Annotated in this window: 95 protein-coding genes and 2 tRNA genes (1 of these 97 only partly in view); 35 read left to right on the top strand and 62 right to left on the bottom strand. The window is 40.6% G+C overall.

The features are described from left to right. The first annotated feature begins 76 nt into the window (after window positions 1–76). Window positions 77–979: a LysR family transcriptional regulator gene (locus ACS5PU_RS09935; protein ID WP_439459129.1), complete on the top strand. Its 903-nt coding sequence runs from the start codon at window positions 77–79 to the stop codon at window positions 977–979. 96 nt (window positions 980–1,075) lie between these two features. After that, window positions 1,076–3,571 carry a PAS domain S-box protein gene (locus ACS5PU_RS09930; RefSeq protein ID WP_439459128.1) on the top strand — a complete coding sequence of 832 codons (2,496 nt, stop codon included), beginning with the start codon at window positions 1,076–1,078 and terminating at the stop codon, window positions 3,569–3,571. A gap of 224 nt (window positions 3,572–3,795) precedes the next feature. Here ACS5PU_RS09930 and ACS5PU_RS09925 read toward each other — a convergent pair whose 3' ends face one another. Together ACS5PU_RS09925 and hutH are read right to left on the bottom strand one after the other, a co-directional pair. Continuing rightward, on the bottom strand, window positions 3,796–5,802 hold the full coding sequence (locus ACS5PU_RS09925; protein WP_439459127.1) for a urocanate hydratase: 2,007 nt from the start codon (window positions 5,800–5,802) through the stop codon (window positions 3,796–3,798). Between the two features lie 12 nt (window positions 5,803–5,814). After that, on the bottom strand, window positions 5,815–7,350 hold the full coding sequence (hutH, locus tag ACS5PU_RS09920) for a histidine ammonia-lyase (protein ID WP_439459126.1): 1,536 nt from the start codon (window positions 7,348–7,350) through the stop codon (window positions 5,815–5,817). A gap of 77 nt (window positions 7,351–7,427) precedes the next feature. On the opposite strand from hutH, the gene ACS5PU_RS09915 reads away from it, so the two are divergent. Next, window positions 7,428–8,321: a LysR family transcriptional regulator gene (locus ACS5PU_RS09915; protein ID WP_439459125.1), complete on the top strand. Its 894-nt coding sequence runs from the start codon at window positions 7,428–7,430 to the stop codon at window positions 8,319–8,321. Window positions 8,322–8,542: 221 nt separating this feature from the next. Here ACS5PU_RS09915 and ACS5PU_RS09910 read toward each other — a convergent pair whose 3' ends face one another. The 20 genes from ACS5PU_RS09910 to ACS5PU_RS09815 form a co-directional block, all read right to left on the bottom strand. Beyond that, entirely contained in the window at window positions 8,543–8,902 is a 360-nt protein-coding gene (locus ACS5PU_RS09910) for a hypothetical protein (protein ID WP_439459124.1), read from the bottom strand. A 2-nt stretch (window positions 8,903–8,904) separates the two neighbouring features. Further along, the gene (locus ACS5PU_RS09905) at window positions 8,905–9,591 is read right to left on the bottom strand and encodes a hypothetical protein (RefSeq protein WP_439459123.1); all 687 of its coding nucleotides are present in this window, start codon (window positions 9,589–9,591) and stop codon (window positions 8,905–8,907) included. Window positions 9,592–9,710: 119 nt separating this feature from the next. Further along, window positions 9,711–10,310 (bottom strand): hypothetical protein, encoded by a 600-nt coding sequence (locus ACS5PU_RS09900; RefSeq protein ID WP_439459122.1) that lies wholly within the window; start codon window positions 10,308–10,310, stop codon window positions 9,711–9,713. 4 nt (window positions 10,311–10,314) lie between these two features. Beyond that, on the bottom strand, window positions 10,315–13,113 hold the full coding sequence (locus ACS5PU_RS09895) for an OmpA family protein (protein ID WP_439459121.1): 2,799 nt from the start codon (window positions 13,111–13,113) through the stop codon (window positions 10,315–10,317). Window positions 13,114–13,116: 3 nt separating this feature from the next. Further along, window positions 13,117–13,596 (bottom strand): DUF4280 domain-containing protein, encoded by a 480-nt coding sequence (locus ACS5PU_RS09890; RefSeq protein WP_439459120.1) that lies wholly within the window; start codon window positions 13,594–13,596, stop codon window positions 13,117–13,119. A 4-nt stretch (window positions 13,597–13,600) separates the two neighbouring features. Further along, window positions 13,601–14,551 (bottom strand): hypothetical protein, encoded by a 951-nt coding sequence (locus ACS5PU_RS09885; protein ID WP_439459119.1) that lies wholly within the window; start codon window positions 14,549–14,551, stop codon window positions 13,601–13,603. A 47-nt stretch (window positions 14,552–14,598) separates the two neighbouring features. Next, the gene (locus ACS5PU_RS09880) at window positions 14,599–15,582 is read right to left on the bottom strand and encodes a hypothetical protein (RefSeq protein ID WP_439459118.1); all 984 of its coding nucleotides are present in this window, start codon (window positions 15,580–15,582) and stop codon (window positions 14,599–14,601) included. Further along, entirely contained in the window at window positions 15,537–16,511 is a 975-nt protein-coding gene (locus ACS5PU_RS09875; protein WP_439459117.1) for a hypothetical protein, read from the bottom strand. Before ACS5PU_RS09875 ends, ACS5PU_RS09880 begins: the two co-directional genes overlap by 46 nt. A 2-nt stretch (window positions 16,512–16,513) precedes the next feature. After that, window positions 16,514–16,690: a hypothetical protein gene (locus ACS5PU_RS09870; RefSeq protein ID WP_439459116.1), complete on the bottom strand. Its 177-nt coding sequence runs from the start codon at window positions 16,688–16,690 to the stop codon at window positions 16,514–16,516. A gap of 2 nt (window positions 16,691–16,692) precedes the next feature. Beyond that, window positions 16,693–18,555 (bottom strand): type VI secretion system Vgr family protein, encoded by a 1,863-nt coding sequence (locus ACS5PU_RS09865; RefSeq protein ID WP_439459115.1) that lies wholly within the window; start codon window positions 18,553–18,555, stop codon window positions 16,693–16,695. 333 nt (window positions 18,556–18,888) lie between these two features. Further along, window positions 18,889–19,284, bottom strand: coding sequence for a type VI secretion system tube protein TssD (gene tssD, locus ACS5PU_RS09860; protein WP_439459114.1), 396 nt, complete (start codon window positions 19,282–19,284; stop codon window positions 18,889–18,891). 115 nt (window positions 19,285–19,399) lie between these two features. Then, window positions 19,400–19,795, bottom strand: a complete 396-nt coding sequence (gene tssD / locus ACS5PU_RS09855) for a type VI secretion system tube protein TssD (RefSeq protein ID WP_025141859.1) — start codon at window positions 19,793–19,795, stop codon at window positions 19,400–19,402. 344 nt (window positions 19,796–20,139) lie between these two features. Beyond that, a complete protein-coding gene (locus tag ACS5PU_RS09850) occupies window positions 20,140–20,712 on the bottom strand; it encodes an NAD(P)H-dependent oxidoreductase (protein WP_439459113.1) in 573 nt (190 codons plus the stop codon). A 124-nt stretch (window positions 20,713–20,836) separates the two neighbouring features. After that, the gene (locus ACS5PU_RS09845; protein ID WP_439459112.1) at window positions 20,837–22,225 is read right to left on the bottom strand and encodes a DUF5458 family protein; all 1,389 of its coding nucleotides are present in this window, start codon (window positions 22,223–22,225) and stop codon (window positions 20,837–20,839) included. Window positions 22,226–22,242: 17 nt separating this feature from the next. Next, window positions 22,243–22,689 carry a hypothetical protein gene (locus ACS5PU_RS09840; RefSeq protein WP_439459111.1) on the bottom strand — a complete coding sequence of 149 codons (447 nt, stop codon included), beginning with the start codon at window positions 22,687–22,689 and terminating at the stop codon, window positions 22,243–22,245. Between the two features lie 56 nt (window positions 22,690–22,745). Then, window positions 22,746–25,262, bottom strand: coding sequence for an ATP-dependent Clp protease ATP-binding subunit (locus ACS5PU_RS09835; RefSeq protein ID WP_439459110.1), 2,517 nt, complete (start codon window positions 25,260–25,262; stop codon window positions 22,746–22,748). A 5-nt stretch (window positions 25,263–25,267) separates the two neighbouring features. After that, window positions 25,268–27,643 carry a type VI secretion system protein TssR domain-containing protein gene (gene tssR / locus ACS5PU_RS09830; RefSeq protein WP_439459109.1) on the bottom strand — a complete coding sequence of 792 codons (2,376 nt, stop codon included), beginning with the start codon at window positions 27,641–27,643 and terminating at the stop codon, window positions 25,268–25,270. Between the two features lie 42 nt (window positions 27,644–27,685). Next, complete coding sequence (locus ACS5PU_RS09825) at window positions 27,686–28,666, bottom strand: PKD domain-containing protein (protein ID WP_439459108.1); 981 nt, start codon at window positions 28,664–28,666, stop codon at window positions 27,686–27,688. A gap of 26 nt (window positions 28,667–28,692) precedes the next feature. Then, complete coding sequence (locus ACS5PU_RS09820; protein ID WP_439459107.1) at window positions 28,693–29,178, bottom strand: type VI secretion system transmembrane protein TssO; 486 nt, start codon at window positions 29,176–29,178, stop codon at window positions 28,693–28,695. Window positions 29,179–29,188: 10 nt separating this feature from the next. Further along, window positions 29,189–29,710 carry a hypothetical protein gene (locus ACS5PU_RS09815; RefSeq protein WP_439459106.1) on the bottom strand — a complete coding sequence of 174 codons (522 nt, stop codon included), beginning with the start codon at window positions 29,708–29,710 and terminating at the stop codon, window positions 29,189–29,191. Window positions 29,711–29,879: 169 nt separating this feature from the next. Here ACS5PU_RS09815 and ACS5PU_RS09810 point away from each other — a divergent pair, with 169 nt between their 5' ends. Together ACS5PU_RS09810 and ACS5PU_RS09805 are read left to right on the top strand one after the other, a co-directional pair. Next, window positions 29,880–30,314 carry a GPW/gp25 family protein gene (locus ACS5PU_RS09810; protein ID WP_439459105.1) on the top strand — a complete coding sequence of 145 codons (435 nt, stop codon included), beginning with the start codon at window positions 29,880–29,882 and terminating at the stop codon, window positions 30,312–30,314. A 26-nt stretch (window positions 30,315–30,340) separates the two neighbouring features. Continuing rightward, entirely contained in the window at window positions 30,341–32,206 is a 1,866-nt protein-coding gene (locus ACS5PU_RS09805) for a type VI secretion system baseplate subunit TssF (RefSeq protein WP_439459104.1), read from the top strand. A 28-nt stretch (window positions 32,207–32,234) separates the two neighbouring features. On the opposite strand, the gene ACS5PU_RS09800 is transcribed toward ACS5PU_RS09805, so the two are convergent. Then, window positions 32,235–33,173, bottom strand: a complete 939-nt coding sequence (locus ACS5PU_RS09800; RefSeq protein ID WP_439459103.1) for a type VI secretion system baseplate subunit TssG — start codon at window positions 33,171–33,173, stop codon at window positions 32,235–32,237. A 116-nt stretch (window positions 33,174–33,289) separates the two neighbouring features. Here ACS5PU_RS09800 and ACS5PU_RS09795 point away from each other — a divergent pair, with 116 nt between their 5' ends. Next, window positions 33,290–34,183 (top strand): TssN family type VI secretion system protein, encoded by an 894-nt coding sequence (locus ACS5PU_RS09795; RefSeq protein ID WP_439459102.1) that lies wholly within the window; start codon window positions 33,290–33,292, stop codon window positions 34,181–34,183. Between the two features lie 19 nt (window positions 34,184–34,202). Further along, window positions 34,203–35,342 (top strand): hypothetical protein, encoded by a 1,140-nt coding sequence (locus ACS5PU_RS09790; RefSeq protein WP_439459101.1) that lies wholly within the window; start codon window positions 34,203–34,205, stop codon window positions 35,340–35,342. Between the two features lie 140 nt (window positions 35,343–35,482). Here the strand turns inward: ACS5PU_RS09790 and ACS5PU_RS09785 are convergent, their stop codons facing one another. The 6 genes from ACS5PU_RS09785 to ACS5PU_RS09760 all read right to left on the bottom strand — a co-directional run bounded on the left by ACS5PU_RS09785 (window position 35,483) and on the right by ACS5PU_RS09760 (window position 40,526). Beyond that, window positions 35,483–37,156 carry an alkaline phosphatase family protein gene (locus ACS5PU_RS09785; protein WP_439459100.1) on the bottom strand — a complete coding sequence of 558 codons (1,674 nt, stop codon included), beginning with the start codon at window positions 37,154–37,156 and terminating at the stop codon, window positions 35,483–35,485. A 207-nt stretch (window positions 37,157–37,363) separates the two neighbouring features. Next, window positions 37,364–37,783, bottom strand: coding sequence for a hypothetical protein (locus tag ACS5PU_RS09780; RefSeq protein WP_439459099.1), 420 nt, complete (start codon window positions 37,781–37,783; stop codon window positions 37,364–37,366). A 134-nt stretch (window positions 37,784–37,917) separates the two neighbouring features. Next, window positions 37,918–37,991, bottom strand: a tRNA-Asp gene (locus tag ACS5PU_RS09775). 196 nt (window positions 37,992–38,187) lie between these two features. Beyond that, a tRNA-Asp gene (locus tag ACS5PU_RS09770) sits at window positions 38,188–38,261 on the bottom strand. Window positions 38,262–38,364: 103 nt separating this feature from the next. Then, a complete protein-coding gene (gene prfA / locus ACS5PU_RS09765) occupies window positions 38,365–39,438 on the bottom strand; it encodes a peptide chain release factor 1 (RefSeq protein WP_439459098.1) in 1,074 nt (357 codons plus the stop codon). 338 nt (window positions 39,439–39,776) lie between these two features. Then, the gene (locus ACS5PU_RS09760) at window positions 39,777–40,526 is read right to left on the bottom strand and encodes a UDP-2,3-diacylglucosamine diphosphatase (RefSeq protein WP_439459097.1); all 750 of its coding nucleotides are present in this window, start codon (window positions 40,524–40,526) and stop codon (window positions 39,777–39,779) included. Between the two features lie 227 nt (window positions 40,527–40,753). Between ACS5PU_RS09760 and ACS5PU_RS09755 the strand changes: the two genes are divergently transcribed. The 3 genes from ACS5PU_RS09755 to ACS5PU_RS09745 all read left to right on the top strand — a co-directional run bounded on the left by ACS5PU_RS09755 (window position 40,754) and on the right by ACS5PU_RS09745 (window position 44,544). Continuing rightward, window positions 40,754–42,880 (top strand): prolyl oligopeptidase family serine peptidase, encoded by a 2,127-nt coding sequence (locus ACS5PU_RS09755; RefSeq protein ID WP_439459096.1) that lies wholly within the window; start codon window positions 40,754–40,756, stop codon window positions 42,878–42,880. Window positions 42,881–43,167: 287 nt separating this feature from the next. Continuing rightward, window positions 43,168–44,178 carry an NAD(P)/FAD-dependent oxidoreductase gene (locus tag ACS5PU_RS09750; protein WP_439459095.1) on the top strand — a complete coding sequence of 337 codons (1,011 nt, stop codon included), beginning with the start codon at window positions 43,168–43,170 and terminating at the stop codon, window positions 44,176–44,178. 39 nt (window positions 44,179–44,217) lie between these two features. After that, the gene (locus ACS5PU_RS09745) at window positions 44,218–44,544 is read left to right on the top strand and encodes a 2Fe-2S iron-sulfur cluster-binding protein (protein ID WP_025141835.1); all 327 of its coding nucleotides are present in this window, start codon (window positions 44,218–44,220) and stop codon (window positions 44,542–44,544) included. A 686-nt stretch (window positions 44,545–45,230) separates the two neighbouring features. Here the strand turns inward: ACS5PU_RS09745 and ACS5PU_RS09740 are convergent. From ACS5PU_RS09740 to ACS5PU_RS09725, 4 genes are all read right to left on the bottom strand, one after another. Further along, window positions 45,231–47,834, bottom strand: a complete 2,604-nt coding sequence (locus ACS5PU_RS09740) for a glycoside hydrolase family 2 protein (protein ID WP_439459094.1) — start codon at window positions 47,832–47,834, stop codon at window positions 45,231–45,233. A gap of 209 nt (window positions 47,835–48,043) precedes the next feature. Next, entirely contained in the window at window positions 48,044–49,372 is a 1,329-nt protein-coding gene (locus ACS5PU_RS09735) for an alpha-L-fucosidase (RefSeq protein ID WP_439459093.1), read from the bottom strand. A gap of 33 nt (window positions 49,373–49,405) precedes the next feature. Continuing rightward, entirely contained in the window at window positions 49,406–51,097 is a 1,692-nt protein-coding gene (locus tag ACS5PU_RS09730; protein ID WP_439459092.1) for a S41 family peptidase, read from the bottom strand. A gap of 185 nt (window positions 51,098–51,282) precedes the next feature. Continuing rightward, window positions 51,283–51,498, bottom strand: coding sequence for a hypothetical protein (locus ACS5PU_RS09725; RefSeq protein ID WP_439459091.1), 216 nt, complete (start codon window positions 51,496–51,498; stop codon window positions 51,283–51,285). Between the two features lie 236 nt (window positions 51,499–51,734). Between ACS5PU_RS09725 and ACS5PU_RS09720 the strand changes: the two genes are divergently transcribed. Beyond that, window positions 51,735–52,337 carry a porin family protein gene (locus ACS5PU_RS09720; RefSeq protein WP_439459090.1) on the top strand — a complete coding sequence of 201 codons (603 nt, stop codon included), beginning with the start codon at window positions 51,735–51,737 and terminating at the stop codon, window positions 52,335–52,337. Window positions 52,338–52,430: 93 nt separating this feature from the next. Here ACS5PU_RS09720 and ACS5PU_RS09715 read toward each other — a convergent pair whose 3' ends face one another. The 3 genes from ACS5PU_RS09715 to ACS5PU_RS09705 are packed head-to-tail and all read right to left on the bottom strand — an operon-like array spanning window position 52,431 to window position 57,894. Continuing rightward, window positions 52,431–53,225 (bottom strand): DUF4397 domain-containing protein, encoded by a 795-nt coding sequence (locus ACS5PU_RS09715; RefSeq protein WP_439459089.1) that lies wholly within the window; start codon window positions 53,223–53,225, stop codon window positions 52,431–52,433. Between the two features lie 23 nt (window positions 53,226–53,248). Then, window positions 53,249–54,802: a SusD/RagB family nutrient-binding outer membrane lipoprotein gene (locus ACS5PU_RS09710; RefSeq protein WP_439459088.1), complete on the bottom strand. Its 1,554-nt coding sequence runs from the start codon at window positions 54,800–54,802 to the stop codon at window positions 53,249–53,251. An 11-nt stretch (window positions 54,803–54,813) separates the two neighbouring features. Continuing rightward, a complete protein-coding gene (locus ACS5PU_RS09705; protein WP_439459087.1) occupies window positions 54,814–57,894 on the bottom strand; it encodes a SusC/RagA family TonB-linked outer membrane protein in 3,081 nt (1,026 codons plus the stop codon). A 247-nt stretch (window positions 57,895–58,141) separates the two neighbouring features. Between ACS5PU_RS09705 and ACS5PU_RS09700 the strand changes: the two genes are divergently transcribed. Continuing rightward, entirely contained in the window at window positions 58,142–58,888 is a 747-nt protein-coding gene (locus ACS5PU_RS09700; protein WP_439459086.1) for a DeoR/GlpR family DNA-binding transcription regulator, read from the top strand. Between the two features lie 123 nt (window positions 58,889–59,011). On the opposite strand, the gene ACS5PU_RS09695 is transcribed toward ACS5PU_RS09700, so the two are convergent. The 3 genes from ACS5PU_RS09695 to ACS5PU_RS09685 form a co-directional block, all read right to left on the bottom strand. Then, window positions 59,012–60,304, bottom strand: a complete 1,293-nt coding sequence (locus ACS5PU_RS09695; protein ID WP_439459085.1) for a RagB/SusD family nutrient uptake outer membrane protein — start codon at window positions 60,302–60,304, stop codon at window positions 59,012–59,014. A gap of 17 nt (window positions 60,305–60,321) precedes the next feature. Then, a complete protein-coding gene (locus ACS5PU_RS09690) occupies window positions 60,322–63,369 on the bottom strand; it encodes a SusC/RagA family TonB-linked outer membrane protein (RefSeq protein ID WP_439459084.1) in 3,048 nt (1,015 codons plus the stop codon). 199 nt (window positions 63,370–63,568) lie between these two features. Beyond that, a complete protein-coding gene (locus ACS5PU_RS09685) occupies window positions 63,569–64,765 on the bottom strand; it encodes an anhydro-N-acetylmuramic acid kinase (protein WP_439459083.1) in 1,197 nt (398 codons plus the stop codon). Window positions 64,766–64,920: 155 nt separating this feature from the next. Here ACS5PU_RS09685 and nagB point away from each other — a divergent pair, with 155 nt between their 5' ends. From nagB to ACS5PU_RS09665, 4 genes are all read left to right on the top strand, one after another. Further along, window positions 64,921–66,846 (top strand): glucosamine-6-phosphate deaminase, encoded by a 1,926-nt coding sequence (nagB, locus tag ACS5PU_RS09680; protein WP_439459082.1) that lies wholly within the window; start codon window positions 64,921–64,923, stop codon window positions 66,844–66,846. 202 nt (window positions 66,847–67,048) lie between these two features. After that, the gene (locus ACS5PU_RS09675) at window positions 67,049–67,564 is read left to right on the top strand and encodes a transposase (protein ID WP_439459081.1); all 516 of its coding nucleotides are present in this window, start codon (window positions 67,049–67,051) and stop codon (window positions 67,562–67,564) included. A 136-nt stretch (window positions 67,565–67,700) separates the two neighbouring features. Beyond that, window positions 67,701–68,861, top strand: coding sequence for an acyltransferase family protein (locus ACS5PU_RS09670; RefSeq protein ID WP_439459080.1), 1,161 nt, complete (start codon window positions 67,701–67,703; stop codon window positions 68,859–68,861). Window positions 68,862–68,903: 42 nt separating this feature from the next. After that, window positions 68,904–69,926, top strand: coding sequence for a LacI family DNA-binding transcriptional regulator (locus ACS5PU_RS09665; protein ID WP_439459079.1), 1,023 nt, complete (start codon window positions 68,904–68,906; stop codon window positions 69,924–69,926). A gap of 4 nt (window positions 69,927–69,930) precedes the next feature. Here the strand turns inward: ACS5PU_RS09665 and ACS5PU_RS09660 are convergent, their stop codons facing one another. After that, entirely contained in the window at window positions 69,931–71,475 is a 1,545-nt protein-coding gene (locus tag ACS5PU_RS09660) for a glycoside hydrolase family 10 protein (protein WP_439459078.1), read from the bottom strand. Window positions 71,476–71,681: 206 nt separating this feature from the next. Here ACS5PU_RS09660 and ACS5PU_RS09655 point away from each other — a divergent pair, with 206 nt between their 5' ends. Beyond that, a complete protein-coding gene (locus tag ACS5PU_RS09655; RefSeq protein ID WP_439459077.1) occupies window positions 71,682–72,584 on the top strand; it encodes a hypothetical protein in 903 nt (300 codons plus the stop codon). A 33-nt stretch (window positions 72,585–72,617) separates the two neighbouring features. Here ACS5PU_RS09655 and ACS5PU_RS09650 read toward each other — a convergent pair whose 3' ends face one another. The 4 genes from ACS5PU_RS09650 to ACS5PU_RS09635 all read right to left on the bottom strand — a co-directional run bounded on the left by ACS5PU_RS09650 (window position 72,618) and on the right by ACS5PU_RS09635 (window position 78,516). After that, entirely contained in the window at window positions 72,618–76,343 is a 3,726-nt protein-coding gene (locus ACS5PU_RS09650; protein ID WP_439459076.1) for an ATP-binding protein, read from the bottom strand. A 152-nt stretch (window positions 76,344–76,495) separates the two neighbouring features. Further along, on the bottom strand, window positions 76,496–77,377 hold the full coding sequence (fabD, locus tag ACS5PU_RS09645) for an ACP S-malonyltransferase (protein WP_439459075.1): 882 nt from the start codon (window positions 77,375–77,377) through the stop codon (window positions 76,496–76,498). 80 nt (window positions 77,378–77,457) lie between these two features. Next, the gene (folE, locus tag ACS5PU_RS09640) at window positions 77,458–78,093 is read right to left on the bottom strand and encodes a GTP cyclohydrolase I FolE (RefSeq protein WP_439459074.1); all 636 of its coding nucleotides are present in this window, start codon (window positions 78,091–78,093) and stop codon (window positions 77,458–77,460) included. A 12-nt stretch (window positions 78,094–78,105) separates the two neighbouring features. Then, the gene (locus tag ACS5PU_RS09635) at window positions 78,106–78,516 is read right to left on the bottom strand and encodes a 6-pyruvoyl trahydropterin synthase family protein (RefSeq protein WP_439459073.1); all 411 of its coding nucleotides are present in this window, start codon (window positions 78,514–78,516) and stop codon (window positions 78,106–78,108) included. Window positions 78,517–78,617: 101 nt separating this feature from the next. On the opposite strand from ACS5PU_RS09635, the gene mqnB reads away from it, so the two are divergent. Together mqnB and ACS5PU_RS09625 are read left to right on the top strand one after the other, a co-directional pair. After that, the gene (gene mqnB / locus ACS5PU_RS09630) at window positions 78,618–79,241 is read left to right on the top strand and encodes a futalosine hydrolase (RefSeq protein WP_439459072.1); all 624 of its coding nucleotides are present in this window, start codon (window positions 78,618–78,620) and stop codon (window positions 79,239–79,241) included. Window positions 79,242–79,281: 40 nt separating this feature from the next. Next, window positions 79,282–80,127, top strand: coding sequence for a menaquinone biosynthesis family protein (locus ACS5PU_RS09625; protein WP_439459071.1), 846 nt, complete (start codon window positions 79,282–79,284; stop codon window positions 80,125–80,127). 117 nt (window positions 80,128–80,244) lie between these two features. Here the strand turns inward: ACS5PU_RS09625 and ACS5PU_RS09620 are convergent, their stop codons facing one another. The 3 genes from ACS5PU_RS09620 to ACS5PU_RS09610 all read right to left on the bottom strand — a co-directional run bounded on the left by ACS5PU_RS09620 (window position 80,245) and on the right by ACS5PU_RS09610 (window position 83,478). Continuing rightward, window positions 80,245–80,940: a response regulator transcription factor gene (locus tag ACS5PU_RS09620; protein ID WP_439459306.1), complete on the bottom strand. Its 696-nt coding sequence runs from the start codon at window positions 80,938–80,940 to the stop codon at window positions 80,245–80,247. A 176-nt stretch (window positions 80,941–81,116) separates the two neighbouring features. Then, entirely contained in the window at window positions 81,117–82,937 is a 1,821-nt protein-coding gene (locus tag ACS5PU_RS09615; RefSeq protein ID WP_439459070.1) for a sensor histidine kinase, read from the bottom strand. Window positions 82,938–83,112: 175 nt separating this feature from the next. After that, window positions 83,113–83,478 carry a DUF3127 domain-containing protein gene (locus tag ACS5PU_RS09610; protein ID WP_439459069.1) on the bottom strand — a complete coding sequence of 122 codons (366 nt, stop codon included), beginning with the start codon at window positions 83,476–83,478 and terminating at the stop codon, window positions 83,113–83,115. A 71-nt stretch (window positions 83,479–83,549) separates the two neighbouring features. Here ACS5PU_RS09610 and ACS5PU_RS09605 point away from each other — a divergent pair, with 71 nt between their 5' ends. The 12 genes from ACS5PU_RS09605 to ACS5PU_RS09550 all read left to right on the top strand — a co-directional run bounded on the left by ACS5PU_RS09605 (window position 83,550) and on the right by ACS5PU_RS09550 (window position 99,627). Then, on the top strand, window positions 83,550–84,728 hold the full coding sequence (locus tag ACS5PU_RS09605) for a THUMP domain-containing class I SAM-dependent RNA methyltransferase (protein ID WP_439459305.1): 1,179 nt from the start codon (window positions 83,550–83,552) through the stop codon (window positions 84,726–84,728). Between the two features lie 67 nt (window positions 84,729–84,795). Next, a complete protein-coding gene (locus ACS5PU_RS09600) occupies window positions 84,796–85,290 on the top strand; it encodes a hypothetical protein (RefSeq protein ID WP_439459068.1) in 495 nt (164 codons plus the stop codon). Window positions 85,291–85,580: 290 nt separating this feature from the next. Further along, the gene (locus tag ACS5PU_RS09595) at window positions 85,581–85,862 is read left to right on the top strand and encodes a helix-turn-helix domain-containing protein (RefSeq protein ID WP_029274217.1); all 282 of its coding nucleotides are present in this window, start codon (window positions 85,581–85,583) and stop codon (window positions 85,860–85,862) included. Window positions 85,863–85,935: 73 nt separating this feature from the next. Further along, the gene (locus tag ACS5PU_RS09590; RefSeq protein ID WP_439459067.1) at window positions 85,936–86,580 is read left to right on the top strand and encodes an HD domain-containing protein; all 645 of its coding nucleotides are present in this window, start codon (window positions 85,936–85,938) and stop codon (window positions 86,578–86,580) included. Window positions 86,581–86,659: 79 nt separating this feature from the next. Then, complete coding sequence (locus ACS5PU_RS09585; RefSeq protein WP_439459066.1) at window positions 86,660–87,187, top strand: hypothetical protein; 528 nt, start codon at window positions 86,660–86,662, stop codon at window positions 87,185–87,187. An 89-nt stretch (window positions 87,188–87,276) separates the two neighbouring features. Next, the gene (locus ACS5PU_RS09580) at window positions 87,277–88,533 is read left to right on the top strand and encodes a putative DNA modification/repair radical SAM protein (protein ID WP_439459065.1); all 1,257 of its coding nucleotides are present in this window, start codon (window positions 87,277–87,279) and stop codon (window positions 88,531–88,533) included. A gap of 119 nt (window positions 88,534–88,652) precedes the next feature. Further along, window positions 88,653–89,417 (top strand): TIGR03915 family putative DNA repair protein, encoded by a 765-nt coding sequence (locus tag ACS5PU_RS09575; protein WP_439459064.1) that lies wholly within the window; start codon window positions 88,653–88,655, stop codon window positions 89,415–89,417. Between the two features lie 217 nt (window positions 89,418–89,634). Next, window positions 89,635–89,925: a co-chaperone GroES gene (locus ACS5PU_RS09570; RefSeq protein ID WP_010599229.1), complete on the top strand. Its 291-nt coding sequence runs from the start codon at window positions 89,635–89,637 to the stop codon at window positions 89,923–89,925. Between the two features lie 132 nt (window positions 89,926–90,057). Further along, the gene (gene groL, locus ACS5PU_RS09565) at window positions 90,058–91,695 is read left to right on the top strand and encodes a chaperonin GroEL (RefSeq protein ID WP_439459063.1); all 1,638 of its coding nucleotides are present in this window, start codon (window positions 90,058–90,060) and stop codon (window positions 91,693–91,695) included. 293 nt (window positions 91,696–91,988) lie between these two features. Then, window positions 91,989–97,925: a PKD domain-containing protein gene (locus ACS5PU_RS09560; RefSeq protein WP_439459062.1), complete on the top strand. Its 5,937-nt coding sequence runs from the start codon at window positions 91,989–91,991 to the stop codon at window positions 97,923–97,925. After that, window positions 97,922–98,944, top strand: a complete 1,023-nt coding sequence (locus ACS5PU_RS09555) for a PorP/SprF family type IX secretion system membrane protein (RefSeq protein ID WP_439459061.1) — start codon at window positions 97,922–97,924, stop codon at window positions 98,942–98,944. The genes ACS5PU_RS09560 and ACS5PU_RS09555 overlap by 4 nt, the downstream gene beginning before the upstream one ends. A 23-nt stretch (window positions 98,945–98,967) precedes the next feature. Beyond that, window positions 98,968–99,627 carry an MgtC/SapB family protein gene (locus ACS5PU_RS09550; protein WP_439459060.1) on the top strand — a complete coding sequence of 220 codons (660 nt, stop codon included), beginning with the start codon at window positions 98,968–98,970 and terminating at the stop codon, window positions 99,625–99,627. Here the strand turns inward: ACS5PU_RS09550 and ACS5PU_RS09545 are convergent. After that, window positions 99,608–100,102, bottom strand: coding sequence for an RDD family protein (locus ACS5PU_RS09545; protein ID WP_439459059.1), 495 nt, complete (start codon window positions 100,100–100,102; stop codon window positions 99,608–99,610). The two genes, ACS5PU_RS09550 and ACS5PU_RS09545, sit on opposite strands and share 20 nt — an antisense overlap. A gap of 113 nt (window positions 100,103–100,215) precedes the next feature. On the opposite strand from ACS5PU_RS09545, the gene ACS5PU_RS09540 reads away from it, so the two are divergent. Further along, entirely contained in the window at window positions 100,216–101,643 is a 1,428-nt protein-coding gene (locus tag ACS5PU_RS09540; RefSeq protein ID WP_439459058.1) for an L-serine ammonia-lyase, read from the top strand. Window positions 101,644–101,868: 225 nt separating this feature from the next. Here the strand turns inward: ACS5PU_RS09540 and ACS5PU_RS09535 are convergent, their stop codons facing one another. From ACS5PU_RS09535 to ACS5PU_RS09485, 11 genes are all read right to left on the bottom strand, one after another. Beyond that, a complete protein-coding gene (locus ACS5PU_RS09535) occupies window positions 101,869–102,780 on the bottom strand; it encodes an AEC family transporter (protein WP_439459057.1) in 912 nt (303 codons plus the stop codon). An 82-nt stretch (window positions 102,781–102,862) separates the two neighbouring features. Next, window positions 102,863–103,336, bottom strand: a complete 474-nt coding sequence (locus tag ACS5PU_RS09530) for a Dps family protein (RefSeq protein WP_439459056.1) — start codon at window positions 103,334–103,336, stop codon at window positions 102,863–102,865. Between the two features lie 226 nt (window positions 103,337–103,562). Further along, window positions 103,563–104,786, bottom strand: coding sequence for a DEAD/DEAH box helicase (locus tag ACS5PU_RS09525; protein ID WP_439459055.1), 1,224 nt, complete (start codon window positions 104,784–104,786; stop codon window positions 103,563–103,565). 165 nt (window positions 104,787–104,951) lie between these two features. Continuing rightward, complete coding sequence (locus ACS5PU_RS09520) at window positions 104,952–105,398, bottom strand: Hsp20/alpha crystallin family protein (protein WP_439459054.1); 447 nt, start codon at window positions 105,396–105,398, stop codon at window positions 104,952–104,954. Between the two features lie 12 nt (window positions 105,399–105,410). Beyond that, the gene (locus tag ACS5PU_RS09515; protein ID WP_439459053.1) at window positions 105,411–105,791 is read right to left on the bottom strand and encodes a hypothetical protein; all 381 of its coding nucleotides are present in this window, start codon (window positions 105,789–105,791) and stop codon (window positions 105,411–105,413) included. A 4-nt stretch (window positions 105,792–105,795) separates the two neighbouring features. After that, the gene (locus ACS5PU_RS09510) at window positions 105,796–106,032 is read right to left on the bottom strand and encodes a hypothetical protein (protein WP_439459052.1); all 237 of its coding nucleotides are present in this window, start codon (window positions 106,030–106,032) and stop codon (window positions 105,796–105,798) included. 5 nt (window positions 106,033–106,037) lie between these two features. After that, complete coding sequence (locus ACS5PU_RS09505) at window positions 106,038–106,304, bottom strand: hypothetical protein (protein ID WP_439459051.1); 267 nt, start codon at window positions 106,302–106,304, stop codon at window positions 106,038–106,040. A gap of 393 nt (window positions 106,305–106,697) precedes the next feature. After that, window positions 106,698–107,057, bottom strand: coding sequence for a hypothetical protein (locus ACS5PU_RS09500; RefSeq protein WP_439459050.1), 360 nt, complete (start codon window positions 107,055–107,057; stop codon window positions 106,698–106,700). A gap of 11 nt (window positions 107,058–107,068) precedes the next feature. Further along, on the bottom strand, window positions 107,069–107,620 hold the full coding sequence (locus tag ACS5PU_RS09495; protein ID WP_439459049.1) for an RNA polymerase sigma factor: 552 nt from the start codon (window positions 107,618–107,620) through the stop codon (window positions 107,069–107,071). 488 nt (window positions 107,621–108,108) lie between these two features. Further along, complete coding sequence (locus tag ACS5PU_RS09490) at window positions 108,109–109,044, bottom strand: TolB family protein (protein ID WP_439459048.1); 936 nt, start codon at window positions 109,042–109,044, stop codon at window positions 108,109–108,111. A gap of 195 nt (window positions 109,045–109,239) precedes the next feature. Continuing rightward, window positions 109,240–110,001: a DUF4197 domain-containing protein gene (locus ACS5PU_RS09485; RefSeq protein ID WP_439459047.1), complete on the bottom strand. Its 762-nt coding sequence runs from the start codon at window positions 109,999–110,001 to the stop codon at window positions 109,240–109,242. 285 nt (window positions 110,002–110,286) lie between these two features. Between ACS5PU_RS09485 and ACS5PU_RS09480 the strand changes: the two genes are divergently transcribed. The 3 genes from ACS5PU_RS09480 (at window position 110,287) to ACS5PU_RS09470 (ending at window position 112,855) form a co-directional block, all read left to right on the top strand. Then, window positions 110,287–110,865 carry an RNA polymerase sigma factor gene (locus ACS5PU_RS09480; RefSeq protein WP_439459046.1) on the top strand — a complete coding sequence of 193 codons (579 nt, stop codon included), beginning with the start codon at window positions 110,287–110,289 and terminating at the stop codon, window positions 110,863–110,865. Then, on the top strand, window positions 110,858–112,153 hold the full coding sequence (locus ACS5PU_RS09475) for a carboxypeptidase-like regulatory domain-containing protein (RefSeq protein WP_439459045.1): 1,296 nt from the start codon (window positions 110,858–110,860) through the stop codon (window positions 112,151–112,153). The genes ACS5PU_RS09480 and ACS5PU_RS09475 overlap by 8 nt, the downstream gene beginning before the upstream one ends. A gap of 87 nt (window positions 112,154–112,240) precedes the next feature. Beyond that, window positions 112,241–112,855, top strand: a complete 615-nt coding sequence (locus ACS5PU_RS09470) for an FMN-binding negative transcriptional regulator (RefSeq protein ID WP_439459044.1) — start codon at window positions 112,241–112,243, stop codon at window positions 112,853–112,855. A 357-nt stretch (window positions 112,856–113,212) separates the two neighbouring features. Here the strand turns inward: ACS5PU_RS09470 and ACS5PU_RS09465 are convergent, their stop codons facing one another. The 3 genes from ACS5PU_RS09465 to ACS5PU_RS09455 form a co-directional block, all read right to left on the bottom strand. Then, window positions 113,213–114,223, bottom strand: coding sequence for an inorganic phosphate transporter (locus tag ACS5PU_RS09465; protein ID WP_439459043.1), 1,011 nt, complete (start codon window positions 114,221–114,223; stop codon window positions 113,213–113,215). A 12-nt stretch (window positions 114,224–114,235) separates the two neighbouring features. Then, window positions 114,236–114,877 (bottom strand): DUF47 domain-containing protein, encoded by a 642-nt coding sequence (locus ACS5PU_RS09460; RefSeq protein ID WP_439459042.1) that lies wholly within the window; start codon window positions 114,875–114,877, stop codon window positions 114,236–114,238. Window positions 114,878–115,250: 373 nt separating this feature from the next. Then, on the bottom strand, window positions 115,251–115,343 hold the final stretch of the coding sequence (locus ACS5PU_RS09455) for a sensor histidine kinase (RefSeq protein ID WP_439459041.1). The gene runs 933 nt beyond the window's last position; 93 of the gene's 1,026 nt are visible here — the last part of the coding sequence; its start codon lies beyond the right edge, outside the window — the gene reads right to left on this strand; it ends in the stop codon at window positions 115,251–115,253.

Here is a 115,343-nt window from a genome sequence, read left to right as displayed (position 1 = left end):
CAAAATTACCAGCTTAAAATCTATTATTAAAACAAGTTAATTCATAGCTTTGTATCAGAATTATAATACTTTGTTTATGGTTAATTTAGAATGGTACCGGAGTTTTAAGGCGATATACAAAACAGGAACTTTAACCGGTGCGGCCGAAAGCCTTTTTATTTCGCAGCCAGGGGTAAGTTTGCACCTCAGCTCGCTCGAAAGCTATGTAGGCTATAAGTTATTTGAACGCACGGGCAGAAAAATGATTCCAACCGAAAAAGGGAAAGTGCTGTATAATTTTGTTGTGGAACCATTAACCAAGCTCGAAGATGCAGAAAAGCACTTTCAGAAAAGCACCGAGAAACATACACCAACCATTAGCGTAGGCATGTGTTTCGAAACTTTTCAGATTACGCTGGAGCAATACATTTCGACACTTCCTTTTAATGTGATTATCCGTTTTGGAGACTATCCAGAGATGTTGGATCAATTGGATAAAGGCATTTTAGATTTAATTATAACCCCTCAGAAAGGCAGTTCACCCAATATAGAGCATGAAGCCTTTTCATCTGAAACCATTGTTTTGGTAGGAGGAATAGAAATTGATGGGCAAACCTTTGCTTCTTTGTCCAAAAAGAATGATCTGAAGGCCATGGAAGCTTGGCTAAAACAGCAGAAATGGTATGGTACCGCAGGCGATATGGAGCATCTTTTACGTTTTTGGCAGCTAAATTTTGGTAAGCATGCCGATTTTAGGCCAAATTACATCGTTCCGAACCTAAATTCAATTGTGCGCTGCCTATCGGGCGGCAATGGTCTGGCCATAATACCCGATTTTTTATGCAAAAAGGAGGTGGAGGAAGATAAAATCAAGGTAATCTGGGAGGGCAGATCGCCCTTAAAAAACACACTTTACTTTGGTTGTAGGAAAAACACGCAATACCCATCAGAAATCCACCTAATTAAAAAACTTTTCAAGGAGGTTATGGTTAGTATATAGTTTGAGTCAAAATAATAGCCTTGTTTAGCTTCAAACTAAATTATTTTGAATTTTAGATAAAATATTTATTTTAGATCGTATCCTTAAATTTTCATAATGAGCCAATCCAGTCATCTTTTAAGCAATGATCAATTAATAGAGGTTTTTAACCTAACGCACACAGCCACCGCTGTTCATGTTGGAGAAACGGCTATTATTCAGGCGGCGAATGATGCCATGCTCAAGATTTGGGGGAAAGACAGAAGCGTAATCGGAAAATCGTTAGAAGAGGCTTTACCCGAACTCAAGGGGCAGCCTTTTATCGATATGTTCAGAAAAGTGTGGCTAGAAGGACTGGTTATTTCGGGAAAAGATACTGCTGCCGACCTCGAAATTGACGGAAAGCTGCAAACTTTCTACTTCGATTTTGAATACCGCGCCATTAAAAATGATGAAGGGAAAACGATCTGTATCTTACATACGGCAATTGATGTTAGCGAAAGGGTGCTCAGAAAAGAAGCGATTGAAAGAGCGCAGGAAAAGGAAGAAGCACTGCAGCGGGAACAGGCGCTAAATGAAGAGCTTGCGGCTACGGTAGAAGAACTGGCCGCCACCAACGAAGAACTTGTGGCTACAAATGAAGAGTTGCAGGAAACGCAGGAAACCCTACACGTTTTAAACAATGAATTAGAATTAAGGGTTATAGAGCGCTTTAACCAGCTTTCGGAAAGCGAAAAACGCTTTAAAACAATGGCCGAAGGAACCGATATTTTTATAGGTGTTGGCGATGAAAGCGGAAATGCTGTTTATTTTAACAAATCGTGGACAGATCTAACCGGTAAATCGACCGAAGATCTGCTTAACTATGGCTGGGCCGATCTCATCCACCCTGAAGACCGAGATAAATACCTCAGCATTTACCTAAAAGCTTTTGAAAGTAAAAAAGCGTTTAAGGGTGAGTTAAGGATTTTCGACAAAAATGGCGGTTACCGATGGTTATTGGCCAGTGCAACACCACGGTTCCATACCAATGGATCTTTTGCGGGCTATATCAGTTCGTGCGTAGACATTACCGAAAGAAAGTTAATAGAACTGGAAAGGCTTAACTTAAGCAAGCTTATTGAGGCCAGCTCTGAATTTATCGGCTTGGCAGAGTTAGACCTATCAATCCAATATTTAAACCCGGCTGCGCTAACAAAACTCGGCTGGACCAGCACAACTAACAGAACTATTTTAGATTGTGTTTTCCCTGAAGACCGGCCGATTGCGGAACGCCTTTTACTGGGAATTTTGAAGAACAGGAATTTTAGGGAAGAAATCCGTTTTTGGAACGAAAAAACAGGAAAACCTTTCTGGATCGAGTGGAACGGGTTTACCATCAAAAACCAGGATACTAACGAAGTTATTGCCATAGCTACGGTAAGTCCTGACATCACTGAACGAAAAATTTATCAGGAAGAACTTCAGGGCATTAACATGGAGATGGCCGCAGCAAATGAGGAGCTGGCCACCACAAACGAGGAACTGGCTCAAACGCATGAAGACCTGGTTCAATATACCAACAAACTGGCCGATAGTGAGGAAAAACTGCGACAGGCTATAGAAACGGGTAAAATGGGTACTTGGAGCATTAATCCGAATACCCTTGAAATAACCATGTCCAATTTTGTGAAAGAATTACTGGGCTTGCCTTTGGATAAACCTGCAGAAATGGAGGCTATTATGCAGTCCATTAATCCTGATTATCATGATATGGTGAACAATGCGCTGAAAAGTGCCTTAGCCGACCACTCGTCTAGCGATACAGAATATCCTGTAAATAATCTCATTACCGGAGAAGAAAAATGGGTTAAGGCCACAGGAAGGGTTTTTGTAGATCAGCACGGAAATGCCACCGAATATTCGGGGCTTTTTATTGATATTACTGAAAGAAAACTAGATGAGCTGAGAAAAAATGATTTCATCGGCATGGTAAGTCATGAACTAAAGACGCCATTAACCGCCATCAACGGATTTGTTCAAGTTTTACAGCGTAAGGCCAAAAAAGATGAGGACAGCTATACAATAGTTGCCCTGGATAAAACCCACAGTCAGATTAGGAAAATGACCACGATGATTAATGGCTTTTTAAATGTTTCGAGACTGGAATCGGGCAAGTTGCTTATCCAAAAAACAGATTTCAATTTAGATACCTTATTGAAAGAAACCATTGAAGAAACCTATATTTCTCAATCTTCGCATCAGATTATATTAAATCCAACCTGCGGGGTAACCATTAATGCCGATCGGGATAAAATCGGGAATGTGATTTCCAACCTCATCAGCAATAGCTTAAAGTACTCGGATAATGGCACCAACATCGAAGTTAGCTGTACATTACACGAAACAATGGTTGAAGTTCAGATCAGAGATGAAGGCATAGGCATTAAGCCCGAAGATATTGATAAACTTTTTGAGCGTTACTACCGTGTGCAGGGCAACCACACCATTTCGGGTTTTGGGATCGGCCTTTACCTAAGTGCCGAAATTATTGAAAGGCACAATGGCAAAATATGGGTGGAAAGCGAAGAAGGTAAAGGCTCTGTTTTCCATTTTACACTGCCGCTGAAATAAATTTCTTTTTTGCCGCAGACATTCGATAGCTATCGGATGGGGGCCTAAGATTGCTAATGGAAGATAATCTTAAAGCGTATTGCATTTACATTCCCGCATACCCAAGAATGACGCCCATTTTAAAATTTGTCATTCTGAGTAAACGAAGAATCTTTTTCTCTTAAACAGAATTTCTAGCGAAAAATCATAGTTGTCATTCTGAACGTGGTGAAGAATCTTTTAACCTAACCTATCCCCAACCCATCCAGCACGGCATCATCAACCAAATTAGGAAGCGTAATTTTTAAGGTTTTAGTCCGCTCCATTTCACGTTCAATGGCAAAACGGGCTTCTTTGTTTCGGGCCCAGCTCCTCCTGGCAATGCCGTTGTTTACATCGAAAAAAAGCATGTTCTGTAATTTTTCTTCGGCCTGCTCCGTTCCATCCAGCACCATCCCAAAACCACCGTTTATCACTTCGCCCCAGCCTACACCACCACCATTGTGGATCGACACCCAGGTTGCGCCCCTAAAACTATCGCCAATTACATTATGTATCGCCATATCGGCTGTAAATCGGCTTCCATCATAAATATTGCTGGTTTCTCTAAATGGCGAATCGGTTCCACTCACATCGTGATGATCGCGCCCTAAAATTACGGGAGCAGATAAGCGGCCTGCTTTTATGGCCTGATTAAAACGCAGTGCGATTTTAGCGCGTCCTTCAGCATCTGCGTATAAAATGCGAGCTTTTGAGCCTACCACAAGCCTATTCGCTTTAGCCGCGGCAATCCAGTTGATATTATCCTGTAACTGTTGCTGTATTTCTGAAGGGGCTTCAACCTTAATTTCTTCCATCACTTCTTTGGCAATTTGATCGGTCAAATCCAGATCTTGCTCATTTCCCGAAGCACAAACCCATCTAAATGGCCCAAAACCGTAATCAAAACACATTGGACCTAAAATATCTTCTACATACGATGGATATTTAAAGGTTTCGCCATCAGCGTTCATTACATCTGCCCCAGCCCTACTGCATTCTAATAAAAATGCATTTCCATAATCAAAAAAGTAAGTGCCTTTTGCTGTATGCCTGTTAATGCTGTCCGCTTGCCTTTTTAGCGAATCCTGAACATAAGTTTTAAATTTATCGGCCAAACTGGCCATCATTTCATTTGCCTCTTCAAAGTTCAAACCCGTAGGGTAATAACCTCCTGAATATGGGTTGTGCAGCGAAGTTTGGTCAGAGCCAATGGCAACCACTACATTTTCTTTATCAAAACGTTCCCAAACATCTACTACATTGCCGATATAAGCCAGCGATACGGTTTCTTTTTTATTTTGTGCCAAGGCTACCCTTTGCACCAGTGCATCCAAATTATCGATCAATTCATCCACCCAACCTTGCTCATGTCTTTTTATGGCCGCCTTTGGATTTACCTCTGCACAAACCGTAATACAGCCCACAATGTTGCCGGCCTTGGTTTGCGCACCGCTCATTCCGCCCAAACCTGCCGTGAGAAAAATTTTTCCGGCAGTATCTTTTCCAAAAAAACCTTTTTTACGGAAAGCATTCATTAAGGTAATAGCGGTACCATGAACAATGCCCTGCGGCCCAATGTACATGTACGAGCCAGCGGTCATCTGCCCATATTGGGTTACCCCTAGCGCATTAAACTTTTCGAGATCAGAAGGCCCCGAATAATTGGGCACCATCATGCCATTGCTTACCACAACACGTGGTGCGGCAGTAGCCGAAGGGAACAATCCTTGTGGATGACCGCTGTAAATATTGAGTGTTTGCTTATCGGTCATTACAGCCAAGTACTGCATGGTGAGCAGGTATTGGGCCCAGTTTTGAAAAACACTGCCGTTCCCGCCGTAGGTAATCAGCTCTTCGGGGTGCTGTGCTATTGCCGGATCGAGGTTATTATGGATCATGAGCATAATGGCCGCAGCATGTATACTTTGACAAGGATATTCATTTATAGGCCTCGCATAAATAGCATAACTGGGCATAAAACGGTACATATAAATGTGTCCGTAATTTTCAAGCTCGTTCAAAAATTCCTGAGCAAGTGCTACATGCCATGCTTTAGGAAAGTAGCGCAGGGCATTTTTTATACTCAGTTTTTTTTCTGCAGTGTTTAAAACCGCCTTTCTTACCGGAGCATGGCTCAATTGTGTATTTCTTGTTTTTGCAGCCGGCAAGCCTGAAGGAATACCCGCTAATATCTCTGCCTTAAAATTCATGTCCATCAGTTTCTAGTGTATTAGTTTTTCAGCTGCAAGCGCAGCTTCAACAATTTTTCCCTGCTGTACCATCTGGATTGCATTTTCCATTCTGTCGTACATAATCTGATCCTCTTCAAAATGGTCAATTTCGGTACGTACAAAATGGTGTACCGATGCCAAAATCTTACCAGGTTTTAATGGATGATGGTAATCAATAGCCTGTGCAGCACAGAACAGTTCAATACCTAGAATTTTTTCTACGTTTTCTATCACCTGCAAAGCCTTACGGCCGCTTATCGAGCCCATACTTACATGATCTTCCTGGCCAAGCGAGGTTGGAATACTATCGGCACTGGCCGGAAAGCAAAGTCCTTTATTTTCACTCGCCAATGCTGCAGACGTATATTGTACAATCATAAAGCCCGAATTTAATCCGGTTTCTTTCATCAGCAGTTTTGGTACACCAGGTGTGTTTCCTTCCAACGAAAGGTAAATCCGCCTATCGCTGATATTTCCAATTTCTGAAGCCGCCAAACAGGCATAATCGAGTGGCAAGGCCAGTGGCTGTCCGTGGAAATTGCCACCACTGATCGTTAAATCATCACTAAATATTACCGGATTATCCGTTACCGAATTGAGTTCGATTTCTAAAGCTTCCTTTAAATGCAACCAGGCCGTACGGGAAGCACCATGCACCTGCGGAACGCACCTTAACGAATATGGGTCCTGTACTTTGGCACAATCGGCGTGCGATTTCATGATTTCAGATCCCTGCAAAAGTTTACGCACCTGCTCTGCAACTGCAATATTTGCCGGATATGGCCTTAGCTGATGTAGTTGTGCATGAAAAGGTTTTTCAGATCCTTTTAGGCCTTCGATCATCATGGCGGCAATAATATCGGCCGATGCCAATACATTCTCCAGTCGTTGCACAACTTTAACTGCATGCGCGGCAATAAACTGGGTACCGTTTATTAGGGCTAATCCTTCTTTTGGACCTAACTGCAAGGGAAGGACCTGATGTGCCGCTAAAAGCTGTTGAGTAGCAATAATTTCGCCTTTATAATGCACCTTACCCAAACCGATTAGGGGTAAAAACAGGTGCGATAAAGGGGCAAGATCGCCCGAAGCACCAACTGAGCCCTGTTTTGGGACCACTGGCGTAGCGCCGATCTCTAAAAACCAGATCATCCTATCGAGCGTTTCTAGCCTAATGCCCGAATAACCCTGCGCCAAAGCCTGCAGCTTTAACACCAGCATCAATCTAGAAATTTCGGCATCTATCGGCTCACCAACACCAACAGCATGGCTTTTCAGGATATTTTCCTGTAGTTTGCGCGTATCAACTGCCGAAATCATCTCTGTACACAAGGGACCAAAGCCGGTATTGATGCCGTAAACAGCTTTACCCGAAACGGCAATACGCGCTACTACCGCACTACTTTCCAGTATTTTATATCGTGTATCATCACTTAAAACTCCCTTAACTTGCCCATTGCTGATGGCTAAAGCCAAGTTGGCGGTTAAATGGTCTGTTCCGTAATTAAAAATCTGTTGCTCGCTCATGTTGGAAAAGGTTTTAAACAAAAATAAGCCCTATATTTGATACCTATAAATACCAATTACATCATTATGTAATAACCATGGGTTATCAAATAGAGCTTAGGCATTTAAAATATTTTCAGGTTTTGGCCGAGGAGCTGAAGTTTAGAAAAGCTGCAGACCGTCTTTTTATCTCCCAGCCTGGTCTTAGCAGGCAGATTAAACAGATGGAAGAAATTTTTAACGCACCTCTGTTCGATCGTACCAAGAAAAAAGTACAGCTTACTGAAGCTGGGCTATACCTTAAAGATGAGGTTGATTTTTTGTTTAGCCACATCGAGAACATTAAAAAACAGATAACCAATATTAATGAGGGCAAGCAAGGCGAACTCCGGATTGGTTTTTTAGGTTCGGCTGCACAGAAAATTGTACCAGAGGTTATTTTTAAACTGAACAAGGATTTCCCGGAGATCAGAACCAATCTGGATGAAATGCCCAATAAATTACAGATTGAATTAATGGAAAAAGATATGCTGGACATGGGCTTTGTAAGGATACAGCAGTTTAAACCTGGCATTTCCAAATACATGATCCACCAGGACACTTTTTCGTTGGTTTTGCCAAAAAGCCACCCGATGAAAAAAGCAAGCTTTGAAGAGGTAAAAAAACTGGGTGATGAGCCTTTTATCTTTTTCTCGAGCGATGACAGTCCATTTTACTACGACCTGATGATGAGCATTTGCGAGGATCATGGTTTTAAGCCCAAAACCTACCACAAATCGGTTAATGCCCTCACCATTTATAAACTGGTTGAAGAAGGATTGGGTATTGCGATTGTACCAACCGCCCTGCAATATGGTTACCAGGAAAACGTAAAGTTTGTAGAGCTTACGCACATTCCACAGCGGACAGAACTTTACATGATCTGGAAAGAATCTAACCGGAATCCGGCTTTAAAGAATGTAATTAAACTGCTCTTAAAGGATAAGGTTTAGCTGAAAATCTTGAATTGGATTTATCTACGTAGAGTTATTTAATTGCCGAACTCTTGTTGTTTTTATTATCAAAATGATGTGACCCGAATACATTTAAAGTATCATCTTTATCAATTACCTTGAATTTAGCAGATCCTTTTATTTATAATTCGTTTTCCAAATACCCATTACCTGTTTTTTCCATTATTCACGATCAAAAATTTTCAGTTGATTTTAATCTTTTATTTAATTCTTAGATAAGGTACGCTATTACCTTCGGCTGTTAAGATTAAGGTATCACCCTTAAAATGATAGCTCAAATCGAATTCTTCATTGCCTGTAGCTTTCCCTTTATAAAAAATTTTATCTTTAGTAATTCTATAGGTCATTTTTGAGGTCACCTGCTCTTTTCCATTAACTGAGGTTTGTAAGAAATTACCATCTGTGCTAAATTCTAAATACATTTTACCCAAATTGGCTTTTATTTTATAATCTATCAAATCACCTACCCACTTGCCAATCAATTTTTTTTCATGAATTGCAGTTTGAGAGGTACAACTTAAAAAAGCAAAAGCCAATAATATATTTAATGTTGTTTTCACACTTAGATCACTTCAAATTCTTCACTTCCTTCTGGGATGTAGAATGAAATATCTAACATTAATTCTTCCTGCGTTTCACTATTCTCCAAATATAACGCAGATTCTCCATTCACTTTCTTTAAAAAAGCTACTTTGTTATCTGCACATAGAAACATTAAAGAATCTTTTGGAATCGGTGAAATGTGAAATCCAGATTTAAAATCGGCAATAAGCTCGGCGAATCTCGCACTCGATTCTCCCTTTGATAGATACATAGAAACAGCCATATTTTCTTCTCTTTTTGATATCAATTTATTATAATCATCAAATCGGCCATCCCTAATGATTCTTGCCACTTGCTGATAAGCTAATTCAAGTTTTTCTCTGCAATGATTAATATGCTTAAGATCTTTTCCCTTTTGCCATGCTTCTAATTGATAAGGAACTTCAGCTTTAAAAGAATTTACGTATTTTAACAGGGGTATTTTATTCTCTCCTACTAATTCTGACTTGTAATCCCCAAACTGTTGATTAAAAACAAAGTCATTGGAGCAATTGAAAAGTTTTATATCGAATTTCACTTCTGATTTAGGATGTAACTCTAGATCTCCTGGATTTGGTAAAATGGTAAGAGATATTGACTGAGTACCGCTTTTTAATATCGCAAAATTGATAGGGATATTACTGGCAACCTGACCTTCAACGTTCATGTGTATAACCGGGTAATCATTTACTCTAATTTCAAACAAGCATGCCGATGCACTAAAATCGATCATGTAATATGGCTGTTTCATATATTGTTAGTTGACATTATATTAATTAAAATACGCTAGGGAGTAAATGTTTTAATTATAAGAGGAGCAACCTTTTTTTGTCCATCTGAAGTTGTTGCCAGATTGTCTATCGCATAAAAAATAGAAGAAGTATTTGGCTTATTATTCGTGTATTCATAATACTGAACAAGCACAAACGTTTTATCTTTGAAGATCCAACAGTAAGCTGCATTTCCAAGTACTTTTCCTTCACTGTTTTTTTGAGGAACTTTCGAAAGCACCTTCGGATCCTTATATTTCGCCTTTAAATAAATTAAAAGTTCATTACTGATAGATGTGTCTTCTATCTCTATTTTAATACCTATTGTAAGACGTTTTATGGTATTATTAATTAGCACCCCAACAGTGGACCTTTTTAGAGATGTTTCTTTGCTATTTACAAAAGAAATAGTTCCAAATTTATATTGTTTAATGTCTTTAGTATATGCTAAAGGAAGCGTACTAACAATTTCTCGAGCCTCTGTTTGAAACTTGGTATTATTTAGAATTTCTTTGTAATTTTTTGCAAAATTGATTTTTTCAAGATCGATTTTTTCTTGCGATCGACATGATAGGCACATTATAAAATACAGAAATATTACAACTATCTTTTTCATATGATTAATTTTTAATTAATGGAATATTGGCACTGATTCCAAAAAGTTCCTCCAAACTTTTGATTACATCAAATTTAGGGATCACTTCATTATATTTCCCTTCTGCAATGATTCCTTCATCTTCGCTACTGCCTTTCAGTTCTCCAGGTTTTTTATTTCCGTCTTTTGGGCTTTTCTTCTTTGCTGACATTCCTACTTTTCCCTTAATAACGTATTCAGCATTCAATCCATCAAATCCCAATTGCGGCCGATAATTCAGACCCATCTTATCATATTTCACCCCATGACCAAATGTGACAGAAGCATACCCTTTTCCGCTCATTTCAAAATATCCTTCAACTTTAACAATTACTAAATTAGCTTCCGCCTTAGCCCAAATACCTGCCTTTAACTCAACTTTAAGTGTATTTGTTACTTCTAATTTACTATCTTCGTCACTTTTATCGCTTGCCGTATTGAAAGAAAAACCAATATTAGTTTTGATTATACTCGAAATAACAAGATCAATATAAACATCAGCGGTTACTTTAGCACCAAAATCATCATTACCAAATTCTATGCCTGTATTTATTTTATCTTTGATAAATCCATAAAGTCTTACAGCTCCAGGAGCTGCGGTTCCTCCGCTAACTGCTCCAGCAACCAATCCTACTGCAGTACAAAGAAGATCTATAGTCATCTCTAAACCAATTAATGGTTCAGCATTGAAGGAAATATCTACTTTGGTTCCTATTTTATCTGTTTCTGTTATTTTTTCCAAATTCCATTCGCCTTTGAGATTTAAATTAGGGGGCTTAACAGCGAAAGTCATGGGTATTCCTTTAAAGCCTATATTTCTGACCTGCCCTTTCGTTTTATTTGTTATTCCATCTGACATCGCACCTACGGACGCAAAAAGATCAAAAAGCTTTTTAAATTTAGTTTCGTATTCTGCTTTCAGTTCTTTACTTCTTTGATAACTATTATTGTTACTTTTATCCCATTCACCTTTAAGGCTAAATCCAAAAGACGCATCCTTTTGTTTCCATCTTCTTTCAGCACCGACTTTACCTGCCTTACTCTGCAATTCTTTATGTTTTGCAGCAGGTTGATTTTGCCATTTAACACTTAAGTCATTGGTGAGGTTGATAAAAAATGTTAGCGTCCATTTAATATCAGGATAAACCTTAACTAAAAGAGTAGGATTATTTTCTACCGAAAAATATCTGCAGGAATGGATATGTACATAATAATCATTAGCAGAGCTATATGATCGTGTCTCTATTATATTGTACAAAGGCCATATATACTGCAAGGGCATAATATTAAACTTGCCTATGGATGATATTGCCGGTATTATAATTTTATTCTCTTCTTCTGCCTTTAAATCAATATTTATTACTGTAACAGTTTTATCATGTTTTTTTCTTTCAAAACAAGCCTTGGTATCAAATTTTAAAGGTTCAATAGTAATGTTTTTGGGTGTACTACCCAATATTGTTTGATAGTTAATGGTTTCTGCATTATGTCCGTAATATTCGAATGCAATATCTACCCGCCTATTACTCGTATATTCATATTCATTTTTGTATTTGATATTATCCCGACCCATTTTATCATCAGTGGGGTTAACTTCGCCATGTCCTACTGCTTTAATTCGGTTAGGATCTAACTTTCCTTTAATAAAAAACTCTCTAACTGTTTTTGCCCTATTTTCTGACAAGACATTATTATGGTTTTGTTTCCCGATTACGCAGGCAAAACCATCAAGCTGGATGGTACTATACCTGTGTTCGAGTAAAAACTGCAAAATGTTGTTAAGTTGTTTAAGGCTTTCGGGTAAAAGTTCAGTACTATCGAATTTAAAAACGATAGATATTAGCGTTTTTTCCCGCTTATCCCTGATATTCCTAACACCCTTCCCATTATCAAACACAAGAACAGGTTTAGCGCCAGCTTCGGTAACATTAATCTGTTCAAACTTACACAGTTCAAATCTTTTTGCATTTTTATCCGGCTCATAGATGGTAACAGGTGTTCTATTCTGTGGCTTCTCTACTACCTGAGAAACGACCTTATCTTTGATTCTTAAAAACCTCGCATGTGCAGTATCTCCCTTTTCATCCTGAACATACACACCCGTTGTTGGATGGACGACGCGGACATAAAATTCTTCCACATCCGATCTGTCTTTCATCGATTGATACCAGGCAAATGTATTCGGGATTTTCAGGTTAATTTCGCCATTAATTACATTAACGAAATAGATTTTCCGGGTAACCTCGTCTTCTTTTGGCAGTAATCCATATGCCGACCGCAATTTCCGGAACACCCTAACCTCAACATTGTTATAACCATTTAAGCCTTCGGTATTAAATTTAAGCCAAATCAGTTCTCCATAAGAAAACTGATAGGTTTTGCGTACGTCTTCTCCGCCCTCAGCGCGGCTCCACTTACTATCTACAATTCTGGCTGGCGCTTCTCCTCTGATTTTGATACCTGATTTCCCATCAAAATTTCCACTCCATGATGCTTCGATATAAAATAAATAGGGCCCGGATAATCTTCTTGGTATTTTCAAAGCATACCTAGCGTTACCAGGCAATGTTCTTTGAAAGTCTATAAATCCTTTGTTGTTAAAAACAGCCCATTTTATCTCTTTCTTCTTATCCTGCTCGGTAGTTCCTGGCAACCATTCGCCTACTTTAAACCATACAAACTGACTTGGTTCAACAACCAATAACTGGTTGGCTACAGAGCCTTTTTTTGAATTATATACCTTACCCTCTCCTGCCCAGACAATTTTTTTAATTCCCTTCGCCATATTTTATGATTTAACACTTACCTCCATGCCTTCAAAATCATTTGCGGATTGATCTAAAGATTCTGACAATGGATTCAACTGTGACTGTACATTTTTATTTGCGTTATCGAAGTTCTGTTTTGAGGCTTCTGCTTTTTGGCCGTGCTGAATGATTTCAATGCAATCTGTACCGCCAACAGGACAAGTTGCCTTGCTGTCTTCAAGCAAAATCTTACCTCCGTTAGAAAGTATGGTTTCTTCATAAAACCCCGACCACTTGGTTACAATTGCATTACATGGCCTGTTGTTCATCTTTGAGCATGAACCAAACATGTTTTTTTCAAAAGTTGCATTAATATCAACCGTAGTTGCTATAGGCTTTTTGCTTCCATCTTTATCGTTTGCATATTCTTTAGCATGAGTAAGTACCTTTAGTTTATCAGGTGCTGATCCAAACTTGCACATGCATTGCGCACCTTGAACAACAATGTGTTTTTCTGCCATATCTTTATTTATTAAATAACCGCTCCCAAAATCCTTTTCTTGATGAACCATCAAGAAGCACCATATCCGAAACAGGCAAACGATCAACATTGGTATCTAAAATAAAATCGTGATCAAAATCTTGATCCCCATCCGGAATTATTGAAATTTTGACATTTACACTTGTTTTAACTGCATCTTTATACATTATGGACGAAAAAAGCGAAACAATACGTTTACTCTTTGGATGTAAAAGATAATGTCCTTCGTAACTGCCCGCAACATTGTAAGTAAAATACTCATCCTCAACAGGTAGAATGGTACCTTCATGTAACAATTCGATTCCGCCGAAATCGTTGGTATCTGTACTTAATTTTTCAATGGTTTGATATCCCTCAATTCTAAAATCTCGAACGATCGGAAATTTATATATGTTTTCAACTGAATGTTGCTTTCCGTATTCCTTATAAATTGGGCGGAAAAAAGTATGAAGAAACCAGTCATGATTCAAAAATGCGATCTGTATTCTATCAAGACTAGAAAGCTGCTGTTCCATTTTCAGCAGGTAATCTTCTACGAGGTCGCCTTCAAAATTATCCAAGATTTTATTTTTTACGGAGGGCCATCGGCTCAATATTTCCCTATGGTTGTAAATAGATTCAAAACCTCCATTATGGTCTACAGAAATTACCAAAGGATAGAATACTTTTCCTGCAGCATAAGCCAAACGATCAGCTATAAAATCCGGTAAAGTTTCATTAATAAAAACATCACCTATCCGCTCAATCTGGAACAGTGCCTGACCTTCAACAACAGGTTTTAATCGGGTTAAACGCAATTGATATTTAACCTCATTATTTTCCTGTTCTCCTTCAAAATTAATCACTACACCATAGTTAACAGACTGTTCAGTTGGCCATTCCAAACGAAGCGCATTTAGGCCCGGATAGTAAATTTTTTTATTTGCAATGTCCACCTTAATGTATAATTAATTCCAACATTCTGTTTCTTTTCAATAACAGGCTATTTCACTTGCTTAACCAATTTTAATACTTCTGCCTGTGTCATGCGTATTGACTTCACTTTACCGAGGTTTTTTTTAGTGATGGTTATGGAAATCTCTGTTTCTAAATTCTTACCCGTTTCTTCAACATTATCATTCCACTTTAGCTGGATAGATTTTGTAGGGCTATAGATTGCTTTTCGCGATGTGATCTGACGATCTTCATTGTTGCGATAAGTTGTCATCTCAATCGCAGCTGGATTTAAATAGCTAATCTTTTTACTGAAATGTACTTCATCAGCCGAAGCTGCTTTAATCGACTCGATTTTGCCCGAACTGTTATATTGATATTTAAAATCCCAGGTATCTTTCACTTCGGATTGACTTCTTAGTGTCGTAATCTTTGAATGCTGAATATTTTTTCCCCACCTACCCTGATTTGAGGAAAGTAATAGTGGATAAACATCTATAATGGCATAATCCTCAAGATAATCATCCAGAAAATCGAACAAACTTAGAATGGAATGTTTAACCTTTACCTGTTGCTTCAGTGAAGCATAAAAATTAGGATAAAGTACATAATGATCGGTTTGATTAATCAGCAAGCTATGATCTGAATCCTGAAATATGATCTGTAATCCTTCATTAACATCTGAATTACTTAATACTGATTTTACATGAAGGTTAAGCCCCTTATTTGTTTCGGTTAGGCTATATGCGGTAGCTTCAGACATAACTCCATCAGCCACTTTATACACAAATAAACTGTCGCCCAAAGTGCTATGTATATACAAAATTTTACTGGTATCGCGTTCCTTCTCTTGCGTGGATTTAGATGCTACGTACCGGGTTAACAAAATACCGTTGTAAATATTTGAAGCCTTTTTTTCCTGTTGTGCTACCGTGCAGCCCATAAAAAGAAAGTTCAGAATCAATATATTGATTATTTTAATCATGCTTACTTTGTTGTTGATGCCGTTAAACGGGTTGGTGTTATTTTCCAAAAAATACTTTTTCCTGCTGTGATGGTGGCCGAAATGCCATTTGTGGTTTTTACACCTGTTTCATAATAAAAGTTTCCACTGGTCCAGTACTGCTGATCTCCAAAATCCGCAGATGGAACTGCATATTTAATTCTATCAGGCACATCAACTTGTTCAAACAAGGGTTTTCCATCTGCTCCTTTCAATTGTTTGCCATCTGGCCCCTTTACGGGTTTTTTAACTTTCTTCGTAAGGTGCTCATGTGTACCTTTATCTGTCTTATCATCGTGATTGCCCTTATCTTTATATCTGGCAGATGTACCGTTTGCAGCCACAAACTCATCATATATATTTTTTGGAATCTCCACGAATTTATATTCGTCAAATTTGTTCTGCCCTAACTTATTGTATGGATTTGTTTCAGAATTTCCCCAGGCAAGAAAGTCAGTTCCATCCCAGAATTCGGCTCCGTCTGTAATGTCTTTCACTCCAAAGCAAACATCAAGCACAGCATATCTCGCCAGTTTGGATTTTTCATCATTTTTATCGGGAAGTTCTTTTTTACCAGGCACTGAAGAGTATCCGGAAGCTAAAAGTCCACGCCAGGTTTTCTTTGTTGAAACAGACCGGTTGTGGCTCGTAAATGCCACGCACCTTAGCTCTTTAATGTCTGCATTACCAGATTCGTGACTAATGATATAAGCAATGTATCTGAAATCCGCATGAATCAACGCCTTACCATCATATTTCACTAACTGCGATTCATCATTTACAGTTTCCCAGTTTTTTGCTGCAACTGCCTGATCGTATTTCTCTTTTGTAGTGATAAAAATTTTTGCACTGCCTGCTATTCCACCAAGATATTCGCCTTCCCTTGTATAATAAACATACTGTACATCATCTTTAGGTTCTTTTGAAGGGGCATAACTGCCAAACTGAACATTTGCCATAACTAACTCGATTTACCACCTTGACCAACCACTTTTTTATTGCTAACAAGAAAAAGATTCTTAAGTCTTGCTTCAACATTAATATGATCGGCTATTTTTTGAATATTATTTCCAACAATGAGCTTATAATCCGTTCTTACATAGATGCTCATATTGGTACATTGTTTTTTAATGGCCATAATTAAAACAATTTTGATTTCTCGGCACTGTTTACTTCAACGGTTTTACCACTTTGCAAAGTCATATTTTCTTTCTGACTAAATAAGGTAATCTCACTGGCCAGTTCATTTGAGGTTGTAGCCTGTCTCATGAAGTCTTTAGCTACAGATTCTGTACGGTTATCAGAGTTTTCCTGAATATCACCTGTAGCACTTAGCGAATAATTGTTTCCCGCAATCATCGAAATGTCCTTATTAACAGAAGTACTTTGATTATCTCCTACGCTTATACTTTGATCTTTACCAACCTGCACATCCATATTCTCCTGCACATTAATTTGCATGTTTTTGCAGTTTAAGCTCATATTTTCTAGTGCAGTAATGGTAATATTATTGCCTTTAGTATCAATATGGATGATATTATTATGTATATCGGTAATTTTTATACCCTGGCTGTTTGCATCATCATCAAATTCTACCAAATGGCCACTTCTGGTAATGATACTCTTGAGGTGGTTTTTTATTAGCGGACTACTGTCTACGCTGGCACTGTGGTACACGCTTCCCATCACCACAGGCCGTGCAATGTTTCCTTCTTCAAAGGCAATCATTACCTGATCATCGATTTCAGGGATAGCAAAATAGCCGCGGTTGTTTCCTCTATCTCCAATGCCGGCACTTGGTGTAACCACGCGTAACCATTCGGTAACATCATTGGTTAAACATTCCCATTTAAATTTTACTTTGATACGGCCCTGCCCCTGCGGGTCGTTATTATCGATCACATCTGCCAACTGCATATCAGGCTGTGGCTTTTGGAAATTTTTTACCAAAATACGTTCGGTAGTGGCTATTTTTCCTTCAAAGGTATTGTGGTATTTACCATTCTCATCGATATAATGCTTGATGCTGGTAATTAAAAATTTGCCTAAACTTTCTGAAGTAAAAGCCAGCTCCTTGCGTAGGCTCATGGTAATTTCGGCAATACTGCCTATCCCTAATCCGGCATTATCGCCCCGGGCCGTTACCTTTAAAAGCTCACTGGTATTTGCTTTTTCTTCATTTTCGACCAGGTTTTTAATATCGTCGCCGTTATCTACACGGATTAGCGAAGGTTGATTAAAGGTTTTGCTAAAAGTAAGGTTCGATGCGTTAACTGCATGCGATAAATCAGGCGTGCCCTCTACCTTACCTGTGCTCTCGCTCAACAGCATTTCATCCTGCTTCGGATTATAGGAAAAGCGCTTGTTCTTTATTGGGGCAATTTCCATGGCATATTGCATTTCCTGCACATCTCTGCCATAAAATAGGGAAATATCTTTTTGTGTATCGGGTTTACCGAAATTTAGCTGCTTTCCATCGTAAAAAAACCACTCGTGGTATTCGGCCGAAAGCCTGTTTAAAAAAGCAAAATCGCTTTCCCTGTACTGTATAATGTAATCGATTGGCGTTGTTCTTGACGCATTGGCCACTACCTTTAAATCATTTGCAGGTGTATCTTTGGTGGCCAGTTTTACAATTTCATTGAGGTCTTTATCTAAATAGGAACCCAAATCAGGTCCACGGTCTATTAAAATAGTTGGGCTATAACCACTTACAATTAACACACCGTGATAACCGTGGCTTTGAGAGAGTTCAACTTTCGAAACCAGTCCTACAAAATTCTGCATACCTGCTGCCGAATGGCCAAAAGAAGCAGTTAAAGTTTTACCTACAAAATCGCGGCTATCGTCCAGGCTGATCAATCCTGGTGCGCCCATTTGATCGTGGTTAAACCGCAGTTCGAAATAATGGTGTTCGTTAAATGCTTGCTGTAGGCTAAAAGATGCAAAATGCGTAATTTCTTTTCCCTCTATATCGATTTCTGCAATGAGTTTCTTTTCCATAGTAATTTAATCTTGGTCACAACAATTCATCTTTAGCCAAAAACAGGAATACTTATGTGGTATTGGAAATGGATTTATTTCTCTAACCTACTTTTGCCGATGTAAATGGAGTGTTGGATGCCGAACCAAATATTTTTATCTGAACAGTAATTGTTTTTTACAGCAATAGTTTTGAGATGGTTAGACATAGTGAGCATTAATTTATGATATAGCTAGGTTGAAACATTAATAACTGCTAAGCGGATTAATTTAGTTATTACATAAATTGATGATGCCAACAATGATTTAAGGTGCCCTGCAACCAGAGCACCTTAAATTGGTTATAGTCCCTAATTATGCCTTAGGCCAATCGTTTTCGTGTTCGGCATTGCCCAGCTTAAGCTTACGTGCCGATACCACAAAACTTAAAGTCATTGGGGTATTATCGTTTACCGCAATACCTTCATTGTACTGGATAATATAACCGTCTTCGAAAGAGAGTTCTTTCATTTTTGCATCTTCTTCGCCTTTTTTGAAAACGATGGTTCCTGAAAGTGGTTTATATTGGTTGTTAACCATTGATTCGATTACCGACGTATCTTCGGTTGATTCGATTTCGATATTGATGGTACCGCCGTAAACACCTGATGATGGACGGCCTTTTGCATCTACATCTCTATTTAATGAAAAGCTGCACTGAAGTACATCAAATTCTTTTGATCCTAAATTTAAACGGGTTTTGAATGCCATTGTAGTAAGTTTTAATGTTTTTAAAAATGAAATAAGTTTGCAGAGCGCTAAGCGTAGAGCGAAGTGTTTGGCATTTTAAACCTTACACCTTCAATCTTCCTAGCCTCAATCTTTCTTAAGCTTTTGGCCAATCGTTAAGGTGCTCGGCGTTGCCCAATTTAAGCTTGCGCGCAGAAATCTGGAATTTCAGCGTCATCGGATGGTCGCCTACAATGTTGATCCCTTCAGAATATTTAACAATGTAGCCATCTTCGAAGTTAACTTCTTTCATTTTGGCATCTTCTTCTGTTTTTTTGATCAGAAGTGTTCCCGTAATAGGTTTGTACTGGTTGTTTACCATCGCCTCGATTATTGAGGTGTCTTCGGTAGATTCGATCTCAATGTCGATGGTACCGCCGTAAACTCCGGAAGAGGGTCTTCCCTTAGCATCTACATCACGGTTTAACGCATAGGCACAATGAAGCACATCGTACTCCTTGCCTGAAAAATTTAATCTAGCTTTGAAAGCCATAGTTTTAAAATTTAAAGGTTAAAAAATTTGATTTTATGTAGCCTCCGCTACACAAACCACAAACCAAATATCAGGCCAATTACGTTCTATATCACTCATACAGAATGACTAAACAGATTTTAAAATTATGGGAAATTAACCAAAACACACCTAAGGCCTTAGTAAACGGATAATTTATTGTGGATAAGATGTGGAAAAGTTATCAGATATTCTGAGTGATACACATACAAAGCAAGATAAATATAACATACAAGAGTGTAGTTATTTTCCCCAAAGTGTAGTGTTTTAGGACAATAAAGTACTGTAACTTAGCCTAGAAAGCCCGCAAATAACATGGTGTTGTACTAAATCAATTGAGATCCGAATTTTTCCATTTTGGCCAACCATTTCTGACTATAATGATTCTCCAGCGAGTGCAACTCGCCCATGGTATTGGTTAAAACAGGACTCATTCTGCATTTTTCGAAAACCACTTTTTTAATGGATAGGTAGGTAGTTTTTTTATTTGCTTTCCATTCCTTAAAAGTTGCTTCATCCAAAATAGATACAATACGCGCCGAGCGGCCGCTAAAGTTGTTGTTTACATTTTGCTGCTGGGTATTAAAAATCTGATCGGGCATAAAAAGCCGGTCGAAAAAGCCTTTAATCTTAGCGGGGATATGATCTACATACACCGGGCAAAAAAGCACAAGGTGGTTGCATTGGCGGATAGCGGTTAGGGCTTTTTGTAAATCGGGCTCCAATTCGGCTATTTGCCTGTTGTTAAAAAGCTTGTTCGAGTTGAATATAAGATCGATAATGGCCAGCTCGCGCACAGTTGCGCCCGCACTTTCTGCACCTTGTTTATAAGCGTTAATCAGGAAATTTGTAGATGCGTTTTTTTCAATATCCCCATTCAGGATAAGTACTTGCTTCATTTTTTTTGATTAATCTGATCTGGCCGATGCATTACAAAATTATAAAGAATTTGTTAAGTGTAATGCATATGCCATAAAAAAACCCAACGCTGGGGTTGGGTTTTTATTTTCAGCGATCAAAAAACTACTGCTGGTTGTATTCGGTATTCCACGTGGTATTTTCGTCTTCGCCTTTATGGCCATCGAGTTTTACAACAAAACTTTTTGCCGGAAAATACGGCGTGATGTGGATATCCAGGTGGATTCTGTCTTTTTGAAGTTCATCTCTTTCAAAACGCATAATCTTAAACCTTTCTATTAAGCGATCGGCTCCCTGTATCCCATCCAAAAATTTAACAATCTGCCCGCGCAGATCCTGTTCTGTTTTAGAGGTCCAGTTTTCGAATGCCCTTCTGTTTAAGAAATCGAACAGCACTTTGGTAATGTAATCGAATACACGCACTACCGAATAGGTTTGCAAGCCGATATTATCGCCGTTAAATAATGTTTTGGCCGAAAAAGCCATTACTTTACCGTATTCATTTACCATTGGAACCAAGCCTACCCGTTCTAAATGGGATATTTCGCTTTTTTTCAGGTCGAATTTTACACCATCCACCTCGTTAATGGCGCCGTGTTTTTTACCTGCGGTAACCTGCGACATTAGGGTGTAGTACATTTTGCCCGCAAGCGCTGCCGAACCAGGCACTGTTAAATCGTCTTCTTCGCCTACTTCGGCTACTTTACCGCGACCTACCAACCAGTTACAGGTCATGATTACGTTCGATCTAAATGCATCTCCACCGGTAAAGTTTGCAGCTGTAAATAAATCCAATACGTCATCTGGTTGGTCTAAATCGGCAAAATCAGTTACCAGCATGGCTTTGTTGTTGTGCGCGATCTTGCCCCATCTTTCTAACACTTTATTTGAGCCCATATAACCTGGCACAACCATTAGAGAATAGTTTTTACGGAGATCTAAACGGTCGTAGTTCTGTTTCAGTTCATCATCTACGTAATCGATAAAGCGTGGATTATCCAAATCTTTGATCTGATCCATCGAGGCATTTAACAGTACTACGTTTTTAAGTTTATCAGACTCCGTATTTTTATAAAACAAATGTACTGAGCGGTATGCCTGCTCCAATTCTCTGGTGCTTTCTAACGCTGTGCCAATATTTTTATTTAGGTTTTCTTCGGCCGCGTTTAGCTTTTCGGTGCTTTTTTCTACCATGTCGGCAACCGAGCTGGATGATTCGAGTACATCGATCCAAAGCTGGATTTTCTTTTTCAGTTCTTCGCGTTCTTTTTTCTTTTCATCACCGGTTAAAAAGATCTGTTTACGGGCTTTTCTTTCAGGGTTTAAATTCTGAAGTCCATCAACTGTGGCTTCCAAAAGATCGAAGCCGCCAACCCTGGCCAGCTTTTCTAAATTATCTTTTAGCGGTGTTTTTTCAACGGCCCTGCTCTCAGCTGTTTTAAACCCAGCTTGAACGGTATTTTGTTCGGTATTTGATTCTTGAGGATTTGACATGTTTTTCAGCGTTTAGATTATTTATTTTGCTCCAGTTCATCAACAAAGTTTTTTAAAGCGCTAATAAAAGCGGCCTTAGTTTCTTCATCATCAAGTGTAGCTTTTAAGGTTTTATTTGATTTTAACTGTTTGATTACATTCAGCGACATTTCCCGCTCGATATTTACATTGGTTAAATAGTTGCTTTGGTTGATGATATTTTTCACACCAAAATCGCCCAGATCGGTAAAATTTAATGTTTCGCCAACGGTAGAACCATCTTGTTTTTCGAAAGCTACCTTAACATTTGGTTTGTAATGTTCAAATACTTCCTTAACCGTTTTTAGGCCTTCTACTTTTTCTGGCTTAATGGGATCGTTATCGGTAAGTTTCTGTACAAAAAGCGTTTTGTTGTGGGCAATTTCTGCGAAAGCTTCTGAGGTATCGATCTTCCGCTCATTCCCACCAATTTCATAATTAAACATAGTATGTAGATTTAGGTTTACAATTAAATTTTTACAATAATATAGTACTTAACGTTTTAACTCAATTTTTGTTCCAATGTTGCCACTTCTGGCTGAAGTATAGTCCAGGCCAGCTTATCATCTCCCTCTTGCCTGCTTGCTGTAATTTTCGAGCCTTTTTTTAATTCGCCGCTGATAATGTATTTAGAAATCGGCCTGCGCAAAAGATTTCTGATTACCGCAGCCAACTGCCGCGCGCCATATTTTGGTGTAAAGCCATCTAAGGCAATCATTTTCTTGGCTTCATCCGTAATTTCAAATTCGATGCCCAGTTTGTTAAGCGATTGCACCAAACTGTTAAGCTGTATTTCGAAAATCCGCACCACATTGCTTTCGTTAATCGGGGCGAAAGGCACAATTTCTGAGATCCGGGCTAAAAACTCGGGGCGGAAATGGCCGGCCATCACTTCCATTAATTGATTTGAAGCAGGAATTACACCTTTACCAATCTGCTCTGCAATCCATTCGCTGCCAATGTTTGAGGTAAAAAGAATCAACGAATTGCTAAAATCGCCTTCTTTCCCCAGGCGGTCGTGCATGTGGCCTTCATCCAAAATCTGTAAAAAGGTATCGAAAACCGAAGGGTGTGCTTTTTCTATTTCATCAAAAAGCAGTACCGAATAAGGCTGCTGCCTGATTTTGTTGACCAGTAAACCACCTTCTTCGTAACCAACATAACCCGGAGGCGCCCCATAAAGCAAAGCCGCACTATGTTCTTCTTTAAATTCAGACATATCGAAGCGGATCATTGCTTTTTCATCGTTAAACAAAAATTCTGCGATCGATTTCGCCAGCTCGGTTTTACCTGTACCGGTTGGCCCAAGTAAAAAGAACGATCCGATGGGCTGTCCTTTTTTATTTAATCCGCTCCGCGATTCCAGTATGGCATCGGAAACAGCTTTTAAAGCCTGATCCTGCCCAACCACACGTTTTTTAAGATACTGCTCCATATTAAGCAGTTTTTCTTTTTCGCCAGCCTGCAGTTTACCCATTGGGATACCGGTTTTGTAGGCCACGATAGATGCAATATCATGTTTAGTAATGCGGTCGCTCTTTTCGGCGGCATATTTTTTTAGCTCTGCTAAGCTGCTGGTAATATATTCCCGATATTCATCGGCACTTTCGAAAGTATCGGTCTGTGTTTCATCGGTTAAACGGCCCAGTAAAACCGGGCTCAGCTTATTCTGTAACAGAGAAAAAAGCCATTTGTAATCGGCAAATTTCTCGGCTTCCAATTCGTTTGTACCTGTATTTAAAACTTCTAAATCTGTTTCCAAACTTCCGATTACCTGATCGGAGGTATCGTTCATCATTTTCATGGCGGCCATTGTCCTATCGAGCAGGTCGAATGCAGAATCGGGCAGCCGCCTATCTTTCATATAGCGTTTGGCCAAACGCACGCATTCGCCTAAAGCATCGGGCTCAATGCTAAGGTTATGGTGTTCTTCGTATTTTACAGCCAGTTTCTGCAGCATTTTAATTGTACTTTCCTCATTGGGTTCGTTTACCTGCAGCACTTCAAAACGCCTGCTAAAAGCCTGCTCTGGTTCTATAATTTTACGGTACTCATCAATAGTTGTGGCTCCAATTACGGTTATTTCTCCCCTCGCCAGTTCTGGCTTTAGCAAATTGCCAATCCCTGCACCCAAAGGGCCCTTGCTATCCAATAAGGTGTGGATCTCATCAATAAACAACACTGCTTTTTGAAACTGTTTAATTTCTTTGATGATATTTTTTAAACGGTCTTCTATTTCTCCTTTGTAAGATGCACCTGCAATCAATGCGCCCAGATCCAGCTCAAAAAGCTGAACAGGCTTTAAGCTTTCGGGTACGTTCTGGTTTACAATATCAATGGCAAAACCATCAACCAGGGCTGTTTTGCCCACGCCTGCATCGCCTGTTAAAATTACATTTGGTTTGGTACGGCGGCAAAGGATTTCCATCATCATTCGGGTTTCTTTATCGCGGCCGATAATGGGGTCGGTTTTACCATCGCGTACCAGCTGTAACCTATCAATGCAATACTTATACAGTGCGTTGCCAGTACTTTTACTTTCGGTACCTGTGGCTGTTTTATCAGGAGAAACAACTTTCGAAATCTCTTCATCTTTTACGTAGAGATCCAATATTTCGCGTTCTTTTATCGGGAACGATTTTAACTGATCGGGCTGAAAGCCGACACCGGGTTTTGCCAGGGCCGTTAACACACAAACAGGGGTAATCAGATCGAGGCCAAGTTTAATGCGCACATTATCGGCTTCTTCAAAAATTACAGCAATTTCTGGTGCACCGCCTACACTATCGCTGAAGCCTGCTGATTTTGGTTGTTCATCAATCCGCACTTCTGCCCATTCGCTGAGGTATTCTTCATCTTTGCTGATTGAAGTTATGAAAGCCCGCAAACCAACATCTTTATGCATTAAGCCCTTTAGCAGATGTGCAGCAGAAAAAACTTCATTCCGGTACTCTTTTGCTAAAGACTGTGCAATATGCAGTGCAGTTTTTACCGATTCGCTTAAATTTGTAATTGCCATAGTACCTAATTGGTTTTTGGCAGAACTGCCTGGTTAAAATTATTTTCGGTGATGTAGTAGTATATTTTGCCGTTCGAGATAAACTGCTGCTCAATTTGTGTTGCCCGTTTAATCTGCTGTACTGATTGGCTTAGTAATTTGATGTAGTTTTCAAATTGCTCTAAAGGCATTTTTGAAGTTCTTTTTAAATCGCCAACAGTGTACTGGGCAAGAAACTCGTTATTTAAAGGTAAACCTGTTACCAGTTTAATGTAATTGCCCAGCGTCATTGTCTTTATATCTCCTGATGAGATTGGCATGCCCAGCAACTGTTTGGGCATTTTTACATAGTTTTTAACCAGCTTGCTCCTAAAAGATGATTGATCGGCCTGAAGGTTTTGGCCGAGCATAATGGCAAAAATATCTACAATCTGCTTGTACTCCATATTATTTAGTACAATGGCATACTGCAAACTGGAGCGGTTGTTTTTAACAGCATCGGGCGATAGATTTGCCGTAGTGTAATATTTAAAGGCATTGTGCGGCATGCGGTCTGCCACATCTGGGCCCACTGGATCAACCAATAAACCTTCCACCTCTGAAGACAGGTTTTTACGTGATATGCCGGTTAGGCGGAATGCGCTATCTAAAGAACTGATCTGATTGGAAATATCCAAACTTGTTTCTTTTACAAAACGGCGTAAAGCAATGGTAATGCTCTGGTTTGAATTTACCGAACCCTTTGTAGGGAAGACCACGCCACCCTGGATCAAACTATTTTTAGGATAATCGAGGTAATACGAAATCGAATCCTGCAAGCTGGTGTTGTACGGTTGAAAGCTTTTTAATCCCTCTCCTTTAACCATGGTATTTTTTCTGTATTCGGCCGATCTGATAGCCGATTCGGACACAAGCTTCCGCGATTGGATCACAAAATCGTTAAAAGATGGATTAAAGTCGCTGTATACCTGAAGGGCCAAAATCCGTGCATCGGCAAGGGCAACCTGCTCGCTCAGTTCGTTAATAAGATAATTATTGGTGCCGCCAACATTACCTGTGCTTCCCACAAGTATAATCAGATTGGTTTCATTTTTTTTGTTTTTAAATAGGTTTACCCCTGCTTTGATGGCCCCAAAAACCGGTTCTTCCGAAACCTCCCCATTACATTTTGTTGTGTTTTTGGCCTGGTTAGATAAGAATGTCATCAACTGGCGGTAATCATCCTGAATGGGGCTTACCACGATACCCTGCAAGGGGCAGCCATTTACACCACGGTACACTATACCTCCATAATTTACTTTGGTACCTTTGCCAAAATCGCCCATTATATTTTCAAAGGAAGCGATGGTATTCGTCATGCCAGAGAAATACTTGGTCATAGGGCTTCCGCCATCCACCACAAAAACAACATTTACCTTGTTTTTATTTTTACGCAGTTTCACATAATCCTGATACGAAAGGGCAGACCCATTAATGGTTAATATTTTGTTGTCTTTTTTATTGTAAACATCGGTTGCAACCCCTACCGAAAAGGCATTTGCATCGTCAGAAACAACGGGTACGCTTCTCAGTATAATGTTCTCCTGTGGTAAAAGGGGATCGACCACAAATGCATTTCCTTTGTTTATTCCATTTTTAATGGCTGTTGCCGTAGAATCGTCGTTATCATAATTTCCGGGCTTAACCGAAGTAATATATAGGCGGTCGCCCCAACTGTGCACCGCTTCGGCCGAAACCCAACCATAAATACTTTTTAGGGCAGTATCGGCAACCAACTGATCATCTGAACCGATAAGGTATTTTTTTCCATCTTCCGATTTTTTATAGATATAGGCAATTTCGTGCAGCCTAACCTTGGTACGCCTGTCTTTTAGTTCAGGGGTGCTGTATACCAGAATAGAATCGGTGGTGTCGAAATAAAACCTAGGCTCGGTTAAGGCATTTTTCCCGTTAACTATACCAATGGCTTTTTCTGCATAGCCTGTTTTTTGGTTGGTAAATGCACGTTGCCATAACAATAGCTTGGATTTGGCAATCCAACCATAACTAATGGCACTTTTCTTATCGCTGATTTTGCGCCCACGGATCATCCCTGCTTTATATTTAATCAGTTTGAGATAGCCATTTTCTTCTTTAGAAACATAAAAGGGTTCCATAAAACCTATTTTTTTCATAATCAGGCTTCCGCCCGGAGCTGTAGTGGTATAGTTATCTTCGCGATCAGAAAATACAATCCAAGGCAAACTGCTGCTGCTGGTACTTTCGTTGATGTTTATACTTTCGGCAGGCCTTTCGTAAGTTTTCGGCATATATTTAACTTTTTTGCCAAACGATGCTGGCGATTGTGCATATGCGAACGATATTCCTAAACATAGGATGGTTAAGGCATAATATTTTTTCATAGTTTTTGTAGATGAGCTTTAAAATTAGGTTAAGCGGTTAATCTATTTGGTTTTTGCAGGTGCTTCGGCAGCTGTTGTTGCCGCTGGTTGGGCGGTGGCCGAATGCTGTTTAATGTTTAATAAACTGGCGCAGGTAGAATTAGGCTTGATGGTGAGCTGGGCTTCATCTACGGCTATTTCGCCCCCAAAGGTTAACCCCATGCAATAAGAATAAATATCGGTCTGTTTTTTCTTGCCATTCATTTCTACATTAACCGTTACTTTTTCGTTATTGCACATGTATTTGTTAATGAGGTAATAATAGTTGGAGTTAAAATCGGCACCATTGGCAATGGCCTGCAACCTGGCCCTGATATCATCGATGGTTTTGCGCTCGCCGTCGCCCGGTGCAACCAGGTCTTCTACTATTTCGGCATTAGGATCGGTAATCAGAACAGTTAAATAAGCTGGTTTGAGCATTTTATCCGACCTTAGGCGCACAATATACTTGCCCGGTGCACGGTAGGTATAAAGGGCTGTTTTCCCTTTAACATCCACCCGGCCGGTTTCACCGAAAGACCATTCAAAATCTTTCCCGGCGCCATCGCCCTCCAATCTTATTTCTTCATTAACCAAACCTGCGGTTGGGCCGCTTATGGTTAACACACTATCAACAACCGGTGTATGAACGGTATCACGTACGGTTACCGGGAATTCCTGGCGCAGCTCGCCATCAACGGTTAGGCGCACAATATAGGTATCGGGTTTTGTATAATGATAAGAGCCTGTTTTGGTTGTGGCTTTTTCTCCATTACCAAACTCCCATAGCCATTTCTTGGCCTTTGGGGTGTTATCGGTAAAAACTAAATCCTCGTTTAAATAAATTTCATCCTTAAGGATCCGGGCATCAATTGCGCGCTTTTCGAACAGTGAACTTTTGAAGAGGAAAATAAGGCCTGTTAAAAGCAGTACAGCCAATAGGATGTAAAGAATAACATAGCCCTGCGAATTTGAATTAACTTGCTTGGTGTTTGAGTTTGACATAGGTAGCGTTTTTTGTAGGTTGTAATTTATCGGGCAGATATGGTTTGCTGCAACTGGCGCCTGTTGGTTATACAGTCGTTTAACTGCCTGTCGTGCAATTGTATATCGGTAATATTTCGGTTTTGTTCCTGTCTATCATAAAACAGCCTATCGTAAAGTTCGGCCGTTTGAACGAAGATTTTATACCTGGAATCTGAAGCCTTGCGATCGAAAGCGGCTTTGATTGAACCCAGTGAAAGCTGGATGTCGTTTTTTAGAAACACAGCCTGTACATTCGGATTATAGCGTGCAATCTGTTTAAAAGTGGTATCAACGGTAGGCATTGTTTCTTTTACCATATTTTCGAATGCCTCGTTTTCGCTGATTTTAACCTCGAGGTCGGCCTTAGAAATTTCGTACGGTGATTTACCGCTGTAAAAAATGCCAAAACTCAAAAGGCCAACGGTAAAAACAAACAGCGCCGTAAAAAACAAGAATTGTTCGCGTCTTTCTTTTATGCTTAATTTGATCATGGTTTATGGTTTATCGGCCGTATCTGCCATTTCTGATTTTGTTAGCTGCAGCCTGGTTTACCCTTTGGCAATCGTTAATCTGCTCTTTATAGCGCTGTATATCGCCCCTTGATTTGATGAGCGAATCCTGAAGATCGGCCATGGCCCCAACGTTAATATTCAGTTTGCGGTACAGCTCAAAGCTTGGGGTGGCAGTGGCCTGTTTGGATACCAGATCTTTTATCCGGTTATTGGCTGATTGGATATCGGCCAAGAGAATTCCCTGCTTGCTGATTTCGTTGGCATTATAATCCCGATACTGGGCAAGCTCTTTAAAACGGACCAGGATAAGGTCGAAATTGGTGTTGATATCTTTACGGAGATAAGTAAGCTTTTCGCTTTCCTTAACTTTCTTATCCAATAGGGTATACTCGTAATCGGATGCTGCAAAAAAGAGGTAAATACAAAAAATAGAAAAGAGCGATAGGAATACAAAGTTTAAAATAAACTTGGTATAGGCACTCCGGATTTCGATTGCGTTAACGGGTTTCATAGAGCTTTAATGTTTCACATGGCAATAATTAATCTGACACCAAACACACTCAAAATCACACAAAATTTTTCAAATTAACATTGTACTATAACAATTTTTAATATTTGTTGTTTGGTTATAAAAACGATTTTATTTCTTTTACATTTAACAAACTTTAAGCCAAATCTACATGTCTGAAAATTTTTTAAATAAACCCTTCAGATTTAACTCCATTTTTTCAGGCACTGATCTTCAGTCTACTGACCTCGGAAAATCGATTTCCAACCACATAGAACTGATTATTTTTACCCGTTTTGGAGAGCATAGGTTTAACCCTAATTTTGGCTGTGAGATATGGGATCTCGACTTTGAACTCATCGTTAGCGAAAGCATTTGGGAAGAAAAGTTCCGCAAATCCCTGCTTAAATCCATTATCGACTATGAATTTAGGATATATAGCACCTCAGTTGAAGTGCGCATTACCGAAGTAGAAAATGTATATCCATTACGTAGGATAACAGAGATAAAAAAAAAGGTGGATATTAGTGTAAGAGCGCTAATTAAAACCACAGGAGAAAAATATTTTTTTAATACGGCATTATTTCTCAGTCCACTATCAACTTAATCTAAAACGCCCCAAATATCCTACACATGAAACCAGTTTTTTATTCATCCAAAGACGAAATCCGCAATAGAATTTTAAAAAATGCCGAAGATTTTTGGAACATTAAAGATAGTAACGATTTCGATCCTCTGGTGAGGCTGATCATTGAAGCCTTAAGCAACGAACTTTTTAATGTAGCCAACGATGTGAAAAACCTGGAGAACAGGATATTCGACAAAATAAGCCGAATACTGGCCCCCGATCATTTAACTTCGTCGCTTCCGGCCCATGCAATTATCCACGCCAGACCCATAGAAAGCGAAGATTATCTTTCGCCCTACACCCAATTTGCCTTTAAAAAAAATATCCAGCAGGAAAACGATAAGAACAAGAAAACCGATATTTTCTTTAGTCCGCTACATACCGTTAAAGTAAATAATGCCGAGGTAAAATATATTGCCACCGGAAATACGCTTTTTAACGTAGAACAATTAAGCAAACAACAGGTTTTAAACACTTTACCAGGCTTCTCAATAGAAAAAAACACCTTGTATATTGGCTTTAGCGGTATAAACGACTGGATGGATTTTAATAAGCTGAACCTATTTTTTGATTGGAAAAATTATTCCGTACCCGAAAACACCTACGATCTTTTATCATTGGGGAAATGGTTCTACAAAGACAATGAACTTACGGCTTACACCGAACGGTTTATGGATGAGCCGCTTAGTGGCAAAACCATCCCCCTTTTTCAGCACAAACAATTGCTTAACCTCATCAAGGCAGATGTACTGCAGTTTTACAGCAATAGGTTTATCACCCTTGGCGACCTGAACGATTTTAATATTGCTGACAGCAGCGAACTACCGCCGCACTTTACAGCAATTTTTCAAAAGGCAGGATTAAACCAGATCGACGACCGGATAAAGTGGCTAAAAGTAGTTTTCCCCGCAGCCATAAACCAAGAGATGCTGAACGAACTGCATATCTACATCAATGCGTTTCCGGTGGTGAACAAAAGGCTGAGCCAGATTAAACACCGGCTAAAAACCATGAATAATGTAGTTCCTATTAAAACAGAAGCGCTGGATCAGATGCTCGCCGTAGAAAACCTAAAAGACAACAAAGGGAAAAGCTATGAGGAAATTCCATACACGAACGAGAACGAAAAAGGGGATGGTTCTTTTTCGATCAGATATGGCGGAACTGAACGTTTCGATACCAGAAATGCCAAAGAACTGGTAGATTATCTTTTTGAACTGTTGCGGGATGAGAAAGCGGCCTTTACAGCATATGGACCTGATTTTTTAAGCACTACACTTAAAAACCTGGAGCAGAATATTGCCTTGATTGAGCAAAAAAGCCGAACCGCCTTAAAAGATGTTAAAGAGCTTCCGAGTTATATTGTGTTAAAACCGATTGATGATGCCGATATCCTGTTTTTGGATATTTGGGTTACCCAGGCAGAAGAAGCCAACCACATTGGGGCAGGTAACCGCTTGGTGGTTTACGATAGCCATAAGGTAAATACGGAAAGTATTTTTTTATTGAGCCAGAGCAAAGGCGGACGCTCGAGATTAAATGCCACAAACCGGGTACAGGCATACAAATATGGCTTAACCACTGCCGATAGGATTATTACAAAAGCAGATGTAATTAATTTTTGCCGTTATGAACTTGGAAACAGGTTAAAAGGAATTACCCTGGTCAAAGGCATTATGATGACCAACATGCCAAACGCGGGCTTTGTTAAAACCACCGATATTGTAATTGAACCGGCAGATAACCTGCAGCTCAGCACACAGGATTGGGAAGAACTTTTAAGTGTAACCTTAGCCAAGTTAAATTTAAGAAGTGCTATGCATGTTCATTACCGGATGCTTTTAAAGCCAGCTGTTTATAAAATGGCTTAATGGCAGTAAGCTTCTTGATTGGGCATGCTTAAAGATACACGGTATAGCCCAAAAAGGTGCTATCTCCATTTGTGCTAAGCACCGTTTCCTGATAATCGGCTGCAGTAAGCAGTTCTATATTTACCTCTGCCTCTATCGGCATTAAATAATTGATGGCCATATCCAAAATAGCCCTGTTTTTTTGTCCCGGTATAAATTTGATCAGTTCATTTGGTGCCGATGGCCCGATATTGATATTGAATAATTCGTGCTCCGGCATAAAACTATCGCCAATAATGGTGTTAATTCCAAGAGCGCCGGCACCAAGCTGCATCTGCAAATCATCAGCAATTTTGATCGGGGCAACGTTTGCTGTGGCATCAACTAAGTTTATGGGCAGGTTAAACAGGGCGGTTAGCACTTTTGATACAAAATCGATATCACCACGCTTTTGCTGTATTTCGGGCAGCAAATGCATCCAGATAATGCTCTGTTCTTTATTGAGCAGGTTAAATTCATCCCAGCCCAGCTCAAATATCTGGCTTAAATCTGCATAGGTTATTTTTTTATCGAGCTTGTTTTCATAAAGCTCGGTCATTACCCTTACATGGTTAATCTCTGCATCAAACGGTGTAAAGAATAGCCTTGCCTGCTTTTCTTCTTCTCTTCTTTCCCGAATATCCTTAATCATCGATTCTTCATCCAAACCGGCACTACCCGTTGGTGGCCTATGGAAAAGTCCTTCGGGCAACATATCATACAATCCTTCCCTATTGGTATTGATACGGATCCGATCATGCCTCCTTTTTTCAGAATAATAGGTACTGGTATTTTCTATATCTTTTGAAAAAGCACGCTTATCAGGCCCCAAGGGAACAATTTCGATGCGGTCGGCATCTATCACCCCCCGCTCAATAAGGTCGGCAGCCTGCGCAACAGCTTTATAATCTGTAAAGAGTTCGTTATTGATAAAAGTTTCTTTTTTCATTTAAACTTTAAGCTTGCTTATTTGTTATAGGTTAAATTTCTATTACCGAAAAAATTAGGATTATAATCAAATATTAAAGGTACTATATTTGTAATACATCACATCTATCAAAATTAATGGACGTTCAATCATTTTTTATCCGCTTTCTCCTATTTCCGTTGATCTTTCTTGTTTCAACGGCAATACTTTCAATCATCAACAAAAAGAACCAGTTTTTAAACAACAAAAAACTTATCGTAAGTGTTCTGCTCATCGGCATTATTTTAGCTATTCCAGGTTTTTTGGGTTTTCTGAACTTCAATTTTATGCCCTGGGGCTACATTATCTGCTGTATTTTCTATTTGCTAATGGGCACAGTGCTGGTATTCCTCCTCACCAAATACTATCCACAAGATTTATTGGAACGCAAGGTATTTATCTTTTTTGCCACATTGGTTTCGGCTATTCTGGGCGTTTATCTTTTCCAACTGGCCTTTAACTGGCTAAGTTCGGTCAATTTTGGCTGGTTTGGCGCGGGCAGCATTACCTGTTTCTTTGTACCGCTTATATTTTGGTGGGCTTATGTAGCCTTACTGGGCATCCCATCCGAAATCTATAAAATATGGAGGTATCCGGACACACCTTTGGACATCAATATGGACCATGTCGATTTTAACCGCCTGTTGGTGCTGGAGCTCGAACTTTATAAAAAAAGCACCGACCCCGAGCCATTGAAGGTAAAGGTAAAAGCTGTCGAAAATATGAATTTCGGCATCTGGTTCCATAAATTTATTGATGATTACAACCTTAAATTTGCCAAAAGCCCGGTAGAGTTTAAAAGTGATGAACAGGAAAACTACAAGTGGATTTTCTTTATCAAAACCTCCTTTTTTAAACGCAATATTTTTATCGATCCGGATCTGGATATTATAGAAAACGGTATTACCGAAAAAATGACCATTTACGCCAAGCGTGTATCGGAAAATGTAAACAGGCCGAATGAAGTGGGCGAAAGTGCTATCTTTATCTAATCTATAAAAAACATCTACCATGATAAAGCCGCTAAAATATAAATCCATTAACTGGATTAACGGGATGAAGCTTTCTAGCGATCATTTTACTACAAGTGACCTATATTTACAGGATTTCGTGCGCGATGCCGTATCGTTACAGCTAAACACTGCCAATTACGGTTTTTTACCCCCCTTTGCTGGTTACAAAAGCTCTCACGATATTGAAATTATTGAAAAAGCAACCAACCACATCGAAATTAGGGTAAGATACTGTAATGCAGTTACCTCAGAAGGCTGCCACATCGATATTGTACAATCGGACAGTGCCGATAATTTAGTGCACAACCACTACTTTGGCCAATCAGAACCCCGCAATTACGTTATCTTATTGGTGGTTAGCCCTTTTAACCGTACACCTACCGGCCTGCCAAACCCTGATGAAAGCCCTATCCGCTACCCTGAACTGGCCAAAAGCTACTCTATAGCCGTACTGCCCGAAAGTGAAGTGAGTGCGCAAAACGCCGATAGTTATTTCCTTACCATTGGACAGGTATATTACGAAAATGGAAGATTATCCATCAACACCAGTTATATCCCACCGAGCTCTACAATTACCAGCCATCCGGCATTGATTCGGTACTACGAATCGTTTAGCGTTTTACTGAACGATCTGCAATTAGCTGCATTTAAAATAATTGATAAAACCGGGGGCCGTGATAACATTACGCCGTTGGGCAAAAACATCCGCTTAATTTCGGAGAAAATTGTTGATTATATCGCAGGTTTGTTTTACGAATACAGAAACGTAGCACACCGAGAATCACCATTGGTTTTGGTGGGTTATTTCTCTAATCTTGCCCATATTTTTTTCACAGCCATTAAACTTATCGATCCGAGGGAAAGAGAAGAGCTGCTGAAATATTTTTATGAGTGGAAAGATGTAACCCCAGGAAATTTTGAAGAACTATTGGCTAAAACCATCGAGCTGGTGTACGACCATAAACAGATCAATAACAGCATGTTAATGGCCAGTGAATTTATAAATGTTTTAGTAGCCCTTTGGAATAAGCTGAGCGGCTTAGAGTACATCGGACAGCGCAAAGAAAATATCGTTGTTGCCGAACAGCAGGTTGTGCAACAGGTACAGGCCAGAAAAACATGGACACTACTGGATTAAGCCTTTTTAAATTTTATTTAAAGGTTGTATCATAAGTAAGCGCTGGGTTCGAACTTCTCACATTGAACTTTCTTCGATGTGCTCAAGAGGACCGCTTTCCTGATGATACAACCTTATTTATATTGCCTGTATTTTAGGTTTTAGAAATTAACCAGTGCCTGCCCATCGTAATAGCTTGGCTTGGCAATACCCAAAAACTTTAAAATGGTTGGTGCAACATCATACAGATATGGCGCGCCATGATAATCGGTTGTTTTGCGGTAAAAAATAGGTGCCGTTAACGCACTACGCGTAATTGCAGCACTGTTCTTGGTCAGGATGTCGATTTTTGGCGTTACCAGCGTTCCATTATAGGCTGTTCCGGTTGTTTCGTTCCCTTTGGTATATAAAAGAAGATCGGCATTTTGCGGATGCGATGAAGTTAAAGCCGTAAAGCTGTAAGCACTAATACTTGTTGCAGGCAATGCCGATTTAAACAGCCTGATTTCGGAAATGTTGCCCGTAAAGTACGGACTGTAATTTCCTGTACCATCCTGCCCGATTTTAAAAGCAGTACCGCTTTGCATATCGCCAACAGCTGAGATATTGCCTTCGGCAACCTGTATCCCGCCATCGTAAATGGCAGCTTTTTGAGTGCTACGGTTAACCACTATGGCCACCTGGTGCCACAGTTGATCGGTTAAATCTACCCCATCAACATCCAAGCGGTGTGTACCATCGCCAAAGTTTGCCCTAATTACACCGTTTCTGTTGGAAATGATAATTCCTTTGTTGTAACCGCTAGCCCAGTTCTTGTTACCGATAATTACCGGATCGCTGGTAGCGCTGGTTGCCCTCACCCTAAACTCGATGGTAAAACTGCCTGTAGCACTTAAATTAAGGTTGCTGAGCGCTGGTAATTGCCCGTACACGTTGGTTTTAAAATCGACTGTAGTAATGCTATGTGGCTGAGATTCTGTTGAAGTGGTTGGCAGGGTATTAACCAATTGCGGTGCAACTGCGCTGTTGTTTAAAATGATAAACGCATTTTGCTCCAGGTAGCTCGAACCACCATGACTTAAATCTCCTCCATGATCGGTAGCCACAACAACCAGCCAATCTTCATTGTTATACGTTGGCCTTGCTTTTAATGCCGCTAATATTCTGCCTACACGGGCATCAACAGCCTTAACAGAATCCATGTACATTTGGGTGGTAGTTCTATAATTGCTGGCATGGCCTGCATGATCTACATCATCAAAATGGCAAAAAGCAACGTCGGTATTGCTGCTGGTAATTTCTTGTATAATCCTAAGCTCAGTGGCATTATCGCTGGCACTGTTAACTTTTACAGTTACATCTGGCGTGGCCACAATAAAATTGTTTATCGAGGCCCAAGTCACAATTGAAGCGGTGCGCAAAGCTGGCAAACTGGTTTTAACCTGCCTAAAAAACGAAGGATAATTAACAAAGTCAGATCCTGAAAAACTATTGTCGGATGCTTTGTGTTTGGCCACACCAACCCCGGTAAATAAAGCCGACCAACCGTTAGATGACCAAGTAGGAACCTGTGCCAATGCATTTGTACTGGTGTAAGATTGATCCATTAATGTTTTAAGGTTTGGTGCATTTGTGGCTGTAATGGCTTTCCATACACAGCCATCAATACCAATAAACAGCACTTTTTTAGGCTTTGCGGCTAATGTACTATTACTTAAAGAAGATTCGTTTGAATTTTTCAGCTCTTCTGTAGCTGCAGCATTGGGTTTCTTGCACGATATGAAAGCCACAAGCATTTGAACAATTAGACAGGGTAAAAATTTTAATGTTTTCATAGTTAAATTAAGGTTAAAAAATTGTTTACATAAAAGATATAATTGTTTAGCTAAACTAAACAATTATCATGTCAAAATGCAAAATTATTTTTCACCTTATGTTACTATAGCAATAAAACAAAAAGCCCCGATTTCTTATAAATCAATGCTTTAACTTTTCACCACCTAAAAGATCATTATTTTATCATCAGGGTTAACCTGGGTTTACTAATCGAAGGCAACTTGCTCTGGTCCTGATATTTTATTGATATGACAGGCACATTTCCCTCCGCTTACTTTAACGATAACGGATTTAGTTTGATTAGTTTCTACAGACGTACCGGTAATCTTTAAATCATCGCCCTTTTCAGATAAGCTTTGGATATTGCCATCATCAACAACGGTATAAAAGCCTTTTACGGTACTGATGGAAGCGCTGGAACTCGCCTGTATTTTTTCCCCTGTTCTTTGGTTTACTATCCCAAAGTTTTTCACTTCAGCCGCAGCTCCCTTATTATCGGCAAATTTTATCGCCACAGATACAAATTGATAAGTACACATTTTGGTACCGCAATCAGATGTACTTTTATTCTTTTTACATGATAGGATGCTAATGCCCGCGAGCAGTAAAAGCGCTATTTTTTTCATTGCTTATCTGGTTTTATTTAAAAAACGGTAGAGTAGAATAAAACGCTACAATTGCCTAAGCGTGGTTAGTGCCGAATGACCAAGTAGAGGAAAAACAAAAAAGCCTCGACTTTTGCAAGTCAAGGCTTTTTTTGCGGAATGGACGGGACTCGAACCCGCGACCTCCTGCGTGACAGGCAGGCATTCTAACCAGCTGAACTACCACTCCTTTTGTTCTTCTTTAAAGTTCGAACCTCTTTGCCCTTTCGGGATTGCAAATATAGGTAAATATTCTGTTTATTGCCATAATAAACAACTTTTTATGCCGGAATTACGTAACCCCCTGACGCTCATTCTAAATATTTTTTATAAGAATGTCCAGTAAACAAAAAAGCCTCAACTTTTGCAAGTTAAGGCTTTTGTTGCGGAATGGACGGGACTCGAACCCGCGACCTCCTGCGTGACAGGCAGGCATTCTAACCAGCTGAACTACCACTCCTTTTGTTCTTCTTTAAAGTTCGAACCTCTTGTCTCTTTCGAGGTTGCAAATATAGAGACTATATCTTAATTCGCAAACTTTTTTTTCAAAAATATTTAACTCATTAACCTACAGCACCTTCCTGCATCTTCTCGGCATTTTCTGCAAACTGAAGTGCATCAATAATCTCTTGGATCTCACCATCCATAATGGTTGGCAGGTTGTACATCGTTAATCCGATTCGGTGTTCGGTAACGCGGCCCTGAGGATAATTGTAGGTTCTGATCTTAGCCGAACGGTCGCCTGTTGATACCATTGTTTTACGTTTTGCAGCAATGTCGCCATTTTTTTTCTGCAATTCGATATCGTACAGCTTACTGCGCAGCATTTCCATCGCAATAATACGGTTACCCAACTGCGAACGTTCCTGCTGGCAAACCACTACAATGCCCGAAGGCTTATGGGTTAACTGTACCTTGGTTTCTACCTTATTTACGTTCTGGCCACCGGCACCGCCCGAACGGGAGGTTTGCAGCTCAATATCGGCAGGGTTAATATATAAATCGATTTCTTCAGCTTCTGGCAAAACAGCTACCGATGCGGCCGAAGTATGCACACGCCCCTGCGTTTCCGTATCGGGCACACGCTGTACACGGTGCACGCCACTTTCGTATTTCAGTTGTCCGTAAACATCGTCACCGCTCACTTTCAAAATAACCTCTTTATAACCTCCGGCGGTACCCTCGGTCACATCAACGGTTTCTACTTTCCAGCCTTTTGTTTCAAAATAACGGGTGTACATGCGGTACAAATCGCCCGCAAACAATGCAGCCTCATCGCCACCGGTACCACCACGGATCTCGAACACAGCATTTTTGGCATCTTCAGGATCTTTAGGAATCAACATCAAACGGATATTGCTTTCCATCTCTTCCTGTTGTTTTAAGAGCAGATCCAATTCTTCTTTCGCCATTTCACGCATCTCAGGATCTTTCTCCACCGCTAAAATTTCTTTATTGGCGTCGATATTACTCATAACATTTTTGTAGATTTTGTACTCATCTACAATTTTGCCCAAATCTTTATATTCTTTGTTTAAAGCCGCAAAACGTTTCATATCCTGAATTACATCCGGATTGCTCAACGATTCTTCCACATCTTCCCAACGTAGCTTTATAGCTTCTAATTTATCTAACATATTTATTCTTGTTGAAATTTCCCGACCCTTAGCAAATGCCAAAAATTAGGAAATGCAAAAATAAGGAAAAAAGCTGAATTAGTTTGTTTGGCAAGGATGGTTAATTGGTTAAAGGCCTGAATTCGCCAATTCCTAAGCGTAAATGGTAATTGCAACATTTTAATTAGAAAACGAAAGGTTCCGAGCCCATGGCGGCCGGTAGTCCCGCTAACGTTGCAAGTCCTCTCCCGATGAAAAATCGAGATGTGGGCTTTACACTTATATCGGGTTTAGAAGCCAAGGGCAGCACAACTATGCACCATGCAAACCTAAATAGCAGCAGAAACCTGTCTTCAAAATTAAGCCTCTGGGCTGTAATATTCCAACTTCAAACTTTCGCCATCAAATACCCCGTAGGTGCTATAATTGAGCCATTCGCCAATATTAACATACCTGCTTCCATTGCCCAAATCAATATCGAGCGGCAGGTGCCTATGTCCAAAAATAAAGTAATCGAAATGGGCTTTCTGCAATTGTTCTTTGGCATAAATGGCCAGCCATTCTTTATCCTCGCCCAAAAAAACTTCTTTTTCGGTTTGTGCAGCCCTACTCCCCTGGCTCCAGCTATTGGCAATACCGATGCCCAAATTTGGGTGCAAACGGGCAAATAACCATTGGCAAAGCCTGCTCCTAAAAATCTTTCTTAAAAACTTATATTTATTATCCCCAGGCCCTAAACCATCGCCGTGGTGAAGGTAAAATTTCTTGCCTCCCCGCTCAACAATCAGTTCATCACTAATAATCTCCATCCCAATTTCCTGGGTAAAATAATTGCGTACCCACATATCGTGGTTGCCTTTAAAAAAATAAATTTTTATTCCGGCATCGGCCATAGCGGCCAATTTTCCCTGTAAACGGATAAAGCCTTTGGGGATTACTTTTGCATACTCGAACCAGAAATCAAAAATATCGCCCATTAAAAACAGCTCGCTGCAGTTCGGCTCAATAAAGTTTAGCCAGCTTACAATACGCACTTCACGCGCACGGCTATCCGCATAAGTTGGAGTGCCCAAATGAAAATCGGAAGCGAAATAAATGTTCTTGCCCATGTTAAAGTTCAAAGGTAACGGAAAAAGCTTAAAGACTGAAGGAGAAAGACGAAAGGTGAAAGCTAAAAAACCAAAACGCCATAATCTGTGCAATCCCTAAATCGGTGTAATCAAACTCGAAGAGAAAAAAGGTGAAAGACCTGAAGACAAGTCATCCCAACCGGAATAATCAGAAGCGTTAACCCAAAGAAAAAAAGACATATATTAGTAAATAAATCTATTCCGCTATGAAAAAGCAAATTCTATTGAGCTTATTTGCACTCAATTTTTTAGCCTGCGTACAGGAAAAGAAACCCGCAGAAAAAATTACATTGATGAAATATCCTGAAACCAAAAAAGACAGCACCACAGACAATTATTTTGGCACCACAATTTCCGATCCGTACCGTTGGCTGGAAAACGATACTTCTGCTGCCACAAAAGCCTGGGTTGATGCCGAAAATAAAGTTACGCAGCACTATCTGGAACAAATTCCTTATCGTGCAGACATTAAAAAACGTTTAACCGAAATCTGGAACTACCCTAAAGAAACCGCTCCATTTAAAGTTGGCGAGTATTATTTCTTCACCAAAAACGATGGCCTTCAAAACCAAAGCATCTGGTTCATCAAAAAAGGCTTGGATGGTAAAGAAGAGGTTTTTCTCGATCCAAACAAGCTTACCCCAGATGGAACCGCTGCCGTTTCGCTACTTGGTTTTTCGCATGATAAAAAATACCTTGCTTATTCGGTTGCACAGGCCGGATCGGATTGGAGCAATATTTATGTAATAGAAATTGCCAGTAAAATGAAATTGGGCGATGAGCTGAAATGGACCAAATTTTCGGGCGCGGCATGGAAAGGTGATGGTTTTTATTACAGTAAATTTGATGAGCCGGTTAAAGGCACCGATTTATCGGCAGCAAACAAATACCAGAAAATATATTACCATAAACTGGGCGATCTGCAAAAAAACGACCAGTTAATTTTTGAGGACAAAACCAATCCAAATTTATATTTCGGGGCCAGTGTTACCGAGGATGAGCGTTTTCTCGTTATTTATGCCAGCGCAGGCACCTCCGGAAATGCACTCTATTATCAGGACCTGAAATTACCCGCCAGCAAAATTGCCCTACTGGTAAAAGGTTTTGATAACAACCACAGTGTAATTGATAATGTTGGCGATAAACTCTTGCTAAATACCGATCTGGGCGCCGAAAACAAACAGGTGGTTTTAGTAGATCCGAAAAATGCTGACCCAAAAAACTGGCAAAAAATAATTCCGGAGGCGGAACTTGCACTGGAGAGTATAGGAACAGGAGGCGGTTTTTTATGGGCTTCGTATTTAAAAGATGCCAGCACCAACATTGTGCAGTTCGATTTAAGCGGAAAAAAAATTGGTGAGGTAAAACTGCCGGCAATTGGCACAGTAGATAGCTTTGGCGGCTACAAAGAAGATAAAGAGTTCTTTTATTCCTTTGCTAACTTTACTACGCCAAGCACCATTTTTAGATATGATGTGGCTAATGGAGCATCTACACTTTACAAAAAATCGGCCCTCCAGTTCAACACCGACAATTATGAAACCAAGCAGGTTTTTTATCCCTCTAAAGATGGTACCAAAGTGCCCATGTTTATTGTGCATAAAAAAGGAATTAAGCTCGATGGCAACAACCCCGTTTACCTGTATGGCTATGGCGGCTTCCAGATTAGTTTAACGCCTGGCTTCAGCTTATCGCGGATGTTGTTTTTAGAACATGGTGGCATTTATGTACAGTCAAGCTTACGCGGTGGAAGCGAATATGGCGAGGCCTGGCATAAAGCCGGAATGCTGGAGAAAAAGCAAAATGTTTTTGATGATTTTATTGCCGCAGCAGAATACCTGATTAAAGAAAAGTATACCAATCCTTCAAAAATTGCCATTTCTGGCGGTTCAAATGGCGGGCTTTTGGTTGGCGCCTGTATGACACAGCGGCCCGACCTTTTTAAAGTAGCCCTACCTGCAGTAGGCGTGCTGGATATGTTGCGTTACCATAAATTTACCGTTGGCTGGGGCTGGGCAGTTGAATACGGCAGCAGCGATAAAAAGGCCGATTTCGACTATCTGATTAAATATTCGCCGCTTCACAACCTCAAAACTGGGGTAAATTATCCTGCTACGCTGATTACAACTGCAGATCATGATGACCGGGTGGTACCCGCGCACTCATTTAAATTTGCGGCAGCCTTACAGGAAAAATACAGAGGTGATAACCCAATGCTGATCAGGATTGAAACCAAAGCCGGCCATGGCGCAGGCAAACCGACTACCAAATTAATTGAGGAAGCGGCCGATGTTTGGAGTTTCGTGTTCCAGAATTTAGGAATGGGGTGGTAATGTTTTGTCATTCTGAACGTAGTGAAGAATCTCCGCTTGAATGACGACAAGTTGGCTCTCATATATAGATCCTTCGTTCCTCAGGATGACAAATAAGCGTTTCCCCACTAAATCTATAGACCAATTATAATTTGCTTTAAAACCCAAAAAACCTTTAACTTTTGTTTTTAATCAAGTCAAAGCATATAAAATATTGAATACAACAGGATTACAAAATTATCTAGAATATTTCTAAATAGCCAGATTGATAATACTTTATTTCGTAACTTTGCGTCAAATTTTTTTTAATGATCACTACTGATATAGCCGTAATAGGCGCTGGTCCGGTTGGCTTATTTGCCATTTTTGAAGCCGGTTTATTAAAAATGCGTTGCCATTTAATTGACTACCTTCCTCAGGTTGGCGGTCAGCTGTCTGAAATTTACCCTAAAAAACCGATATACGATATCCCTGGTTATCCTTCTGTTTTAGCACAGGAACTTATTGATAATTTGATGGAGCAGGCTAAACCTTTCCATCCAACCTTTACCTTGGGCGAACGTATAGAAGGCCTAGAGAAGCGTGGCGAAGCTGATTTTGTTTTAACAACCAATATGGGTACCGTTATTGAGGCTAAGGTTGTGGTTATTGCAGGCGGTTTAGGCTGTTTCGAGCCACGTAAACCAGCTGTAGAAAATTTAGAGAAATTTGAAAACGGTAAAGGTGTAAACTACATGATCCTTGATCCGGAGAAATACCGCGATCAGAAAATGGTAATTGCCGGTGGTGGAGATTCTGCTTTAGACTGGACCATTTACCTGGCTGAAGTTTGTTCTGAACTGACTTTGGTTCACAGGAGCGAGAGTTTCCGTGGTGCGCCTGATTCGGTTGCCAAAGTAATGGCATTGGCCGAAAGCGGAAAAATTAACCTGATTTTAAACAGTAACCTTCAGGCTGTACAGGGAGAAGATAAGCTAGAGCAGGTCGAAATTGTGCAGAACCGTACAATGGAAAAAACCGTTGTTGCCGCTGACCACTTGATTCCGTTGTTTGGCTTGAGCCCGAAATTAGGCCCGATTGAAGATTGGAACCTAAACATCAGCAAAAGCGCAATTGAAGTAAATGTTGATGACTATTCTACCAACATCCCAGGTATTTATGCTATTGGCGATATCAACACCTACACCAATAAATTAAAATTAATTCTTTGTGGTTTCCACGAGGCGGCATTAATGAGCCACAGTGCTTATTCTTACATGAACCCTGGTGTGAAATATACCATGAAATACACAACTGTAAACGGAGTTTCAGAATTTTAAGCTTTCTGCTATATTTGCGGTTATAAAGAGAGCCAAAAAATGGAAAACAACATTAACATATACATGCAAGAGCCGGATGGCTCGGTTACCGAACACGTTGCCCCAACCGATATGGGCTTAAGCCTTATGGAGTTTTTAAAGGCATCGGAATACGATATTTTAGCTACTTGTGGCGGAATGGCCCTATGTGCCACCTGCTGTGTTGATGTTTTAGAAGGCGAAGAAAAACTAAACGAAATGACAGACGATGAGTATGCCATGTTGGATACTTTACCTGATCTGTTACCAAACTCCCGCTTAGCCTGCCAGTTGCAGTTAAACAACAATATGGACGGCCTAAAAGTAAAATTACACGGCGTAAGCTAAGTTGAAAATAGATTAAATAGAAAAGGCGATACACAAGTGTCGCCTTTTTTTTGTACTATATTTCGTTGGTCGGGATTTGTAATCTCGACCCTGTAAAATGTGGATACACAATATGCCAGAGGATTTAAAATCCTTCGTACTAAAGCCGGGATTACAAATCCCGACCAACGGTAGAGGGGGATAAATAAAGTGTGACTTTCTTGTTTCATCTAAGTCCTTCGACAGGCTACCATTGAAAACCCCAAATAGAAGAATCGTCATTTCGACTGAAGCCGGTCAATTTTTCATTGGCGGCGAAATGGAGAAATCTATAAAGGCAGATTTAGCTTTGCTGAGCACTTCGTGGTTCTCGACTGCGTTGCATCCGATTGCTATCGGGTCCGCTTAAAATGATGACATCTGAGGGAAAAATCCTTAGTAATGAAGAGGGATTCAAATCCAGACTAACAGCATTTAAAATCCTTAATACTAAAGCCGATTACAAATCCCGACCAACGGCAATACCTTAAATTACAAATAACCAATAGAAAATTGCAAATTGATTTGGGCGTTACCCAAGCTGCGCAAGGGTCAGGCTTTTCAGGGCTACGCTTCGCTTCGGTACCAATGAAAAATTGGTACTAAACCCTTACAATCCCTAACGCGGCTTATCGTTATAAATATCTCGCTCAGGCCTGAACGGTTATCTACCTAACTTCAACCTTCTGCTTTGCAACATTCCAGCCATACACCTCTACAGCCAGATCATTGTGAGCCCCTGTGTACTCTACCGTAACGGTTTTACTTTCACCCGGTAAAATACTTACATAGTTATCATTGTAAAATGCAGGCAGTATCCTTTCGTTGCTGTTACTGTTGATTAAGGCAACACGGTTAAAAAATGCTACAGGGTTTCCATTTGCGTTGCTCAAGGTTACTTCTACTTTACCATTCTTCTTAATGGCAGCGACTTTTAATGGGGCCTGTTTTATATTTTTCAGTCCAGTATACTCACCATCTTTTGCAGAAAGCCAATAAACATTTTCGCTCAGTATAATCTGCTGCTGATCTAAAATCCTTAAGGAAACAAAAACACCTTCTTTTTTATCGAGCTTGGCCAAGAAATCATTCAGTGGAAAAAGCCTCCTTACCGAAGATGGCCCTATCGAATTAAACACCTGCGAATAGAAATAATCTTTTCCATCCATATCGTAGGCTTTGGCCTGAACCATCAGGTTGTTTTTAGTGGTAAAACCGTTATTTACAATGGTAACCATACTATCCAAGGGGTTCATCATTACATGCAGGGGCTCGCTTCCTTTCCTTAAGCCATACAGGCATGCATTTGGATCGAGATAATAATCGTACATCTGCCCACGCATGGCTGTCCACGGGTTTTGGGTTTTCCAGATGATGGAACCCGTGTACCAATCCCACATTTTATTAGAGAAACCTTCCATTAATGCACGGTATTGATCGTAGTTTGCCAGCTGCGCTTTCATGGCAAAATCTTCGGCATTTTTGGGCTTGCCATATGGGTTAAGATATTGCTCATACGAAATGTATTTGTGGTAATCCCATACCGAATCGGGCTTGGCCTTATATTGCGGTGCAACCAGGTTTTCTTTTGGAATAAAGCGGAGCAAAGAAACGTAATCGCCTACGCCTACCGATCCAACTTCCGAATTGTAGGGGAAGGTTTTTGTTCCCCAAAAAGTTTTGATATCCTGTATGCCATAAGGTCCATCGCCATTGCCGCCAATGGTATTGTACGACATTTCATCGCTGTTCGAAAAATCGAAAAACTGCCTCGTTCCATCTAAACGGGGAAGAATGTCGTTTTTAAGCGGGGCCAGAATATCCTCAGGTGGTGTTATCTCATTTCCACCGCACCAAAAAGCAAGTGAAGCATGGTTTCTGATCAATTTTATCTGATCTTCAATAGCGGTTAAAACTAAATTATGGTCGTCGGGATAATTTCTTCTGGTCCATTGATCGTCCTTTTTCATCGGATCTACCCAACGTCCGTTACAATCGCCGCTAAACCAAAAATCCTGAAAAACCAACAAGCCGTATTTATCGCAGGCCTTGTAAAACTCAGGCCTTTCGAGTATAGCCCCACCCCAGATCCTGATCAGGTTGAGGTTCATATCTTTATGGTAACGCACTTCAGCATCATAGCGGGCATCGCTAAAGCGGAGCATCGCATCAGAAATAATCCAGTTGCCCCCTTTAATAAAAATCTTTTGTCCGTTTACAAAAGCGCCCATACTTTTGGTCTGCTCGTTCCATTTATTATCAATCTGGCGGACACCTACTTTAAGCTGTTCTTGATCCAATGCTTGATTCGCCGAAATGAAATCGATTTTCAAATCGTATAGATTTTGTGCGCCGTAACCACTTGGCCACCATAATTTTGGATCTTCGAGTACTAAATCGGGCAATTTAACTGTTGTGGTTTTATTTGCGGCAATTGTGGCGGTCTGTTTAACTACCTTTCCGGCTATGTGGTATTGTAACGTACCTAAAACGGCTTGTGGAGTTGGGTTTTCTACTTCTACTGAAACCTTAATGGTTGCGGGCTGCTGCTTTCCTTCTGGCAGGCGCTTGCCCGGAACAAGGGTAATTACCTGTGGGTTCTGGATATTGATGCTTTTGGTTTTCTCGATGGTAACTTTGTCCCAGATACCGGTATTGCGGTCGCGTGTGGGTTGTATCCAGTCCCAACCAGCAGTATATTGCGTAGTTAAACCTTTGGCTATTGTGCCATCGCCCCCTTGACCACCATTTGGGTTACCCGGAAAATCGGGTGGATAAACAACAACTGCCAGCCTGTTTTTGCCATTAGCGGCAAGAAGCTTTGTAATGTTATACTGCGCCCTTAAATGCATACCCACCTGGGTTTTAGGATTAACCTTTTTTCCGTTCAGGTAAATTTCGGCCTTATAATTTATCCCTCTAAACTGTAGCCAAACCTGCTCATTGCCTGTTGCACGTTCTTCAAAATCTTTTACAAACCAATAGGTATAATAATCGTTGCCGGTTTTGTATACATCAGGAATCTTTTCATTGTTCATTCCGTAAAATGGATCGGGCACTTTTTTATTGTTCAATAGAGTGGTTAAAACCGTTCCGGGAACTGTTGCCGGCATCCAATTGTTGATTGAAAAACCTGCTTTCGAAATTTCAAGGCCCGATGCATTGGCTTCTTTGATATTGCTACAAAGCCAGCCCGAATTGAGCTCATACCTTTGCTGCGCATGTACAATTAAAGCAGAACAACATAAAAAAAGCAACAATATTTTCTTCATTTGGTTGATTGAGTTTAATGATTGATTGACAGAATGATTGAATGAGTGATTGACAGAATGAGTGATTGATAGAATGATGGAATGAACGGCGGTTATGATTATCCTGTTTGCGCACAAACAAAACACAAAGTTCCGTAGCACCGCAAACAGATTAAGCGCTAAAAATATAAAAAGAAATGTGGAGAAACTAGTGCTAAAACCAAAACCTGTTAGTTCAATACATCCAGAACAATTACATGATCGGGATCGGTAGCATTGGTGCTGGTATTGATGGTTAGTTTCGCCTTTTTAAAAGTATAACTTACCGGAGTTCCGTCTTTCAAAAGGTAGGCTTTTTTTATTTTCTTAACGGGAACATCCGCCAGGCTTAACGTATTTGTTTTATTATCCAAAATATGGATATAGATTTTATTATCGGTTTGCGAAATACTTCCCCACTCCTGCGGCTTAATAAAACCGGCTCTGGTATTATAAATGCTTTCTCCATAAATTTTTAACCAGGCACCCATTGCCGAGAGTCGGTCTTGAAATTCAGGCTGGATTTTACCGCTCGGCATAGGGCCGATATTCAGTAAAAGATTAGATCCCAAACTCGCTGCTTTAACCAGCATGTTTACCAGTTCTTTTTCGGTTTTGTAATAGGTATCGCTTAAATTATAGCCCCAAGAGTTTGAAATGGTTTCGCAGGTTTCGAGCGGAAGCTTATCAGATGCTTTTTGGAAACTTAAACCCGATTTATTTTCACCAGGAAGATCGCGCTCAAACATTTGAAAATCTTCGCCGGCAAACGGCGTTAGGTGATGGTTATTGCCAATCATACACTGTGGCTGTAGCTTATGTATCAAACTATATATTTCATTGTATTTCCAATCTATGCGCGAGGTTCTGTCTTTTGCGCCTTCTGGCTCGGTCTGGTCCCAATGGCCATCAAACCAGATCCCGCCAATTTCACCGTAGTTGCTTAACAGTTCGGTTAGCTGGTTTTTCATAAACTGCAGATAGCTGGCATAATCGCCCTTTCCGGTGCGGCCTGAATTTTGACCGGTCCGGCCAGTTTCGTGCGGATAATCTTCCCGGTGCCAATCTAACAAGGAGTAATATAAATAAAGCTGTATGCCCTGTTTATGGCATTCATCGGCCATCATTTTTACAATATCCTTTTTGTAGGGCGTGTTCATGATATTGAAATCAGAATATTTTGTATCCCACATGCTAAAACCATCATGGTGCCTTGTAATTAAGGTAATATATTTCATACCTGCATTTTTGGCCATGCTTACCCATTGTTGTGCATTAAACTCAACTGGGTTAAAAAAATCTTTAAGGTTGGTGTAATTATGAACGTTTAATTTCCGCTCGTTCATTACCCATTCGCCACTTCCGGGAATGCTGAAAGGCCCCCAGTGAATAAATAAACCAAATTTGGCATCGGCAAACCAGGCCCGCTGTTTTAAATTGCTGGCTGCAGGCACATAATCCTGTGCATTAAGCTGTAGGCACAAAAATAGGACGAAACCTATCAGGGTTATTTTTTTCATCGGGAAGAAATGGTTAGCTGTATTTTTATCTGATTAATTGATAGAAGCAGTTGCTTTGCTTGGTTTTCCAATTACTTTATAGTTTCCATCGCCTTTTAAAATGGCCAATATCTGCGATTGATTGGTAAATAAGTTTTTAGCCGCCGCCAATTCTTTATCATATTGAAAGCTCTGCTCAATCCTGCCTTTTTCGTAAAAATAACGGCTTACAATCTGTGTTTCGAGCACTCTTTTTATTTCGGCCTTATGGCTAACCAGATCCGTCTTTTTTGAAGAGGCAAGCTTGTATTTCAGGTTTTCCAAGTCAGACTTTACTTCGGCAGATTTATTTTCCTTTTCTGCTTCGGCACGCAGATCGGAAAGCAACCTTTCGGTACGGCTTTGGTAAGCTAAATCTTTATCGGCAAGGCTGCCCGAAAAAGCAGCATAATCTGCATCCGAAAGCTGAAATGTTTTGGCCGAAGTTAGGCTGGGCTTTTCTTTTCTGTACTGGTTGGCGTAATTGAAGAAAAGGTTTTTGTTTAACATGGATATGGTTATCGGGCTTAACTTCGCCGCATCAACCACAATATCCGGGTATACACCATTGCCACTGTATACGTTTCTGCCGGCCTTGGTTTGGTACATGAGCATGGTAGAATCGGCAAAGCGCTCAGCCACACCTTCGGCATTTTTATGGGCATAATCCAATTTTTGGATACAACGGCCCGATGGGGTGTAGTATTTGGCAACGGTAACCTTTACCAAACTGTTGTATGGCAGGTTAAAAGTTTGCTGAACCAAGCCTTTGCCGTAACTGCGCTGGCCAATTACAATTGCACGGTCTAAATCCTGCAACGAACCAGCAACAATTTCTGATGCAGAAGCAGAATTTCCATTTACCAGAACCACCAATGGCACCGTTGTAGAAACTGGTGCAAGAAGTGTTTTATAAATGATGGTTTTTTCTATGTTCTTACCTTTTTGGGTTACGATAAGCTGATCTTTATTGACAAAAAGGTTAACAATTTTAACGGCTTCCTGTAAAATACCGCCACCATTGTTCCTTAAATCGAGCACTACGCCCTTTGGATTTTCTTTTTGGATGGCCAATAGTGCATCTTTAACCTCCTGACCTGAGTTTTCCAGAAATTTATCGAGCTTGATGTATCCGATGCCGTCGCCAACCATACCTGAATAGGAAACGTTGGGTTGTTTGATTTCATCGCGGATCAGTTTTTTGCTAAGCTCTTTGCCTTCCCTCATAATCACCAGATCAACAGCTGTGCCCTTTGGTCCACGGAGCAACTGGCTAATTTCCTGGCGGTCTTTACCTTTAACGGCAGTTCCGTTAATACTGAGGAGCTGATCGCCCGGTTTAACTTCACTTTTATTAGCGGGATAGCCTTCGCTAATATCGTTAACAAAGAGTTTACCATCAATAAAAACGGTACTGGCGCCAATGCCGCCATACTGCGTGCTTACATATTTTAGTTTGTAATCTTCAATCTCTGATTCGGGAACGTACTCGGTATAGGGATCTAAACTATCAAGCATGGCATCAATACCCGTTTTCATTAACTGCGGGGCATTGGTATCATCAACATAGTTGATATTGATTTCTTTATAGAGTGAAGCAAAAATATCGAGGTTTTTAGAAACCAGGAACAAATCTTCTTTAAAAGAAAAAGATAAAACAGCTACACCAAAACCTGCTGCCAAAAGACCATACTTTAGTTTTTTCATTTCCCTGTTATTTAAATCCCAGATGGGGCAGGCTAAATGAAATGGCTGCTTATCCGGAAGATTATTTATTGATTGAGTACAAACGTAAATGTACAAAAACCGGTAAATATTAAAAACAGCTTATTTTGGCTTAGCGTAAATTAAGCGTTACGCTGAAATGAATGCGGCAGGCAAAAAATACCGCCTTAAAGCCTATTACCTTTGGTATCGGCAAGTGCTTTTTGAATGGTAAATTCGATATAGGTACGATCGCGTTTAACCAGGCGCATTAAATCTTCAATCAGTTGATCTTCTTTGCCGGGCTCAAAAGCTAAAGGCTCGTTAGCAAGATCGCGGTATTTCCTTAAAAATTTGGTTTTTACTTTAAATGCGGTTTCAGCAGTAAGTTGAAAATTAGCCATGGCATATTTTATTTGATGCAAAAGTAAAAAATATTTGCTCAGGTTAATACCTTTTTATGCGAACAGCTAAAAAAAGCCTGCCTGGGCTGATTATTTTGCACGATAATTGCGCTGGGAGAAGGTTATAAAACTGATTATGCGCAAAGCTGCACTCTGTATGCAAGGCTAATGCGCCATAAAGCAGGGCAAAAGCCGTTTATAGTTTTATAATCCTTAAAAAACAAAAATTAAACAAAATGAAAAAAATTATCTTCTGTATGGTTTTCCTAACATTGGGTTGGGCAACATCAAAAGCACAAACATTTAACCTGGGTGTTAAAGCAGGTGTAAATTTAGCGAAGTTAAATGCCGATTTTGCGAGCGAAGAAAACCGTTTGGGTTACCAGATCGGTGCCTGGGCACGTATTGGCGGTGCCAGTTTCTATGTTCAGCCAGAGGCCTATATCGGTAGCAAAGGCAACAAATTCATCAGTTTTACCCAGGATAATGGGAACGAAGTTGCTGCCGAGGGAAAAGTAAAATTTACCACATTGGATGTTCCGGTTTTACTGGGAACAAAATTCGGTGCTAAAAACTTAAATTTCCGTTTAATGGCAGGTCCGGTTATTTCGTTTATACTGGATGAAAACTCTACTTTTAGTTCGGCCTACCAACAGGCAACTGATTTCGACAACTACAAAAACCAAGCTTTAGGCTTACAGGCCGGTGCGGGTGTAGATGTAGGCAGCATTTCAGTTGATTTACGCTACGAAGCTGGTTTATCGAACATCAGCAAAAGCGAAAAATACAGCCAGAAACCAAACCTTTTCCAATTGAGCTTAGGATTTAAGATTTTGTAAGCACTTAATAGACTTATAAAATGGTAAAAGGGCGATATGGTGTAAATATCGCCCTTTTATTTTGCTCTTCCAGCCATTGCTGGCTAACCAACCTTAATAAAAGGTGGTATAAAATGTTGCCGCAAAGGGGTAGGTAGCGTTTCCTATTATCCCCCGCACATATATGGTATACGCCCTGCCTTTTGTTAAGGCAAAGGTAGAACCTGCCGCAAGCAATGGTGTGCTAGTTCCCGTAGGATTAATAAAAACTTTTATGGATGGCGTTATGCCAGGGCCTAAACTAGGTATTTCAGTCCAGGCTGTGGCCGTTCCATATGCTACGTTTGATATTATTTTAGTCCCCGTAGCTACATCTTTAACAAGATCCAAATTTGGGCTTCCTGCTGATAGATTAACCATTCGAACAAAGATTTTCGTTGTATCCAAAGCAGGTCTGTTATCCTCTACCATTAATGATGAAGGGATTTTTTTAGTTGTTGTGTTATACTGTCCGGTGGTATAAACCGTATAGTACTTACCGGCTTCGGGAGCAATTGTGGTGTTAAAAACCTCCAAATTGGCATCGGCAGTAGCTGTTGAAAGTATTTTGCCTGTTAAAACACGTGATCCGGGAGTGGTTACCGCATATCCCAAATCTGGAAATAATCCATTATAGGCATAACCCGCATTTTCAGTTCCTAAAGTAGAAAGTGCTGATGAAAATTTAGCACCATCCATATAAAAAGTCAATGCCGGGCTCGCTGGACTTAAATTTAGAATTTTAAGATAGGAGTACTTAGGATCGGCCGGGGCTATCTTTTCGTAAGTTGTACTTTCTACCAGGTCTCCTTTTTTACATGCGGCAAATAATCCAATACCAACCGCAATAAAATATAATATTTTTTTCATTTTTCTTTTGATAAATAGTGAAACTACGGTTGAGAGAACCACATTTTATAGGTGTGGTAATCGCTCTTATCTGCACCTATCTTTTTCAATGCTTCTATGTTCCAAAGGTATTCGGAGTTATAACGTGGGCGGTAGCGCTGTGCTGGTTTACCTCCGTTATCTACAAAGAAACTGCTAGGGAAACGGTACACATTTAGGTAAGGGTTATTGCCGGCTGCATCGCCAACATTGTAGTTAAACTTTCTTAAATCGCACCAGGTTTCTACAAAACCATAACCATAAAGCGCCAGGTATTTCTGCAGCATAATATCCCTTAAGGTTAAAGTAGCTGCAGTTTGTTTTACAGATGTACTGGCCATGTAGGCTGATTTTTCGGCTGTAGTTATGGCGGTACCTAAACTGCTTACAAAATCAATGCTTGATGAGATTCCGTTAATGTAAGCTGTATAAGCCAAAGGCAGATCGCCTTTCCTAAACGCGGCTTCAGCTTTAATAAACTGCAGTTCGGTATAGGTCATGATCGGGAAACCGGCATTATCTTTAAACAGGTATTTACCTTGGTTCGGACCAGGATTGGCAGAACCTAATGAACCCCATGGGTTAGGAATCTGGTTCCTGTTGGCCACGGTACCAGCATCTGAAGTATATGGCGCAGTTCCTCTAAACTGACCATCCTGCGATGCCGTAATCATGTTGTTGCGGCGTGGATCGACAACTAAAGGTGTATTCGCAACACCAAAAGTAGTACCATCCAGTAAAGCCACAATGATAGCAGTTTGGCGGTATGAACCTAAATTTGCTCTTAAAGGGCCAAAAAAGTTACCGTTAATGGCTGTTGTTCCGGTGTTGGGAACAATAAAATTATCGGCATTGCTGACCAGCGATTTATCTACGTACTCAATCACTTTAGCTGGATCGTAAGTGGCTTTATTAACCAGGTTATTGCCATTACGCGCTAAGATTCCGTAATTGAATTTGATCCATTTTGCATTATCTCCTGCATAAATCAAATCGGCAGGGCCAAACTTAACCACTGTACCGGCACCATCTGTTCTGCTAAAATTTGCAATAGATGCATTGGCCAACCGAACTACCTCGGCGTAAACCTCTGGCTGGGTATCATAATCGTAAACATAACGATCTACGTCAAAAGCCTGTTTTAAAATAATTTCTCCATGGTAATCGGTTGTGGTTTGCCAGCTCCAGGCTTTTAAGGCTTGCGCCATCCCTACATAATTCCACTCCTGCTTAGCTTCAGAATCTTTAATAATCAGGTTTAAGTTTGCCCCTAAACCAAAATAATTAGTCCTCCAAATTTCGCCCATTACATCACTACCTGAAATCCAGCCATGCTGCTCGCCAACATTTACTGCACCTCCAAAATACTGGATCAATCCGCCCAGATAACGTGAATCGAATTGTACACCCCTTTCCATTTGTGCAAACAGCGGAGGTGTTAATGTTCTGCTTGATACTTCTTGCGGAGTTGCAGGATCTGTATTTACATCTAAGTACTTTTTACATCCCGACGCAACTACCAGTAAAGCAAAAACTGATAATAAATATATCTTTTTCATCTCTTTAATCTTTAAAAACCAATTTTCACACCTAAATTATAACCTCTTGGCAAGCCAACCGAGCCGAAATCGATACCCGTACCGCCTAAACCACCTGATGCAGCACTTAGTCCGTTAACTGATGGATCTACGCCTTTATAATTGGTAATCAACAGTAAATCTGTTCCGGTAACGAAAACATTGGCACTTTTAATAACCTTACTGTTCTGGAATAAAGTTTTAGGTAAGTTGTAACTCAAGGTAACATCTTTCAACCTGATCCAGTTGATATCTTTTTCCAGGAAATCGGCTGTATTGTAGAAAGTTGAATAGTAGGTTGTGGTAATGTAAGGGATTACAACAACATTGTTTTTGGTAGGGTTGGCTGTGTTTTCCAAACCATCGCGCATTACACCTTGAATAATACGCGGCTCTTCACGGTCGGTACTTAACTTAGACAGACCCCTTGCATACAGGTATAGTTCTGTTGCGTTGTAAATATCGCCGCCTTTACGTAAATCGAGCAAGAACGAAAGGTTAAAGTTTTTATAGGTAAAACTGTTGGTTAAACCCACCATAATATCTGGTGCACGATCTCCCATTTGGGTAAAGTTCACATCCTTGATCGGCATTCCGTTTGCCGGATTGATCAGGAGCTGTCCATCTTTATTTCTCAAATAATCTATACCAGCAAATGCTGAAATTGATGTTCCAACGGCATATTGTGCCCTAACGTTATCAAACAGCCAGCTATCTGATACGTAGAATACATCCTGATTAGCGGGTAATGATAAAATTTTACCTCTTGCCCTCGAAGCATTTGCCGAAATATCCCAGGTAAAGTTCTGTGTTTTAACCGGGGTACCTTTTACCAACAGCTCAAAACCACGTACACGGATTTTACCACTGTTGATGTATTGCAGCACTGCTCCAGAAGCGTAGCTTAAACGGGGAGCTGTAATCTGCTTATCGGATAGGTTATGGTAATATGAGAAATCGAATGATAAACGGTTGTTAAAAAATCCAAGTTCCATACCAATTTCTTTGGCTGTGGTAAATTCGGCCTCTAAGTTTGGATTGCCCATGGTTACATCGAGTGCATAACCGCCACCAGTGGTTTGCTGTGCAACCAATTTATTGTTGGTAATATAAGCTACCCTGGCATCTTTACCCGATTGGCCCCATGATCCCCTTAATTTACCGTAAGATAACCATCCCAGGTTTTTTACTGCCTGAAGGTTAGAAAACACAAAACTTAATGAAGTTGCCGGGTAAAAGAAGGTATTATTTTTTTGTGGTAAGGTTGAAGATAAATCCTGACGGCCCGATAACGTTAAATACAAATAATTATCATAGCCCAACTCAGCATTTGCAAAAAAACCAACTTTACGTTTTAGCTCATCTGTATAAGCCACCCTTTGGGTAGTTGGGTCGATATTGTTCATGCTAAAGAAGTTCGGTTGGTAAAAACGTGTACCGAACTGTGCATTTACCTGGTAAGAATCGTCTTTAATCTCGGTACCAACACGGATAACAGGTTTAAATTTACCAAAATCCTTTTTAGCTGTGGCTACAAAGTTGGCTGTTACCAAGCGCTCGTTGGCATTGTAGGTATTCAAACCTCCGCCCGAGTTTGTTGTTTGTGCCCTGTTCGCTTCGTATGATTGGATATCATAGGCTGAAAGTCCGGTTTGCGAAAATATATCGGCTCCGGCGGTTCCCTGCATGCTTAACCAATTGGTTGGCGTATAAGTAAACCCAATGTTTCCGAGCACACGGTTCATTTTATCGTAGTTAGGGTTTCTTTCTACTCCCCAATAAGGATTGTCCAACTCGCCGCTTAAACTCCCGGTGATGGTTCTTCTTTCTCCAAGCGGTGTTAAATAATTTCTCATGTCATCGGTTAAAGGCCATGATAATGCGCTTAACATCGGACTGCTTACACCTTTATAGGTTTTATCTGTTCTGGAAGAAATCAGGTTTAAGGAAGCATTCATGCTGATCTTATCGCTGATTTTAGAAGTAGCATTTAATTTACCGTTTATGGTATTGTAAGCCGTTCCGGGGATTATCCCTTTTTGATCGGTGTAGCTTACAGTTGTTCTAACAGAAAGTTTATCACTTCCACCTTCAATTGTGGCATTGTGTTTCTGGGTGAATCCGGTTTTATAGAAATTACCGATGTTATCGTACATGGTTTTATTGGCCGGGTATTTCGCGCCAAAGAAAGTACGTGTTCTTTGTTCTTCGTCGAAAATACCACCTGCACCACCACCGTATGTGGTTTGTACTTCAGGATAACGGTATGTATTTTCTATCCTGAACGAGTTGCTGTACGATACGCGTGCGGTACCAGCTTTTGCTCTTTTTGTGGTAATAACTACAGCTCCCGATGCTCCATCCGTTCCGTACAGAGCCGAAGCTTCTGGGCCTTTTAAAACTGTAAGTGATTCGATTTCTTCAGGGTTAATATCCATAGCCCTGTTTCCGTAGTCGTTCTGACGGTTAAAAGTTCCCTGACCAACCAAATTATACTCACTAAAGGTACGGTTGGAAATTGGCAGACCATCTACCACAAAAAGTGGTTGGTTATCTCCATCGAGTGAAATACCGCCACGGATAATCATTGTAGCAGAAGCACCCGGTGTACCTGTTGTAGGCGTGATGGTTGCACCGGCTACGCGGCCCTGTAAGGCATTTAAAAAGTTATCGCGTTGGGTATCTGCAATATCAGAACCTTTTAAAGTCTGTGCAGAATAACCCAATGCATCTTTTGATCGCTTTATACCAAATGCCGTAACCACAACCTCGTTTAGGTTGCCCGCATCGGTAACCATTGAAACATTAATGGTTGCATTGCCTCCAACAGTCCTATCAACGGTTTGGTAGCCAACAAAACTAAAGGTAAGTACATCGGTTGGTAAGGCCTTGATAGAATAATTTCCATCGGCATTGGTTTGCGCAACTACAGTGCTTCCTTTTACACGTATGGAAACACCGGGTACAGGTCCGTCGGCAGACGTAACCTTACCGGTAACGGTTTTTTGTTGCGCAAAGGCATGCGCCAGCAACAAAAACGTACCAAGAAAAATTAGTAGTAGTTTTTTTTTCATAAACTGCCAGTTTAGGGGATGAAATGATTTGTTAGTTGTTAGTTAGTTGTTTTTTTCACAAACACGCATAATAACGCATGTTTGTAAATTTATTTAGCTAATATCATAAATGTTTTTCAATAAAAAAACAATTAAATAAGTATAGGGCTCTGACAAACAAAATTTTATCGCAGAAAAACGCAAAAAAACGCAACATTTAGAAAATCTAAAAATCTTTTATACTTTCGCTTAAAACCAGCAACTATTTATGCTCAAAAGAGAACGCCATGATTTTATAATGCGGCAGATTAACCTACATAACCGTGTGTTAACTTCCGACCTGGTTCAACTGCTCAATGTTTCTGAAGATACCATTAGAAGAGATTTACAAGAGCTTGTTGATGAAAACCTACTGTACAAAGTGCATGGCGGTGCACTATCTAAATCGTACCACAGTTCTTTTGATGATAGCACGGTTTATGCGCGCGAAAGTAAAATCGCAATTGCCAAAAAAAGCATCAGGCTGATCAAGGATGGCATGGTTGTTTTAACAGGTGGCGGAACTACCATTTTGGAGTTTGTAAAATTATTGCCACAGGGCTTATCGGCTACTTTTTTTACCATTAGCCCATTGGTAGCCGTTGAACTTGCCAAATACAATAACATTGAAGTGATTTTAATTGGAGGCCTGTTCTCTAAAAATTCGCAGGTTACGTATGGCGGTCAGGTAATTACGCAACTTGCTGAAATAAAGGCCGATTTATGCCTAATGGGAACCAGTGCCATCCATCCCGACGAAGGCTTAACAGATACCTATTGGGAAATTAACCAATTGAAAAAAGCCATGCTGGCCTGCGCTAAAAAAACAGCGGTGCTCTGTATTTCGGAGAAACTCGATATCGCTTTGCGGCTAAGGGTTTGTCCGATAGAAAGTATCAGCTATTTAATAACCGAACTGGATTTAACCCACGAATCGCTATCGCGCTACCGCGAGAAGAATCTGGAAATTTTATAAAACTTACCTAAATAGAAAGGCCATCATGAGCCTGTGGAAATGCTTCTGAAGCAAATCTCTCAGCAGGCTCATGATAACCTATTCAAATCAAAATTAACCGTTTATGACCGCGGTTTTCAACGATTAGAAACTCGGATCAGCAGGCGTATTGGTGTTGTTATCCCTTTCAGGAAAAGGGTAAGGGAAGAAATTACGCTTCCGATCGGTTAATGGCTGGTTAAACCTCCGCATATCTTCCAACTTTAAACCCGACATAAACAGTTCGATACAACGGTGCTTGTAAATCAGATCTAAAAGCTGCTGTTGGGTATATGGACCGGTTAATGCAGGCAAACCTGCCCCAACACCAAGTGGGTCCTGAGCAGGCGTTTTCGTTACCACCTTGTTCAGTTCTGTTAATGAAGAGGCCAGATTAGGGCTTGCCTGGCGGGCATATGCTTCTGCTTTAATCAAGGTCATTTCGCCCGGAAGGTACAAGGGGAATGGCGCCACTGTTGTTGCAGCGAAGCCTTTAATGCGCACCGTGGTATTAATTGTGGTGTAAAATGGAATCCGCAAATCGCCAGCATCTGGTACGAAGGCACCGGTTTGCCCCAAATTGATATTTTTTGGCTGCACCACATTATTGGTAGAAGTTGCCACCTCAAAAATCGAATTCAGATTCTGGGCATCGTAATTAAATACTGAAGTTTTGGTCAGGTCGACTGCGTTTGCTGCACTCAAAGCAAGCGTATAATTGCCCGCAAACAGCGCATATCGGGCCTTTAAGGCATTCAGCGTATTGGGAATATCTACTCCGGCAGGGATATTACCTAAAAAAGTTGGACTGATCGCGTTGGCCGCAATCACAGCCTGTGCATTCTCAATAACTGCAACGGCTTTGTTAAAACCTTCTACCCGGGTAATAAAACCAATATTCTGACCAATGCCTGCAGGTACTTTTTCCCAATATTCGGATAAATTACCTAAAGCCATGGCTTTAAAGATACTGGCGTGGGCGATTAAGCCTGCGGCATAATTTTTATCGGGTAAATTAGCTGCATTGTTGATCACATTGTCTGCATCAAAAATTACCTTATTTGCTGCTGTCCAAACGCCTAAAACTACACTATTGGTACCATCAACCTGCACCCCTCCGGCCATCAACCTTTCTTCTGAGGTATTTCCGGTATTGATAGAGATCAACTCGTTCGAAGTAATTCCGTTCAGCGTTACAGAAGCATATAAAAGGCCTGCACGGGTTGTAGAAATGCTCTTTTGCAGCCCTGTTGTTACCCCTGTTAACGCTCTTGCCGAAGTCATTACATCTTCTGCCACGGGAGCATTGGGATTTAGGTATTCCTTTTTGCAGGCAGACAGGGAAACTAAGCCCAGAAAAAATGCATAAAGCGTATATGTTTGTCTTAAATTTTTCATAACCATTAATTTTAAAATTAGAACCTTGCCTGTAAACCGATAGAAAAAGTACGTGGAATTGGCACTGATCCAAAATCGATATTTCTTAAAATCGTCGATTGTCCGCCTGCATTCACCTCTGGATCGTAACCTTTGTAATTATCCCAGGAAATCAAGTTTCTGCCACTTAAATTAACGGTTAAATCTTTTACAAATTTCACTTTACCCACATTATAGCTCAGCGAAATTTCCCTCAGTTTTACAAACGAACCATCGTCTATGCGCCATTCTTCTACATTATACACACCCGCTACATAACCTCTAGGCAACTGACCTAAATCTTCTGCCTCGGCTACCTTTCCATTGCCCACACCCTGGCGTGTTCGCCAATCCGCGTTCCAAATATCTCCGCCCTGAACGGCATCTAATTGGATATGAAGACTTAATTTTTTATACGTAAAATCATTTACCCACGATCCTGTGTAGTCGGGATTCGGATCGCCCAATACTTTACGCAGTACAGAACCTGAAGGCTGGCCGTTGGTTCTTTGTGCCTCGTAAGTGGTGGCGTTGATCTGCCTGCCCAGTTCAGTTTGCGGAATACCCAGCGCATTTGTTAACAAGCTGCCATCAGAATTGCGGGCAAAAAAAGTTCCATAGAAAACCCCAACAGGATATCCATCGGTTATCGAAACCGGGGCACCGGCATTGGTTGCAATTAATCTTTGTGCACCCGAACCTACAATTTTATTGCGGTTACGGTTGTAGATCAAAGTAGTGGTCCAGCTGAAATCTGTTGTTTTTAAGGGCACCCCTGTTAGCATCAGCTCAACCCCTTTATTTTTTAAAGTACCGCCAATATTATCCAATACGCTTGAATAACCTATGGTTGGAGCCACAATAACATTAAGCAGCAAATCTTTTACGCGCTTATCGTACCAGCTAAAGGTTAGGCCTAAACGGTTATTGAAAAACGACATATCGGTACCGATTTCCAGTTCTCTTTGGCGCTCGGGCTTTACGCCGGTATTGGCCAAAATACTGCTTGATATAAGCGAAGTTTTGCTCGTAATAGCCCCTGGATTGTATACATTAAACCTATCGTAAGCACCAATACCTGTTAAATTACCCGATTCGCCATAAGCTGCCCTTAGTTTAAAGGCATTCCACCATGATGAAACACCCAGGTTTTTCCAATAATCTGCAGATGATAAAACATAACTCACATTCGCTTTAGGGTAGAATTGTGTCCGGTTAGCTTCACCAAAAACCGTTGATTGATCGACCCTGATGGCCCCTGTAACAAACAAATGATCCTTGTATTTGAAATTCTGTTGCAAATATGCACCACTGATAGAAAATTCAGACCGATTGTCATTATTGGTTAAAATGGTGCTCGCACCATTTACTGTTTGTACAAAAGGTGCTAACCCGCGGCCATTGAGTAAGCTGAACAGATCTTTCTGATATTGATACGAACCTCCCAATTGGGTAGTTGAGCCCAACACATCAGATATTTTAGCATCGTAAGTAAAGTTCAGCTCATTGTTAAACAATGTGGTTGTGGCATTTGCGGCACTGGCGTAACCGTTTAAAGAAGGATCGAGTGCTGGCCCGCCACCATAAAAGCCGGTACTTACATTATATGCAAATGGTGGAATGTAGGTTGTTCCATTCTGAATGCTGTTATCAACACCCATGGTATAATCAATAGTCAGGTTTTTAACGGGCGTTAACTTTATTCCGGTATTGGCAATAATGCGGTTGGTAAACTGCCTTTGCTTAATATCTTCAATTACTGAAACCGGGTTTACCCTGCCGCGCTCGCCTACAGATTTCAGGTTACCAAAAATATCCCGGGTAAAGAGATCGTGGAAATTGCCGATAATGGTTACCGAGTTCATTGGCGAAAAAAACGAGTTTCCATCTGGCTTTTCGTTCGCATCGCTGTGGACATAATTAAATCCGGCTGTCATTTTAGCCCAGTTATTGATTTTCTGATCCAGGTTTGCCCTAAAGTTCATCCTCCTAAAATTGGTATTTTTGATAATCCCCTGATTGGCAAAATAACCTGCCGAAGTATAAAATTTAGTGTTGTCGTTTCCGCCCGAAACCGAAACCGAATTATCGGTACCAACACCGGTATGGAAAATATAATCCTGGTAATTATAACGGGTAACCGGGGTGGTATTGGTTAAAGCCGGCGTTAAAATATCCTGTGTTTGCGCATCAACCGATCCACCAAACTTAATGGGTGCCTGGTTAACTTCTATCTGTTTACGCAGTTCGCTAATGGTTAAACTGGTATTGAAGCTTACCTGTGGCTCGCCGGTTTTGCCGCGTTTGGTAAAAATCTGGATTACGCCTGCATTTGCCCGCGATCCGTAAATCGCTGCGGCCGCAGCACCATTTAACACCTCAATATGATCGATATCAGCCGGACTGATGTCGACCATCCTATTCTGACCAAGGCTTCCTACCTGTATCCCGTTATTGGCATTGTCGTAATTGCCCGATGTATTGGTTACCCTTGTGGTAGAATTGTTTACAATTACCCCATCAATAATGTAAAGTGGTTCTGATGATGAGTTTACCGAACTTATCCCCCTTAAACGGACCGAAATCCCTCCGGCCGGGTCGCCAGAGTTTTGACTGATCTGCGCGCCTGGGGTTTTACCCTGTAACGATGCCAAGGCATTTCCGCTCGGTGCCTTGTTTAAATCATCGCCCTTTACAGTGCTTACATAACTGCCCAGCTGCTTTCTTGTCGTTCCTTGAGAAGTACCTGTAACAATCACCTCATCAAGCCCAACGGCATCGCCATTTAAAGCACTATTGGCCTGAACCTGGGTGTTTTCGCCAAGCGTTATTGTTTCTGTGTTCGATTTGTATCCTATAAAAGAAATCTGGATCTGGTACTTGCCCTGAGGCAGATCAACCGAAAAAGAATAGGTTCCGTTGGTACCTGTACTGGTAGCCAGATTGGTATTCATAATTTTAACCACAGCGCCCGGAACCGGAGCATTGTTGGTGGCATCGGTAACCTTCCCACTAATGGTATACCGTTTGCTTTGTGCTTGTGCCATTCCTGTAAATAAGAGCAGCAGAAATGGGATCGTCAAAATTGCGAAGAGCTTTGACAACCATTTTAGGTAACTTTTTTCCATAAAAATTTGGTTATGTTAGTATGATTATTGTTTAACAAATTAAACAAAATACCCCATAAAGCAAATTTTTATCTGATACAAAGCACTTCACAGTATGTAAAATTATTTTAACAGTGCATTATCCAGGCAAACTGATTTTGCCCATGCAAACCGAAGGCACCCCCTGCCTGTTGCCAAAATCAACCGGTTTACCGCAGAGCGTTTCGTTGGCCAGAACAGCAAACAAAACAGCCTCTTTTGCATCGGGGTCTATGTTTAAATCTTCGGTAGTTAAGAAGTGGCAGTAAGGTAATTCAACCTTCAGTTTCTGCACCAGCAATGGGTTATGCATGCCGCCGCCGCTCATAAAAACCTGCGCCCTGGCTTCTTCACCAAAACAGCGTTTTATGGCATTGGCAATGGTTACAGTCGAAAAATGGCACAATGTGGCCATCACATCTTCTGGCGATAATTTTGTGGTAGATGATTGCTCCTGGGCTTTTTCGAGATAGGCGAGATTAAACAGTTCTGGCCCCGTGGTTTTAGGGAAACCAAGTTCAAAAAAACTGCAATCCAGCAAAGCTGATAACAGAGCAGGATTGGGCTGGCCCGCCATGGCAACCGCAGCATGCTTATCGTAAAATTGATTAAAATGTTTTTGCATGTATTGGTCCATCAGCGTATTTCCGGGGCCAACATCGGTAGAAAATACTTGGCTGGCCTGCAGGTTTCCGGGCAGGTAGGTAAAATTGGCTATCCCACCTATATTTAGCATCACACGGTCTTCGCCAGCCTCCGAAAATATCAAATAATCGCCATATACGGCCAAAGGGGCACCTTCTCCTCCCGCTGCGAGGTGTTTTTGCCTAAAATCAGAAAGGGTAATAATTCGGGTTTTTAACGCAATGTGGTCGCCATCACCTATCTGCAGTGTGCCATTAGGATAATCGGCTAACTGATGCAAAGATTTGGGCGCGTGAAAAATGGTCTGCCCGTGGCTGGCAATAAAGTCGATATCCTCACTGTTATAGCCCCATTCTATCAAGGCCTCGTTTATGAGTTGGGCATGTACATCTGCAATGTGCTCGTTCATAAGGCAGACCAACTGCAGGTTGACCTCATTTTTAGAAAAAACAGCTTTTATCTTCGCCCTAAAATCATCGGTATATTCTCCAGTTTTAAAGTTTACCACACGGATATCGGTGTTGGCGCCACTGTTTTTAACTGAGCAAAGTGCAATATCCAAGCCATCCATAGAGGTGCCGCTCATTAAACCTATAATTAAACGTTCAGCTTTTGCTGCTTTATCGTACAGCTTTTGGATGTGCATGTTCATACTCAAAATTTTTATCTAAAAACAATCAAACGTTTGTCTGCCCCTTTAATCGGTTTTAATGTAAATACTTGCAATAAAAGTAAATAACCTTTGTTAAAAATTGGGCATAACTCTCTATATTTACTGCTCCGTACATTAAAATCCATATAAAAAAAATGGCTAGATTAAATCTACTGGAGGAGACACGTTTCGAGAAATTACCCGTAAGCGTGTTCGAAAATCCAAAAATTGCTTCAATTAATGTAGCACACCGCATTGCCGAGCTCATTAAATCAAAACAAGCAAACAACACACCTGCAGTACTGGGCTTAGCAACAGGTGTTACCCCAATTGCAGTTTATGCCGAACTGGTAAGACTGCATAAAGAAGAGGGTTTAAGTTTTAAAAACGTAATTACTTTTAACCTGGATGAGTATTATCCAATGCAGCCAACTGCAGCACAAAGTTATGTTACGTTTATGAACGAAAACCTTTTCGATCATATCGACATCGATAAAAAGAACGTTCACATTCCTGATGGCACGCTTGCGCTAGAGGACATTCCGGCTTTCTGTTTGGAATACGAAAAGAAGATCGGCGATCTTGGTGGTCTTGATATCCAGATCCTGGGTATTGGCCGTACCGGTCACATCGGTTTTAACGAGCCGGGTTCTGCACCAAATTCAGGAACACGTTTGGTTACGCTTGATGACCTTACCCGCCGTGATGCTGCACGCGATTTCGGTGGAAAATCATTCGTACCAACCAAGGCCATTACCATGGGTATTGGTACTATTTTCAAAGCAAGAGAAATTATATTAATGGCTTGGAGCCGTAAAAAAGCTTCAATTATTAAAAAAGCAGTAGAAGGCGAAATTTCGGGCGATGTTCCGGCAACTTACCTTCAGTTATCTGATCATGTAGAATTTATACTTGATGCACCTGCCGCTTCAGAACTGACCCGTTTTGACACGCCTTGGCTGGTTAAAGACTGTGTTTGGACCGATGTATTGATCCGCAAAGCTGTAATCTGGTTGGCCAATACATTGAAAAAGCCAATTTTAAAGCTAACCGAAGACGATTACAACAACAACGGTATGGCTCAATTGGCTACCGAAAAAGGGCCGGTATACAACATCAACATCCATATTTTTAACAAATTACAGCATACTATTACAGGCTGGCCAGGTGGTAAACCAAATGCCGACGATTCTCAACGTCCGGAAAGGGCTGAGCCGGCGAAGAAAAGGGTTATTATCTTCTCGCCGCACCCTGATGATGATGTAATTTCGATGGGCGGTACATTTTTGCGCCTGGTTGATCAGAAACACGATGTACATGTAGCTTATCAAACCTCGGGCAATACTGCCGTTTGGGATGATGATGCGCTTCGTTTCGTGGAATTCAACGTAGATTTTACCGAAAAAATGGGCATGGACAATTCGCATCTAAAGGAACTTTACAACAAAATGAGGGCCTTTATTGAGCAGAAAAAGCCAAACCAGATTGATACACCAGAGATACAGACGGTTAAAGGCCTAATCAGAAAAGGTGAAGCCATTGCGGGAGCAAGATACTGTGGGTTAGAAGATGACCATATCCATTTTCAGGCGCTTCCATTTTACGAAAGTGGTAAAGTAAAGAAAAACCCGGTAACCGATGCTGATATTGAGCTTACTATCGAGCTTTTACAGCAGGTAAAACCTCAACAGGTTTATGCTGCAGGCGATTTCGAAGATCCTCACGGCACGCACATTGTTTGTTTCAATATTATTTTAGAAGCACTAAAACGCCTGCGCAAAACTGAAGCTTGGGCTAAAGATTGCTGGTTATGGATGTACCGTGGTGCATGGCACGAGTTCGAAACCTACGAAATTGAAATGGCGGTTCCAATTTCTCCTCAGGAGTTAGAACGCAAGAAATATGCAATTTTCAAACACCAGAGCCAAAAAGACAGAGCGGTTTTCCCTGGCGATGACTCAAGAGAATTCTGGCAACGCGCTGAAGACCGTAACCGCGATACAGCCAAAGCTTATGATGAGCTAGGGCTTGCAGAATACGAAGCGATGGAAGCTTTTGTACGCTGGAAATTTGAAGATTAATTTTTTTTCCCTGCGAAGTCTTAAAGGCCATAAGCCGGGTAAGACTTCGCAGGTCTTTACCAAAATACATTGATACTTGAAAGCGATATCCCTCGATGCCTATCAACCAAAATTCTGCAGCGTTTTAAACACGCACTCAAAATAAATTCTTAACTTCCCATTCAATTATTCATCCCCTAATATTATTCAAGCTATTGAAGATATGAAAATAGAGGAAGGCTGCTGCTACCACGTTTATAACAGAGGAAACAATAAGGGTAAAATCTTTTTTGAAGATAGAAACTATATTTTCTTCCTTAAGCAGTTCAAAAAATATGTTTCTCCACACATAGATCTCTTTGCTTATTGTTTAATGCCTAACCATTTTCACTTTTTTATTAGGGTAAATGATCAGTTAAATTTTGAAAAAGGAATCAAAAACATGTTCATTTCTTATGTAAAGGCAATAAATATAACTTATAATAGGGTTGGAGGTTTATTTCAGGGAAGATATAAAGTAAAAAAGGCCGAATCAGATCCCTATTTTACCAAACTCATTACCTACATCCATCAAAACCCCTTGTTATCAGGACTAGTAAGCAAGATGGAAGATTATAAATATTCTTCTTTTAGGGCTTACTTAGCTAATGAACCAACATCAGTTAACAAAAAAGAAGTACTGGAATGGTTTGGCAATCTGACTGAATTTATTGCCCACCATAAGGTTGAAAACAAATGATTGAACGGAGAGCGGCCTTCTCCAGAAACTTACGAAGTTACCACGCGCCTGCCCCCAACACTAAACTTCGTAAGCAAATTTCTCATTCTAAAAACAATAGTTTAAATTAGTTAGCTTAATCCCAAACCAACTAACCATGACCGAAACTAAACAACGATTACTTTCTCTCGATTTTTTTAGGGGGTTAACCGTGGCCGCAATGATTTTAGTAAACAATCCAGGTAGCTGGGGGCATATTTACACACCTTTAGAACATGCCGAATGGAATGGCTGCACACCTACCGACCTCATTTTCCCGTTTTTTTTATGGATTGTAGGCGTATCTATTGCCTTTGCCATGAGCAGCAGCAAAGCAGATCCAGCCACACATCAAAAAACCATTGTCAAAGCCATTAAACGGGGTGTTATCCTTTATTTATTGGGTTTCTTTTTGGCCATTTTCGGTAAAATCATCAGCGCTATTATTGACCATAGATCCATCTGGGAAGCTTTTCAAACCGTAAGGCTTTTGGGTGTTCTGCAACGGATAGGTATTGTTTTCATCATCAGCAGCATCATTTTCATTAAGGTTTCTAATAAAACAATCTTCAAAGCACTCATTTTAATTTTAGCGGTTTACTGGGCTTTAATGACTTTCGTTCCGGTACCCGGCGTTGGTTACCCCAACCTCGAAAAAGAAACCAACCTAGCCGCATGGATAGACCGTGGAATTTTAACGGAGGCGCACACCTGGGCATCATCCAAAACTTGGGACCCGGAGGGGATTTTAAGCACTTTACCAGCCATAGGCACCTGTTTGTTTGGGATTTTAGTGGGTGTTTGGATGCGCAGAAAAGATGTAGACAACCCCACCAAAGTAGCCTGGCTTTTTACTACAGGCATTACTGCGGTTATTTTAGGTCTGCTTTGGGATTTACAGTTCCCGATTAACAAGGCTTTGTGGACAAGTTCTTACGTACTTTACGCCGGAGGCTTAGCCTCAATAGGGCTGGCGCTGTGTTATTGGATAATTGATGTACAGGGCTACAAAAAGTTTACCACCCCTTTTGTGGTATATGGCGTAAATGCCATTACTGTTTTCTTTTTGGCCGGCTTAATGCCGCGAGTTTTGAACCTGATCCAGCTGACCAAGCCAGACGGCACCAAAACCGGATTGCTGGTGAGGTTTTACGAAACCTGTTACACCCCTTTCTTTAGCCCTATCAATGCTTCATTGGTTTGGGCCATCACCTATGTGCTCGGCTTTTATGTATTATTATATTTTATGTATAAGAAGAACATTATTATTAAGGTTTAGTACATTTATACTAAAGAATAAAATAGACTTCCAATTTTTAAATTGAGCAAAAAAACTACCATATACGATATAGCCAAGGAACTGAATATTACGGTATCTACAGTTTCGAGGGCACTCAGTGGCTTCCCTGCAATAAGCGATACAACAAGGAAGGCTGTAGAAGATATGGCCAGAAAACTAAACTATAGCCCAAACCGCCTGGCTTCGGCCTTAAAATCGGGCAAAACGCACATTATCGGTGTGATTGTGCCTAGCGTACAGGCGCATTTTTTTGCTTCTATTATACATTGTATTGAAGATGGCCTAAAAGACAGCGGCTACAGGGTAATTATTTATCAATCAAACGAATCGGTAGAGAATGAAATAAATGGCGTAAAAACGTTATTAGAGGCGCAGGTGGATGGAATAATGGCCTCCATGTCGTTAGAAACAGTAGATATTGCACATTTTGCAGAAATAACCAAGCAAAATAAACCTTTAATCTTGTTTGATAGGGTAAATGCAGATTTAAAAGTGCCCACCATAACCCTTGATGATTTCAAGGCAGGTTACATGGCCACCCAACATTTGATAGACCGGGGTTATAAAAAAATAGCTTTTGTAACCACCATACATCAGATTAAAATCTTTAACGACCGTTTGGAGGGCTATAAAGCTGCACTTAAGGATAATGGCTTTCCCGTAATAGAAGATCACATTATTTTCGGCGGCCTATCCATTAAAGACGGGCGGTTTGGCGCCGGTAGGCTAATGCGGAGCAGAAACAAACCCGATGCTATAATTGCAGGTGATGATTTTACCGCGCTGGGGGTAATCAAAAAACTTAAAGAAGTAGATGAAACCCCGCCCGAAGTTGGGGTAATCGGTTTTGCCAACGAAGCCTTTTCGGCCTACATTACACCGAATTTATCAACCATTGATCAGCATGCACCGCAAATGGGTAAAGAATGCGCCAAAATGTTCCTTAAAATGATCAGTCAAGATAATCCTTACGCCGATATGGAGCATATTGTACTCGATCCGGCTGTGGTGGAAAGAGAATCGACCAATAAAAGAAGCGAATAAGCCCTTACTCTTTTGCTAACGGAATTTCTACGCCAACAGGGCCACTTGGTTCACTTTCATTCTTAAGCCTATCCAAAGCCGTTACCAGATAGCTGTAACGTTTGCCACTTTCTACCCCGGTATCAATAAAAGAAAGATAATCTTCAAAACTGATCTTAATAATATTCTTGGGGTCGAGTACCGAAATCTTTTCGCCTTCGTTAAACCGGTAAATTACAAAGCCCGATGCGGTTTCGCCATCTTTTGCCTTTAACGGCAGCTGCCATTTTAAATGCACACCATCTTTTAGCGCATCGGCTGTTAAGGCATGCGGCTCATTTGGCGGTACTTCATCCAACCATGGCATTTGCGGAGGCAATGCAGGATATTTGTAAAAATCATTCTTTAACGAATCTCCCACGGCTTTAGCCACAGTACTTAAAGATTTAGAACTAAAGAAAACGCTCCCCTGAATACGGCTATTATCCCTGATATACCTGATCTGGTTTGGAATTTCGCCCAGATTTTTCCAGGCAGCCTCAGCCCTCGAATTAACCAGATAAGCGCCCTGGCCAATATAAACATGCCTTCCGAAGGTATTATTGCTCCACCAATCAACCAAAACGCCGTATGGGGCTACTTTCCGGGTAAACGTAAAATAAATTTGGGGATTGATATAATCTACCCATCCTTCTCTTACCCATTTACGGCTATCGGCAAAAAGCTCTGCATAATTAGATAAACCACTGGTAGCTGAGCCTTCTGGATCTTCGTACTTATTTTTCCAGATACCGAAGGGGCTAATCCCAAATTTCACCCATTTTTTGTAATGATGGATACTATCATCGAGCTGCTTAATCAACAGGTCGACATTATTGCGCCTCCAATCCTTGATATCCGAAAAATTGTTTGGGTATTTATAGAAGGTATTGCCATCGTTAATGGTTTGGCCTTCTACTTTGTAAGGATAAAAGTAATCGTCGAAATGGATTCCATCTATATCATATCCTTTTACTACATCTAAAATTACCTGCACAATGTACTCCCTAACATCAGGAATGCCGGGATCGAACTGTTTTTTCCCCCCATAGGTAAAAAACCAATCGGGATGTTTGCGGTAAGCATGGTCTTCACTCAGTACTGCCGTGCTGCTCATACTGGCCCTATAGGGGTTAAACCAGGCATGTAGCTCCATTCCCCTAAAGTGGGCCTCTTTAATGGCAAAAGCCAACGGATCGTAACCTGCCGCCGGAGCCAGCCCTTGCTTGCCCATTAACCATTGGCTCCACGGTTCTCTCGATTTTGCATAAAATGCATCGGCCGCAGGCCTAACCTGCAGAATTATGGCATTCAAGCCCTGGCTCTTGTGGCGCTCTAAAATTCCGATAAGCTCCTGTTTTTGCTGATCAACGGTCAAACCTGGCCTTGACGGCCAATCGATATTGGTAACCGTTGCAACCCAAACGCCCCTAAACTCCCTTTTTGGTGCAATTTTTGATAATGGTTGTGCATTTAATATATAAGGTATTACAGTTAAAGATAAAAGTGCGTATAGGAAGTTTTTAAGCATTATTTCTGTCTTATTTTTTATTCAGGTTGTGTGTTTGTGTTAATTTGAATACAAATGAACATTAGCAAGTAAACGATTTTTTTTAAAAACTCTTATAAGTTTATTAAAAATTTTAATTTGCGACCTACTAAAATTAATTGTGTACACCCATTTACCTATGGAGAACAAAAGTATATTAATTTAAAGAAGATACAGCGTTATTAAAAATGGAACCACAAAAAATTAATAAAGGCGATAGAAACAAGATTTACTTCCTGGTAATTGTTATAGCGGCTTTAATCGGCACTAATGCTTATTTGTTTTTCAAAGACCGACAGCAAAGTGAGCGTTTTGTGACGGTAAGTACTGAAAAAGACAAGTTACGCCTAGAGGTAGAAAAAATTGAAGTTGAGCTGGATAAGGTTAATGCCCTGAATTTAGACTTAAACGAGAAACTTGTTGATGAGCAGAAACTGGCCCGCAAAAAAATTGATGAACTTAAACTGGCCCTAGAAAAAAACCAGATTACCCAAGGCGAGCTGGATAAAGCAAATGCGCAGATCAATGAGCTGAAAACATTTGTTAAAAATTATAATGAACAGATTATTCAACTGCAAAAAGACAATATTTTTTTAAAGAACAGCCGCGATAGCCTCGAAAATACACTCAGGAGCATCAGCAGTAAGGCTTCCAACCTGGAAAACGAAAACAGCAACCTCAGTGCAAAGGTTAAAACGGCAGCGGTACTCAAACTTCAATCGGCCGAAATTATAGCCTTCAGAACAAAATCAAGCGGTAAAAAAGTTGAAGTAACCAAGTCATCAACAGCTGAAAAACTCAGTGTCCGTTTTAACATTGTTCCAAACCAGTTAGCAGAAAAAGGACACCATAACATCTATTTAAGGGTATTCGATCCGGCAGGCAACTTACTTGCTGATGAGGGCAACCATTTTGAGGCCGATGGACAGGATATGCAATATAGCCACTCTATCTTTATCAATTACAATAACGACGACAGTACTTATGTTATCGACTGGGCCAATCCCAAACCTTTTATTAAAGGTATTTATACCGTAATCTTATACGCCGATGGCAATACCATGGGCAAAGCTCAGGTAGAGCTGAGATAAAAAACCCACGCTTTTCTTGCTGTTTAACCCTAACTAAGCCAAAGGAAAACTTAAATAAAATGTTGTTCCCAAGCCTGTTATTGAGGTAAACTTAACAGAACCCCCGGCATTTTCTACGGCCTGTTTTACAAAGGCAAGCCCTAAACCTGTGCCCGAGGTTTTGGTGGTAAAATTGGGTACAAATATCTTATCGTGCAGTGTGGCCGGTATACCCTTCCCGTTATCTTTAATTTCGATATAGGCATTCTGGTTATCCACATAAACAATAATACTGATGCAGCACAAACTTTCTTCGTCTATCGCCTCAATAGCGTTTTTGAGCAGGTTATTAAAGGTTCTGAGCAGTTGATCATGATCAGCCATAACCTTAATATCACGGTCGCTCTTATCCAGCACATCAATGGTTACATTGCCCGTACTTTTAAATACTTCCCTGGCCTGTTCAATAATCGGCAATAAAGAAAGCCGCTCCAGGTTGGTATCGGGCATTTTGGCAAAATTGGAGAATTCGGATGCGATTTTCGAAAGACTATCAATCTGTTCAATAAACGATTTGCTGAATTTATTAAACTTAAGCTCAAAGTTAGGATCTTTTTCTTTCCACGATTTCTCCAACAGCTGAACACCAAGTTTTAAAGGTGTTAACGGGTTTTTAATTTCATGGGCCACCTGCTTGGCCATTTCGCGCCAGGCGCTTTCCCGTTCTGATCGCGCCAGTTTAAGCGCACTATCTTCCAGGGCAGCAATCATATGGTTATATTCCTTAATCAGAGAACCGATTTCATCATGCCGGCGCCACACAATAGGCTCGTTCCGCTGTCCAATTTTCGTTCTACTGATGCTCTCCTGGATAAATGTTAGCGGATTGGTAATCTGATTGGCCAAAAACACAGCCAATACACCAATAGCCACGAAAACCAGCGCATAAATATTGATCAGGTTACTTACAAAAAGGGCAATTTTATCGGTATACTCTTCTTCGTTCGAATAATTTGGCAGCCCAATATAGGCGATCGTTTTATTCTGTGCATTTCTAATTGGCGCATAGGCCGCACCATAGGTAAGCTTGCCAATTTTTTCTTCTAAGTTAATATACTCCGAGCGGTGTAAACTATGTAAGGAAGCATAAGCCAACGGCCCCATTTTTCTGCCCACAATTTTATAGTTGTACAGTTTTGGGTAGGTAGTCATTATCAGGTTACCATCCAGATCGTAGAGGTTTAAATCGGCATTGTTAATATCGGCAAAGTTGTTAAAATCGGCGACTGCATTTTCATCGTTGGAGATAATGCCATTATTAAAAACCTGCTTTTCGAAATTCTGCTGAACTTTTCTGATCTTATCTTTCAGTATTGCATCCTGCTGCCCCCTATATTCATTGTTCATATAATAATAGGTTACCCAGCCTACAATAACCAAGGTGGCCACTACCGATAGTACAATGGAGACCTGTATCCTGGTTTTATATAATATCTTATTTGCATTGATCATTAATGAGCGGTTAATGCTGAACCAGCCCACTTTATCATCATCAAGGTTCTTAATCAGCCAGATGAGCCCATACAGCACCAAGCTGAAAATAATAAATACCAGAAAGAAGAAAGATAATGCGGCTAAACGCTCAACATAATCAACCTTTTGCTTACTGATAATAACCATTTTACTATCAGATGGCTTGTAGATTAAATGACTGTAATGCAGGCTATCATCACTACTGGTAATAAAATCGTCCTTTTTACCTTTAAAAACACTTCCATCTAAAGGATAGGTGTAGTTTCCGGATTGGTTGAGCAATTTATCATTGTTGTAAAATGCAATGGAATACCCTTTAAAGTCTTCATCCTTCGCCAGCTTCTGATCGCCCAAAAGATCGGGTAAACGGTTATTGTAATTGTAAGGTTTAGAGCGGAGTTCGATAATGAGCGTTCCCAGTAAATTGCCCTTATCCACAACCGAAATAATCCCAAAATAATCCTGATAACCGAAAGTATTGTTTACCTGATAGAAAAAATTGGATCCATCAATTTTTACAGAACCAGCCTCTACCAGGTTTTTATACTTATTGAGCGGCGGACTGTTGTTATTGCCCATGGTTGCGCCCAGCCTATTGTATGGATAAATCTGATAATCGTATTTACTCAAATATCCATCTAGGTAATCTTTAAGGTGATTTTTAAGCACCGCATAATTGGCTGTTCCGCTCTGGTTAAAGTAGCGGGCAAGAAACTCGTCTTTTACAATCTCGTTGCCCAGGTTTCCGAGCGCTATAATTGCATTCAGATCTTCTGACGATTGTATCTTACGGGCAAGAGGCTCGCGAAGGCTGCGTTCTTTAATATCTTTATAGCGTGTATATTTTATAGAAGTATTAAATGCCAGGCAAAAGAACACAATGGCAAACATACCGATAGTGAAATTGCGTTCTTTTAAATAAACAGCGCGTGCAACGATGTAGAGCACCAGCGCAAAAACGATAAAAAAGGCATTAAAATCTAAATATAGCTTGTATACAAATACACCCGCAAAACCAATAAGGAAAATAATTACGCGCTCTTTATTGGTTACATTTAGCTGGCCGCTTACGGTTGCCGAAACAATGGTGATGAGGTAAATCTGAAACCAGGCGAGGCATAAAATTACAATCCCTACCCAGCTGGTACCGCTTAGCTTAAGGATATTTACAATGTCGAAATTAATTTTGGAGTTAAATATAAGCCCGAAAAAAATATCGTCGGTATCCCAAACTATCCTTCCAATCAAAACCATCAGCCCTGCCTGTATCAGTAAACCTAATACTTTACTCCGCTTAATCCATTCGGGAAACTTGTACTGCTCCTTATGGTTGTACATAAACAGCAACAGCCAGGTTAGCACAATTACATTAAGCAGAAAATCGCCGAGCGATGGCATAAGAAAACTATCTGCATATATTTTTGGATCAAATAGATCTAAGGTAAAGCGGTGGTTAAACCAACCATAATATAAATCGGTTAGCCTAAAGGTTAAAAAGAAAAACAGCAATAAAAACGTTCCGGCGGCAATGTGTCCGCGCCGGGCAATAAGCGAGCTCAACGAATTAAAAAACATGCAGATACACAACATGCCGGCAATAAAAAACCAAAGCTGTGTACTCGAGTAATAGGTATCTACATAGCCCGGTTTAACCTTTAATCCGAATAAAAATTTGTTATCAATACTCTTGATGGTGTATACATCCTTATCGGTAAAAGATGCAAACGTTAATATTTTAGAGTTAGAAAGCAGCGGATCGATTTCGTTCTTAAAATATTCTGTTTCCTTAAAAGGGTACTGAGACTGGATCGAAATCATGAAAATCAGATCGAACGTTCCCTGTTTACTTTTAATTACCTCGTACCATCCGTTATAAAAAAACAGCACCGAACTGCCTTCCTTTATCGTTGTCGGATCAATTTCGGAGACTTTATAAGTACTCCAAAATTTAAGCTGGTTGTTTTCGTAGGTTAATAAGTTTATGCCACTGTTTTTGCGGTAGGTCTGTATAAAATCGATGGCCGTTTTAGGATCGAGGTGGAAACGTTTTGCACGGGCCACCAGCTGCTTATCAGAAAGAAAATTTTCTACCAGTTTCTCTTTTTGCCATAGGTTTTCCTGGATCTGCCTGGCATCCTGATCCAAAAGCTCTCTTTTGGTGGTAAAACGGCTTAAGGAAATAGATGTTGCAATAAGGCAGCAGCCCAAAACGAGCAATAGAAATCTTATTTTTACGCCAAAGCTCATTTTATTCCGGTGCTTATGTTTAAGTGTAGCCGAAACCTAAACCATTAATTTTTGGTGATTCAGCCTGTGTTTAAAGATATTAAATATTGATAAAAAACAACGCCATAAACAGCTTAGTTTATGGCGTTGGCAAATATATTATATGAATAGGATTAAGCTATTGCAGCACTACTTGTTTGTACTTCGCGGCTCACTTTCTTAACCAGTCCCTGTAACACATTTCCAGGCCCAACCTCAACAAATTCGGTAGCACCATCAGCAAGCATATTGCTTACTGTCTGTGTCCAACGTACAGCACCTGTTAATTGTTTAATCAAATTGATTTTAATTTCAGCCGGATCGGTATATGGCTTAGCATCAACATTTTGGTAAACCGGGCAAATTGGCGCAGCAATATCAACTGCTTCTATAGCAGCCTGCAGTTCTATTTTTGCCGGTTCCATTAACGGAGAGTGGAAAGCCCCGCCAACATTTAATTTTAAGGCTCTTTTTGCGCCAGCTTCGGTTAACTTGGCACAGGCCAGGTCAATTCCTTCTATGCTGCCCGAAATTACCAATTGCCCAGGGCAGTTGTAATTAGCAGGTACCACTACGGCATCAATTTCGGCACATACCTGTTCTACCACCTCATCTGCCAATCCTAATATGGCGGCCATTGTTGATGGTTGTGCTTCGCAGGCTTTTTGCATGGCATTTGCACGTGCAATAACCAGTTTTAATCCGTCTTCAAAGCTCAATGCATTTGCGGCAACCAGTGCAGAAAATTCGCCCAGAGAGTGACCAGCAACCATATCCGGTTTAAAATCATCGCCCAATACCTTTGCTAAAATAACCGAATGCAAAAAAATTGCAGGTTGGGTTACATTGGTCTGTTTTAGTTCTTCATCCGTTCCGCCGAACATGATATCGCTAATGCGGAAACCGATAATTTCATTTGCTTTTTCAAATAATGCTGCAGCTTTTGGGTTTTCGTAAAGATCCTTGCCCATACCTACAAACTGTGCTCCCTGTCCGGGAAAAATATATGCTCTCATACCCCTTGGTCCCCTAAAGGGGAAATTAAATATCTAGTTAATATGTTGTTAAACCACACCCCCTTAATGGGGCGGGGGGGTTAATCCAGACTTGCTGTAATTAACCGTAAAAACTCTGCTCTTGTTTTATCGTTACTTAAAAACGTGCCTGTAAATGCCGAGGTTGTGGTTACAGAATTCTGTTTCTGCACGCCACGCATGGCCATACACAGGTGCCTGCACTCCATTACCACAGCCACGCCCATTGGGCTCAGGGTATTTTGGATACAATCTCTTATTTCGTTGGTTAAACGCTCCTGTACCTGTAAACGGCGCGCAAAAGCATCAACTACCCTTGGTATTTTACTTAAGCCTACAATATGCCCGTTTGGAATGTAAGCAATATGTGCTTTACCGAAAAATGGCAGCATATGGTGTTCGCACATCGAATAAACCTCAATATCCTTAACTACAACCATTTGGCTGTAATCTTCTTCAAACATTGCCGATCTTAGAATTTCATCAGGTTTTAAATCGTAGCCATGTGTTAAATATTGGAGCGCTTTGGCCACACGTTCTGGTGTTTTTAACAGTCCCTCACGCTCAGGGTCTTCGCCCAATTGGCCCAGAATATCTTTGTAATGTGTAGCTACAGCATCTATTTTATCATCATTATAACGGTCTATTTTTACATAGCCGTCTCTAGATTCGCCTTTTAATATGTCTTTTTCGCTCATTAATTTAGGTTTTTAGCCAAAGTATTCAACGTAGTTGTTTTCGGTTTCGTAAATTTTTACGCAATGTAAAACTGCACCGCTTTCTGCAATAGGTGCCCATAACTGTTTCCAGATTTCTATGGCCAGGTTTTCAGTCGAAGCCAGTTTTCCTTTCATGAAATCTACATCCAGATTTAAGTTTTTATGGTCAACCTTATCTACAACATAATTGTTCATTACATCTTTCAACCACTTCAAATCTACCAAAAAGCCGGTTTCTGGATTAACTTCACCCTTAACGGTAACGTACAGCCAATAGTTATGCCCATGCCAGTTCGGATTTGCGCATTTGCCATAAACCTCACTATTTTTATCATCATCCCAATCGGTACGGGCCAGCTTGTGTGCTGCATTAAATGATGCTTTTCTTGTTATGTAAATCATTACTATAAAATAAAGCGCAAATATACTGATAAAGCATTAAGCCTAAAGACCAAAGCTTAAAGAAACCAAAGTTTATCGAAACAAAGACTTAAATTTACACAATGAAAACTTTAGTTGTTGCCGCTACAAAAGCCGAGTTATCCTTCCTTTATCAGCATTTTAGCCTTACTGAAGGCGATTTTGTGGAAAGTAAAAATTTCGATTTACTGATTACTGGAGTAGGCATGGTAGCCACAGCTTTTGCACTGGGCAAACACCTTTCGCACAAATACGATCTGGTTGTTAATTTAGGAATAGCAGGCTGTTTCGACCGGAATATCGAACTTGGAACGGTATTGAATATTACCGAAGATACTTTTGCCGAATTAGGTACCGAAAACAGAGATGAGTTTTTAAGCATTGCCGATTTAGGCTTCGGCGAAAACCATTACACCTCCAGAACACAGCGAAGGGTTGGCCTGCCACTGGCAAAAGGCATAACCGTTAACTGCGTAACAGGTAGCGAAAAAAGCATAAAAAAATTGATGGATAGATTTAGCCCTGTAACCGAAAGCATGGAAGGTGCTGCCGTATTTTATGCCTGTAAACAGTTGAATATTGATTGCCTACAGATCAGAAGCGTATCTAACTACGTTGAGCCACGCAACAGGGACAACTGGAAAATTGGGTTATCTATTAAAAACCTGAACGATTGGGCCATTGGCTTTATTGGAGAAATGAACTGATTATGACCAATTAATCTGCTACAGTAATTAATTTTGACCCATGAAACTTACACTTGGCTTTTCGCCCTGCCCAAACGATACTTTTATTTTCGACGCACTGATCCACCATAAAATTGATACCGAGGGTCTTGAATTTGAAGTTTCGTATGATGATGTTGAAACCCTGAACCAAAAGGCAATGAGGGGCGAGCTGAACATTACCAAATTAAGTTTTCATGCTTTTGCCTACGTTGCCAACCAATACGCTTTATTGGATGCTGGCAGCGCCCTTGGCTTTGGCGTTGGTCCGTTATTGATCAGCAAAAAAGATTTTAACGGCGAAGCAGCCCTGCTTCAAACTCCGAACTCCGGGCTTAAAGTGGGTATACCGGGCAAATATACTACAGCAAATTTTTTATTGGGCATTGCCTATCCAGAACTTCAGAACAAGCAAGAACTGGTTTTTTCAGAAATCGAATCGGCTTTACTGGAAGACAAGATTGATTTAGGACTGATTATCCACGAAAACAGATTTACCTATCAGGATAAAGGCCTGAATAAAATTGTTGATCTTGGCGATTACTGGGAAAAACTGACCGGCTGTGCCATTCCGCTTGGTGGAATTGTAATTAACCGCAGCTTAGACCGCGAAATACAGCTAAAGGTTAACCGCTTAATCAGGCAATCTGTTGAGTACGCTTTTGCGCATCCCAAATCGAGTATTGATTTTATCCGCCAGCACGCCCAGGCCATGGAAGAAAGTGTAATGTACAAACACATTGAGCTATATGTAAACAAGTACAGCATTAACCTTGGCGAAGAAGGCCGCAGGGCTATTGATACGCTTTTTAAACTTGCTCAGGAAAGAAATATAATCCCTGCTATCAAAGAGAACCTATATATTTAATCCTACACGTTATCTCGACCGCAGTGGAGAGATATACAAATTGGGGCTAGAAAAGCTAGAAGGTTAATTTGGTTCAGTGGCCAGAACATTCCAACTTTACAACATTTGACCGATATATTAGTTTACCAAAAGCTTATACCCTTTTCCGTGTACGTTTATAATTTCGACAGCTGGATCGGCCCTTAAATACTTGCGCAGTTTACTTAAAAATACATCCATGCTCCTGCCGTTAAAGTAGTTGTCGTCGTGCCAGATACTCAGTAAAGCTTCTTCTCGGGTTAGGACAGTATTTTTCTTTAAGCACAATAAACGCAACAGTTCTGCCTCTTTGGTAGATAGCTTTTGCTGTGCATCGTTATTGGTGATAATCTGTGTGGTATAATCAAAATGGTACTGGCCGATAGAAAACTGGGTTTCTGCAGATTCATCATTGCTTTCGGTTTTATTTGCAATGCGTTTAAACATCGCGTTTATGCGCAACAATAGCTCTTCAATACGGAAAGGTTTGGTAATGTAATCGTCGCCACCCAGATCGTATGCCGCGGCCTTATCCTCCAGCATGGTTTTAGCCGTGGCAAAAATAATTGGCACCTGTGCATTGGTTTTTCTAATATCTTTTCCCAGCGTAAATCCGTCCTTTTTAGGCATCATTACATCCAGGATACACAGATCGAAACTTTGTTTGTTAAAGGCTTTCAATCCTTCATCCCCATCTGTACACAATACCACATCGAATTTACCTTTTAACTGTAAATAATCCTGTAATAATAAACCTAAGTTTGGATCGTCTTCTACCAGAAGTATTTTCTTCATTTTCTTGATTTTATTCACATATGTAGCGTTACCTACACTGAAAGTTTGATTCTGAATCTGCATAAGGGTTTAATTTATACCGTAGATTAAATAATATGCTACTATATTAACAAATTAAATGCCCTTAAATTTTAATGTATCGATAAAGCAAGCTTTTGTACCGATGGTTAGTTGTTTTATAAAGGTAAAGATATTTCGAACGTGGTTCCTTTATCTTTTTCGCTACTTACCTTAACAGTACCGTTTAGCTTTTTAATAATATCCTGTACATAGTTTAAGCCCAGGCCAAAACCTTTCACATCGTGCAGGTTACCGGTGGGCACCCTGTAAAACTGATCGAAAATTCTTTTCGCCTGGTCTTTGGTCATCCCGATTCCCTTATCCGCAATTTCTATAATCAAATTCTTGTTCGTATTGCGTGTGGTAATGGTTATTTCGGGTGCATCGCTGCTGTATTTATTTGCGTTGTCAATCAGGTTGTAAAGCACGTTGGATAAATGCAGCTCATCGCCAAAAACAACTGCATTTTCGGCATCGGTGTTTACCGTTATCACCGCATTTCTTTTCTGCAGCTGCAGCTCCATACTATCTAAAACGATCATAATTAAATCGTTCATATCCACTTCAGTGTTTTCCATTTTAAGTTCGCCTTTTTCCAGGCGGGCAATGCTTAAAACACGCTCTATATGACTGCCCAAGCGAACGTTTTCATCGTAAATTATTCCCGCCAGGCGTTTTAACCTCGATTTGTCTTCGGTAACCTCCGGATCTTTTAAGGCCTCACTGGCAATCATAATGGTTGCCACAGGGGTCTTAAATTCGTGGGTCATGTTGTTGATAAAATCTGTTTTCATCTCCGATATTTTCTTTTGCTTTAAAATGGCATAAAGCGTATAAGAAAAGATAAAAACAAGTACCAGCAATAAACCTGCAGATGAAGCCAGGGTTGCGCTAAGGTTAGAAATGATGGCCGAATTTTTATTCGGGAAGCTTACAAATAGCATTCCCGGATCGCGAAACAGGTCGTTGCCGAACAATGGGGTTTTATAGGTATTTTCGGGCAGAAACTCTCCTTTAGCGTTGGAGGCCGTCATAAAAATAATCGAATCTTTTTTAGCCAGCGAAACCCGGTAGGCCGGTTCGAGTGTAATGTTATTGGCCAAAAGCTCCTGTCTGAGTAAACTGCCCAACGAATTAAAGTTAATGCGTTTATAAATTGGCACGTTGACTTCCTGTAGCTCTTTAGATACGGCTTCGACCACGCTTAACCTTGTATACGAAAAAGTATCCTTACCCAACGATAAAATTTTCAGCTCCAGTTTCTTTTTTGCGATTTCATCCTCACGTTTAAATTTTTTCTCCAGGTCATCTGAAATTTTTGGTACACTAACTGTTAGCGGTTTAGCATTAGCAGGATCGTAAACCAGATACCTTAGGGTATCGGGCAAGCTCTGTAAACTTTTAAATTCAAACGTTTTGGGTGCCGGCGCATAAGGTTTGGTACGCATGCTATAGCCTTTTAGCACAAGGCTCCTGATATCGATAAATGCATCTACCTGCATATCGAGCCGCTCTCCCCCTCTTGATGATAGGGAAACAAATTCCTTTTCGGTAATTACGTTGGGTGCCCGGTAAGATGCCCTGATGATACTGTCTTGTTGGTTAAGGTAGTTCTCTATCTGGTTTTCGCGTTCGGCCTGCCTTAAATCGGCCTCTTGGGCATATTGTTGCCTTAAGTCTTTAATATCAAGCGCACGCTGCCTCGAATCCTGTACCTGTCTTAACCTATTTTCGGCATCCTTTTTATTGAGGTGGTCGGCAACATTTCTCCGTTGGATTTTATTCACCACCGTAGATAAGGTTTGGTTTACCTGTTCATCAAAAAGCTGAGATTTTAGTTTGTACGATTCCATGATGTAATACAGCTGCATTACAAACACGCCAACCAGTGCAACCGTCATTAAAACGGTAATTAACCAAAAACTTCTTTTCTTCATTGATTCATACTGCCTCTAACTGAAAAACAGCTGGATGTTTTTAGATTTTAACAAATCAAAAATACTGAATAGCTAGGCTAAGTGGTTGTTTTTAACATATTTTAACAGCCAAAAAAAATGCCGGAATAAAATTCCGGCATCGTTCAAAATTGTTTGCTTAAAAAAGATTCTTTATTTAGAAAGGCAGATCATCATCTTCACCTGGCGCATTGCTCACATCAACCGGAGCAGCATATGCTGGCGCAGCTGGAGCAGCACCTGCAGCAACGGCATTGATACGCCAAATTACCAAACTGTTAAAATATGATGTTTTACCTGTTTTATCTGTCCAAGGGCGACCGCGTAAATTAAAGAAAACTTCTACTTCATCGCCTGCTTTAAATGTATCTAATAATGCAGTTTTATCTTGCAAAGCCTCAAAACGGATATATTCTGGGTATGTTGGATTTTCTGCGTATTCTATTATTAAATCACGTTTTTTAAACGTTTCACTTACTTGTTGTGTGGCACCTACTTCGTGTACTTTTCCTTTAATTTCCATAACTAATACTAATAATGTACGTATAAAAGCCAAATCTCTATAATTTTATTGATAACTTCGCATATATTATGATGCAAGTTTTCCACAATAAAAGCAAGGTAATTATTACCTGCAACAAACGCCTTTCGCCTTATTTACAAGAGGAAGTTAAAGCATTGGGCTACACAATCGAAAGGGCTTTCGCCACCGGTGTTGAGCTCAATATCACCCTTACAGAGTGTATTAAGCTGAATTTGAACTTGCGCTGTGCCAGTCAGATCTTATATGCAATAAAAAGTTTTAAGGCGGCAACGCCCGATGATTTATACAATGAAATTAAAGCTATAGAATGGGAAGAACTGATCGATTTTTCGGGTTATTTTTCCGTTACCTCAAATGTGGATAACCCAAATATTACCACACCGTTATTTGCCAACTTAAAAGTAAAAGATGCCATTGTTGACCGGATGAAAGAAAAAAAAGGCATCCGTCCTAATTCTGGCTCCGATGTAAACAAAGCGGTGGTTCATTTATACTGGAAAGATGCAGAGGCAGATGTTTTTATGGATACATCAGGCGAAACCTTGGCCAAACACGGTTACCGTAAAATTCCGGGCAAAGCACCAATGCTCGAGGCTTTGGCATCGGGTGTAATATATGCTACCAACTGGGATAAAAAATCTCCTTTCATCAACCCAATGTGCGGTTCTGGTACTTTAGCAATTGAAGCAGCACTTATTGCCACCAACCGTGCGCCCGGCCTATACCGGATGAACTATGGCTTTATGCACGTTCTCGGCTATAACGAAGAGGTTTTCTTTGCCGAAAGGCGGATCTTAAAAGATCAGGTAATCAAAAATATCGATATTAAGATTGTTGCTACCGATCTTTCGGAAGATGCAGTTGATGTAACCCGTAGAAATGCCAAAACCGCTGGTGTAGATACGCTGATCGAATTTGAAGTATGCGATTTTGAACTTAGCCCGGTACCTGAAGATGGTAAAGGAGTAGTTGTTTTTAATCCAGAATATGGCGAGCGCCTGGGCGTTCACAGCAAGTTGGAATTTACCTATAAACGCATGGGCGATTTTATGAAAACCAAATGCAAAGGCTACTCTGGTTATATTTTTACCGGAAATCCCGATCTTGCCAAGAAAATAGGTTTAAAAGCTGCCAAAAAAATTGAATTTTATAATGGTAAATTAGACTGCCGTTTATTGGAATACGAATTATACGACGGTTCGCGCCGGGCTCCGCTAACAGAGGCCTAGTGTTTTTGCTTGAAAATTAATATATTACACGCTCTTACGTTCCATAACGTAAACAATTTTGAAAAATATGGAATTCGATGACATGGATCATATGCCCGAATGGGAGCATTTTAGCCGATTTGGCCGAGATGATGAGGATGAAGAAAATTTATCGTCTGATGATGCCGAAAAGGTAAGGCTTAAAGTGTTCAGGGCTAAAAACCTGTACAACCAGGCTAGGGCCGTATATAAATATGCAGCGCTATTCTGCGAAACACTAGAAGGCGAAATGGCAGAAATGACCGCCAATTTAATTATGCAGAACGCTTTAATGCTCTGTCCAAAAATTGTTGGCGCCGAAGGTGCAGATATGTATATCCTACGGATGGAAAATGCTTCTATTATCCGTACCAATTGCCGCGAGCTGGAAACCCAGGTAAGGGCAGCGGATATGTTCGAAATCTGCACGCCTGAATATAAAGACATCGTTTTAGATGAAATAGAAAAATTCCGCCTGTTGTTTATCGAATGGGTTAAATATTTCGAAAAAGATGAGTTTGAAGATGACTGGGGATTATATTAATCCTTAGCATCCAAACTTTACTCTCCAACCTTAAGGGTGCCAAGCTCCTTAAACCACCCATGCCACAGTATATTTTATCGGGCAGCCAAAAACCGAAACCTTTCCAAATAACTGATTTTCAATAAGAAAAGTCAAATAAGAAACATTTAGATGGTTTCTTTGTTCTATTAAAGTGTCGGTTTCTCTACTATTCATAATTCCTAATAGTGCTAAAATGTAATTTTTTAAAAACTATGGGAATAAAATTTCCGTAAGTATGAGCAAACAGTAAAAAACTTATCCCTTTTTTTATGGAAGATGTATTGGCTTTAAAGACAAAGAATGTTGCCGGGAATATTAGAAAAATTAGAGAATACAGAGACTATACTCAAGATTACCTTGCGGCAAAATTAAAAATATCTCAAAATGCTTATAGTAAAATTGAGTTGGGCTATAGTAAATTAACTATCGACCGCTTATTTCAGATTGCAGCAATTTTAGAAGTTGAGGTTTCGCACCTATTAACCCTTAACCACAATGACCTGATCAAAATCATTGCTGATGATGAGAACAGAACTGCAGCCGCGAGCTAAACCGTAAATCACTGTTGATATCATTTCTTTTGCGCGGTAAATAATTCCAATACCTTTGGAAAAATTTAGCACCATGCATAACCAGATTCAGAAAACCATCGATTTTGTAAAGAAAACCTTAGCGCATGCCGAAGCAGGCCATGATTGGTTTCATATAGAACGTGTTTTTAAAACTGCAATTACCATTAACGAGCAGGAAAATGGCCATGAACTGGTTGTTGCATTTGCAGCATTGCTTCATGATATTGCCGATCCTAAATTTAATAATGGCGACGAAGAATTGGGGCCTAATATGGCTGCGTCCTTTTTACAATCCATTTCGGTTGATGAGGAAGTAATTGCACATGTGAAGCAGATTATTCAGCACATGTCCTTCAAAAACAGTTTCGATACAGGAGCTTTTACTTCAAAAGAAATGCAGATTGTTCAGGATGCCGACCGATTAGATGCTATTGGTGCAATTGGTATTGCCAGGGCTTTTACCTATGGCGGCTTTAAAAACAGGCTGCTCTACGATCCAGCTATCCCACCAGAAGTACACCTTACCAAAGAGAGCTACAAAAATACCACCGCACCAACCATTAACCATTTTTACGAAAAACTGCTCTTGCTAAAGGATATGATGAATACCCCATCGGGCAAAACCATTGCAACCGAAAGGCACAATTTTATGTTGCTGTATTTAGATCAGTTTTATAAAGAATGGGAAGGAAAATGAGCTTTTAAACCCAAAAATACCGATTAGTAAGTATTTCAGAAGGGTGCATTAGGGATTAACTTTACCAAAAATTTTAATCATGCATCCCTACAAATTAAAATACCACAAAAACAGTGTTTTGTTAATTGCGATGGTTGGCATTCCTATATTTTTTATTTCCTTGTTGGTTTATTGCCTGTTCAGTTTACCACAGTCGTTATCCGAATTTTCGACATTGATGCTGGTATCGCTATCAATTATTACCATGGCGCTGATTATGCTGTGGATTACCAAAACACAGATTTTTGTACGCAGCAAGGTGCATATCGATGAAAATGGAATCCGTTTTAGATTAAAAAGCACTTCATTATTATACCGCCGCACCGAATATTTCTCGGGATGGGAAAATATCAGCCGGGTAACCGAAATGTTCGATAACCATAATGGTGGCTATTTTTATCAAATCGCATTTAAAAACCCCAGTTTTATAGCCAACTTCAGCCCGCTTAAAAACCATGAGGCAGAAGCAGAGCGTTTCTTTTTAGAGCTGCAGCATTATCAGGAAAACTACAACATTGCGCATCAGTTACCTTATTCTACAGCACTCAAACCTTCCAACAGTTTTTAAACCATTTCTTTTTACTCCAAAATAGAATGGGATAAAATACTAATATTTTTAGTTTAAAAAGCTATATTTGTTAGTAAATAATCATCCCTATGTCTGAACGGATCCGTGAAAAACTGAATATTCTTGCCGATGCTGCCAAATACGATGTTTCTTGTTCATCAAGCGGCGGCACAAGAAAAAACGATACCAAAGGTCTTGGCAACAGCCATACCTCGGGCATTTGCCATACCTATACCGAAGATGGCAGATGTGTATCCTTATTAAAAATCCTATTAACCAATCATTGTATTTACGATTGTTTATTTTGTGTTTCGCGAAAGAGCAATGATATTAAACGGGCTGCCTTTACGGTTGATGAAGTGGTGGAGCTCACGATGAATTTTTACCGCAGGAATTATATCGAAGGCCTGTTTTTAAGTTCTGGTATTTTTAAAAATGCCGATTTTACCATGGAACGCTTGCTTTTGGTGGTAAAAAAACTGCGTTTGGAGCAAAACTACAATGGCTATATCCACCTTAAAACCATCCCGGGCGCCAGCGATGAACTGATAAAGGAAGCAGGACTTTACGCCGACCGCATGAGTATTAACCTCGAAATGCCTACCGAAGCGGGCTTAAAACTTTTGGCCCCAGAGAAAAACCACGAAGACGTAATTAAACCGCTGGCATTTGTGCAACAGCAGATCAGTCAGTTTTCGGCAGATAAAAAACTGATCAAACACATACCGAAATTTGTACCTGCCGGGCAGAGCACACAGATGGTAATTGGCGCCACGCCCGAAAGTGATAAGGACATTATGTATACGGCAAATGCTTTTTATAAAAACTTTGCCTTAAAAAGGGTTTATTATTCGGGCTACGTCCCCATTAGCAACGATAGCAGAATGCCTATACTGGGCACACAGCCGCCACTTTTAAGAGAAAACAGACTCTATCAAACCGATTGGCTGATGCGTTTTTACGGCTTTAAAGTACAGGAAATTTTAAACGATGCCAATCCAAACCTGGATGTGGATATAGATCCAAAATTGAGTTGGGCTATCCGCAATATGCAGCATTTCCCGGTTGATATCAACAAGGCCGATTACAAAATGATTTTACGCATTCCGGGTATCGGGGTAATGTCTGCACAAAAAATTGTTCAGGCCCGGAAGTTTGGAAAACTGAGGATCGATCAGTTAAAAAAAATCGGTGTAGCCTATAATCGCGCCAAACATTTTATTGTTTGCGCAGATAGCCCCTATCAGTTAAAAGATTATCAGGGCACGCAGATTAAGGCCTTTATTATGGCCGAAAGCCAGAGCAAATATTTAAAAACAGATAATAATCAGATGCTTTTGTTTTAAAAACCATGGCCGTCATTTCGAGCGAACCCGATAGCTATCGGGTGCAACGAAGTTGAGAAATCTCCTGTAGATCTCTCCATTACGCTGCGCTTCAGTAGAGATGACAACTTTTTATAATAATGATCTACATCTTCGACGGTTCCCTACCCGGACTCTTAACAGCAGTTTTCGAATGGTTTGAACGCAAACCCGGCAAGGTTGTGCTCAAATCAATTGAAATGTTTCAGCCCGAAGCCTTTGCCGAAAGTTTTACGGTGATCACCGATAATTCTAAAGCAGACCGCGTTTGGCTGGGGCTTCAAAAGAAACTGACGAAAGCAGGGTTGCGCAAATTTTACTGCAGTTATTTATCCGAAATCCCGGAGGCCTATAACCACCTCTTCCATTTTTCGGTTTATATTTTTAAGCAGGCCGCTGGTGCAGAGAGTAATTATGGCAACGAACATGTAATGGCGCTTGCTAAATATGCGAAAAGTGTTGAGCGCGAAAAACACCGGATGGAAGCCTTTATCCGATTTCAAAAAACAGGAGATGGTATTTTTTATGCCGGGATTGATCCCGATTTTAATGTTCTACCGCTCATTTCCAACCATTTTAAAAACCGTTATGCCGATCAGCAATGGGTAATTTATGATTTAAAAAGAAAATATGGCCTGCATTACAACTTAAATACCGTCGAAGAAATTACAATCAGCTTTACTGAGGGTATAAATAAGCAAACGCCTGCGCCAGTTTTAATGGATGAAAGTGAAGCCCTTTATGCAACGCTTTGGAAAGATTATTTCAAAAGTGCCAATATTGTGGCGCGCAAAAACACCAAACTGCATGTACAGCATGTGCCCAAGCGCTATTGGAAATACTTAACAGAAAAGGCAATATTTTAAGTTTTCAAGTCGTCATGCAGAGGGAAAGACAAGAACTAAACAATAAATCTGGCTCATATTTCAACAACTTTCTGCCATGCTGACATCTACATTCTTGATTCGCGTGAATAAATTGACAGTTTGGTGAAAATTTGTCCCTCAAAACCTCTTGGCATAAAAAGTGTTAATTGTATGCTTAGTTAAAAAAACAAAATCAAAATAAAAAATAATAAAAGTTATGGCGTTAAACCTTAAACCAATTGCTGGCAGTTCGAACAGAGTAATAGTTGAACCGGCTGCGGCAGAAGAAAAAACTGCATCAGGTTTGTATATTCCTGATACTGCAAAAGAAAAACCATCTAAAGGAACTGTAGTTTCTGTTTCTGAAGAAGATGCTGAAGGTAAAAAAGCTAGTGTAAAAGTTGGCGATGTTGTAATTTATGGTAAATACGGCGGTACTGAATTTCCTTATGAAGGTAAAGACTACCTAATTATGCGGGAAACAGATATTTACGCTGTTGTAGGATAAGTAAATGATTGAATAACTGAGTGCCACAAGGCGTGAATTCAGCATAAATCAGCAAATAAAATAATAAATGTTAGAATGAAATAAGCAAAAACAAATCATTCTCTCATACAATCATCCAAAATTTAAAAAATAATGTCTAAACAAGTAAAATATAACGTAGAAGCACGCGACGCCCTGAAAAGAGGTGTTGATATTCTTGCAAATGCAGTAAAAGTAACGTTAGGTCCAAAAGGACGTAACGTAATTATCGATAAAAAATTCGGTTCACCGGCAATTACCAAAGATGGTGTTACTGTAGCCAAAGAAATCGAATTGAAAGATGCGGTTGAGAACATGGGCGCTCAAATGGTTAAAGAAGTAGCTTCGAAAACAGCTGATATTGCTGGTGATGGAACAACAACTGCAACTGTATTGGCTCAGGCAATTATTACAACAGGTATTAAAAACGTTGCTGCTGGTGCAAATCCAATGGATTTAAAACGCGGTATTGATAAAGCTGTTTCTGCAGTTGTAGAAAACTTAAAATCTCAATCGCAAGCGGTTGGTGATGATAACAACAAAATTAAACAAGTTGCCTCTATCTCTGCCAATAATGATGAGGTAATCGGTTCGTTAATTGCTGAGGCAATGAGCAAAGTGGGTAAAGATGGTGTAATTACTGTTGAAGAAGCAAAAGGTACCGAAACTGAAGTTAAAACAGTAGAAGGTATGCAGTTTGACAGAGGTTATTTATCTCCTTACTTCGTTACCAATGCAGATAAAATGGAAGCTGAATTAGACAGCCCTTACATTTTAATCTACGATAAAAAAATCAGCAACATGAAAGAATTGTTGCCTGTTTTAGAAAAAACTGTACAAACGGGTAAACCATTGGTAATCATCTCTGAAGATTTAGATGGCGAAGCTTTAGCTACTTTGGTAGTAAATAAAATCCGTGGTTCGTTAAAAGTTGTTGCGGTTAAAGCACCTGGTTTTGGCGACAGAAGAAAAGCAATGTTAGAAGACATCGCAATTTTGACTGGCGGTATCGTTATTTCAGAAGAAAGAGGTTACAAATTAGAAAATGCTGATTTAACTTACCTAGGTTCTGCAGAGAAAGTGGTAGTTGATAAAGACAATACTACTGTAATTAACGGTGCAGGTAATACAGATGATATTAAATCTCGCGTAAGCCAGATCAAATCTCAGATTGAAACCACTACCTCTGATTACGATAAAGAAAAATTACAAGAGCGTTTAGCTAAATTGGCTGGCGGTGTTGCAGTTCTTTACGTAGGTGCAGCGAGTGAAGTTGAAATGAAAGAGAAAAAAGACCGTGTTGATGATGCTTTACATGCAACCCGTGCGGCTGTAGAAGAAGGTATTGTTGCTGGTGGTGGTGTTGCTTTTATCCGTGCGGTAGCTTCATTAGCCGATTTAAAAGGCGTAAATGAAGACGAAAACACTGGTATCCAGATTATTCGCCGTGCAATTGAAGAGCCACTTCGTCAAATTTGCGAAAACGCAGGTATCGAAGGTTCTATTGTAGTACAAAAAGTAAAAGAAGGTACTGCAGATTTCGGTTACAATGCACGTACTAATGTTTACGAAAACTTAATTGGTGCCGGTGTTATCGATCCAACTAAAGTAAGCCGTGTAGCCTTAGAAAACGCAGCATCCATTGCAGCAATGTTATTAACTACAGAAGTTGTTTTAGCAGACGAACCTGAAGAAGGTGGTGCTCCATCAATGCCTCCAATGGGCGGTGGTGGTATGGGTGGTATGATGTAATACCATTCTGCAACGAAACTATTTCGTGTAAAAATATTCCCTCAGGGCATCAATGCCTTGGGGGTTTTTTATGCCCTATTGCCGTCAAAAACGAAATTTGTTAACCTATAACCCATTCATTTAGTTGATGTTGGTGTAAAGTTTTACGGCCGTAACGCGAAAATTACGTTCTTTGCCTTCGAATATTTATTAGCGCATCTTACGTCTGATACTCATTTCTGAGACAGGCAAAAGCAAGCTTTCAATACAAGCTTCCAGAACGCAATAAAATCATTCCCTAGTGTTAGAGATTTATGAAGATTCGTTGTAAAAGGAAATGGCATTTTTTTGTCCTATTTTTTGGGGCACTTTTTTATACGTCAGTAGGTTTTGCGCAGATAAATATCGGCGCAGTAGATGCAGGGCCCTATACTCCCGGCAGTACCATTGGCGTTCCCATCAGTATTAGTGCAGGCTGTGCCGCCCAGGGAAATCAGTTCCAGCTTTATCTTTCCGATCAGAATGGCAGTTTTGCCGCCGAAACATTAATTGGAACCTATACCGGTTTTTACACTACCTACGTAAATGGCATCTTGCCTACAGGCCTTGCGCCGGGCACAGGTTATATGGTTAGGGTTAAATCTACCAGTCCAGCATCCGTAAGCACACCATCTACAGCCTTCGAAGTTAAAGCGGGGCCAGCAGTAGAAGCCAAGTTAACCTCAAGCTATTTAAACGCGGCCAATAACGAAACCTTTGGTACATGCATAAGTAAACCCGATAATTCTTTTTTTATTAAAAATGAATCGACGGCAAATAGCACAGTTACGGCTAACATAACCGATGAAGTAAATGGAGGCAGTCCTACTTTAATCAATTTTCCTACCGCAATACAAAGTTTTACCGCCCAGCAGGCACATTATACCATTATTGCAAAAGCCATAATGCCAAATGGAACCGTTGGAACCAAAGCTTATTTATTGATCAATAATAAAACCATAACCGCATTTGGAACCTCGGGCAACAATGTTGTGTGTTTACCGATGGGCTATCTTGAATTTAATGTCGACATTACTTCTACTGCTGGGATACAGAATAACTTTCCCGGCGATGTGTACACGATAACCTGGGGAGACCAAACCACTACCACCTACACTTTGTGCGATATTAAAAGTTTGGGCGGAAAAGTGCAGCATGCCTATACAAAATCATCTTGCGGAAGTGTTTCCACATCAAGTGCCGGAACAATTTTTAATGCTTTTGATGTTTCCATCAATGTATCAAATGCCTTTTGCGGCACAGTAGGCACACCGGTTTCTTCTTCGGCAAAAGTAGTCGTAAAACCTATAAACTCATTTGTTTTTAATACACCCAGCTGTACAAATACCAACGTTACTTTTGTTAACACCTCCGTTTTAGGCGAAAACCCCAATACCAATACACCGGGCTGTGCGCCCAATACAGTAACTTACAATTGGTATGTGGATGGGGTGATTCAAGAAGTTAACCAGCCAAAATCTTTCAATTTTGTATACAAGTTCACCACCCATGGTGAGCATACCATCCGTTTAGAATCGAGCAGCTCGGGGGCCTGTAATGCCGATCCGGTAGAGATGAAGATCTGTATCCAGGATCCACCAAAGCCGGCTTTTACTTTACCTGCCGGCACCATTTGTTCGCAAACCATTTTAAAACCGGTTGATAATTCGGTGCTTGACAACATATGTGACGCTGCCAATACTTATTCTTGGTCGGTTACGCCTGCAGTGGGTTATGCCAATGGCACCAATTCGGCCAGCAAAGCGCCCGAATTTAATTTTACAACTCCTGGTACTTATACCATTACTTTGAGCATTACCACCCCTTCATGCGGTGTAGTAACCACCTTGCCGCAAACTGTTGTGGTAAACGCATCTCCAGTTGCAACACTATCGCCAGATATTACGGTCTGTAACTTATCAACCTACGATTTTAACAATACCACTACAGGCCCCACCAAAACCCTGATCACCGGAACCACGCAGCCTTTAGCAGATACTTACACCTGGACCGTTACTCCAGCAGGATCGGGCACGTACAGCTTTACGGGTGGCACAACGGCCAATTCCAGATATCCATCAATCAAATTCGACAGTTACGACACTTACACAGTAACCGTTGTGCACAAAAACAATTGTGGCACAGCAACCGATACTCAGGTACTAACCTTCAGTACTGCGCCAGTGGTTAACGCAGGTGCCGATCAGAGCATCTGTTTTAACGACCCAAGCTTTACCCTAAGCGGAGCAGTAACAGGTACCACTACCACGCAAAGCTGGGTTGGTGGCCAAGGAACCTTTACGCCGAGCAGAAACGATTTAAATGCAGTGTATACGCCTACAGCAGCAGAAAAAGCTGCTGGAACGGTTACTTTACAATTAAGGGCCACAACTGCACTTGCTCCACCCTGCAACCAGATAGATGATGACATCATTTTAAAAATAAAACCGAATATCAGTTTAACTAGTGCGGCAACAAAAATCATCTGTACCGGCAATAGCGTAGCCTATACCCCAACATCAGCTGTTGCAGGGGTTACTTACACCTGGACAGCCACCGGAACAGCATCTGCCACTGGTTACACCACAAGCGGAACGGGCGCTATTAATGATGTATTGACCAATACCGATCTTAATGCCGATGCCAATGTAACCTACACCATTACACCACATTTTGATGGTTGCGATGGAACCCCTTTTCCGCTGGTTGTTACCATTAAACCTAATCCAATTGTAACACCAACTGCTCCTAACCTTAGCATCTGTAATGCCACCTCTTCGGCCATTACTTTATCGGCTAACTTTTCTGGCGTAAACTATACTTACACCAGCAGCATAACCGGAACAATAAGCGGCAACAGCAACAGAGCCGTAGCTGCCTCAGGATCGCAGATTAATGATATTTTAGTGAACGCAGGAACCAGCCCGGGAACGGTAACCTACACCATTACGCCCGTTTCTGTAAATGGATGCCCGGGTACTCCTGCAAGCATTACCATAACGGTTTTACCAAGTGCAACACCGCCAAATGCAGGACCAGATGAAGCCATCTGTAACCAAACAAGCTATGCCCTAAAAGGAAATGCCCCTGTAGTTGGAACCGGAAAATGGACCATTGTATCGGCACCAACTACCATCACCTTTGCTGATGATACGCAAAGCAATACTAATATATCAGGTTTGCAGGCTGGAAACGTATATATTTTAAAATGGACCATAAGCGATGCCAGCTGTTCATCAGCCAGCGATAATGTGCAGATAACCGTTAATCCGCTTAGTGTTGGCGGTACCACCACTGGCGATGTGAATGTATGTGCCGGTACCAACAGCGGAAATATTAGTTTAAGCGGACAGGTTGGCAATATCATCCGCTGGGAACGCTCAATCGATAATGGCGGAACATGGTCTACCATTACCTCAACCGCAAATCCTTATGTTTTTTCAAACCTTACCATTACCACCCAATACCGGGCAGTAGTGCAAAGCGGAAGTTGCGCTGAGGCTTTCTCAACAGTAAGCACTGTTACCGTTAACCCCGGAACGGTTGCTGCAAATGCAGGTTCAGACCAAAATTTATGCAGTGGAAATGGCATTACCTTAAATGGCAATAACCCTGCTCCAAACAGTGGTATCTGGACTTTGGTATCCGCTCAAACAGGCGTTGTAATTACCGACCCTACCCTTTACAATACTTCAGTTACCGGTTTAGTACCAGGCCAAACTTATACTTTCAGGTGGACCATTTCGGGTTTTGGGGGCTGTCCGCCATCTGTAGATGAAGTAACCGTTACTTATTATTCGGCGGTAACCAATAACATCACTGCCTCTGCAGCACCGGTTTGTTCAGGCCAAAGCATTACCATTACAGGCGATACCCCAACAGGCGGTACAGGTACTTTTGCCTATCAATGGCAAAGCAGTGCCGATGGAAATACCTGGAATAATGTTCCAACCGCGACGAATAAAGATTTAACCTTAACCGTAAGCAATTCAACTTATTTTAGGAGATTGGTTAACAGTACCATCTGTACATCAATCAGTAATTCGGTACAGATTACCGTGCTACCTGGATTAAGCAACAACACCATTAGCGCAGATCAGAACATTTGTACAGGCGCGGCAGCAGCTCCGCTTACAGGTGCATTGCCAAGCGGAGGAAGCGGCACCTATACTTACCAATGGCAATCGAGTTTAAATGGCACTACGTGGACCGATGTTTTAGGTGCAACAAGCATCAATTTTACACCACCAACACCAACTGCAACAATTTATTACAGGCGTTCGGTTGCTAGTGGTGCCTGTAGCAACAACCTAAGTAACCAGATTAAAATAACGGTTAATCCACATGCCAAAGCCGACTTGGTTTTTATAACAGATAAAGCCTGCGCGCCTTTTCTTTTAACATCTGCTAACATATCTGCCACAGCTTATCCAGATCGCAATGCAAGTTATACCTGGTTCGCCAATGGCACCCAAATAGGCACCGGAATTACTTTCCCCGGTTACACCATTGCAACGGATAATCAAAACGTTGTTATTAAACTGGTGGTTAGCAGCAGCCTGGGTTGCAATAGCGATGAAAGCAGCCATACTTTTAGTACGATACAAAATGTAACTGCCGCTTTTACGCAAGATAAAACGGTCGGTTGCGGTCCTTTAAATGTCGTTTTTACCAATACATCGAACTCCCTAACTGCAGCTACATTTTATTGGGATTTTGGTAATGGAACAACATCGCGCTTGGCTCAGCCTCCTGCACAGGTGTTTCAGGCCGATCCAACCGGAAAAGATGTTACCTATACCCTAACTTTAGCAGCCACTACCTCCTGCGGTGTAACCACACAAACTTCAACCGTATTGGTAAAAGCACCTGCAGTTTCTATTTTCTCGCCAAATAAAACAGCCGGCTGTTCTCCGTTTGAAGTCACATTTAGCAATACTTCGCCCGAAACATCGGTAACTACTTATACTTACGATTTTGGCGATGGATCTGCACCATTAAAGGTAACCGACCGAAATTCGGTTAAGCACACCTATTTAGTTACCGAGGTTAAAAATTTCACGGTTACCATGATAGCAGAAAATGAGTGCGGAAGCAGCACATCATCTTATGGCATAACGGTTTCGCCAAACGATATTACACCCGAACTGGTGGTAAACAGCAACCAACTCAAAGGTTGTGCACCATTAAAGGTCGATTTCTTTAACAATACCAAAGGTGCAAGTACTTTTCTTTACGATTTTGGCGATGGAAGTACAACTGTAACCCACACGGCACCCGAAACGGTAACGCATACCTTTACCCAGCCTGGAAAATACACCATCACCCTGTATGCCTCAAACAACTGTTCCAACGCTTCAACAACAGAAATTGTGGAAGTTTTGCCGCAGCCAATTGTAAGTTTTACAGCCGATAAAACCAGTGGTTGCGATGGACTTGTGGTTAAGTTTAAAAACAATAGTACCGGTGCAATAGGTTATGTTTGGGATTTTGGTGATGGCTCTCCTACATCAAACGCCTTGGAACCAACACACACCTATACTGGATCTGGTAAAAATTACACCGTTACTTTAACGGCAACCAATGCACTTACCTGCACAAACACGGTTACCATAGGCGATTTTATTAAAATTGTACCTCATCCGGTAGCAACCTTTACTGTTGTGCCTGGAAATGAATTATCTATCCCAAATTATTCGTTTACGTTTAAAGATATAAGCAGCGATGCGGTGAGTTGGGAATGGACATTTGGCGATGGCGCCGTATCTACCCTGCAAAACCCAACACATACTTATGCCAATGAAGGCGTATATAATGTAACGCTGAAAATACTCAATAAAGAAGGTTGTTCTTCAAGCACCTTCCAATCGGTAAGGATTATTGGCGTGCCGGGCTATTTAAACATCCCAAATTCGTTTATGCCGGCGAGTGCAAAAAATGAAATCAAGATTTTCAAAGCCAAAGGGCGCGGCATTCAAGAATGGCGGATGTCGGTTTTTAACAAATGGGGCCAGTTGTTATGGGAAACCACCAAACTGGATGACCATGCACCTTTAGAAGGATGGGATGGTACTTACAATGGTCAAGATCAGCCTCAGGGCGTTTATTATTGGAAAGTAGATATAAAATTTATTAATGGCAGCGACTGGAAAGGAATGACCTACGATTCATCTCCTCCAAGAAAAACGGGCGTAATATATTTAATAAGATGATGAGGAGAAGGATAATATTATTTTTGTTTGCACTGGTACTGCCATTGATTTCGTTGGGGCAGGATCATATTTATTCGCAATTTTATAACGCTCCGATTTATTTAAATCCGGCATTAACAGGCCAGTTCGAAGGCGATATCCGGTTCAATGCACTTTACCGCAACCAATGGACGGGCTTGGCGAGCGATTTTTCGTACATGACGGCCTCTGGCGACCTTAACCTGCGCAGATTGAACAGTGGCATTGGCCTGATTTTTAACCGCAGCAGCGAAGGCACGGCCTACCTGGTTAAAAACAATATTGCGGTTAGCTATGCCTACATCATCGGAGGTGATGATTTCGCCCTGTCTTTCGGCTTGCAGGCAGGTGTTACCAACCAGAAACTAAACTGGGATAAACTGGTGTTCGGCGATCAGATCGATATTAATACCGGCTACATTCCCGGAAGCATATCGGGGGCTGAAAGGCCGAGTATCGATAGCCGCTTTTACCTGGATGCCAATGCCGGAGCAAACCTGGTGTATGGAAAATTTATGATGGGGCTTGCGGCACATCACCTCAACCGCCCTGACGAGTCACTTTCAGGCTTTCAAACCAAATTACCCGTGCGCATTTCCGGGAATTTAAGTTATAAACTTACCCTAATTCCTGATCAGTACGATAGGGAAGGTAGTTACCTCATTCCCTCCATAGTTGCTTACAAGCAAACCAACGTAAGCTCTTTTAGCGTGGGCATGCAATACAAATATGCCGGTATAAATGCGGGTATCTGGTACCGGAATGATGGCAACTCAAACGGAAATGATGCCGTTGTTTTTTCTGTAATCTTTGATATTTTTAACCGCCGTACCAATGGCGAAAAGTTTAGGTTGGGCATTAGCCATGATGCTACTACTTCAAAAATCAACTATACCAATACAGGCGGAACATCTGAAATTGGCGTAGGTTACGAAAAATATTTTCCAAATAGTTCAAATGGAGGCAGGGCAAATGGTCTAAGATGTTACGATTTTTATTAATTTGCCATGGATAATTCAAGGCAATGAACGATATTTTAGACAATAGCCATTTCATTACACAGAGTGAGGTAAATAAATTTTTACTGGCTACGCTGCTTTGCGGTATAATTGGTGCCGAACGCGAGTACAGAAGCAAATCTGCCGGATTAAAAACCATGATGATGATTGGCCTTGGGGCTACGTTGTTTACCATTTTATCCATCAAGATCGGGCCAACCAGTCAAGACCGTATTGCCTCCAACATTGTTACCGGAATCGGTTTTTTAGGTGCCGGGGTAATTTTTAAAGAAGAGAACAGGGTTAAGGGACTAACTACTGCCTGCATTATATGGATTGTTGCCGCAATTGGCATGGCTGTAGGTTCAGGCTACTACGAACAGGCCGTTGGTGTTACTTTTGTGGTGTTATTGGCGCTGATCATTTTCCCCTTTTTAGAAGAAATAGGCGACCGCCGTTTTACCAAAAGAGTTTACCGCATTGTGAAAAAACAGCACACCCATGGCGATTTAGAAAGCTATGAGGAAGTTTTTAGAGAAAGTAAACTCAAGCCGCAAAGGGGCAAACACCAATTGGTGAACAACATCATCACCGGAAACTGGATTGCCACCGGAACTCCAAAAAACCACCAGAAATTTGTAGAGCGGATGCTAAAAGATGATGAAATTATAGAGTTTGATTTCTAACTTCCCCGAACAGATCTACTTGCTGTTTCTGTAGCGCAACTTTCTTCTCCTCAATTACTAGCGTGTCCGACCAGGTATCGTGCCATGGCGCACAAGGATTTCCCAGGGCACTGAATACGTTGAAAGGAATAGCCCTGACCAAATTCCGGGTAAATGCCTTTTGAAAAGTAATGTCGCTACCATCAAGGTTTACCGCTTTTGTGCCGGTAATTAATTTTCCGATCGATTTCCCGTTCGACATTGCCTCCGTGAAGAACATAATGATACCATAAAACAACAATGAAATTAACCGTCCCCCTATTCCATCCAGTCCTTCAACCAAGCTTGGGTTAAAGATGCCAATAAGAATACCAATGCAGAACATGATGATATAAAACACAACCAGATCGATGAGGTAATTGGCAAATCGTTTCGAGGTGTTTGCGCGGCAGTAATCTAAATCGATTTCCTGATAACTGTTGTTGTTGAAATTCATTCGAGAGCGTTTATTTGTTGATGTAATAATAAAGAATACGGCACAGATTACAAAAAAATTTATTTATCCGAATCTCAAAAAACAATTATAGCTTTGCATAACTAACATGCTTCATGATCAAGGAACAAATCTCAGTTTTCGATATTTTTAAAATAGGCATAGGGCCATCCAGTTCGCACACACTAGGCCCATGGCGTGCAGCCCAACAATTTACAGCTTCGCTTGCCCAAAACAACCTGCTTAACGGTGTTGAGAGTATTAAAATATTACTTTATGGTTCATTGGCCAAAACGGGCAAAGGCCATGGAACTGATGTGGCCATTCTGTTGGGTTTAACCGGGGCCGATCCTGTAACATTTGATGTAGATGCGGTTACCCCTACCTTTGAGGGGATACAAAGAGATAAAAAACTAAATCTGGCCAATCACTTAGTTATTGATTTCGATTATACTGAAGACCTCCTTTTTCTCTTTGCCGAAAGCTTACCTTTCCATCCCAATGCCGTTACCTTTCAGGCATTTTTAAAGAACGGGAAAGCATTTTCAGAAACCTATTACTCTATTGGTGGTGGGTTTGTGGTAAAAGAAGGAGAAGATAACAGCAAAAAAGTCCAGGTAGATTTACCCTTTCCTGTAGAAAAAGCAAAAGAACTGCTGCACTGGTGCCTATCAACCGGCTTAAAAGTGAGCGAAATTGTAATGGAAAATGAACTGGCCTGGCGACCTGAGGCAGAAACCAAAAAAGGAATTTTGCAGCACTTTGCCGTAATGCGCGATTGTATTTACCGTGGCTGCCATACCACTGGTTTCTTACCTGGTGGGTTAGAAGTAGCAAGAAGGGCATTTCCATTAAATAAAAGATTAATTGGCAAAAGTGAATACAGCGATTACAATAGCTGGGTAACAGCCATTCGAAATGGAGGAAACGGATTTAACTATATTCTCGATTGGGTTAGCTGCTTCGCACTGGCAGTAAACGAAGAAAATGCTTCTTTCGGCCGCGTAGTTACTGCGCCAACAAACGGCGCGGCAGGTGTTATACCAGCCGTACTGCAATATTTTATTACTTTTTGCGATGGCTACAGCGAAGAAAAAATTATCCAGTTTGTGGCCTGTGCTTCAGAAATAGGCAGTATTTTTAAGAAAGGTGCCACCATATCGGCCGCAATGGGCGGATGCCAGGCAGAAATCGGCGTTTCGTCGGCCATGGCAGCAGCAGCACTAACAGAGTGCCTAGGCGGCTCGCAACGGCAGGTTTTAATGGCAGCAGAAATTGCCATGGAACACCACTTGGGCTTAACCTGCGATCCGATTGGAGGCTTGGTACAGATTCCATGCATAGAAAGGAATACCATGGGCGCCATCAAAGCCATTACAGCAAGTCAGCTGGCTTTACAGAGCAATCCGGATAAGGCAAAAGTGAGCCTGGATGCCGTGGTAAACACCATGTGGGAAACCGCTCTGGATATGAATGCAAAATACAAAGAAACATCAGATGGAGGTTTAGCAACCAATATTCCAATCAGTTTGCCTGAATGCTAAATTAAAACGGGTGCTGAGTGTTCAGCATTAAGCGGGGAAGGCTAGCGGAATGGAGATAGCTATATGCCTACCCATAATAGTGGGATTGCTTGGTACCTCGCAATGATGAAAAATTCATGTATCCGTGGCTAATCTTTTACTTGCAACCAGCAGACGGGGATTCCTCTTATGCGTACTTGGCGTGCTTCCTCGTTGCGTACTTCGCGGTTAAAAACAGCACTAAGTTTACACCAAGCCCGAATAAGTAAGCAACAACCACCATAAACCTGTAGTTACAAAACACAGCACAATCCCCACACCTACCACCAAGTTAGAGAGTTTAGAATTTAGGTTGTATTGATCGGCAACTACTCCTGCAGTTACCAGGGTTGGCATAGCCATTTCGAAAATGGTAATCTTGGTAATGATACCATTTAAGTTCAATAACACTGCAATGGCCAAAACCACAAGAGGTGCCAATATTAACTTGTACAATAAAGCAAAGCCGATATGTTTGAGCTCGCCAAACCAGCCGCCAAACTTAAGCTGTAAACCTATAGAAAACAAAGCCAGCGGGCCTACCGTTGCGGCAAGTTTTTCGAAAAGCGGTGTCAAGGGCGTAATATTGATCAAATGTGGGATGGTTAATGCCAAAACACAACCAATCAGCGGCGGGAATGTTAACACTTTTTTAACTACCAGCCCAGCACTCAATTTCTGGTTCTGCGACGAACGGATAGCCACCACGATACCAATGGTTGACAAAAGCATAAAGGTTACCTGATCGCAGATAATGGCTATAGCTTGATCTTTTTCGTTAAAATAAGCCGCAATTAATGGGAAGCCCAAAAAAGAAGTATTGCTTAAGGCACTAACTAATTTTAAGCCACCTGATGTGGCACGGCTTAACTTCTGCTGCCTGGTGTAAAGGCTAACAAATAACCAGCCGAACAACCATACACAAATGGGCGCCAGTGCCGGAAAAAGCAGCTCTTTGGTCCATGTAATGTGCGGCAAATACTTAAATGAAGCCGCAGGCAGCGCTATGTAGATAATCCAGGCATTAATACCCTTGTGCGCATCTTTGGCCAGTGTTTTACTTTTCCTGAAAAGAATGCCGGCAATAATACATAAGCCGATGAGAATAAAATTTGCCATTTAGTGAGGCAAAGATAGCTATAATAGAAAAGCGCCAATAAGATTTCAACCTATTGGCGTTCAAAAAAAATATTTTTACGGTTTATTTCAGATGCGCCCTTAAAAACCAGGCCATTTCTTCGTGTGTTTCCATTAAGCCCGTAATAAAATCGCTCGTTCCGGCATCGCCATAATCATTTGCAATTGGATTAATATTTCCCCTTATAAATTCGATTACGGTTTCATGGTCGGCAAGCAGATCTTTAATGTAGCCCAAGCTATCATTGTGTCTTTCGCTGTATTCGGTTAAATGGGTTAGCGCTAAAAAATTTTTGAGGGTTGCTGGTGCATAGTGACCAATTTTGCGGATACGCTCTGCAACACTATCAATAAATTCGTCTATCTGGTTGTACTGATCTTCAAAAAACTTATGCTTTGCCAAGAAATCAGCACCCTCTACATTCCAGTGTGCATTACGGGTTTTGGTATACAGCACATATTCATCTGCCAGTAATTTAGCAAGCTGTTCCGAAACTGCCTGTCTATTTTCAGCGGTTATTCCAATTTTTGCGTCCATTTTGATTGTATTTTGATTGTATTTTGATTAAGCTAATTTACTCTTATTAGTTGTCAAAACAGTTTATAGAATATCACGATAATGTTAAATAAACCACAAAAATCAGCCGCCTACTTGTAGAAAATCAGACAGTAAAAAGCCACAGATTTTCAACCTGAAAATCTGTGGCTCATATTTTATTTACGTTTCTTACAATCCTTTAACAGGATGACACTTTAAAAAGCAATTAACTTGTTGGTTTTGGTTTTTTCTTGTGCCAAACCCTTTTCTTACCATTATTTTTATGTTGAGGTTTTTTCTCCTCTACATGGGTAATTTCCATCACAGCAATATGATCGGGCAAAGGCATGCGTGGCACCTGTTTTTCAATCAGCTTTTCGATGTTATCAAACTTGCGCTTATCACGGCCGTTAACCAGGGTTATTGCAGTTCCTTTTGTTGCGGCCCTAGCCGTACGCCCAATGCGGTGCACATAATCTGCCGGATCACCAGGAACATCGTAATTGATTACCAGATCAACTCCTTCTACATCGATGCCGCGAGATAATACATCCGTTCCGATCAAAATAGGCAACCGGCGGTTTTTAAAAGCCAATAAAATATCTTCGCGTTCTTTCTGTCCCAAATCTGAGTGGAAGGCTTCTGCTTTAATGTTCAGCCCTTTAAAGGCTTTAAATAATGCTTTTACTTTCTCTTTTGTTGAGGCAAAAATGATACTGCTTTTATAGGTTCCATCTTTAAATAGATCGGTCAATAAAGCCTGTTTCTGTTGATCGTGGATATTGTAAGCCTGCTGGTCGATACCTTCTGCAGGTTTAGCAATAGAGATGGTAATCTGCTTAGGTTCGTGCAATATCCGGCCGGCCATGGTTCTTATTTTGGGCGCCATGGTAGCCGAGAACAACAAGGTCTGTCTCTTTTTGGGCAAATAGCTGATAATGCGGATAATATCATCATAAAAGCCCATATCCAACATCCTGTCGGCCTCATCCAAAATCAAATGCTGCAAATGCTCCAGTTTTAAAACCCCCGAAGATAAGTGCGCCATTAACCTGCCCGGTGTTGCAATAATAATATCCACACCTTCGCGCATCGATCTTTTCTGCTGCTCGTAGGCAATACCATCGCCCCCACCATAAACAGCCAGCGAGCTGATGTTCGTAAAGTAGGCAAGCGCCTCAACCTGCAGATCTATCTGCTGGGCAAGCTCGCGCGTTGGTGCTAAAATTAAAGTATTGTTATGCCTATCCTTCGCTTTGCTAATTTTATCCATAACGGGCAAAAGGTAGCTGGCGGTTTTTCCGGTACCTGTTTGGGCACAGGCAATTAGATCATGGTTATCTAAAATTACCGGAATGGCTTGTTCTTGTATGGGAGTAGCGCTTTTATACCCCATGGCCATCAGGCCTTCGTATAAATCGGGGTTAAAGTTAAAATCGTTAAAATTCAATCTGTTTGTTTTTGTATTTTAACAAAAGTACCTCAAATTAAGGCGAATAGCAAACGCGATTTGGGCTTATATGCTATTCATCTTATTTATTTTTGATATTGGCAGGCATAAAAACAAAAAAAGTCCCGATGGGCACCGGGACTTTGGAAATTATAATAGACAAAACTAGTCCACCAGAATATCTTTTGCCGGTGTGTTCGTTTCGGGGTTTTTAGGGAGTGTTACTTTCAAAATCCCATCCGCATAAGCAGCGGAAATCTGCTCGTTAAGCACTTTTCCGTTTAGGGCAAAGGCTCTTTCAAAAGTACCGTTGCTGTATTCCCTACGGGTAAACTGTTCGGCGGTTTCAGCTTCTTTAGCCTGATATGAAATGGTTAAAACATCATCCTTAGTGCTTACTTTTAAGTTTTCCTTAACCAATGCAGGTGCAAAAAGGTTGATAATAAAGCTGGTTTCGTTTTCTTCGATATTTACCGGAACGCGCCTAAAACCATGGTTAAACATTTCGTGTGCGTAACCAAAACGGCCGCCAAAGTGCCTGTTAAACCTGCCGCCCTTATGGCCGCAACCGCTATTTATTTTGCCTGTATGGCATCTATGTTCGTTGTACATGTTTTTTTTAATTTAATTGTTTACTATTTGTGTTTTGGGTATACCCAACAACTGGGTAATGATGTTTGCGTAAGGATAAGCGGGAGAAAAAACGGCATAATCGAATTTTAATCCCCTGATCTGCACTACGATATCATCAATAAATTTCATCGGCTCAAGCAAGGCGGTAATTAAGCCCGATCTTGGCTTTTCCTCATCTTGAGCTTTCTGAAAAATATTCAAATCCTGATTATAAGGCTTAAACTGGGCCCCGATACCTTCAATCGGTGTTTTAAACTCTTCTGAGCTGAAAAATGTGACCTTCTCCCCGCGCGTAATCAACTCGCTGGCCAGATCCAGGATTGGCTTAACATCTCCCTGAGATGGGCCACTTAAAAAGAGCACCTGCGACATACCGTTATCTTTTTACTTTGTTAAGGCTATCCATTCCGGTTATCGGTGTATCGGCCACATTCCGGTTATGATGATTGAAAGTGTGGTTTTTGTAATGCTCCTGGCTGCAATCGTGCTCATGGTAGTGCCTGTTTTTAAAGTCAAGCCTATCGCGGTATCCATTTTGTATAGCAAGTGCATTTAAGCTGTAAAATGTTGCGCCGGCAGCCGCTAAGGCCAATAATATTCTAAATGCTTTCATGGCTGTTAATAATTAATGTTAATGTGGTTAACTGTTCCATTTCCCTGTACTGTTGGCCTGTACCATTGATTATCGATCGGTACAATTGGGCTGTAATTATTTTCGAACCTGTTAAAGCGGCTGTGAAAATAACGGCGTTTTCTGCCAATAAATGCCCTAAATATTAAGCCGATCAAAATAGCGGCAAATATAAATTTGAATACGAATGGGATGAAGAAAGCGGTTGCACCAAGTACAATTCCGAATCCTATAGCTTTTAATATTTTTTTCATCTTCTGTTAGTATGATTTAATGGTAATCAATTCATAACCATCGAATTGTATTACATTGTTTATTTTCATTATTTATATAGGAAGACGCAGCAGCTTTATTTTTACTTTAAATTATTTTTAGTTTTTTTATTTATCGTGGCCTGATAGTTATCGGACGCTGTAGAGAATCTTTTATTTAGATCATTTTATTGAAAAACACGCTTTCCTTTTTCCGTTGTCTCATCCTGAACATAGTCAAAGGATCTTTTTTAAGCAAATTCACTTAAAATCAGCCTTGTTCCCGCGCAGGAGGGAATCGTAATGCCGTACGCTTTAAATTGGGCTGGAAACGACATCCAGGTTGAATGAGGTCCCCTTTAACAAAAAAAGCCCCGGCATAACCGAGGCTTTTAACTATTCTTTATTGCGGTGGTGGCCCCATCCGCCACACCTGCGTTTGTATTCTTCTTTAAATTTTGTCCGTTCCTCATCGTTCATGGCATCCCATTTGGCCCGCATGTTTTTTGCCCGCTCACGGAAACCATTATGCCCCTCGTGACCGCCTTTTTTAAAATTGCCAAATAGGATCCTGCAAAGTACCAGTAGCCCCAGTGCCTGCCAAAAATTTAACCGCCCCGCGTGTACAACTTCGGGCAAGATCCAATTCCACAGGTACATTACAATGTAACCCAGTGCAGTAGCAATCAATGCTACAACGGGTATAAAGAAAATGAATTTCTTGCCTCGATTAAGATTAAACTTTCTGTTTCTCATCTCCTGCAAATTTAATAATTGATAAATTCTTGATATAAATTCTGTAAACGGCTACGCAGGTGTTTAACCGCATAGCCCTTTCTTGATATTAAAGTTTTAATGTTTTCGCCGGTTTCATCGGCCAGTTCCTGAAATGTACGTTCTTCCAGTTCATTTTGCACAAATACATAGCGTTGGTTTTCCGGCAGTTCATCAAGCGCTAAAAAAAGCTGATCCCAGAATAGTTTTTTTAAGCTTTCTTCTTCGGGCGAATAAGATTCGGCGAGTAAAATTTCCCTGAAGTTAATTTCTCCGTCTTCGCCTTCAAAGCTAAAATCTTCTAAAAGCTCTTCTTTTTGCTTGCGGTACTTATCTGTTATTTTATTCCTGGCCACACGGTACAGCCAACCGCTAATCTGCTCTATGGCCCCTGCTTCTGGCTGGTTGCTAAGCTGAAACCAAACATCCTGCAAAATATCTTCCGCATCTTCATCTGTATTCACCCTTCCGCGGATGAAACTGAAAAGGCGCTTACCGTAGTTGGCAACTGCTGAAATGATATTTTGAGGTTCGTTTTTTGGCACTATTTATTGTTTGTAAACCAGTAAACGGATGAAACTCAATATTACTTTAAATTTTCTTTATTTTTTTGGCATCTTTCGAAATTTAACGGTAGGAATGATCAGAGGATGACTTCGAAAGCATAAAAAGGTCATATGTAATGATGGATTATTTCTATTTTTTGAAAATGAAGGGGCAGATTTTCTTGGCAGTCTGCAGCCCCGCTTTTCATTCCAAGTCCTCGCTGCGCTGTGGGCTTTCCATTGTAATCGGGTTTAAATACAACGTATCTGCACCCTACAACCGTTAAAATGAAATGCTATTCCGGCCACCTAGCCCCGGGTGTAGCGTTACCCTGCAGGGTTGAAGTATGAAACCCGAAGCGTATAAGCGGAACACGGGAAGGAACTTGATGAATTGCACAGGCCCTGCGCTCCGAAAAATAGAATCAATTCTACTTCCAAAGCACTTCTTTTCGGTCCCATTATCCACTCAAATCAGCAAGTTACAGCTACTTTAGTGCACCTGTTGGGTTAGTACCCTTATCCACAACGGCTTTACTGTTCCCGTTTAAATCGGTAACATAAATTTTCGATTGGGTAAATGGCTGCTCGGCGCCGCTGTAAAATATGCGGTCATCGGCCGTAACAAAAACATAAGGCACATTTAAACCTTTTGGCGAAAGGCGCGCTACTTTTTTACTGGCCAGATCTAAAACATAAACAGCTTCACTTGGTCCGGTTAATCCGGGTAAGGCATCGGTATTGCCTGCATTGAAAATCAGTTTCGCTCCATTTTTGGTATAAAAGAAGCGGTTACTGCTGGCAATGGATAAATCTTTGCCAATTAAACCAACAATGGGCTTGCTATCAATCAATTTCCCAGAAATATCGAAAGTATAAAGATTGGCAAGATCATGCCCAATAATTTCCATTTCGTTTTTCCAGGTTGGTGCATAAACGTTCAGGGCAGATGCGCTATCGAGCATTACATAACCCGAATTATCACTTTTAATCACCCCTATTTTCCAAAGGTTTTTCTTGTTAAAAATGTTAAAAGCAATGGCCTTACCATCTGCCGACCATACTGCCTGATAGTAATTGGTATTATTGACCAGCAGCTGAATCTGGCTTTTGCTTTCCATATCAGCAATCCAGATGCTTCTATGCCCTGCCGAATCGTTTACGGTATAGGCCAGTTTGTTCCCATCAGGAGAAATAGCCGGATCGGTTGCCCCACCAAACGAAATCTGTTTCATGGTATCGATACTGGTGGCTACAATCTTATCGCCATCTTGATACGCCAAAGCATAATTCTTAGCGCTTAAGGAAACGGTATCCAATATTGCTTTTGAGTTTTCCGCTCCTGATTTATTGTTGTTACAAGCGCCAAATAATACCGCGCATAAAATTAAAATACAAACTAATTTGCTGCTGATGTTCGTCATGCACAATTTTACAAATAGTTTTTCTTTATGCGGGTTCGAAAGGGGTGTATGAACAATTTTTTACCTGGTACAAACTAATGGGCGGTCCGTGAGGACACGAACCAAGGCGATATGGGTTCGAAAGTATAAATGGGCGATATTGACTTGGCCTAAACAAATTCGTGGTTCGTGTCTTCACGAACCACGGCACATCACTTATATCTTCTTCTTATCGGCGTAGCCAAATACTTTTTGCAATAAAGTACTGCTTCTTGAGCTCAGGTTACCCCTAATTTTCAGTTCTTCTTTAGCTACTTCGACAAACAAACCATCTATTGCTTTTTGGGTAACATATTCGGTTAAATTGGTATTGACAGGCCTAACCAATGGCAGTTTATTGTACTGTGTGGTTAAATCGCTGTAATATTTGGTGGCATTCACCTTATTTAAACTCGTAGTTACAATCGGACTAAACTTCTGCATCAGTTGGGCAGTGGTTACCCGTTTAAAATATTCGGTAGCTGCATTGTTGTTTCCCAACAAAATATTGGTTGCATCAGTTAAGGTCATCTGTTTAATGGCCGAAATAAAAATTGGTTTGGCTTCTGTAGCTGCATCTTCAGCCGCCCGGTTTAAACTCACAATTACATTATCGCAAAGCTTGTTTAAACCAATCCCGCGTAATGTTCTTTCTACTTTTTGGGCCTCTGGCGGCATTAAAATCTTAACGGCCAGGTTTCCTAAAAATCCATCCTTAACCGAAAGCCTGTCTGCACCCGCAGAAACGCCGATCTGCAGGGCTTCTTTTATGCCCTGACCGATTTCAAAGGTAGATGGCGTACCTGATGCGCTTGATGTAGTACCCTGTTTTTCGGTTACCTTCTTAAAAATATCGCTCAGTTTAATCTGTGCGCTAACATTTAAACTTGCAAACACCAGCGTAGCCAAGGTTGCAGATAAAATCGTGTGTTTTTTCATTGTGTGTGTTTAATCTTTGTTAGCAAAACAGTTGCCATAAATTTTGACCATCAGGCGGTTTTCTCAAATATAGCTTTAAAAAAAAGCCTGTATGTTAAATTTGTGTTGCAATTATAGAGCGGATTATAATGCAATGGTTTAACCTGACGGAGCATTAAATGATCAAAGGCATGGAGAAATACCAAGTTAATCACAACAGGATATTTATTTCGGCATCTTTGATTCCAGCATACTCAAAAATATTTTTTATACTTGAAAGATAATTCGATTTAGCTACCCAATTTTTTGAAGTTTATAAAAAACACAGCTGGGAACCACCAGCAAGATGATGCAAAACTAATTGCCGAGTATAAAAATACAGGCAATTTAGATGCATTGGGTACGCTTTACAATAAATACATGCACCTGGTTTTTGGGGTCTGCTTAAATTATTTTAAAGATGAAGAGCAGAGCAAGGATGCGGTAATGCAGATTTTTGAGGAGTTGGTAACCAAGCTCAAAGTACACGAGGTACAGAATTTTAAAAGCTGGCTGCATGTGCTCACACGCAACCACTGCCTAATGGCTTTGCGGAAATCGGCCAGACAGAATAATGTATCGATAGACGATACTTTTGTGGAAAACAGCGAGTTTGTGCATCTGGATATAGACAACACAAAAGAAACACAGCTTACCATTATGGAAAAGTGTATGGAAACTTTGCCAGAAGAACAGCGAAAAAGCGTAGATTTATTTTATTTACAAGAGAAATGTTATAAAGAAGTGGCCGATATTACAGGCTACGATATGCTTAAAGTTAAAAGTTACATCCAAAACGGTAAGCGGAATTTGAAGATTTGTATAGAGAAAAATAGCGGTGAATAACGATTGGTTAGATATTGATGTGCTGGAAGATTACCTGGATGGTAAACTTGATGCCAAAGCTATGCACTTTGTAGAAAGACAGGCTTTGGAAGATCCGTTTGTGGCCGAAGCTTTAGAAGGTTTAAAACAATCGCCAAAACGTAAGCAAACGCTTTCTATTTTACAAAAACAACTGCACCACCGCGTATCAGAAAAACCCATCAAACGTAAATTATGGGGCATCACCACGCAAAGGTTAAGTATCGCCGCCACAGCAACTGTTGCCTTTATTGCAGTGAGCATCTTATTCTTTATGCGCGAAACCAACCGTAGAAATGCGGAAATTGCCGCGCGGAAATCAAAAGGCGTTATAGTAAACCTGGATAGCAATACGGCCGTAGCAACAGTGGCGCCCAAACCAGATTCGGGTACTACAATTTCAAAATCAGCGCTGCTTGATAAAGCAATAGCCGATGCTAAAACAGGAGATTTAGCCAAAAACACCAAAGAAAAAGCCATTATTAAAGCCAATGAACAGCAGGTTGCAGAAGCCAAAGCCGTTTCTGCTTATGCGCATGCCGGCGCAGCCAAAATGCAAAGTTTTAGCGAACGCAGGGCCGATTTGATACAGCCAAGGGTTGATGGCCCAGTTAGTGCTCCCGCGCCACAGGCCCTCGGATCGAGTAAAATTGTTTTTAGCGGCAACGTGGTTGATCAAAGTAACGGAAAACCAATAAGCGGAGCGGTGGTTAAGCTTGCAGGCTCGAAAAATATTACCGCAACTGACACAAAAGGATATTTTGCACTCCCTGCTGATAGCAATGCCAAAGATAAAGACCTGTTAATTAATGCCATCGGCTTTAAAGAAGTACCCGTAACCGGACTTCAAGATCCCAATGCGATTAGAAACGCCATGAGTGGTGGAAAAACACTCAACGAAATTGCGCTGATTACAGGTTCTAACGGACGAAAGAAAGAAAATATACCTGCACCAAAAATTACGCTGCGTGCAGAGCAGAACCTTGATGGAAAATCGGCTGATGAAATTACCAAACCCATTCCGGTTTCGACCATAAATTATGTGCAGTACCTCGAGAATAACAATAAACTTTACAACCCAAAAGGTCCTGAGCAGTTTGTGATTTTAAGCTTCAAGGTAAAAAAAGACGGACGGCCAACCAACATTGCAGTGATCAAATCGCTGAATAAAAAAGCCGATGCAGAAGCAAAACGGCTTATTGCCGAAGGTCCGGACTGGGTTTTGCCTAAAAAAGGAACAGATTTAGTCGAAATCAGCGTAAAGTTTTAATTATCACCACCAGGTAATACGATGTAATTGCAGCATAGATCACTTCTATGCTAGTTTTAGCTCTCCTTTACCGTAAACACCACTTCCATGTACAAAATGCCCTATTATACCGCTAATAATCAAGATGAGGTTATTGCTTTTATGCATCAAAACACCTTTGTAACCTTAATTGGTTTCGATGGCGAATTTCCGGTAGCCACGCAGGTTCCGGTTAAAACGATAGTTGATGGCGGTTCGGTAAAGCTTATTGGCCACATCATGACCAAAACCGACCATTGCCAGGCTTTTAAACAAAATCCAAACGTAATGGCCATTTTTACGGGTGCCCATGCTTATATCAGTGCATCAGTTTATGAAAATCCCGCAGCGGCATCTACATGGAACTACAAAACGGTTCAGGCGAAGGGAACAATTAAGTTATTATCATCAGCAGAAACCTTTGCGGTAATTAAAGATTTAACGGATAAATATGAATCGCCTGAAAAAAGCCCTGCAGCTTTTCATAAAATGGATGATGAATATATCCAGAAACACCTAAAAGCCATTACCGGTTTCGAAATTTTGGTTACTCAGCTAGATCACGTTTTCAAAATGAGCCAAAACCATTCGGTTAAAAACAAAGAAAACATTGTAGCAAACCTCGAGAAAAGCGGAGATATACTGGCAAAAGAAGTAGCCAAAGAGATGAAAAAGGAGTTGTAGTTGGGCTGTAGCATGGCATGCTACTTCATTTCCAATCGTAATGCCCCAGGTGAGTTTGTAGAGCGCATTAAGATTCCCGCCTGCACGGGAATGACGCCTAATTCTAAAATAGGTGATTAATAGTTTCTAGAAGAGCTTTTGATAATCTGTAGCCAACCAACAAGGCGCTTCGACTCCGCTCAGCGTGACAAACCTATCAAAGAATAACAAAAGCTAATCCGTGACTTCTGTGCTTCCGTGGCTAATTAAATCTTCAGGCAGTGCTCTCCGTAAAATACGCCGGGTTACTGGCGAGATACCAAACAAAAAAGACCAAAGCTTAAGCCTTGGTCTTCTGAGTATAATAAAGGATTTTGTTTACTTTAAATAATATATTGCGGCATAAATAATTGCAGCAAGTGTTGCCGAAACCGGAATAGTTAAAATCCATGCCCAAATTAGGTTAATGGTTACTCCCCAACGTACAGCCGAGACACTTTTAACCACGCCAACCCCAACAATAGAACCTGTAATGGTGTGCGTTGTAGAAACCGGGATACCAAAATGCTCGGTAATACCCAATGTTACTGCACCTGCACCTTCTGCTGCAACCCCTTCTAAGGCGGTTACCTTGGTAATTTTCGAACCCATGGTTTTTACAATTTTCCAACCACCGCTCATTGTACCCAATGATATTGCCGAATAACAGGCAATTGGAACCCATGCCGGCATCGATTCAAAATCAGGAATTACTTTAGAAGCAATTAAGGCTGTGGCAATAATTCCCATAACTTTCTGTGCATCGTTACCTCCGTGGAAGAAACTTAATGCTGCAGAAGAGATCAATTGTAAACGTTTGAACCATTTTTCGGCTGTTGCCGGTTTAGCGTACCTACAGATATTGATAATGATCAGCGTTAATACCACTGATATAACCATACCGATTATGGGTGCCAATACGATGAAAGAAACGATTTTGATTACATAGCCCATGTTTACGGCATCCAGCGGACTAGCGCCTGTAAGTAAAGCATGTGTCATCCCTGCGCCTGCAAAGCCCCCGATTAAGGTATGCGATGAACTTGAAGGGATACCATACCACCAGGTTAAAAGATTCCAGATAATTGCGGCCACTAAACCTGCAAGGATAACTTCTAGCGTGATGTAGTTTTCAATTACGGTTTTAGCAACTGTATTGGCTACTTTGTGATCGGTAAAATAAAAGTAAGCGGCGAAATTAAATAACGCAGCCCATAAAACCGCCTGAAAAGGCGTAAGAACTTTTGTAGAAACAACTGTTGCAATCGAGTTAGCGGCATCGTGGAAGCCGTTAATGTAATCGAAAGCAATAGCCAGAATTACAACAACAACCAATAAGGTAGTTACCATGTTTGTTTTTTATTAAGCGTTTTTAACCAAGATAGTTTCGAGCACATTCGCTACATCCTCGCACTTATCTGTTGCTTTCTCTATCGTTTGTAAAACCTCTTTTTGTTTAATTAATTCAATTGCATTGGTTTCGTATTCAAACAAACGGGCAACCGCCAATGTAAATACATAATCAGCCTGGTTTTCGCCGCTGTTGATACGGATACAAGCATCGGCAATAACGCGGATATTTTTAAAGCTGCGCAATTCTTTGATGGCTTTATCAATATCAGTACACATCTCTACCAAAAGTTCGGCAATTTTAACAATCGGCTCATTGATAGTATTCATGTTGTACATCTGCATGCGGTTTGCAGTACCATAAATATAATCGGCAACATCATCAACGGCAGTTGCCAGTTGGTGAATATCCTCCCTATCAAATGGAGTGATAAAGTTCCTGCTTAACTCAAGAAAAATAGAATGGGTAATGTCATCACCTACATGTTCTAAGCGTTCAATTTCTTTAAAAATTGTTTTTCTGCTTTCTGCATCGGCTGTGCTCACCATTTCTAAAAGGGTTTCAGCAATTTTTAATGCGTTGCTACCTGCTTGTTCGAAAAGTGGGTGAAACTTTCTGTCTTGAGGTGTAAAGAACTTAAAAATATTGTTCATGTTAATTTTTAATATGTTGCAAAGCTACAAGCCCAATGTTAAGTTAATGTTAATTTCGTAATTATATTAACAAATCTCAACATATTTATCAGCTTCATATTTCCGTAAGTTGCTCATTTGTATTTTTTTGACTGATGGAGCACATAAGGCTCGTTGCGCTGAGATACTGAAACTGCTTACAGTTGTGTGGTTCTTGGGGACACGAACCACGGCTCCCGGCAAGAAAGATGCTGACCACGAAGTAGCTATTAGACCTCTGAAAACAATAAAACTACTAATAAAACAAGTTCAGCATGACGATCGCCTTAGGGAAAATAGGCCAAAAAATGATCGCATTAAAGTTAACAACAATAATAAATTCTAAATATTAAAATTACCCAACTTTTTGTAAGGTAAAAGCAAAGGTAGTTCCGATGCCCGGGGTACTTCTTACCGAAATGGTTTGCTGATGTGCCTCTAATATGTG

The sequence above is a fragment of the Pedobacter sp. GSP4 genome (assembly GCF_051857575.1).
Taxonomy (GTDB): Bacteria; Bacteroidota; Bacteroidia; order Sphingobacteriales; family Sphingobacteriaceae; genus Pedobacter.
This window is presented reverse-complemented; position numbering and strand designations above follow the sequence as displayed.

Coding starts and splice junctions, on each gene's coding strand:
- ACS5PU_RS09675 (WP_439459081.1), top strand. CDS start 67,049: ATGAAAATAGAGGAAGGCTGCTGCTACCACGTTTATAACAGAGGAAAC.
- tssD (WP_439459114.1), bottom strand. CDS start 19,284: ATGGCATTCAAAACCCGTTTAAATTTAGGATCAAAAGAATTTGATGTA.
- ACS5PU_RS09810 (WP_439459105.1), top strand. CDS start 29,880: ATGTCTGAAAATTTTTTAAATAAACCCTTCAGATTTAACTCCATTTTT.
- ACS5PU_RS09660 (WP_439459078.1), bottom strand. CDS start 71,475: ATGCTTAAAAACTTCCTATACGCACTTTTATCTTTAACTGTAATACCT.
- prfA (WP_439459098.1), bottom strand. CDS start 39,438: ATGTTAGATAAATTAGAAGCTATAAAGCTACGTTGGGAAGATGTGGAA.
- tssR (WP_439459109.1), bottom strand. CDS start 27,643: ATGAAAAAATATTATGCCTTAACCATCCTATGTTTAGGAATATCGTTC.
- ACS5PU_RS09815 (WP_439459106.1), bottom strand. CDS start 29,710: ATGAAACCCGTTAACGCAATCGAAATCCGGAGTGCCTATACCAAGTTT.
- ACS5PU_RS09890 (WP_439459120.1), bottom strand. CDS start 13,596: ATGGCAGAAAAACACATTGTTGTTCAAGGTGCGCAATGCATGTGCAAG.
- ACS5PU_RS09840 (WP_439459111.1), bottom strand. CDS start 22,689: ATGTTTAATTATGAAATTGGTGGGAATGAGCGGAAGATCGATACCTCA.
- groL (WP_439459063.1), top strand. CDS start 90,058: ATGTCTAAACAAGTAAAATATAACGTAGAAGCACGCGACGCCCTGAAA.
- ACS5PU_RS09745 (WP_025141835.1), top strand. CDS start 44,218: ATGGAAAACAACATTAACATATACATGCAAGAGCCGGATGGCTCGGTT.
- ACS5PU_RS09585 (WP_439459066.1), top strand. CDS start 86,660: ATGCATCCCTACAAATTAAAATACCACAAAAACAGTGTTTTGTTAATT.
- ACS5PU_RS09570 (WP_010599229.1), top strand. CDS start 89,635: ATGGCGTTAAACCTTAAACCAATTGCTGGCAGTTCGAACAGAGTAATA.
- ACS5PU_RS09605 (WP_439459305.1), top strand. CDS start 83,550: ATGCAAGTTTTCCACAATAAAAGCAAGGTAATTATTACCTGCAACAAA.
- ACS5PU_RS09695 (WP_439459085.1), bottom strand. CDS start 60,304: ATGAAAAATTTAAGACAAACATATACGCTTTATGCATTTTTTCTGGGC.
- ACS5PU_RS09760 (WP_439459097.1), bottom strand. CDS start 40,526: ATGGGCAAGAACATTTATTTCGCTTCCGATTTTCATTTGGGCACTCCA.
- ACS5PU_RS09835 (WP_439459110.1), bottom strand. CDS start 25,262: ATGGCAATTACAAATTTAAGCGAATCGGTAAAAACTGCACTGCATATT.
- ACS5PU_RS09720 (WP_439459090.1), top strand. CDS start 51,735: ATGAAAAAAATTATCTTCTGTATGGTTTTCCTAACATTGGGTTGGGCA.
- ACS5PU_RS09820 (WP_439459107.1), bottom strand. CDS start 29,178: ATGATCAAATTAAGCATAAAAGAAAGACGCGAACAATTCTTGTTTTTT.
- ACS5PU_RS09735 (WP_439459093.1), bottom strand. CDS start 49,372: ATGAAAAAAATAACCCTGATAGGTTTCGTCCTATTTTTGTGCCTACAG.
- ACS5PU_RS09575 (WP_439459064.1), top strand. CDS start 88,653: ATGATCTACATCTTCGACGGTTCCCTACCCGGACTCTTAACAGCAGTT.
- ACS5PU_RS09705 (WP_439459087.1), bottom strand. CDS start 57,894: ATGAAAAAAAAACTACTACTAATTTTTCTTGGTACGTTTTTGTTGCTG.
- ACS5PU_RS09895 (WP_439459121.1), bottom strand. CDS start 13,113: ATGGCGAAGGGAATTAAAAAAATTGTCTGGGCAGGAGAGGGTAAGGTA.
- ACS5PU_RS09850 (WP_439459113.1), bottom strand. CDS start 20,712: ATGAAGCAAGTACTTATCCTGAATGGGGATATTGAAAAAAACGCATCT.
- ACS5PU_RS09685 (WP_439459083.1), bottom strand. CDS start 64,765: ATGAACATGCACATCCAAAAGCTGTACGATAAAGCAGCAAAAGCTGAA.
- ACS5PU_RS09670 (WP_439459080.1), top strand. CDS start 67,701: ATGACCGAAACTAAACAACGATTACTTTCTCTCGATTTTTTTAGGGGG.
- ACS5PU_RS09460 (WP_439459042.1), bottom strand. CDS start 114,877: ATGAACAATATTTTTAAGTTCTTTACACCTCAAGACAGAAAGTTTCAC.
- ACS5PU_RS09650 (WP_439459076.1), bottom strand. CDS start 76,343: ATGAGCTTTGGCGTAAAAATAAGATTTCTATTGCTCGTTTTGGGCTGC.
- ACS5PU_RS09935 (WP_439459129.1), top strand. CDS start 77: ATGGTTAATTTAGAATGGTACCGGAGTTTTAAGGCGATATACAAAACA.
- ACS5PU_RS09510 (WP_439459052.1), bottom strand. CDS start 106,032: ATGAAAGCATTTAGAATATTATTGGCCTTAGCGGCTGCCGGCGCAACA.
- ACS5PU_RS09730 (WP_439459092.1), bottom strand. CDS start 51,097: ATGAAAAAACTAAAGTATGGTCTTTTGGCAGCAGGTTTTGGTGTAGCT.
- mqnB (WP_439459072.1), top strand. CDS start 78,618: ATGAAAACTTTAGTTGTTGCCGCTACAAAAGCCGAGTTATCCTTCCTT.
- ACS5PU_RS09560 (WP_439459062.1), top strand. CDS start 91,989: ATGAAGATTCGTTGTAAAAGGAAATGGCATTTTTTTGTCCTATTTTTT.
- ACS5PU_RS09520 (WP_439459054.1), bottom strand. CDS start 105,398: ATGTACAACGAACATAGATGCCATACAGGCAAAATAAATAGCGGTTGC.
- hutH (WP_439459126.1), bottom strand. CDS start 7,350: ATGAGCGAGCAACAGATTTTTAATTACGGAACAGACCATTTAACCGCC.
- ACS5PU_RS09540 (WP_439459058.1), top strand. CDS start 100,216: ATGATCAAGGAACAAATCTCAGTTTTCGATATTTTTAAAATAGGCATA.
- ACS5PU_RS09795 (WP_439459102.1), top strand. CDS start 33,290: ATGGACGTTCAATCATTTTTTATCCGCTTTCTCCTATTTCCGTTGATC.
- ACS5PU_RS09715 (WP_439459089.1), bottom strand. CDS start 53,225: ATGAAAAAAATATTATATTTTATTGCGGTTGGTATTGGATTATTTGCC.
- ACS5PU_RS09710 (WP_439459088.1), bottom strand. CDS start 54,802: ATGAAAAAGATATATTTATTATCAGTTTTTGCTTTACTGGTAGTTGCG.
- ACS5PU_RS09545 (WP_439459059.1), bottom strand. CDS start 100,102: ATGAATTTCAACAACAACAGTTATCAGGAAATCGATTTAGATTACTGC.
- ACS5PU_RS09755 (WP_439459096.1), top strand. CDS start 40,754: ATGAAAAAGCAAATTCTATTGAGCTTATTTGCACTCAATTTTTTAGCC.
- ACS5PU_RS09515 (WP_439459053.1), bottom strand. CDS start 105,791: ATGTCGCAGGTGCTCTTTTTAAGTGGCCCATCTCAGGGAGATGTTAAG.
- ACS5PU_RS09740 (WP_439459094.1), bottom strand. CDS start 47,834: ATGAAGAAAATATTGTTGCTTTTTTTATGTTGTTCTGCTTTAATTGTA.
- ACS5PU_RS09785 (WP_439459100.1), bottom strand. CDS start 37,156: ATGAAAACATTAAAATTTTTACCCTGTCTAATTGTTCAAATGCTTGTG.
- ACS5PU_RS09900 (WP_439459122.1), bottom strand. CDS start 10,310: ATGAAAAAGATAGTTGTAATATTTCTGTATTTTATAATGTGCCTATCA.
- ACS5PU_RS09590 (WP_439459067.1), top strand. CDS start 85,936: ATGCATAACCAGATTCAGAAAACCATCGATTTTGTAAAGAAAACCTTA.
- ACS5PU_RS09845 (WP_439459112.1), bottom strand. CDS start 22,225: ATGTCAAATCCTCAAGAATCAAATACCGAACAAAATACCGTTCAAGCT.
- ACS5PU_RS09915 (WP_439459125.1), top strand. CDS start 7,428: ATGGGTTATCAAATAGAGCTTAGGCATTTAAAATATTTTCAGGTTTTG.
- fabD (WP_439459075.1), bottom strand. CDS start 77,377: ATGAGAGCATATATTTTTCCCGGACAGGGAGCACAGTTTGTAGGTATG.
- ACS5PU_RS09905 (WP_439459123.1), bottom strand. CDS start 9,591: ATGAACGTTGAAGGTCAGGTTGCCAGTAATATCCCTATCAATTTTGCG.
- ACS5PU_RS09580 (WP_439459065.1), top strand. CDS start 87,277: ATGTCTGAACGGATCCGTGAAAAACTGAATATTCTTGCCGATGCTGCC.
- ACS5PU_RS09620 (WP_439459306.1), bottom strand. CDS start 80,940: ATGAAGAAAATACTTCTGGTAGAAGACGATCCAAACTTAGGTTTATTA.
- ACS5PU_RS09535 (WP_439459057.1), bottom strand. CDS start 102,780: ATGGCAAATTTTATTCTCATCGGCTTATGTATTATTGCCGGCATTCTT.
- ACS5PU_RS09750 (WP_439459095.1), top strand. CDS start 43,168: ATGATCACTACTGATATAGCCGTAATAGGCGCTGGTCCGGTTGGCTTA.
- ACS5PU_RS09725 (WP_439459091.1), bottom strand. CDS start 51,498: ATGGCTAATTTTCAACTTACTGCTGAAACCGCATTTAAAGTAAAAACC.
- tssD (WP_025141859.1), bottom strand. CDS start 19,795: ATGGCTTTCAAAGCTAGATTAAATTTTTCAGGCAAGGAGTACGATGTG.
- ACS5PU_RS09550 (WP_439459060.1), top strand. CDS start 98,968: ATGAACGATATTTTAGACAATAGCCATTTCATTACACAGAGTGAGGTA.
- ACS5PU_RS09800 (WP_439459103.1), bottom strand. CDS start 33,173: ATGAAAAAAGAAACTTTTATCAATAACGAACTCTTTACAGATTATAAA.
- nagB (WP_439459082.1), top strand. CDS start 64,921: ATGGCTAGATTAAATCTACTGGAGGAGACACGTTTCGAGAAATTACCC.
- ACS5PU_RS09530 (WP_439459056.1), bottom strand. CDS start 103,336: ATGGACGCAAAAATTGGAATAACCGCTGAAAATAGACAGGCAGTTTCG.
- ACS5PU_RS09555 (WP_439459061.1), top strand. CDS start 97,922: ATGATGAGGAGAAGGATAATATTATTTTTGTTTGCACTGGTACTGCCA.
- ACS5PU_RS09925 (WP_439459127.1), bottom strand. CDS start 5,802: ATGAATTTTAAGGCAGAGATATTAGCGGGTATTCCTTCAGGCTTGCCG.
- ACS5PU_RS09600 (WP_439459068.1), top strand. CDS start 84,796: ATGGAATTCGATGACATGGATCATATGCCCGAATGGGAGCATTTTAGC.
- ACS5PU_RS09870 (WP_439459116.1), bottom strand. CDS start 16,690: ATGGCCATTAAAAAACAATGTACCAATATGAGCATCTATGTAAGAACG.
- ACS5PU_RS09595 (WP_029274217.1), top strand. CDS start 85,581: ATGGAAGATGTATTGGCTTTAAAGACAAAGAATGTTGCCGGGAATATT.
- ACS5PU_RS09635 (WP_439459073.1), bottom strand. CDS start 78,516: ATGATTTACATAACAAGAAAAGCATCATTTAATGCAGCACACAAGCTG.
- ACS5PU_RS09875 (WP_439459117.1), bottom strand. CDS start 16,511: ATGGCAAATGTTCAGTTTGGCAGTTATGCCCCTTCAAAAGAACCTAAA.
- ACS5PU_RS09610 (WP_439459069.1), bottom strand. CDS start 83,478: ATGGAAATTAAAGGAAAAGTACACGAAGTAGGTGCCACACAACAAGTA.
- ACS5PU_RS09690 (WP_439459084.1), bottom strand. CDS start 63,369: ATGGCACAAGCACAAAGCAAACGGTATACCATTAGTGGGAAGGTTACC.
- ACS5PU_RS09625 (WP_439459071.1), top strand. CDS start 79,282: ATGAAACTTACACTTGGCTTTTCGCCCTGCCCAAACGATACTTTTATT.
- ACS5PU_RS09700 (WP_439459086.1), top strand. CDS start 58,142: ATGCTCAAAAGAGAACGCCATGATTTTATAATGCGGCAGATTAACCTA.
- ACS5PU_RS09500 (WP_439459050.1), bottom strand. CDS start 107,057: ATGAGAAACAGAAAGTTTAATCTTAATCGAGGCAAGAAATTCATTTTC.
- ACS5PU_RS09655 (WP_439459077.1), top strand. CDS start 71,682: ATGGAACCACAAAAAATTAATAAAGGCGATAGAAACAAGATTTACTTC.
- ACS5PU_RS09505 (WP_439459051.1), bottom strand. CDS start 106,304: ATGAAAAAAATATTAAAAGCTATAGGATTCGGAATTGTACTTGGTGCA.
- ACS5PU_RS09780 (WP_439459099.1), bottom strand. CDS start 37,783: ATGAAAAAAATAGCGCTTTTACTGCTCGCGGGCATTAGCATCCTATCA.
- ACS5PU_RS09790 (WP_439459101.1), top strand. CDS start 34,203: ATGATAAAGCCGCTAAAATATAAATCCATTAACTGGATTAACGGGATG.
- ACS5PU_RS09825 (WP_439459108.1), bottom strand. CDS start 28,666: ATGTCAAACTCAAACACCAAGCAAGTTAATTCAAATTCGCAGGGCTAT.
- ACS5PU_RS09485 (WP_439459047.1), bottom strand. CDS start 110,001: ATGAAAAAACACACGATTTTATCTGCAACCTTGGCTACGCTGGTGTTT.
- folE (WP_439459074.1), bottom strand. CDS start 78,093: ATGAGCGAAAAAGACATATTAAAAGGCGAATCTAGAGACGGCTATGTA.
- ACS5PU_RS09615 (WP_439459070.1), bottom strand. CDS start 82,937: ATGAAGAAAAGAAGTTTTTGGTTAATTACCGTTTTAATGACGGTTGCA.
- ACS5PU_RS09805 (WP_439459104.1), top strand. CDS start 30,341: ATGAAACCAGTTTTTTATTCATCCAAAGACGAAATCCGCAATAGAATT.
- ACS5PU_RS09470 (WP_439459044.1), top strand. CDS start 112,241: ATGTACAAAATGCCCTATTATACCGCTAATAATCAAGATGAGGTTATT.
- ACS5PU_RS09490 (WP_439459048.1), bottom strand. CDS start 109,044: ATGACGAACATCAGCAGCAAATTAGTTTGTATTTTAATTTTATGCGCG.
- ACS5PU_RS09465 (WP_439459043.1), bottom strand. CDS start 114,223: ATGGTAACTACCTTATTGGTTGTTGTTGTAATTCTGGCTATTGCTTTC.
- ACS5PU_RS09930 (WP_439459128.1), top strand. CDS start 1,076: ATGAGCCAATCCAGTCATCTTTTAAGCAATGATCAATTAATAGAGGTT.
- ACS5PU_RS09865 (WP_439459115.1), bottom strand. CDS start 18,555: ATGGAAAAGAAACTCATTGCAGAAATCGATATAGAGGGAAAAGAAATT.